At 72.5% G+C, this 115,343-nt stretch carries 81 protein-coding genes, 1 tRNA gene and 1 rRNA gene (1 of these 83 running past the window's edge); 28 read left to right on the top strand and 55 right to left on the bottom strand.

Translation table 11 applies throughout. The annotated features are described in order from the left end of the window. Positions 1-1,054 carry the 5' portion of a M16 family metallopeptidase gene (locus ACFYYR_RS22980; RefSeq protein WP_388856954.1) on the bottom strand. It extends 314 nt beyond the left edge of the window, so only the first 1,054 of its 1,368 coding nucleotides appear in the window; its start codon is at positions 1,052-1,054; its stop codon lies beyond the left edge, outside the window. An 11-nt stretch (positions 1,055-1,065) separates the two neighbouring features. After that, positions 1,066-2,424: a M16 family metallopeptidase gene (locus tag ACFYYR_RS22975; RefSeq protein ID WP_388856541.1), complete on the bottom strand. Its 1,359-nt coding sequence runs from the start codon at positions 2,422-2,424 to the stop codon at positions 1,066-1,068. Positions 2,425-2,762: 338 nt separating this feature from the next. Between ACFYYR_RS22975 and ACFYYR_RS22970 the strand changes: the two genes are divergently transcribed. Next, positions 2,763-5,213: a DNA topoisomerase (ATP-hydrolyzing) subunit A gene (locus tag ACFYYR_RS22970; RefSeq protein WP_388856538.1), complete on the top strand. Its 2,451-nt coding sequence runs from the start codon at positions 2,763-2,765 to the stop codon at positions 5,211-5,213. A gap of 139 nt (positions 5,214-5,352) precedes the next feature. On the opposite strand, the gene ACFYYR_RS22965 is transcribed toward ACFYYR_RS22970, so the two are convergent. Beyond that, positions 5,353-6,405 carry a CobW family GTP-binding protein gene (locus tag ACFYYR_RS22965; protein ID WP_388856534.1) on the bottom strand — a complete coding sequence of 351 codons (1,053 nt, stop codon included), beginning with the start codon at positions 6,403-6,405 and terminating at the stop codon, positions 5,353-5,355. Positions 6,406-6,663: 258 nt separating this feature from the next. On the opposite strand from ACFYYR_RS22965, the gene ACFYYR_RS22960 reads away from it, so the two are divergent. The 3 genes from ACFYYR_RS22960 (at position 6,664) to ACFYYR_RS22950 (ending at position 10,139) form a co-directional block, all read left to right on the top strand. Next, the gene (locus tag ACFYYR_RS22960; protein WP_388856531.1) at positions 6,664-7,611 is read left to right on the top strand and encodes a sucrase ferredoxin; all 948 of its coding nucleotides are present in this window, start codon (positions 6,664-6,666) and stop codon (positions 7,609-7,611) included. Positions 7,612-7,812: 201 nt separating this feature from the next. Continuing rightward, positions 7,813-9,459: an ATP-binding protein gene (locus ACFYYR_RS22955; RefSeq protein ID WP_388856528.1), complete on the top strand. Its 1,647-nt coding sequence runs from the start codon at positions 7,813-7,815 to the stop codon at positions 9,457-9,459. Further along, a complete protein-coding gene (locus ACFYYR_RS22950) occupies positions 9,456-10,139 on the top strand; it encodes a response regulator (protein WP_388856525.1) in 684 nt (227 codons plus the stop codon). The genes ACFYYR_RS22955 and ACFYYR_RS22950 overlap by 4 nt, the downstream gene beginning before the upstream one ends. Before the next feature lie 151 nt (positions 10,140-10,290). On the opposite strand, the gene ACFYYR_RS22945 is transcribed toward ACFYYR_RS22950, so the two are convergent. The 3 genes from ACFYYR_RS22945 to ACFYYR_RS22935 form a co-directional block, all read right to left on the bottom strand. Next, a complete protein-coding gene (locus tag ACFYYR_RS22945) occupies positions 10,291-11,883 on the bottom strand; it encodes a cation acetate symporter (RefSeq protein ID WP_388856951.1) in 1,593 nt (530 codons plus the stop codon). Positions 11,884-11,939: 56 nt separating this feature from the next. Beyond that, positions 11,940-12,485, bottom strand: a complete 546-nt coding sequence (locus ACFYYR_RS22940) for a DUF485 domain-containing protein (RefSeq protein ID WP_388856522.1) — start codon at positions 12,483-12,485, stop codon at positions 11,940-11,942. Positions 12,486-12,736: 251 nt separating this feature from the next. Further along, positions 12,737-14,869 carry a type IIA DNA topoisomerase subunit B gene (locus ACFYYR_RS22935; RefSeq protein ID WP_388856520.1) on the bottom strand — a complete coding sequence of 711 codons (2,133 nt, stop codon included), beginning with the start codon at positions 14,867-14,869 and terminating at the stop codon, positions 12,737-12,739. 433 nt (positions 14,870-15,302) lie between these two features. Between ACFYYR_RS22935 and ACFYYR_RS22930 the strand changes: the two genes are divergently transcribed. Next, on the top strand, positions 15,303-15,530 hold the full coding sequence (locus ACFYYR_RS22930) for a hypothetical protein (protein WP_046925631.1): 228 nt from the start codon (positions 15,303-15,305) through the stop codon (positions 15,528-15,530). A 124-nt stretch (positions 15,531-15,654) separates the two neighbouring features. Here ACFYYR_RS22930 and ACFYYR_RS22925 read toward each other — a convergent pair whose 3' ends face one another. The 6 genes from ACFYYR_RS22925 to ACFYYR_RS22900 all read right to left on the bottom strand — a co-directional run bounded on the left by ACFYYR_RS22925 (position 15,655) and on the right by ACFYYR_RS22900 (position 23,844). Then, complete coding sequence (locus ACFYYR_RS22925) at positions 15,655-16,482, bottom strand: S1 family peptidase (RefSeq protein ID WP_388856517.1); 828 nt, start codon at positions 16,480-16,482, stop codon at positions 15,655-15,657. A 143-nt stretch (positions 16,483-16,625) separates the two neighbouring features. After that, positions 16,626-18,188 carry an RNA polymerase sigma factor gene (locus ACFYYR_RS22920; protein WP_388856514.1) on the bottom strand — a complete coding sequence of 521 codons (1,563 nt, stop codon included), beginning with the start codon at positions 18,186-18,188 and terminating at the stop codon, positions 16,626-16,628. A 354-nt stretch (positions 18,189-18,542) separates the two neighbouring features. After that, positions 18,543-19,430 carry a FadR/GntR family transcriptional regulator gene (locus ACFYYR_RS22915; protein WP_388856511.1) on the bottom strand — a complete coding sequence of 296 codons (888 nt, stop codon included), beginning with the start codon at positions 19,428-19,430 and terminating at the stop codon, positions 18,543-18,545. Between the two features lie 156 nt (positions 19,431-19,586). Continuing rightward, a complete protein-coding gene (locus ACFYYR_RS22910; protein ID WP_388856508.1) occupies positions 19,587-21,335 on the bottom strand; it encodes an ATP-binding cassette domain-containing protein in 1,749 nt (582 codons plus the stop codon). 155 nt (positions 21,336-21,490) lie between these two features. Continuing rightward, the gene (locus ACFYYR_RS22905; RefSeq protein WP_388856505.1) at positions 21,491-22,255 is read right to left on the bottom strand and encodes an NUDIX domain-containing protein; all 765 of its coding nucleotides are present in this window, start codon (positions 22,253-22,255) and stop codon (positions 21,491-21,493) included. A gap of 287 nt (positions 22,256-22,542) precedes the next feature. Continuing rightward, positions 22,543-23,844, bottom strand: coding sequence for a DUF4192 domain-containing protein (locus tag ACFYYR_RS22900; RefSeq protein WP_388856502.1), 1,302 nt, complete (start codon positions 23,842-23,844; stop codon positions 22,543-22,545). 145 nt (positions 23,845-23,989) lie between these two features. Between ACFYYR_RS22900 and ACFYYR_RS22895 the strand changes: the two genes are divergently transcribed. Together ACFYYR_RS22895 and ACFYYR_RS22890 are read left to right on the top strand one after the other, a co-directional pair. Further along, a complete protein-coding gene (locus ACFYYR_RS22895) occupies positions 23,990-26,155 on the top strand; it encodes a RecQ family ATP-dependent DNA helicase (protein WP_388856499.1) in 2,166 nt (721 codons plus the stop codon). 216 nt (positions 26,156-26,371) lie between these two features. Next, positions 26,372-27,031 (top strand): hypothetical protein, encoded by a 660-nt coding sequence (locus ACFYYR_RS22890; RefSeq protein WP_388856496.1) that lies wholly within the window; start codon positions 26,372-26,374, stop codon positions 27,029-27,031. A gap of 254 nt (positions 27,032-27,285) precedes the next feature. On the opposite strand, the gene ACFYYR_RS22885 is transcribed toward ACFYYR_RS22890, so the two are convergent. The 5 genes from ACFYYR_RS22885 to ACFYYR_RS22865 form a co-directional block, all read right to left on the bottom strand. Then, on the bottom strand, positions 27,286-27,900 hold the full coding sequence (locus ACFYYR_RS22885; protein WP_388856493.1) for a hypothetical protein: 615 nt from the start codon (positions 27,898-27,900) through the stop codon (positions 27,286-27,288). A 63-nt stretch (positions 27,901-27,963) separates the two neighbouring features. Next, complete coding sequence (locus ACFYYR_RS22880; protein ID WP_351504998.1) at positions 27,964-28,665, bottom strand: ribonuclease HII; 702 nt, start codon at positions 28,663-28,665, stop codon at positions 27,964-27,966. Positions 28,666-29,502: 837 nt separating this feature from the next. After that, positions 29,503-30,411, bottom strand: coding sequence for an ADP-ribosylglycohydrolase family protein (locus ACFYYR_RS22875; RefSeq protein WP_388856489.1), 909 nt, complete (start codon positions 30,409-30,411; stop codon positions 29,503-29,505). A gap of 12 nt (positions 30,412-30,423) precedes the next feature. After that, entirely contained in the window at positions 30,424-31,083 is a 660-nt protein-coding gene (locus ACFYYR_RS22870) for a histidine phosphatase family protein (RefSeq protein ID WP_388856486.1), read from the bottom strand. 348 nt (positions 31,084-31,431) lie between these two features. Continuing rightward, complete coding sequence (locus tag ACFYYR_RS22865) at positions 31,432-32,037, bottom strand: YdbC family protein (RefSeq protein ID WP_388856483.1); 606 nt, start codon at positions 32,035-32,037, stop codon at positions 31,432-31,434. 327 nt (positions 32,038-32,364) lie between these two features. Between ACFYYR_RS22865 and ACFYYR_RS22860 the strand changes: the two genes are divergently transcribed. From ACFYYR_RS22860 to ACFYYR_RS22850, 3 genes are all read left to right on the top strand, one after another. After that, positions 32,365-32,895, top strand: a complete 531-nt coding sequence (locus ACFYYR_RS22860) for a TerD family protein (protein WP_388856480.1) — start codon at positions 32,365-32,367, stop codon at positions 32,893-32,895. Between the two features lie 275 nt (positions 32,896-33,170). Beyond that, positions 33,171-40,364, top strand: coding sequence for an amino acid adenylation domain-containing protein (locus ACFYYR_RS22855; protein WP_388856477.1), 7,194 nt, complete (start codon positions 33,171-33,173; stop codon positions 40,362-40,364). Positions 40,365-40,368: 4 nt separating this feature from the next. After that, entirely contained in the window at positions 40,369-41,529 is a 1,161-nt protein-coding gene (locus ACFYYR_RS22850; protein ID WP_388856475.1) for an FAD-dependent monooxygenase, read from the top strand. Positions 41,530-41,746: 217 nt separating this feature from the next. Here ACFYYR_RS22850 and ACFYYR_RS22845 read toward each other — a convergent pair whose 3' ends face one another. Together ACFYYR_RS22845 and nrdR are read right to left on the bottom strand one after the other, a co-directional pair. Beyond that, positions 41,747-44,617, bottom strand: coding sequence for a vitamin B12-dependent ribonucleotide reductase (locus ACFYYR_RS22845; protein WP_388856472.1), 2,871 nt, complete (start codon positions 44,615-44,617; stop codon positions 41,747-41,749). A 114-nt stretch (positions 44,618-44,731) separates the two neighbouring features. Further along, positions 44,732-45,244, bottom strand: a complete 513-nt coding sequence (gene nrdR / locus ACFYYR_RS22840) for a transcriptional regulator NrdR (RefSeq protein WP_388856469.1) — start codon at positions 45,242-45,244, stop codon at positions 44,732-44,734. 489 nt (positions 45,245-45,733) lie between these two features. On the opposite strand from nrdR, the gene lexA reads away from it, so the two are divergent. Further along, complete coding sequence (gene lexA / locus ACFYYR_RS22835; protein WP_351504980.1) at positions 45,734-46,516, top strand: transcriptional repressor LexA; 783 nt, start codon at positions 45,734-45,736, stop codon at positions 46,514-46,516. Between the two features lie 129 nt (positions 46,517-46,645). Here the strand turns inward: lexA and ACFYYR_RS22830 are convergent, their stop codons facing one another. The 5 genes from ACFYYR_RS22830 to ACFYYR_RS22810 all read right to left on the bottom strand — a co-directional run bounded on the left by ACFYYR_RS22830 (position 46,646) and on the right by ACFYYR_RS22810 (position 55,297). After that, on the bottom strand, positions 46,646-48,604 hold the full coding sequence (locus ACFYYR_RS22830; RefSeq protein WP_388856465.1) for an ATP-dependent DNA helicase: 1,959 nt from the start codon (positions 48,602-48,604) through the stop codon (positions 46,646-46,648). A gap of 41 nt (positions 48,605-48,645) precedes the next feature. Next, the gene (locus tag ACFYYR_RS22825) at positions 48,646-50,403 is read right to left on the bottom strand and encodes an IucA/IucC family protein (RefSeq protein ID WP_388856462.1); all 1,758 of its coding nucleotides are present in this window, start codon (positions 50,401-50,403) and stop codon (positions 48,646-48,648) included. A gap of 85 nt (positions 50,404-50,488) precedes the next feature. Continuing rightward, entirely contained in the window at positions 50,489-51,220 is a 732-nt protein-coding gene (locus ACFYYR_RS22820; RefSeq protein ID WP_388856458.1) for a GNAT family N-acetyltransferase, read from the bottom strand. A 69-nt stretch (positions 51,221-51,289) separates the two neighbouring features. Continuing rightward, on the bottom strand, positions 51,290-53,473 hold the full coding sequence (locus ACFYYR_RS22815) for an IucA/IucC family protein (protein ID WP_388856455.1): 2,184 nt from the start codon (positions 53,471-53,473) through the stop codon (positions 51,290-51,292). Between the two features lie 249 nt (positions 53,474-53,722). Then, positions 53,723-55,297 (bottom strand): diaminobutyrate--2-oxoglutarate transaminase family protein, encoded by a 1,575-nt coding sequence (locus ACFYYR_RS22810; protein ID WP_388856948.1) that lies wholly within the window; start codon positions 55,295-55,297, stop codon positions 53,723-53,725. A gap of 289 nt (positions 55,298-55,586) precedes the next feature. On the opposite strand from ACFYYR_RS22810, the gene ACFYYR_RS22805 reads away from it, so the two are divergent. After that, positions 55,587-56,765 carry a trypsin-like serine peptidase gene (locus tag ACFYYR_RS22805; RefSeq protein WP_388856452.1) on the top strand — a complete coding sequence of 393 codons (1,179 nt, stop codon included), beginning with the start codon at positions 55,587-55,589 and terminating at the stop codon, positions 56,763-56,765. A 225-nt stretch (positions 56,766-56,990) separates the two neighbouring features. Here the strand turns inward: ACFYYR_RS22805 and hflX are convergent, their stop codons facing one another. The 6 genes from hflX to miaA all read right to left on the bottom strand — a co-directional run bounded on the left by hflX (position 56,991) and on the right by miaA (position 64,976). Further along, on the bottom strand, positions 56,991-58,487 hold the full coding sequence (gene hflX, locus ACFYYR_RS22800) for a GTPase HflX (RefSeq protein ID WP_388856449.1): 1,497 nt from the start codon (positions 58,485-58,487) through the stop codon (positions 56,991-56,993). A 115-nt stretch (positions 58,488-58,602) separates the two neighbouring features. After that, the gene (locus ACFYYR_RS22795) at positions 58,603-60,087 is read right to left on the bottom strand and encodes a M1 family metallopeptidase (RefSeq protein ID WP_388856446.1); all 1,485 of its coding nucleotides are present in this window, start codon (positions 60,085-60,087) and stop codon (positions 58,603-58,605) included. 112 nt (positions 60,088-60,199) lie between these two features. Further along, on the bottom strand, positions 60,200-62,341 hold the full coding sequence (locus tag ACFYYR_RS22790) for a RelA/SpoT family protein (RefSeq protein WP_388856443.1): 2,142 nt from the start codon (positions 62,339-62,341) through the stop codon (positions 60,200-60,202). A gap of 142 nt (positions 62,342-62,483) precedes the next feature. Then, positions 62,484-63,374: a diaminopimelate epimerase gene (dapF, locus tag ACFYYR_RS22785; RefSeq protein WP_388856439.1), complete on the bottom strand. Its 891-nt coding sequence runs from the start codon at positions 63,372-63,374 to the stop codon at positions 62,484-62,486. A gap of 131 nt (positions 63,375-63,505) precedes the next feature. Then, positions 63,506-63,931: a hypothetical protein gene (locus ACFYYR_RS22780; RefSeq protein ID WP_388856945.1), complete on the bottom strand. Its 426-nt coding sequence runs from the start codon at positions 63,929-63,931 to the stop codon at positions 63,506-63,508. A gap of 106 nt (positions 63,932-64,037) precedes the next feature. Further along, positions 64,038-64,976 carry a tRNA (adenosine(37)-N6)-dimethylallyltransferase MiaA gene (miaA, locus tag ACFYYR_RS22775; protein ID WP_388856436.1) on the bottom strand — a complete coding sequence of 313 codons (939 nt, stop codon included), beginning with the start codon at positions 64,974-64,976 and terminating at the stop codon, positions 64,038-64,040. Between the two features lie 182 nt (positions 64,977-65,158). On the opposite strand from miaA, the gene ACFYYR_RS22770 reads away from it, so the two are divergent. Next, positions 65,159-65,374: a gliding motility protein gene (locus tag ACFYYR_RS22770; protein ID WP_388856433.1), complete on the top strand. Its 216-nt coding sequence runs from the start codon at positions 65,159-65,161 to the stop codon at positions 65,372-65,374. A 93-nt stretch (positions 65,375-65,467) separates the two neighbouring features. On the opposite strand, the gene ACFYYR_RS22765 is transcribed toward ACFYYR_RS22770, so the two are convergent. Next, entirely contained in the window at positions 65,468-66,175 is a 708-nt protein-coding gene (locus tag ACFYYR_RS22765; protein ID WP_388856430.1) for a class III extradiol dioxygenase subunit B-like domain-containing protein, read from the bottom strand. Between the two features lie 93 nt (positions 66,176-66,268). Continuing rightward, positions 66,269-67,750 (bottom strand): tRNA (N6-isopentenyl adenosine(37)-C2)-methylthiotransferase MiaB, encoded by a 1,482-nt coding sequence (miaB, locus tag ACFYYR_RS22760; protein WP_388856427.1) that lies wholly within the window; start codon positions 67,748-67,750, stop codon positions 66,269-66,271. Between the two features lie 125 nt (positions 67,751-67,875). Between miaB and ACFYYR_RS22755 the strand changes: the two genes are divergently transcribed. Beyond that, complete coding sequence (locus ACFYYR_RS22755; protein WP_388856424.1) at positions 67,876-68,901, top strand: TAXI family TRAP transporter solute-binding subunit; 1,026 nt, start codon at positions 67,876-67,878, stop codon at positions 68,899-68,901. 61 nt (positions 68,902-68,962) lie between these two features. Next, positions 68,963-72,016 (top strand): alpha-mannosidase, encoded by a 3,054-nt coding sequence (locus ACFYYR_RS22750; RefSeq protein ID WP_388856421.1) that lies wholly within the window; start codon positions 68,963-68,965, stop codon positions 72,014-72,016. 142 nt (positions 72,017-72,158) lie between these two features. Here ACFYYR_RS22750 and ACFYYR_RS22745 read toward each other — a convergent pair whose 3' ends face one another. Beyond that, complete coding sequence (locus ACFYYR_RS22745) at positions 72,159-73,568, bottom strand: sensor histidine kinase (protein WP_388856418.1); 1,410 nt, start codon at positions 73,566-73,568, stop codon at positions 72,159-72,161. Positions 73,569-73,583: 15 nt separating this feature from the next. Beyond that, complete coding sequence (locus ACFYYR_RS22740; protein WP_388856415.1) at positions 73,584-74,288, bottom strand: response regulator transcription factor; 705 nt, start codon at positions 74,286-74,288, stop codon at positions 73,584-73,586. 281 nt (positions 74,289-74,569) lie between these two features. Here ACFYYR_RS22740 and ACFYYR_RS22735 point away from each other — a divergent pair, with 281 nt between their 5' ends. The 5 genes from ACFYYR_RS22735 (at position 74,570) to ACFYYR_RS22715 (ending at position 79,791) form a co-directional block, all read left to right on the top strand. Next, positions 74,570-75,346 carry an amino acid ABC transporter ATP-binding protein gene (locus ACFYYR_RS22735; RefSeq protein ID WP_388856412.1) on the top strand — a complete coding sequence of 259 codons (777 nt, stop codon included), beginning with the start codon at positions 74,570-74,572 and terminating at the stop codon, positions 75,344-75,346. Between the two features lie 33 nt (positions 75,347-75,379). Then, positions 75,380-76,207 carry a glutamate ABC transporter substrate-binding protein gene (locus tag ACFYYR_RS22730; RefSeq protein ID WP_388856409.1) on the top strand — a complete coding sequence of 276 codons (828 nt, stop codon included), beginning with the start codon at positions 75,380-75,382 and terminating at the stop codon, positions 76,205-76,207. 74 nt (positions 76,208-76,281) lie between these two features. Further along, the gene (locus ACFYYR_RS22725; protein ID WP_388856406.1) at positions 76,282-76,956 is read left to right on the top strand and encodes an amino acid ABC transporter permease; all 675 of its coding nucleotides are present in this window, start codon (positions 76,282-76,284) and stop codon (positions 76,954-76,956) included. Then, entirely contained in the window at positions 76,953-77,882 is a 930-nt protein-coding gene (locus ACFYYR_RS22720) for an amino acid ABC transporter permease (protein WP_388856403.1), read from the top strand. Before ACFYYR_RS22725 ends, ACFYYR_RS22720 begins: the two co-directional genes overlap by 4 nt. Positions 77,883-78,048: 166 nt before the next feature. After that, entirely contained in the window at positions 78,049-79,791 is a 1,743-nt protein-coding gene (locus tag ACFYYR_RS22715; protein ID WP_388856400.1) for an FAD-dependent monooxygenase, read from the top strand. A gap of 92 nt (positions 79,792-79,883) precedes the next feature. On the opposite strand, the gene ACFYYR_RS22710 is transcribed toward ACFYYR_RS22715, so the two are convergent. Continuing rightward, positions 79,884-80,495: a GNAT family N-acetyltransferase gene (locus ACFYYR_RS22710; RefSeq protein WP_388856397.1), complete on the bottom strand. Its 612-nt coding sequence runs from the start codon at positions 80,493-80,495 to the stop codon at positions 79,884-79,886. 683 nt (positions 80,496-81,178) lie between these two features. Between ACFYYR_RS22710 and ACFYYR_RS22705 the strand changes: the two genes are divergently transcribed. From ACFYYR_RS22705 to ACFYYR_RS22695, 3 genes are read left to right on the top strand one after another with little or no spacing between them, the layout of a single operon-like run. Then, positions 81,179-81,265, top strand: coding sequence for a putative leader peptide (locus ACFYYR_RS22705; protein WP_388856942.1), 87 nt, complete (start codon positions 81,179-81,181; stop codon positions 81,263-81,265). 60 nt (positions 81,266-81,325) lie between these two features. After that, positions 81,326-82,036 carry a cysteine dioxygenase gene (locus ACFYYR_RS22700; RefSeq protein ID WP_388856394.1) on the top strand — a complete coding sequence of 237 codons (711 nt, stop codon included), beginning with the start codon at positions 81,326-81,328 and terminating at the stop codon, positions 82,034-82,036. Then, the gene (locus ACFYYR_RS22695) at positions 82,033-82,467 is read left to right on the top strand and encodes a rhodanese-like domain-containing protein (RefSeq protein ID WP_388856391.1); all 435 of its coding nucleotides are present in this window, start codon (positions 82,033-82,035) and stop codon (positions 82,465-82,467) included. Before ACFYYR_RS22700 ends, ACFYYR_RS22695 begins: the two co-directional genes overlap by 4 nt. A gap of 394 nt (positions 82,468-82,861) precedes the next feature. Here ACFYYR_RS22695 and recX read toward each other — a convergent pair whose 3' ends face one another. From recX to ACFYYR_RS22675, 4 genes are all read right to left on the bottom strand, one after another. Continuing rightward, a complete protein-coding gene (gene recX / locus ACFYYR_RS22690) occupies positions 82,862-83,467 on the bottom strand; it encodes a recombination regulator RecX (RefSeq protein WP_388856388.1) in 606 nt (201 codons plus the stop codon). A gap of 3 nt (positions 83,468-83,470) precedes the next feature. Then, positions 83,471-84,595 (bottom strand): recombinase RecA, encoded by a 1,125-nt coding sequence (gene recA, locus ACFYYR_RS22685; RefSeq protein ID WP_388856385.1) that lies wholly within the window; start codon positions 84,593-84,595, stop codon positions 83,471-83,473. Between the two features lie 251 nt (positions 84,596-84,846). After that, positions 84,847-85,965 (bottom strand): AI-2E family transporter, encoded by a 1,119-nt coding sequence (locus ACFYYR_RS22680; RefSeq protein WP_388856939.1) that lies wholly within the window; start codon positions 85,963-85,965, stop codon positions 84,847-84,849. Positions 85,966-86,249: 284 nt separating this feature from the next. Continuing rightward, entirely contained in the window at positions 86,250-86,444 is a 195-nt protein-coding gene (locus ACFYYR_RS22675) for a DUF3046 domain-containing protein (protein WP_388856382.1), read from the bottom strand. Between the two features lie 78 nt (positions 86,445-86,522). On the opposite strand from ACFYYR_RS22675, the gene ACFYYR_RS22670 reads away from it, so the two are divergent. After that, positions 86,523-87,464, top strand: a complete 942-nt coding sequence (locus ACFYYR_RS22670; protein ID WP_388856379.1) for a hypothetical protein — start codon at positions 86,523-86,525, stop codon at positions 87,462-87,464. A gap of 111 nt (positions 87,465-87,575) precedes the next feature. Here ACFYYR_RS22670 and ACFYYR_RS22665 read toward each other — a convergent pair whose 3' ends face one another. The 3 genes from ACFYYR_RS22665 to ACFYYR_RS22655 are packed head-to-tail and all read right to left on the bottom strand — an operon-like array spanning position 87,576 to position 89,603. Then, positions 87,576-87,887, bottom strand: coding sequence for an AzlD domain-containing protein (locus ACFYYR_RS22665; protein ID WP_388856376.1), 312 nt, complete (start codon positions 87,885-87,887; stop codon positions 87,576-87,578). Then, positions 87,884-88,687 carry an AzlC family ABC transporter permease gene (locus ACFYYR_RS22660; RefSeq protein ID WP_388856373.1) on the bottom strand — a complete coding sequence of 268 codons (804 nt, stop codon included), beginning with the start codon at positions 88,685-88,687 and terminating at the stop codon, positions 87,884-87,886. The genes ACFYYR_RS22665 and ACFYYR_RS22660 overlap by 4 nt, the downstream gene beginning before the upstream one ends. 1 nt (position 88,688) lies before the next feature. Then, positions 88,689-89,603, bottom strand: coding sequence for an AraC family transcriptional regulator (locus ACFYYR_RS22655; protein WP_388856370.1), 915 nt, complete (start codon positions 89,601-89,603; stop codon positions 88,689-88,691). A gap of 147 nt (positions 89,604-89,750) precedes the next feature. On the opposite strand from ACFYYR_RS22655, the gene ACFYYR_RS22650 reads away from it, so the two are divergent. The 3 genes from ACFYYR_RS22650 to ACFYYR_RS22640 all read left to right on the top strand — a co-directional run bounded on the left by ACFYYR_RS22650 (position 89,751) and on the right by ACFYYR_RS22640 (position 96,427). Continuing rightward, entirely contained in the window at positions 89,751-94,469 is a 4,719-nt protein-coding gene (locus tag ACFYYR_RS22650) for an ATP-dependent helicase (protein ID WP_388856367.1), read from the top strand. A gap of 222 nt (positions 94,470-94,691) precedes the next feature. Continuing rightward, on the top strand, positions 94,692-95,495 hold the full coding sequence (locus tag ACFYYR_RS22645) for a DNA-formamidopyrimidine glycosylase family protein (protein ID WP_388856363.1): 804 nt from the start codon (positions 94,692-94,694) through the stop codon (positions 95,493-95,495). Positions 95,496-95,650: 155 nt separating this feature from the next. Next, on the top strand, positions 95,651-96,427 hold the full coding sequence (locus tag ACFYYR_RS22640) for an SDR family NAD(P)-dependent oxidoreductase (RefSeq protein WP_388856360.1): 777 nt from the start codon (positions 95,651-95,653) through the stop codon (positions 96,425-96,427). Here the strand turns inward: ACFYYR_RS22640 and ACFYYR_RS22635 are convergent. The 10 genes from ACFYYR_RS22635 to ACFYYR_RS22590 all read right to left on the bottom strand — a co-directional run bounded on the left by ACFYYR_RS22635 (position 96,375) and on the right by ACFYYR_RS22590 (position 111,093). Beyond that, positions 96,375-96,746 (bottom strand): hypothetical protein, encoded by a 372-nt coding sequence (locus tag ACFYYR_RS22635; protein ID WP_388856357.1) that lies wholly within the window; start codon positions 96,744-96,746, stop codon positions 96,375-96,377. The genes ACFYYR_RS22640 and ACFYYR_RS22635 overlap by 53 nt on opposite strands. A gap of 96 nt (positions 96,747-96,842) precedes the next feature. Next, the gene (locus ACFYYR_RS22630; RefSeq protein ID WP_388856354.1) at positions 96,843-97,313 is read right to left on the bottom strand and encodes a Dps family protein; all 471 of its coding nucleotides are present in this window, start codon (positions 97,311-97,313) and stop codon (positions 96,843-96,845) included. A gap of 203 nt (positions 97,314-97,516) precedes the next feature. After that, on the bottom strand, positions 97,517-97,897 hold the full coding sequence (locus ACFYYR_RS22625; protein ID WP_351504898.1) for a helix-turn-helix transcriptional regulator: 381 nt from the start codon (positions 97,895-97,897) through the stop codon (positions 97,517-97,519). 109 nt (positions 97,898-98,006) lie between these two features. After that, positions 98,007-98,522, bottom strand: coding sequence for a CinA family protein (locus ACFYYR_RS22620; RefSeq protein WP_388856351.1), 516 nt, complete (start codon positions 98,520-98,522; stop codon positions 98,007-98,009). Then, positions 98,519-99,193, bottom strand: a complete 675-nt coding sequence (pgsA, locus tag ACFYYR_RS22615; protein ID WP_388856348.1) for a CDP-diacylglycerol--glycerol-3-phosphate 3-phosphatidyltransferase — start codon at positions 99,191-99,193, stop codon at positions 98,519-98,521. Before pgsA ends, ACFYYR_RS22620 begins: the two co-directional genes overlap by 4 nt. Continuing rightward, on the bottom strand, positions 99,190-100,665 hold the full coding sequence (gene rimO, locus ACFYYR_RS22610; protein ID WP_388856345.1) for a 30S ribosomal protein S12 methylthiotransferase RimO: 1,476 nt from the start codon (positions 100,663-100,665) through the stop codon (positions 99,190-99,192). The genes pgsA and rimO overlap by 4 nt, the downstream gene beginning before the upstream one ends. Before the next feature lie 72 nt (positions 100,666-100,737). Beyond that, positions 100,738-101,556: a helix-turn-helix domain-containing protein gene (locus ACFYYR_RS22605; protein WP_388856936.1), complete on the bottom strand. Its 819-nt coding sequence runs from the start codon at positions 101,554-101,556 to the stop codon at positions 100,738-100,740. 189 nt (positions 101,557-101,745) lie between these two features. Then, positions 101,746-104,526 (bottom strand): DNA translocase FtsK, encoded by a 2,781-nt coding sequence (locus tag ACFYYR_RS22600; protein ID WP_388856342.1) that lies wholly within the window; start codon positions 104,524-104,526, stop codon positions 101,746-101,748. 138 nt (positions 104,527-104,664) lie between these two features. Beyond that, positions 104,665-105,342 carry a response regulator gene (locus ACFYYR_RS22595; RefSeq protein WP_351504889.1) on the bottom strand — a complete coding sequence of 226 codons (678 nt, stop codon included), beginning with the start codon at positions 105,340-105,342 and terminating at the stop codon, positions 104,665-104,667. A 237-nt stretch (positions 105,343-105,579) separates the two neighbouring features. After that, a complete protein-coding gene (locus ACFYYR_RS22590) occupies positions 105,580-111,093 on the bottom strand; it encodes a HAMP domain-containing protein (RefSeq protein ID WP_388856339.1) in 5,514 nt (1,837 codons plus the stop codon). Between the two features lie 435 nt (positions 111,094-111,528). Between ACFYYR_RS22590 and ACFYYR_RS22585 the strand changes: the two genes are divergently transcribed. Beyond that, positions 111,529-114,156, top strand: coding sequence for a SpoIIE family protein phosphatase (locus tag ACFYYR_RS22585; RefSeq protein WP_388856933.1), 2,628 nt, complete (start codon positions 111,529-111,531; stop codon positions 114,154-114,156). 96 nt (positions 114,157-114,252) lie between these two features. Here the strand turns inward: ACFYYR_RS22585 and ACFYYR_RS22580 are convergent. From ACFYYR_RS22580 to rrf, 3 genes are all read right to left on the bottom strand, one after another. After that, positions 114,253-114,328 (bottom strand) — tRNA-Thr (locus tag ACFYYR_RS22580). A 126-nt stretch (positions 114,329-114,454) separates the two neighbouring features. Continuing rightward, positions 114,455-115,153, bottom strand: a complete 699-nt coding sequence (locus tag ACFYYR_RS22575; RefSeq protein WP_388856335.1) for a DegT/DnrJ/EryC1/StrS family aminotransferase — start codon at positions 115,151-115,153, stop codon at positions 114,455-114,457. 106 nt (positions 115,154-115,259) lie between these two features. Continuing rightward, positions 115,260-115,343: ribosomal RNA gene (gene rrf, locus ACFYYR_RS22570) — 5S ribosomal RNA — on the bottom strand; the annotation flags it as partial.

Genomic DNA, 115,343 nt, shown 5'->3' with positions numbered 1-115,343 from the left:
CGAGAGTGCGCAGCACCTTCCAGGCGTCGTCGAGCGCCGGGCCGGTGGAGGCGGTGTCCACCGAGCCGCTGATGGCCAGCAGCGAGGCGCCCGTGCCGTCGGGGCCGGAGCGCAGCACCTGGCCGAAGGCCCGCACGCCGTAGGTGTAGCCCTTCTCCTCGCGCAGCACCCGGTCGAGCCGGGAGGTGAGGGTGCCGCCGAGGCAGTAGATCCCGAGCACCTGGGCCGACCACACCCGGTCGTGCCGGTCCGGGCCGATGCGGCCGATCAGCAGCTGGGTCTGCACGGCGCCGGGCCGGTCCACGATCACCACGCGGCCGGTGTCGTCGGCGGTCACCGGCGGTACCGGGCGCAGCTCGGCGGGGCCGCCGGTCCAGGCGCCCAGGGTGTCGCCGAGCACCGCGGCGAGGTCGGTGCCGGCCAGGTCGCCGACGACCACCGCGGTGGCGGTGGCGGGCCGGACGTGGGCCTCGTAGAAGGCCCGGACGGCCGCGGCGTCGATGCGTGCGACGGTCTCCTCGGTGCCCTGCCGGGGGCGGGACATCCGGGACGAGGCCGGGAAGAGCTCCTTGGAGAGCTCCTTGGCGGCGCGGCGGGCCGGGTTGGCCTGCTCGTGCGGGATCTCGTCCAGCCGGTTGGCGACGAGCCGCTCGACCTCGCCGTCGGGGAACGCCGGGGCGCGCAGCGCGTCGGCGAGCAGCCCGAGCGCCTTGGCCAGCCGGGAGGCGGGGACCTCCAGGGAGACCCGGACGCCGGGGTGGTCGGCGTGCGCGTCGAGCGTGGCGCCGCAGCGCTCCAGCTCGGCGGCGAACTCCTCGGCCGTGTGCTTGTCGGTGCCCTCGGACAGGGCCCGGGCCATGATCGTGGCGACCCCGTCCAGCCCCTCGGGCTCGGCGTCCAGCGGGGCGTCGAGGTTGATGTCGACGGCCACCACCTGCTGGCCGGGCCGGTGGCAGTGCAGCACGGTGAGGCCGTTGGGCAGGGTGGCGCGCTCGGGGGCCGGGAAGGCCCACGGCTTGGCGATGCCGCCCTGCGGCTGGGGGTGGAAGGTCATGGTGGCGTCGGTCACCGGTCCGCCTCCTGGTCTGCGGTGTCGTCGGCGGCGGTGTCGTCGTCGGCGGGGGCGGTCGGCTCGTAGACGAGGACCGCGCGGTTGTCCGGGCGCAGCCGGGCGGCGGCCACGGCCTGCACCTCCTCGGCGGTGATGTCCAGGACCCGCTGGACGGCGGTCAGCGCCAGCTGCGGGTCTCCGAACAGCACGGCGTAGCGGCACAGCTGGTCGGCGCGGCCGCCGACGGTGGCGAGCTGGTCCAGCCACTCGCGCTCCAGCTGGGCCTGGGCGCGCTCCATCTCCTCGGGCGTCGGCCCCTCCGCGGCGAAGCGGGCGAGTTCCTCGTCGACGGCGGCCTCGATGACCGGCACCTCGACGCCGCCGGAGGTCTTCACGTCCAGCCAGCCGAGCGAGGGCGCACCGGCGAGCCGGAGCAGGCCGAAGCCCGCGGCGACGGCCGTGCGGTCGCGGCGGACCAGCCGGTTGTGCAGCCGCGAGGACTCGCCGCCGCCGAGCACGGTCAGCGCCAGGTCGGCGGCGTCGGCCTCCCGGGTCCCGTCGTGCGGCAGCCGGTAGGCGGCCATCAGGGCGCGGGCGGGCACCTCCTCCTGGACGACCTCGCGCAGCTGCCCGCCGAGCACGTCGGGCAGCGAACCGTCGCGCGGCGGCTGCTTGCCGTCGTGGCCGGGGATGGTGCCGAAGTACTTCTCGATCCAGGCGAGCGTCTGCTCGGGGTCGATGTCGCCGACGACGGAGAGCACCGCGTTGTTCGGCGCGTAGTACGTGCGGAAGAAGTTCCGCGCGTCCTCCAGCGAGGCGGCGTCCAGGTCGGCCATCGAGCCGATCGGGGTGTGGTGGTACGGGTGGCCCTCGGGGTAGACCATCGCGGTCAGCTTCTCGAAGGCGGTGCCGTACGGGACGTTGTCGTAGCGCTGGCGCCGCTCGTTCTTGACGACGTCGCGCTGGTTCTCCATGCTCTCCTCGTCCAGCGCGGTGAGCAGGCTGCCCATGCGGTCGGCCTCCAGCCAGAGCGCGAGCTCCAGCTGGTGGGCGGGCATGGTCTCGAAGTAGTTGGTCCGCTCGAAGCTGGTGGTGCCGTTCAGGGAGCCGCCGGCGCCCTGCACCAGCTCGAAGTGGCCGTTGCCCGGGACGCTCGACGAGCCCTGGAACATCAGGTGCTCGAAGAGGTGAGCCAGACCCGTACGGCCCTTGACCTCGTGGCGCGACCCGACGTCGTACCAGAGGCACACCGCGGCGACCGGGGTGAGGTGGTCCTCGGAGAGCACCACCCGCAGGCCGTTGGCCAGTCGGTGCTCGGTCGCTGTCAGGCCGCCGGAGCCGGCCTGTTGCGTGGCCGTGTGACCCATCGGCATGTACGTCCCTTCGATCGCTGGGGGGAGAAATGCTGCCACTGTATGCAAGCGGGGTGACGCCTGGCGAAGTTCCCGGACGGCCGGGCCGCTACGCTTCCGCGATCGGCGCGTGTCGGGTAACCGGACGCTGATGTTCCATTCCTGGTGTCCAACGTACGGTGCACCGGCCGGCGCCGTGACGCGCTCGGTTCTCCGGCCGGCCCGCCGGGGCGCACGCCCCCGCAGCGGGCCGGGAGCCGCCGCGCCCCGGCCGGGTCGCGGAACGCGCTGTCGGTCGCGGGGTCCACAATGGTCCGCGTCAGCACCCGCTCAGGCAGTTCTAAGGAGCAGCAGCCGAGATGGCCCGCCGCAGTACGAAGACCCCGCCGCCCGACGACTTCGAGGAGCGCATCCTCGACATCGACGTCGTGGACGAGATGCAGGGCTCCTTCCTGGAGTACGCCTACTCGGTCATCTACTCGCGCGCGCTCCCCGACGCCCGCGACGGGATGAAGCCCGTGCACCGGCGCATCGTCTACCAGATGAACGAGATGGGCCTGCGCCCGGAGCGCGGGTACGTGAAGTGCGCGCGGGTCGTCGGCGAGGTGATGGGTAAGCTCCACCCGCACGGCGACGCGTCGATCTACGACGCCCTGGTGCGCATGGCGCAGTCGTTCTCGATGCGGCTGCCGCTGGTCGACGGGCACGGCAACTTCGGTTCGCTGGGGAACGACGACCCACCGGCCGCGATGCGTTACACCGAGTGCCGGATGGCCTCGGCGACCTCCCTGATGACCGAGTCGATCGACGAGGACACCGTCGACTTCGCGCCGAACTACGACGGCCAGGAGCAGGAACCGGTCACACTGCCGGCCGCCTATCCGAACCTGCTGGTCAACGGCGCGTCCGGGATCGCGGTCGGCATGGCGACCAACATGCCGCCGCACAACCTGGGCGAAGTGATCGCTGCCGCCCGCCACCTGATCAAGCACCCGGGCGCCGACCTCGAGACGCTGATGAAGCACGTCCCGGGGCCGGACCTGCCGACCGGCGGCCGGATCGTGGGGCTGAACGGCATCCGCGACGCCTACGAGACGGGCCGCGGCAGCTTCAAGATCCGCGCGACGGTCTCGGTGGAGGACGTCACCGCCCGGCGCAAGGGCCTGGTCGTCACGGAACTCCCCTTCACGGTGGGTCCGGAGAAGGTGATCTCCAAGATCAAGGACCTGGTCGGCTCGAAGAAGCTCCAGGGCATCGCGGACGTCAAGGACCTCACCGACCGGGCGCACGGGCTGCGCCTGGTGATCGAGATCAAGAACGGCTTCAACCCCGAGGCCGTGCTGGAGCAGCTCTACAAGCTGACGCCGATGGAGGAGTCCTTCGGCATCAACAACGTGGCCCTGGTGGACGGCCAGCCGCTGACCCTGGGCCTCAAGGAGCTGCTGGAGGTCTATCTGGACCACCGCTTCGAGGTGGTCCGGCGGCGCAGCGAGTTCCGGCGCACCAAGCGACGCGACCGGCTGCACCTGGTCGAGGGCCTGCTGATCGCGCTGATCGACATCGACGAGGTCATCAGGATCATCCGGTCGAGTGAGAACTCCGCGGAGGCCAAGCAGGGCCTGATCGCCCGCTTCTCGCTCAGCGACATCCAGACCCAGTACATCCTGGACACCCCGCTGCGCCGGCTGACCAAGTTCGACCGCCTGGAGCTGGAGTCCGAGCGCGACAAGCTGGGTGAGGAGATCGAGAAGCTCACCCGGATCCTGGAGTCGGACGCGGAGCTGCGCAAGCTGGTCTCGGCCGAACTGGGCCAGGTGGCGAAGAAGTTCAACACCGACCGGCGGACGGTGCTGCTGGAGTCGGCGGGCGCCCCGGTCACGGCGGTGCCGCTGGAGGTCGCCGACGACCCGTGCCGGGTGCTGCTGTCCTCCACCGGGCTGCTGGCGCGCACGGCCGGTGCCGAGCCGCTCGGGGATCCGGGCGGCAAGCGCGTCAAGCACGATGTGATCGTGTCCGCGGTCCCGGCCACGGCCCGTGCGGACGTGGGCGCGGTGACCTCGGCGGGCCGGCTGCTGCGGCTCCCGGTGATCGACCTGCCGATGCTGCCGGAGACCACCGGCGCCCCGAACCTCGCGGGCGGCGCTCCGATCGCGGAGTTCCTGACGCTGGAGGCGGACGAGACGCTGGTCTGCCTGACCACGCTGGACGAGTCCTCGCCCGGCCTCGCGCTCGGCACCCAGCAGGGTGTGGTGAAGCGTGTGGTGCCGGACTACCCGGCCCACAAGGACGAGTTGGAGGTCGTCTCGCTCCGCGAGGGCGACCGGATCGTCGGCGCCGTCGAGCTGCGCACCGGCGAGGAGGATCTGGTCTTCGTCACCGACGAGGCCCAACTGCTGCGCTACCCGGCCGCCCAGGTGCGGCCGCAGGGCCGCGCGGCGGGCGGCATGGCGGGCATCAAGCTCGGGGCGGACGCGAAGGTGATCTCGTTCGCCGCGGTGGACCCGGCGGCGGACGCCGGGGTGTTCACCGTCGCGGGTGCCCGGGGCACCCTCGGCGGCCCCGCGCAGAGCTCGGCCAAGCTGACGCCGTTCGACCAGTACCCGCGCAAGGGCCGGGCCACCGGCGGGGTGCGCTGCCACCGCTTCCTGAAGGGCGAGGACGGCCTCGTTCTGGCCTGGGTGGGGACGACTCCGGCCCGCGCGGCCACCGCCACCGGCTCTCCGGCGGACCTGCCCGAGCCGGATCCGCGGCGCGACGGCTCGGGGCTGCCGCTGGCCAAGACGGTGGCCGTGGTGGCAGGACCGGTGTAGCCGCTCCCCCTCCCCCGGGCCGGATGCGGCGCGGTCCGGGGGTGGGCGTCCGCGATGGGGCAGGCCCCGTCCAGCCGGGGCGCCCGGTGACCGGCCTGCCCGGCCAGGGCACCTGGCGTACGGAAGCGAAGGTCCCGCGCTACTCCTGGACGTAGCGGAGCACGCCCCACATGCTGCGCGGCCCCGTCCCGTCCGGACCCGCCTCGTCGGGCCCGGTCCCGTCCGGCCCGGTCCGTACGCACGCCGCGAGGTCCCGGCGCAGCGCCTCGGCGTCGACACCGGAGCCGATCAGCACCAGATGCGTCGTCCGGCGCTCACCGCGCGCCCAGGGCGCCGGACGGAAGCGCAGGAAGTCGCCGACGGCGTGCAGGGCGAACTTCTGCCGGTGCCCGTCCACCCCGAAGTGGACGAACCCCTTGATGCGGTAGAGCCCCTCGGGCCGGCTGTCCAGGAACTCCATGAACCGCCGCGGGTCCAGGGGGTCGGGCGAGCTGAACGCGACGCTGTCGTACGCGGCGTGCAGATGCTCCCCGTGCTCGTCGTCCGCGCTGCACAGCTCGTCGAAGGAGAGCTGCCGCACCGCCTCCTCCCGCTCCGCCCGGCGCTCGAAGAGGAGTTCCGGATCCAGCCGGCCGTGGGAGGCCGCGACGACCGGCCGCCCGGGGCTGAGTTCCGCGAGTACGCCGAGGAGCCGCTGCTGCTCCTCCGCGTCGACCCGGTCGGTCTTGTTCAGCACCACGAGATCGGCGACGCCCAGATGCCGGTCGATCTCCGGGTGCCGGGCCCGGGTGTCCGCGAACTCGGCGGCGTCGACCACCTCGATCAGCCCGCCGTAGACGATGTGCCGGTTGGTGCTGGAGAGGATCATCCGGACCATGGTCTCCGGCTCGGCCAGACCGCTCGCCTCGATGACGATGGCGTCGAGCCGGGCCGCGGGGCGCGCGAGACGGTCCAGGATGCCGTCCAGATCGCTGGTGTCGACCGCACAGCAGAGGCAGCCGTTGCCCAGCGAGACCATCGCGTCGACCTGCCCGGCCACCGTCATGGCGTCGATCCCGACGCTGCCGAAGTCGTTGACGACGGCGCCGATCCGGTTCCCCCTGCTGTTGCGCAGCAGATGGTTGAGCATCGTCGTCTTGCCGGACCCCAGGAAACCGGCGAGCACGATGACCGGGATCTGCTTCTTGGCCACGGACTCGGCCTCCATGATGCGGGCGGGAGCAGGGCACGGGACGGCAGCCGATCGTATCGGGCGGTCCGGGACGGACATCCGCCCGGGGACCGCGCACGGCCCCTCCCCGCGCCTCCCTCAACGCTCCTGTACACCCGTCTGCCGCCCGGTGCGCCGCCGGGCCGCCCCGTTCCGCCGGAGCTCACCGTTCGGGCCCCTGGCGCCTCCCGGAAGCGCCGGAGAACGGCCTCGGCCCGGCCCGGATTAGGCTCACCTGCTGTGAATGCCTGTACGACCGCCTCGCGGGATCTGGCCGAGCCGACGGAGGCCACCGCGGCCACCGCCCCGACCTGGCTGCTCATCGAACAGCCGGGCCCCTGGGGCGCCAAGGCCGCCACCTCCAGCCACCTCGATCCGGAGCTCGGGCGTGCCCTGGAGCGGGCCGCCCAGGGCACCGGCGTACGGGTCGCGCTGATCCGGCGGCCCGGCCCGCACGCCGACCCGCACGGCCCCGCCCCGCGCCGGGTCTACGTCGCGCACACGCTGCCCGGCCGGTCCTGGATCCGGACCGCCGAGCTCGGCCCCGGTGCGGGCGCCGGCGGCGCCGGACAGCTCCTGGACCTCGACTTCGCCGCCCTGGGCGCCGGCCGGCACCAGGGCCTCTGGGAGGCGTACGAGGGCGGTCCGCTCGCCCTGGTCTGCACCAACGGCAAGCGCGACCGGTGCTGCGCGCTCCTCGGCCGCCCGCTCGCCGCCGAGCTGGCGGCGGACGGGGACGAGACGGTCTGGGAGGTCACCCACATCGGCGGGCACCGCTTCGCCCCCACCTTCGTGCTGCTCCCGTACGGCTACGCCTACGGGCGGGCCACCGCGCACACCGCCAAGGGCGCGCTGGAGGCCGCGCGGCTGGGCCGGATCGTCACCACGGGCTCGCGCGGCCGCTCGGCCTGGGACCGGCCGGGTCAGGCCGCGGACCTCGCCGTCCGGAAGCTCACCGGCGAGGACCGGGAGGGCGCGCTGGACGTCGTCCGGACGCAGGCCCGGCCCGAGGGGCCGCCGCCCCACTGGACCGTGACCGTGGCCCACACCGACGGCCGGAGCTGGGAGGTGGAGGTGGCCCGGTCGGCCGCGGAACCGCCGCGTCCGGAGAGCTGCGGGGCCGCGCCGGGCTCCCCCGCGCGCATGGACGTCCTGGCCGTCCGCGCCCTGCCCGGCGGAACCGGCTGACACTGCTGGCGCCCGGCCCTGTTCTGCGCCTTTTGCTCACGCTAGAACAGCTCAGGCACCGTCCCCTCCCCGCGGGAGCGGCGCGACGGGCCCCTGCTGCCGCGTCGGCCGCCTACCCTTCGTTCACACGAACGAAGCGGAAGAGAGCCTTCCGCAAACGGGCGGCGCATGGTGCGCGAGCGACGGAACGGAGGCGGACGGATGCGGATCGGATGGCCCCGTCGTGTCTTCTCCCAGGTGCTGCTCACCCAGCTCGTCATCGCCGCCGGCGTCACCGCCCTCGCCACCGGGCTCTTCCTCGCCCCGCTCAGCACCCAGCTCGACGACCAGGCGATGCGCCGCGCCCTGGCGATAGCCCAGACCACGGCGGCCCGCCCCGGGCTGGCGGACGCGGTCGGGACGACCCGGCCCACCCCGCACGGTCCGGTGCAGAGCGAGGCCGAGCGCATCCGCCGCTCCACCGGTGCGGAGTACGTCGTGATCATGGACGACCACGGTGTCCGCTGGTCGCACCCGTCGCCCGACCGGATCGGCCGGCACGTCTCCACCGACCCCAGCCGGGCACTCGCGGGCCACGAGGTCATGCAGATCGACAACGGCACCCTCGGCCGGTCGGCCCGCGGCAAGGTACCGCTGCGCAACGGCGAGGGCGGGATCGTCGGCGCCGTCTCGGTCGGCATCGCCTACGAGAGCGTGCGCGACCGGCTCCTGGCCGTCGTCCCCGGCCTGCTGGTGTACGCGGGCGGAGCCCTCGCCGTCGCCGCCCTCGCCTCCTACGTGGTGTCCCGCAGACTCCAGCGCCGCACCCACGACCTGGCCTTCTCCGACATCTCCGCGCTGCTCGCCGAGCGCGAGGCGATGCTCCACGGCATCCGCGAGGGCGTCGTCGCCCTCGATGCCCGGGGCAGGATCCGGCTGCTGAACGACGAGGCCCAGCGCCTGCTGGGCCTGGACGCGCGGGACACCGGGCGCCCGCTGGACGAGGCGCTCGGCCCGGGGCGGACGACCGATGTGCTGGCCGGACGGGTGACCGGCGAGGATCTGCTCACCGTCAGCGCCAACCGGGTCCTCGTCGCCAACCGGATGCCCACCGACGACGGCGGAGCCGTGGCCACCCTGCGGGACCGCACCGAACTGGAGCGGCTCGGACGGGAGCTGGACGGCACCCACGGACTGATCGACGCGCTGCGCGCTCAGGACCATGAGCACGCCAACCGTCTGCACACCCTGCTGGGGCTGCTGGAGCTCGGTCTGCACGACGAGGCCGTGGAATTCGTGACCGAGGCCGTCGGCGTGCACCGGGCCACCGCGGAACAGGTCGCCGAGCAGGTGCGCGACCCGCTGCTGGCCGCCCTGCTGGTCGGCAAGGCCACGGTGGCGGCCGAGCGCGGCGCCTCACTCCGGATCAGCCGCCGCACCAGCCTCCCGGACCGCGTGGTGGATCCGCGGGGCCTGGTGACCGTGCTGGGGAACCTCGTGGACAACGCGCTGGACGCCACGGCCGGGACGCCCCGGCCCGAGGTCGAGGTGGAACTGCGGGCGGAGGGCCGCACCGCGATCCTGCGCGTCGGCGACCGCGGCCCCGGCGTCCCGCCCGAGCACCGCGAACTGATCTTCACCGAGGGCTGGTCCACCAAGGAACCCCCGACGCACGGCGGGCGCGGCATCGGGCTCGCCCTGGTGCGCCGGCTGGCCGAGCGGCAGGGAGGCAGCGCCACGGTGGCCGACCGGGAGGGCGGCGGGGCAGAGTTCACCGTGGTCCTGCCGGAGGCCCTGGCGACGGCGCTGGACCGGCCCGGACCGGACGAGGCCGGGCTCACGGCGACGGGGACGGGGGAGACACGATGATCGACGTGCTGGTGGTGGACGACGACCTGCGGGTCGCGGAGATCAACGCGGCCTATGTGCGGAAGGTGGCCGGCTTCCGGGTCGCCGGTACGGCCCACACGGCCGCCGAGGCCCTCGCCTTCCTCCAGCAGCACGAAGTCGACCTGGTGCTGCTCGACCACTACCTCCCGGACGAGACCGGCCTGGCGCTGGTCCGCAGGCTGCGCGACCTCGGCCGCCACACCGACGTGATCATGGTGACGGCGGCCCGGGACATCGCCACGGTCCAGGACGCGATGCGCCTCGGCGCGCTGCAGTACCTGGTGAAGCCGTTCACCTTCGCCGGGCTGCGCACCAGACTCGAGGCCTACGCGGATCTGCGGCGCGCTCTCGCCGACGGCGGGGACGCCGAGCAGGAACAAGTGGACCGGATCTTCGGCGCGTTCGGCGCGGCCTCCGCCGCCCCCGCCGAACTGCCCAAGGGGCACTCCGCGCTGACCGCCGACCGCGTACGGGAGGTGCTGCGCGGCGCGTCGGGCCCGCTGTCGGCCCAGGAGGTCGCCGACCGGTGCGGCCTCAGCCGGCAGACCGCCCAGCGGTATCTGAAGCTGCTGGAACGCGCCGGCCGGGTGCGGATGAACCTCAAGTACGGCGAGACGGGCCGCCCGGAGCACCGCTACACCTGGCACCGGCCCGGCTGAGGCTCCCGCCCCACCGCGCGAGCGGCGGAGCGGGGCCCGCCGTGGTCCCGGGAGCGGGGCCCGCCCCGGGGCCGTGCCGCGCGAGCAGCACGGCACGGTCCGGCAGGACGGCCCCTGGCGCACACCGGGCGCCCGGCTCCGGGAAGGAGCGTTATGCGGCCCCCGCACCGGTGAGGGCCCGGACCTCGGTCTCCGCGTGCTTGGCCGGCTCGGCGGCTTCGGCCGAGGTGACCGTCCCGAGCCAGCCCGCGAGGAAGCCCAACGGCACCGAGACCAGCCCCGGGTTCTGCAGCGGGAAGAGGTGGAAGTCCATGCCCGGGAAGATCGACTCCGGGCTGCCGGAGACCACCGGCGAGAGCACCACCAGCACCACGGCCGGGGCCAGTCCGCCGTAGACGGACCACACCGCCCCACGGGTGGTGAAGCGGCTCCAGAACAGGGAGTAGAGCAGCGCCGGCAGGTTGGCCGAGGCCGCGACGGCGAAGGCCAGGCCGACCAGGAACGCCACATTGAGATCCTGCGCGAGCAGCCCCAGCGCGATCGCCACCGCACCGATGCCGACCGTGGCGACCCGGGCGACGGCGACCTCACTGCGCTGCTTCGTGACGTTGCGGCGCAGCGATGCGTACAGGTCGTGGGCCACCGACGCCGAGGAGGCGAGGGTGATGCCCGCGACCACCGCGAGGATGGTGGCGAAGGCGACTGCGGCGACGACGGCGAACAGGACCGTCCCCCCGGTGGACCCCTGACCGCCGCCCAGGTCGAGGGCGAGCAGCGGAAGGGCGGTGTTCCCGGCCGGGTTGGAGGCGTGGACGACGTCGGGCCCGACGACGGCCGCGGCGCCGAAGCCGAGCACGATCGTCATCAGGTAGAAGCCGCCGATCAGCACGATGGACCAGACCGCCGACCGGCGGGCGGCCCGCGCGGTCGGCACCGTGTAGAAGCGGGAGAGGATGTGCGGCAGTCCGGCGGTGCCCAGGACGAGTGCGAGGCCGAGGCTGATGAAGTCCAGCCGGGCGGTCCAGTCGCCACCGTACTTCAGTCCCGGGGCGAGGAAGTCGCTGCCGTGCCCGCTGCGCTCCGCGGCGGTGGTCAGCAAAGCGCCGAGATCGAAGTCGAAGCGCACCAGCACGAAGACGGTGAGCCCGATCGTCCCGCCCATCAGCAGCACGGCCTTGACGATCTGGATCCAGGTGGTGGCCCGCATGCCGCCGAAGGCCACGTAGACGACCATCAGCGCCCCGACGCCGACCACCGTCCAGGCGCGGGCGTGCGGCCCGGAGCCGCCCAGCAGCAGCGCCACCAGACTGCCCGCACCCACCATCTGCGCGACGAGATACAGCACCGAGACCGTGATCGAGGAGGTTCCCACGGCGATCCGGACGGGGCGCTCCCGCATCCGCGCCGCCACGACGTCGGCCAGGGTGAACCGGCCGCAGTTGCGGACGAGTTCGGCGATCAGGAGCAGGACCACCAGCCACGCCACGAAGAAGCCGACGGAGTAGAGCATGCCGTCGTAGCCGAAGAGGGCGATCAGCCCGGAGATCCCCAGGAACGAGGCGGCCGACATGTAGTCGCCGGCGATCGCGAACCCGTTCTCCATGGGCGTGAAGAGGCGCCCTCCGGTGTAGAACTCCTCCGCCGAGCCCTGGCGTTTGCGGCTCACCCAGGTGGTGATCGCCAGGGTCAGCGCGACGAACGCGCTGAACAGCACCAGAGCGAGCGTCTGCTGTTCCACCGTCAGGGTCTGGGTGGTCACATCGCTCGCGGTCATCACCGGGGTCGTCGTGCCCTGTCCGGTCAACGGTCCTGCTCCCGCGCCATGTCCTGCTGCCTGTTCTGCTCGAAGACGATCCACCGCAGGTCCAGCGCCGGCTTGTCCCGCCGCAGCCGCGCATGGCGGGCGTAGGCAAAGGTCAGCAGGAACGTGGTGGCGAACTGGGCGAGCCCGGCCACCATGGCGACGTTCAGCGCGCCCACCACCGGCCGCCCCATCAGCCCGGGGGCGGTGGTGGCGGCGATCACATAGGCGAAGTACCAGGCGAGGAAGGCCACACAGGCAGGCAGGACGAACCGGCGGTACCGGCTGCGCACCTCCTGGAAGGCCGCGCTGCGCTGTACTTCCAGATAGATGTCGGCGGTGGACTCCGGCCCGGCCGCCGCCTGCTGCGGGGCCGTCTCACCGGACGCGGCCGGTGGCGTCTCCGGCGGCGGGGCAGGTGCGGGAACCGGTGCTTCCGGCGGCGCGCTCTCGTCGGCGGACTCGCCCCAGCCCGAGGCGATCACGTCGTACCAGGGGTCGTCCAGCCGGATCGTCCCGGCTTCACGCCCGTCGTGCTTCTCCACCCGAACTCTCCTTGATCCGCGGCCTCGTTGGCCACGCCTCCCAAGGATGGACAGAGCGGGAACATCCGGGCCTGCACAATCCCGGACCTTCACCCCATCAGGTGACGGATGCCCTCGGCGGCCTCACCGGCCCACTACGCCCCAGGTCACACGGCCGGCAGAGGGGCGCCGGACGGCGGGGTCGCCGGCACGCGGACGGCCGCCGCCCGGGACTCCCACCGGGCGGCGGCCGTGAACTGCGGAGCGGGCGCTCAGGTGTCGATGCGCGAGCGGTCCAGCGTGGCCGCCGAGCTCGAGATGAACTCCTTGCGCGGCGCGACCTCGTTGCCCATGAGCAGGTCGAAGATCTGCTCGGCCGACTCCAGGTCGCCGATGTTGATCCGGCGCAGCGTCCGGTGGCGCGGGTCCATGGTGGTCTCCGCCAGCTGGTCCGCGTCCATCTCGCCGAGGCCCTTGTACCGCTGGATGGACTCCTTGAACTTGATCCCCTTGCGCTGGAACTCCAGCAGTGTGGAGCGCAGCTCGTTGTCCGAGTACGTGTAGACGTACTTGTCCTGCCCCTTCTTGGGGTGCGTCAGCTCGACCCGGTGCAGCGGCGGCACCGCGGCGAACACCCGCCCCGCCTCGACCATCGGCCGCATGTAGCGCTGGAACAGGGTCAGCAGCAGACAGCGGATGTGAGCCCCGTCCACATCGGCGTCGACCAGCAGCACGATCTTGCCGTAGCGGGCCTGGTCGATGTCGAAGGTCCGGCCGGACCCGGCTCCTATGACCTGGATGATCGCTCCGCACTCGGCGTTCTTCAGCATGTCCGAGACGGACGACTTCTGAACGTTGAGGATCTTTCCGCGGATCGGCAGCAGCGCCTGGAACTCGGAGTTCCGGGCCAGCTTGGCGGTTCCGAGGGCCGAGTCGCCCTCCACGATGAACAGCTCGCTGCGCTCGACGTCGTCGCTGCGGCAGTCGGCGAGCTTCGCCGGCAGCGAGGAGGATTCCAGCGCCGTCTTCCGGCGCTGCGCCTCCTTGTGCTGACGGGCCGCGATCCGCGTGCGGGCGGCGGCGACCACCTTTTCCAGCACCGACCGGGCCTGCGCCTTGTGGTCCCGCTTGGTCGAGGTCAGGAAGGCCTTGAGCTCCTTGGCCACGACCTGCGCGACGATCCGGGAGGCGGCCGAGGTGCCGAGCACCTCCTTGGTCTGCCCCTCGAACTGCGGCTCGGCCAGCCGGACGGTGACGACCGCGGTGAGCCCCTCCATGGCGTCGTCCTTGACGACGTCGTCCTCGGCGACGCGAAGGATCTTGTTGGAGCGCAGCGCCTCGTTGACCGTCCGGGTGATGGAGCGCTCGAAGCCCGAGACGTGGGTGCCGCCCTTGGGGGTCGCGATGATGTTCACGAACGACTTGATCGTCGTGTCGTAGCCGGTGCCCCAGCGCAGCGCGATGTCGACCCCCAGCTCCCGGGTGACCTCGGTGGGCGTCATGTGGCCCCGGTCGTCCAGAACCGGCACGGTCTCCTTGAAGGTGCCCTGGCCGCTCAGCCGGAGGACGTCGCAGACGGCCTTGTCCTGGGCGAGGTACTCGCAGAACTCGCTGATGCCGCCGTCGTACCGGAAGGTCTCCTCGGTCGGCGCCTCGGAGCCCTCCGGCCCGCCGGCCGTCCGCTCGTCGCGGACGAGGATGGTCAGGCCGGGCACCAGGAACGCCGTCTGCCGGGCCCGGGCGTAGAGGGTGTCCAGCGAGAGCTTGGCGTCCTTGAGGAAGATCTGGCGGTCCGCCCAGTAGCGGACGCGGGTCCCCCGCCGGTTCTTCGGCACCTTCTTGGCCTTCAGGAGGCCGCTGGAGGGGTCGAAGGGGGCGTCGGTGCCGGACTCGGTGAAGATCCCCGGGACGCCCCGCCGGAAGCTGATGGCGTGGGTGTGGCCCGCGCGGTCGACCTCGACGTCCAGGCGCGAGGAGAGCGCGTTGACGACCGAGGCGCCGACGCCGTGCAGGCCGCCGGAGGCCGCGTACGAGCCGCCGCCGAACTTGCCGCCCGCGTGCAGCTTGGTCATCACCACCTCGACGCCGGAGAGGCCGGTCTTGGGTTCGACGTCGACCGGGATGCCGCGGCCGTTGTCCCGGACCTCGACCGATCCGTCGTCGTGGAGGATCACTTCGATGCGGTCGCAGTGACCGCCGAGGGCTTCGTCGACGGAGTTGTCGATGATCTCCCAGAGGCAGTGCATGAGGCCCCGGCTGTCGGTCGAGCCGATGTACATGCCGGGCCGCTTGCGCACCGCCTCCAGGCCCTCCAGGACGAGCAGGTGCCGCGCTGTGTAGTTGGAACCGTCTCGGTCTGCTCCCGTCAGCAGCGCAGTGGACGGCACGGACGTCTCGGCGGTCACGCGGTTCGCTCCTCGCTGAATTTCTGGTGGGTCCACTGGGGGACTCGGTGGTGGCTTGGTCGCCCGTCAGAGGGTACCGAGGCCTGATAGAGCCTTTGCGCCGCCACCCATGAGAAAGTCCATGCTAGCCCCATTTCGTTCGTACGTTCGATACCTCATTCGGGTGACGCGTACATCACGTTCCCTTCCAGGCATGAACCATTTAGGCTCCGGGCACGTCCTCATGAACAAACGGCAATCCAGCCGGACGGACAAACCACGACAAGCGCGATGAATACGTAAGCCCCGAGCACTACGGCTCATTCGCCGCCAACCGGCAGCATCCGATCACCCCGGAAGGAACTTTCGAAGGAAAGGCACGAGCGGGAACGTTTTCGGCCTGGTTGGATGTTGACCCTGGTACGACAGCTCGTCGAGCTAGAGAAGAGGCGACGTGACTACTGTTCTGACCCCCGCGAGCCCGCTGACGGCCGCTGACCGCTGCGACCGCTGCGGCGCCCAGGCCTACCTGCGCGTCGTCCTGATGAGCGGCGGTGAACTGCTCTTCTGCGCCCACCACGGACGCAAGTTCGAGCCGGAACTCAAGAAGATCGCCGCGGAAATACAGGACGAGACGGAGCGTCTCACCGCTCCGGCTTCGGCCCCCGACGAGGAACGCTGACGCTTCGCACGACGACGAGCCAGTGCCGGCCCAGGGCCGGTCGGCGGGCGGTTACCCCTGACACAGGGGGTAACCGCCCGTTTCTCTGTCCGGCCGCACCCGGCACGGGCGGGCCGGTCCGCCGTCAGGACCGGGCCGCGACCAGACCGGCGACCGCCGAGACCCTCGTGTAGACGCCGGGCTGACCGGCCTCCCCGCACCCACTCCCCCACGAGACCAGGCCGATCAGCCGCCCATGGGCCATGAGCGGCCCTCCACTGTCCCCCTGACAGGCGTCGCGCCCGCCCCCGGGCTCTCCGGCGCACACCATGGAGTCGGCCTCGTAGCGGCCGTCCTGGGTGCCCGGATAGGCGTTCCGGCACACCGCGTCGTCCAGCACCGCCACACCGGCGGCATGCAGGGTCGAGGAGTAGGTGCCGCGCCCGGTGGTGTCGCCCCAGCCGTACACCGTGGCCTGGGTGCCGGGCCGGTAGGCACTGTCCCCGGCGGGCGCCATGGGCGCGACATAGCTCTGCGGCAGCGCCGACACCAGGGTGAGTACGGCGACGTCGCCGGCATTGGTCGTGGGGTTGTAGGCGGGGTTGACCCAGACGTCGCGCACCGCGATCTCCTGCCCCGCCCGGCCCCGCAGATCGTCCCGCCCGGCGATCACCTGGAGGTCGCGCACGGCGCTCCGGTCGGTCCCGAGCACCTCGCGGCTCATGCAGTGCGCCGCAGTGAGCACCGTCGACCGGCCGACGACGACGGCGCCGCAGAACTGCCCCGACCTGCCGCTGCCGAAACGGTCCCGGCTGGCGAGCGCCACCGCCCAGGGACTCTGGTTCACCGGAACCTGCCGACCTCCTATGATCACGCTGTCCGCGGTGGCGGGAGTGGGCGCCACCAGGGAGGGACCGACGGCGACGGACGTCAGTGCCAGCGCACCCATCAGCGCGCGGGGGATGGAAGGCATACTCACTCCTGACTCTGTGGCGCCATGTGCACACCCAGGGTGACCCAAACGGACACGGCCCGCACCCGGACGGACGCATTCAGGAAGCACGAAGGCCCGGAACCCCGCTAAGGGTTCCGGGCCTTCGTACTACGGCGTACCGATCAGTCGAGGTAGTCGCGCAGCACCTGCGAGCGGGACGGGTGGCGCAGCTTCGACATGGTCTTGGACTCGATCTGCCGGATGCGCTCACGCGTCACGCCGTAGACCTTGCCGATCTCGTCCAGCGTCTTCGGCTGCCCGTCGGTGAGCCCGAACCGCATGGACACCACGCCGGCCTCGCGCTCGCTGAGCGTGTCGAGGACCGAGTGCAGCTGCTCCTGGAGCAGGGTGAAGCTCACCGCGTCGGCCGGGACGACGGCCTCGGAGTCCTCGATGAGGTCACCGAACTCGCTGTCGCCGTCCTCGCCCAGCGGGGTGTGCAGGGAGATCGGCTCGCGGCCGTACTTCTGGACCTCGATGACCTTCTCCGGGGTCATGTCGAGCTCCTTGGCCAGCTCCTCCGGGGTCGGCTCGCGGCCGAGGTCCTGGAGCATCTGGCGCTGGACGCGCGCGAGCTTGTTGATGACCTCGACCATGTGCACCGGGATACGGATGGTGCGGGCCTGGTCGGCCATCGCCCGGGTGATCGCCTGACGGATCCACCAGGTGGCATACGTGGAGAACTTGTAGCCCTTGGTGTAGTCGAACTTCTCGACGGCACGGATCAGACCGAGGTTGCCCTCCTGGATGAGGTCCAGGAAGAGCATGCCGCGGCCCGTGTAGCGCTTGGCCAGGGACACCACGAGGCGGAGGTTCGCCTCGAGCAGGTGGTTCTTGGCGCGGCGGCCGTCCTCGGCGATGATCTCCAGCTCGCGCTTGAGCTTCGGGGCGAGCTTGTCGGAGTTCGACAGCTTGTCCTCGGCGAAGAGGCCGGCCTCGATGCGCTTGGCGAGCTCGACCTCCTGCTCCGCGTTGAGCAGCGGGACCTTGCCGATCTGCTTGAGGTAGTCCTTCACCGGGTCCGCGGTGGCACCGGCGGCGGCGACCTGCTGGGCGGGGGCGTCGTCCTCGTCCTCGTCGGACAGGACGAAGCCCGCGTTCTCCGGCTCACCCTCGGCGCCCTCGGCGGCGGGCTTGCCGGGCGCTGCCGGCTCCTCCACCACGTCGTCGACGTCGAGGAGATCGTCGGCTTCCTTCTTGGCGGCGGTCTTCTTGGCCACCGTCTTCTTGGCGGCGGTCTTCTTCGCGACCGTCTTCTTGGCGGCGGTCTTCTTCGCGACCGCCTTCTTTGCGGGCGCGGCCGTCGACTCGTCCTCGGCGGCGGCCGCGGAGCGCGAGACGGCGGGCTCGGTGGGGGCGGCGGCCTTCTTGGCCGCGGCCGTCTTGGAGGCGACGGTCTTGGTGGCGGTGCGCTTGGCCGGGCTCTTCGCTGCGACGCTCTTACGGGTGCGCTTGGGCGCCTCCGCGGCACTGACCATCAGCGTCACACCCTCCTCGTCGAGGATCTGGTTGAGGCTGCGCAGAACGTTCTTCCACTGGGTTGGCGGAATCTGGTCAGCCTCGAAGGCCCGACGCACGTCATCGCCGGCGATCTGCCCCTCAGCCTTTCCCCGCTCGATGAGCGCCATGACAGACTCGGACTCGGCGATCTCCGGCGGGAGCGTACGGGATGTGCTGGCCGACACGAACAACCTCTCGGAACGATGGAAACGGCTTCCGGCTCGGTCCACAACAGACCGGAGCCGACGACCGTCGGCGGGGATGGACCGACGGCGCGGGCGGAACCGCAGAGCAACACAGCGTCGCGAACGACATCCGTATTCCCTCAGCGACTGTCACCTCTTAGGTCATCGCTTTGCTCCGAAGAGTGTTACGCCCGATCCGCGTGGCCCGAGTCACATCGTGCACCGGTTTCGAACCGGTCATACCCGGCACATGCCCGCGACAGACACGGATGGGGCGGCGGACCTGCGGCCGCCCGGTCGAGACCGCCGGATCCCGGGCGGGATCCGGCGGCAGGCCGCCCGCCGCTCCCGCGGTCAGTGCTCACGCGGTGCGGGCACCACGCGCTCCACCTCGAGGTGCACGGTGAGCAGCTGGCGCATCGCCGCCTCCGCTCCGGCGGCGTCGCCGGCGCCGAGGGCCTCGACGATGCGCGCGTGGTTCCCGACCGAGGCCTCACTGGGCCGGTCGCAGCCGGTGGCGGGGCCGCCGGAGACCTGGAGGGCGGACCCGACGATGCCCGACAGGTGCTCGAGCATGCGGTTGCCCGCGAGCTGCAGCAGCAGCGCGTGGAACTCGGTGTCGGCGCGGGAGAAGGTGAGGGAGTCGCCCTGGGCCAGGGAGTGGCCCATGATCTCGACCATGTCGGCGAGCCGCTGCTGGACGTCCTCGCGGCCGTGGCCGGCGGCGAGCCGGGCGGCGAGCGGCTCGATCGTCCAGCGCAGCTCGCACAGCTCCCGGCGCTGGTCGTCGCGCTGCGGGCCGAACGCCCGCCACTCGATGATGTCCGGGTCGAGCAGGTTCCAGTCGCTCACCGGGCGGACGCGGGTCCCGACGTTCGGGCGGGCACTGACGAGGCCCTTGGCCTCGAGGACGCGGAGCGACTCGCGGACGACGGTCCGGGAGACCTCGAAGCGCTGGCCGATCTCCTCGGGGACGAGCGGGCGGTCGGCGCCCAGGTCGCCCGAAACGATCATTTGGCCGAGCTGCTGGACGAGTTGTCCGTGCAGCCCTCGGCCCCGGCTGCCGGCGGCGCGGCGGCCGACTCTCCCCATCTCCGGGTCGGCCCCCTCCCAGGACGGGACGGCGGGACGCTCGGTGCCGGGAGCGTCGCCGTAGGGGTAGCGGTCAAGCTCGCCCGGACCGGGGAGGCCGGAGTCGACGGGGCGAGCCGCGGTCATCATGGTGTGCGCAAGGGTACTCACGCATCCTTTGTCGGCGACGCTCCAGGCACCCTTGAGGTCTTTGGTGAAAAGCACACGAAAGGGTGATCGCCCATCACCTCATAATTGACGCCTAATCGGAAGCAAACGGGCTCGCTCCGCCGGGGTCCGAGCAGTTCGCGCCCGGCGCCCCCGAGATCACGGCCACCAGCGGGTTCTCCCCCGCAACACCACGATCAGGTAGGCACAGAGCAGGGCACCGAGGGACAACGCCAGCGCCTGTCCGACCGGTTGGGAACCGAGCCGCACGGCGCCGGAGACCCACGGGTCCACCCCGGAGGGCCACTGCACCAGAGAACCGGCGCGGAACAGCCCGGACAGCCCCTGGAAGGCGTGGGCCGCCGGACGTTCCAGCAGGTGCTGCACCGCGGGCACGACGAGCATGGGAACCGACAGGACGGCGACCAGCCCCATCAGGGTCGACCGGAACAGCCCGGCGGCCAGCAGCCCCGCCCAGGCACAGCCCATGACGAGCCCGGTCCAGCCCAGCGCCGCCACCGGCCAGTCGGGCGGAAGGCCGACGGCGCCGGGCCCGAAGACCAGCCGCAGCACCAGGCCGTTGACGGCCACCGACACCGCCCCGAGCACGGTGGCGACGACAGTGCAGACCAGGAGCTTGGCCGCCAGCAGACCGAGCCGCCTGGGCACCGGGCTGTGACCGTGGGCGAGCGCCGGATAGCGGAACTCCTGACCGAACGCGAGGGCTCCGAGCAGTCCGGCGCCGAACGCGGCGGGCGGCAGCGGCAGTTCCTCGGGCCAGCCGGTGAGCAGCCGCGCCGCCGAGGTGTCCCCGGCGCGGGCCAGGGGCAGGGCGACGAGCAGCGCCGCGACGAGCGCGGCTGCGGCGGCCAGCCAGCCGGTCCGCACACCGCCCGCGCGCCGCAGCTCGTAGCGCACCGGCCAGACCGGGCCGGGTGGCGACATCCGCGGGATCGGGATGGTGGCGTCGTCGAGCAGATGCCCGCCGGCGGCGGAGTCAGGGCCGCCGTCCGGCTGCTCAGGGACCGCGGTCGGGCCCATGTCCGCGACCTCGTCCGCCAGCTGATGCACGAGCACGCCGTGCCGGAAGGCGACCTCCCCCACGTCCGCACAGCTGCTGCCGTAGACGGAGATCCGGCTTCCGCCCTCGCGGACGACCTCGACCGCCGGATTGCCGGAGTGGATCTCGTCGGCCAGCAGGGCGGAGAGCCGGGCGGCGTGCGGGGAGCGGACCGCGACCCGCGGACGCAGACGGGTGCGGGCGAACTCGGCCACGGGCTGGTCGGCGACGACGCGACCGCCGTCCAGGGTGACCACGCGGTCGGCGAAGCGCGCGGCCTCCTTGGGGTCGTCCAGTGCCACCAGGACGGTGCCGCTCGCGGCCGCGTGGCCGCGGAGCAGTTTGTGCAGGCAGGCCGCCTCGCGGGACGACAGCCCCTTGGTGGGCTCGTCGAGGACGAGCGTGTGGGGGTCTCCGATCAGTGCGGCCGCCAGACCGAGCCGGCGGTCCATGCCGCGGGAGAGCGAGCCGAGGCGCTGCTCGGCGAGGCCGCCGAGACCGACGGCACCCAGCACCTCGTCGGCCCGCTCGGTGGGGACGCCGGCCGCGGCCGCCAGCATGCGCAGATGGTTTCCGACCGTCCGCGCGGGGTGACCGGGAACGTCCCCCAGCACGACCCCGACCTCGCGGGACGGGTGCGCCATGTGGTCCAGCGGGCGCCCCTCGAAGAGGGCGACCCCGCGGCCGGGGCGGAGTTGCAGCATGAGCCGCAGGGCTGTGGTCTTGCCCGCACCGTCGGCACCGAGCAGAACGGTGACGTGTCCGGGGCGGGCCTCAAAGGTCAGTTCCTCGACGGCGGGCGGTTCACTGCGTCGGGGTGCGCTGGTCAGTCCGATGGCCTGGATCATCGCTTCTCTCGCGGGACGGGAGACCGCTCCTCGGCAAGTGCGGCAGGTACCGGAGCAAGATAACGCGACATGTCCTATTTTCCATGCGGCACGCTGCCGATGACCGCCGACCGGGTACCTCCTCTCCCCGGGCGGCCCAACGAGCTGACGCGTACTCAGACCTCCGGTCGGAGCATCGGCGGGTTGAGGAGCGTCGCACCGCCCGCCCGGAACAGCTGTGCGGGACGTCCGCCCTGACGGGTCGTCGTGCCTCCCGTGGGCACGAGGAAACCGGGGGTGCCGGTCACCTTGCGGTGGAAGTTGCGCGGATCGAGGGCGACCCCCCACACGGCCTCGTAGACCCGGCGCAGCTCGCCGACGGTGAACTCCTGGGGGCAGAACGCGGTGGCCAGGGACGAGTACTCGATCTTCGACCGGGCTCGCTCCACACCGTCCGCCAGGATCCGGGCGTGATCGAAGGCGAGCGGGGCCACCTCCTCCCCGTCCCGGGTGAAGCCTCCCTCCGGCCCGAGGAGATCCTCCACGGGAGCCCACCGCACACTGCGCGCGTCACCGCCCGGACGCGGGGCGGGCAGGTCGGGGGCCAGCACCAGGTGCGCCACGCTGACCACCCGCATCCGGGGGTCCCGCTTGGGCTCGCCGTAGGTGGCGAGCTGCTCGAGGTGGGCTCCGTTCACCGCCGTGGGCCCGGAGGGATCGTGCGCCAACAGCCCGGTCTCCTCGGAGAGCTCGCGGGCCGCGGCCGCAGCGAGATCCTCGTCGGCCCTCACGAAGCCGCCCGGCAGCGCCCAACGCCCCTGGTACGGAGGCTCCCCGCGGCGGACGGCCAGCGCACAGAGCGCATGCCGTCGCACGGTGAGTACGACCAGGTCGACAGTGACTGCGAAGGGCGGAAAGGCCGACGGGTCGTAGGGCGACATGCGGCGATCATAGTCGTCTGCCTGACGATAAACAGGCCCTTCGACAGGCACTTCAGGCCACACGTCGGACCGGAGCCCGGTCGTTCGTCACTCCTTCCCCGCCCCTGGCGGTGTCGATGTCCGCCGGGAGGCGGCGGCAATGGTGGGTGGGGACCGGAGGGCCACGGATGCGCCCGGGCCTCGGCGGATTCGGGTCCCGGGGGCCTCGGCGTTGGAGGTGCCCGGACGGGCTGGGACAGGGGGCACGCACGGCGCCCGGGCCTCGGAGGGTGAGTGCGCCTCAGGCTTCACCCGCTGCTCCGGGCGCCGCGGCGGCCGGTCCGGCGGCGGATACGGCTGCGGTTCGCCTGCGCGGGCGGCCGGGTGCCGCCCCGCGATCCCCTGCCGTCCCGCCGGGCCGGTCCTCGGCCGGGCGCACGGTCCGGGGCGTCACCGGCCGAGGGGCCGGGCCGGCGGTCGGTACGAGCGGCCCGCTCCTTGCGGAGGCAGCGGCGGAGCAGCTCCGGGTCGAGCCCTTCGTTCGCTCCCTGGTGCAGCAGCTTGGCGAACACGTAGTCGGGGTCGGTCCGCAGGGCCATGCCCAGCGCCACCCGGGCGGTGGGCTCGTCCCCGGCGGACCAGGCCACCCACCCCGCGAGCGTCAGCGGGGCCGCCGCATGATCGCGATAGGCGCCGACGCACCGCCGGGCGACCGCCCGCCAGAGCCGCAGGGCGGAGTCCACGTCCGGGGCCTCCATCCACTCAGCGGCCCGGTCGCGGGTCGTCCGGTCCTGCAGCCCCACGATGATCGCTGCGGCCTCCTCATCAGTGACCAGGGCATCGTCACGAAGGTCGGCGTCATGGTGGGTGCCGGCCGGCGACGCACCGGCGAACCGGTCCAGGAGCCGGCGGATGAGCGTGAGCGTCTCCTCGCAGACCGTCTCGCGGGCGACACCCCCGAGGATCCTGGGGACCAGCTCCGTCGCGACCGCGTCCAGTGCCTCCTCCTGCGCCGTCGTGGCCGGCCCCGTACGAGGAGCCAGCCTGGCCTCCATCTCGCGCAGCGAGCCGCGCACCTGGATGCCGGCGAAGGTGGCCGCCGCCGCCATGACCGACGTGCCGGGCAAGGTCAGCGGGCTGCCCTCCGCCGGACAGCACCGGACATCGGGGCAGCAGTAGGACCAGAAGCGGCCACCGGAGATGCACAGCGCCTCCGGCACGGGCACATCCAGCTCGCCGCACGCCGTACGCAGGCTCTGGGCCAGCGGCCGCAGCCGCTCCATCACCTCCTGCGCCGCCTCCTCTCCCGAGGGGTCCTGGCAGAGGAAGACGAGAATCCCCTCGGGCCGGGAGCCGCGCTTGGCACTGCCGCGCACCAGACATTCCGCGAGCTGCCGCGCGACCTCCGGCCACGCGTCGGGACCGCCGGGGATGCCGAGCCGCAGACGGCCGCCGAACCGGCCATGGGGTCCGTGCAGGGCGACCATGACGATGCTGTCGTCGGGATGGAACCCCAGCAAGTAGGGCAGGGCGTCGGCGAGTTCGGCGGGGCTGCGGAGGGTGATCCGGTCTTCGGAGGACGGCTGGGGCGGTTCGGTGTGCTCAGTCATGCCACGACCGTGCCGCGGGGACGCCGCACCCACCACCCCTGTGGATAACTCCGGGCATCTTGTCGTACGCATGCTGTGGACAGGGTTGTCCACAGGCCGTCCGCCTCGTTCGCGCGATGTCCGCGGTATCGGGTTGCATGGGGGCATGACCAACGAAGACCTCCGGTCGGCCGCCGACGCCGTACTCACCCGCCTGGTCGCGGCACCCTCCGGCGCGGCCACCCTCCGCGAAGACCAGTGGAAGGCGATCGAAGCACTGGTCGCGGACCGCCGCCGCGCACTGGTCGTGCAGCGCACGGGGTGGGGCAAGTCGGCCGTGTACTTCGTGGCCACCGCTCTGCTGCGGGCGCGAGGAAGCGGTCCCACGGTGATCGTTTCACCCTTGCTCGCCCTCATGCGGAACCAGATCGAAGCTGCCGAGCGGGCCGGCATCCGGGCACGCACCATCAATTCGGCGAACACCGAGGAGTGGGACGCCGTCCAGGCGGAAGTGGCCGCCGGCGAGGTGGATGTTCTGCTGGTCAGCCCGGAGCGGTTGAACAATCCCGACTTCCGCGACCAGGTCCTCCCCAAGCTCGCGGCGGGCACCGGACTACTCGTGGTCGACGAGGCACACTGCATCTCCGACTGGGGACACGACTTCCGACCCGACTACCGCCGGCTGCGGACCATGCTGGCCGATCTGCCGCCCGGCGTCCCCGTGCTCGCCACGACCGCGACCGCCAACGCCCGCGTCACGGCGGACGTCGCCGAGCAGCTCGGCACCGGCGAGGGAGCCCCGGAGGCCCTCGTGCTGCGCGGGCCGCTGGAACGGGAGAGCCTCAGCCTCGGCGTTCTGCGGCTGCCGGACGCCGCTCACCGGCTGGCCTGGCTGGCCGACCACCTCGACGAGCTTCCCGGGTCCGGGATCATCTACACCCTGACTGTTGCGGCGGCCGAGGAAGTGACGGCGTTCCTGCGGCAGCGGGGCCACTCCGTCGCGTCGTACTCCGGGAAGACCGAGGACGCCGACCGGCGGGCGGCCGAGGCCGACCTGCTCGCCAACCGGGTCAAGGCCCTGGTCGCCACCTCCGCCCTCGGCATGGGCTTCGACAAGCCGGACCTGGGATTCGTCGTGCACCTGGGGTCCCCCTCCTCCCCCATCGCCTACTACCAGCAGGTGGGGCGCGCCGGCCGCGGGGTGGAGCACGCCGAGGTACTGCTCCTGCCCGGCCGTGAGGACGAGGCGATCTGGCGGTACTTCGCCTCGCTCGCCTTCCCGGGCGAGGAGCAGGTGCGCCGGACGCTCGACGTGCTGGCCCAGGCCGGGCGGCCGCTCTCGCTTCCCGCGCTCGAGCCACAGGTGGAACTGCGGCGGTCACGGCTGGAGACGATGCTCAAGGTGCTGGACGTGGACGGCGCTGTGCAGCGGGTGCGCGGTGGCTGGACGGCGACCGGCCGACCGTGGACCTACGACGCGGAACGTTACGCCTGGGTGGCCCGGCAGCGCGAGGCCGAACAGCAGGCGATGCGGGACTACGCCGGCACCGACGACTGCCGGATGGAATTCCTGCGGCGGCAGTTGGACGACGAATCGGCGGCCGCGTGCGGGCGTTGCGACAATTGCGCGGGAGCGCGCCTGGGCCCCGAGGTGTCAGCCGCGTCCCTGGAGGCGGCGCGGGGGGAGCTCGGCAGGCCGGGTGTCGAGGTGGAGCCGCGCCGGATGTGGCCCACCGGCCTTCCCGCCATCGGCGTGGAGCTCAAGGGCCGGATTCCCGCCGCGGAACAGGCCGCCCCCGGGCGGGCCCTCGGGCGGCTCTCCGATATCGGCTGGGGCAACCGGTTGCGGCCGTTGCTCTCTGCTCAGGGGCAGGACGGGCCGGTGCCCGACGATGTGGCCGACGCGGTGGTCACCGTGCTGGCCGACTGGGCGAAGGGGCCCGGCGGATGGGCCTCCAGGACGGCCGACGCCCCGGCCAGGCCGGTCGGGGTGGTCACGCTCGCCTCCCGGTCGCGTCCCCAGCTGATCCGGACGCTCGGGGAACGCATCGCCGCCGTCGGCCGGATGCCGCTGCTGGGATCCGTGGTGTATGCGGACGAGGAGGCGGACCCCCGGGTTCCGCGGTCCAACAGTGCTCAGCGGCTCCGGGCGCTGCACGGTGCGCTGACCGTACCCCCGGCGCTGTCCGAGGAGTTGGCGCGGGCCGCGGGGCCGGTGCTGCTGGTGGACGACCTCGCCGACACCGGGTGGACGCTCGCGGTCGCCGCGCGGCTGTTGCGCAGGGCCGGAGCAGCGGAGGTGTTTCCGCTGGTCCTCGCCGTGCAGGGGTGATCGCAGGGCTCGGTGGCCGAAATATACGCGGCAGAACGGCAGTTAACGGTCGGCCGGGCGGATTGCTCATTGCCGCAGGCCAGTCCGCCCGGAAGAATTGGCAGCGATCCGCGCACCGGCCGTACCCGGGGTCGTCGTGCCCCGGCCTGCCGTGCCGCGGTTCGCTCCGCGACAGACCCTGCCCGAGCTGCGGGCGGTGCAGACCGAGGGAGGACCGTGACCTCCGGCTTCGCTCCTCCTCCTGCCGCGCCCTTCGGCGGCGCGTCGGCCTCCCCGTCCAGGTCGGGGCGGATTCTCGAGCCCGCGGAGTGGGCCGCGGCGGGGATCCCGTTGCTGCGCAACCCCCGCGAGGTCGTCACCGGACTGCACTCCCGCCACGGCCCGAATCCCTCGACAGCCGTGGTGGCGGTGCTCGGCTCGGACGAACGGGTCAGTGCCAGCGCGTCGTTCACCCGTCGGTCGACCGCGGCCGACGGGTGGGTGCTCCGCAACGCCCTGCTGGCGCAACTGCGCCGGATCGTCCCGCACGACCTCAGGCGCCGGGTTCCCGTGCGCACGGCCGTGCTCCTCTACTGCCGGGACGGAGACCCCGGCTGGACGGAGGAGGACGGCGCGTGGATGTGGGGGCTGCGCGACGCGTGCACGCTGCACGGTCTCCGCTGCGGGTCGTACATCACCCTGACGAGCGGCGGCTGGCAGGTGTTCGGGGAGGGGCGCGGCGGCCGACGACCGCACGCGGCCTCCCCCTCGGGGGAGAACCGCGGTGGACCGGTCGACCGGAACGGCGCGTCCGCCCGCCCGCAGCACGTCGCGGACACGGCAGCGGAATGGGCCCATCCCGGTGCGGAATGGGCACGTCCCAGCGCTGTCCGCTGACGAACGGGGAAGGACATCTCCCACCCGCCGCCCGCTGCCGGACGCCGACGCGATCCGTCGTGCAGCCGCCGCTCCGGCCGGAGGCCCGCGAAGGAACCCGCCGAAGGAACGCGCCGGCAAGGCCGTTGGCGTCCGGGCGACCCGCTGCGCGGGGCCCGGCTCAGCAGCCGGGCACAGCGCATCCGGTCGTCCGGCGCACCGCGTCCGACCATCGGGCGCAGCGCGCTCCGACGGTCAGCAGTGCGTTCCGACGCTCAGGCGCCGGCGCCGACGAGTGCGTTGATCCGCTGGGGATCCCCGCAGACGATCAGCAGCACTCCGGCTCTGGTCATGGCGGCGGGCAGGGCACGGGCGGCGGCGTCGTCCGGGCCACCGTTGACCGCGACCACCACGACGGGGCGGCCGGCGGCGCGCTCGGTGGCGGCGGCGTCCAGGTAGAAGACGTCGTCGCCGGCGTCGTGCTGCGCCCAGTAGGACGCTTCACCGAAGGACAGTTCGTGCGCGGCCCACGGGTGCTGGTCACCGGTGGTCAGCACGAGGATGTCGTGCGGCGCACGTCCGGAGTCCAGCAGCAGGTCCACCGCTTCCTCGGCCGCGTCCAGCGCGCCCTCCGCGGAAGCGGGGATCAGCTGGATCTGGGGGGTCGAGGCGGAGGACGCCTTGGACTTGGCCGCGTCACGCGGACCGCGCTGCGACGGCGTGGCGGACGGGCCTCGCTGGGGACCGGGACGGCCGGGCCGCGACGTTGCGGGCCGGGGGCCGGGGCCAGGGACGGGACGGGGGGTCGACGCGGCACGGCCGGGGGCCGGAGTTGCGCGGGGACCCGGGACACTCTCGTGAATCTGAGGCTCCTCGGGGATGAGAGGCATGGGCTGATGTCTATCAAACGCCGGTGCGAAACGCATCAGCGGGGGTGGTCGCGGAATGGCCGCTCAGAAGTCGAAGCCGAGCTGCCCCCCGGATTCCAGGGCCGCCGCTTCCGTCCCGATCCGCTCCTGTTTGAGATGCCGCCAGCGCGGCAGCCCATCCAGGTAGGCCCAGGACATGCGGTGATGTTCCGTGGGGCCCAGCTCCTGCAGCGCGGCACGGTGCACGGGCGACGGGTAGCCCGCGTTGTCGACGAACTCGAAGTCGGGACAGCCCAGGCCCAGTTCGGCCATCATCGCATCCCGGCGCACCTTGGCGATCACCGAGGCCGCGGACACCGCGATGCAGGACTGGTCGCCCTTGATCACCGTACGGACCGTCCAGGGCGCGCCCAGGTAGTTGTGCTTGCCGTCGAGGATGACCGCGTCGGGACGGACCGGCAGCAGCTCCAGGGCCCGCACGGCGGCGAGCCGCAGTGCGGCGGTCATTCCCGTGCGGTCGATCTCCTGCGGCGTGGCGTGCCCCAGGGCGTAGGACGTGACCCACCCCTCCAGGACCCCGGCCAGCTCGGTGCGGCGCTTGGGGGTGAGCAGCTTGGAATCGGTCAGCCCCTCGGGCGGACGCCGGAGACCGGTGACCGCGGCGCACACCGTGACCGGACCGGCCCAGGCGCCGCGCCCGACCTCGTCGACGCCCGCGACGACTTTGGCACCGGTCGTCGCGCGGAGTGAGCGCTCGACGCTGTGGGTAGGCGGTTCGTACGGCATGGCGCAGTCAGATTACGCCGCCGGGCCGGGCTTGCGGCAGGCGGGGATCGGTCACCTCGGGACCGACGCCGCGACACCGGTCGCGGATCGGCTTCCCCGCACCGGGGTGTTCGCTTGCGCACACTGTTGCCACCCGGATGGCACGGCCGCCCGTCGACACCGGAGACCTCTCCGCGAAGAATTCCGGAACATCGCCCTCCACCCCACAATTCCGCACCCATGGGTCACCCCTGGGGATCATTTTCCTCGTCGGGCAGATACGCACGCCCCCTGCGGACGGCCTGGTTCGGCGCGCCGAGCGATGGGACAGCTGTCGCATTCGCGAATACGGAGCGAGGTTCGGACCGGAGCACCCGGCCATGGGGACCACGGTGCCGGCCGGCACGGGCCGAGGCGGGAGGTGCGGTGCGCGGCGTACGGTTTCGATGCTCAAGGACCGTGGACCGGCCCGGACATGACGTTCGCGCGCCATCGGTGAAGCGGCTCGTCCTCGGTGTCGTGGCGTGCTCCCCGCCGCCGTCGGACCGTTCGGACCGTGCCGTCACAGGTTCCCCGTACCGCCGACCGCCCCGGCGCCGTCGCTCGGCACCGGGCTCAGTCCCCGCGGCTGCATGGCCGGATCCGGGCGGACCACCGAGGTACGGCCGGGATCCGAGCCGCCGGCCGGGACACGTTGGCACGGCCGAGACGGGACACGTTGGCACGGCCGAGACGGGACACGTTGGCACGGCCGAGACACGGGCACCAGGGCCGAGATCAGGGTTGCGTGATCAGGATCGCAGTCCCCGGTCAACGGAGGGAATCCAGCGGGGGCGACCGCGAGGGGCCGCTCGGCCGTCAGCCGGTGGCGTCCGGAGCCCAGCCGGGCAACGGCTCGGTGCGCTCCCACCACTCGCTCGGCGGCGCGCCGTCCGCCGCGGCCGCGACCACGCCGCCGACGATCGCGCAGGTGGTGTCCACATCGCCGCCCACCTGCGCCGTCGTCCAGAACGCCGCCTCGAAGTCCCCCAGGTGACGGGCGGCCGCCCAGAGCGAGAAGGGAACGGTGTCGTGGGCGCTGGTGCGGCGGCCGGAACCGAGCACCGCGGCGACCGTTCCGGCGTCGCCGTAGTCCAGCATGTCCAGGGCACGGCGCAGTCCCGCCTGCACAGCGCTGCGCGGAACGAGTTCGATCACCCCGCTGAGCAGGGATTCGGGGCTGCCGCAGCCCTCGGGGGCGGCCACCAGGGCCGCGGCGGCCGCGACCGCCATCGCCCCGGCGACGGCCTCACGGTGCTGGTGGGTGGTGTACGCGGAGATCTCCGCCTGGTGGGTGGCCTGCTCCGCGTCGCCCGCGTACCAGGCGCCGAGCGGGGCGATCCGCATCGCGGCACCGTTGCCCCACGACCCCTGGCCGTTGAACAGGGCGGACGCGAGTTCGCGCCAGTCACCACCCTCCCGGATGAGCCGGAGCATCCGGTTCACCGCCGGCCCGTAGCCGCGGTCGAAGTCGTGGTGCTCGGCGAAGGAGCGGGCGAGCGCGTCCTGATCGATGCGGCCGTGTTCGGCGAGGACCGCCACCACCGAACAGGCCATCTCGGTGTCGTCCGTCCACTGCCAGACACCCGGCGGCAGCGCGCGCCGCTTCAGCGCGGGGTAGTTCGACGGCACGAAGAACTGGGAGCCCAGTGCATCACCGACAGCCAGCCCACGCAGGCCGGCCAGGGCACGCTCGCAGCGTCGCAGCGGAGAAGGATCAGCGCTCATCGCTCCGACACTCTAGCCGGTGGCGCCGTACGACTCGGGTGTGCACCAGCGCTCGAACGGCCGGTCCAGGTGGTAGCGGCCGTTCGCGCCGAGGAGCAGCGTCCGGCCCTCGGCGTTCCCCGGATTCGACAGTGACTCGAATTCGGCGACCGTCCAGTGGAACCAGCGCATGCAGAACAGCCGCATGGTCAGTCCATGGGTGACGAGCAGCACATTGGGCGGGTGGTCGGGGTCCTCGAAGCTGCGGTGCAGGCTCTCCAGGAAGGCCCCGACCCGGTCGTAGACGTCCGCCCCCGACTCGCCCTGGGCGAAGCGGTAGAAGAAGTGCCCGTAGGCGTCCCGGTAGATCTTCTGGAGCCGCACGTCCTCGGCGTCCTGCCAATTGCCCCAGTCCTGCTCCCGCAGCCGCGGCTCCTCCCGGATCCGTACCCTCCGGGGGTCGAGGCCGAGCGCGCGGAACGTCTGGTGCGTCCGCCGGTACGGCGACACATAGGCGCTGACCCGCTCCTCCCCGAAGACGTCCCGCAGCCGCCGGCCGGCCTCCGTGGCCTGCCGCCATCCGGTCTCCGTCAGGTGGAGTGCATGATCGGGCTCCCGCTCGTAGACCGTGTCGTCGGTATTGCCCTCCGACTCTCCGTGCCGGAGGAGGACGATGCGCCGGGGCCGTGCCATGCGGCCACCATAGATCCGTCCTCCGGGGGCCGCCCCTCACGCCCGGCGGGGCGGCGGGGAGCCGGCCGTTCCGCGCCGTCGGCCTGGGCTCCGGGCACCGCGGCGCTCCGCGCGGTCGGCCGCGGGGGCCGGGCGGGCACCGCCCCGACGCAGCCCCGCACCCGTCCGGCGCGCCCGAGCCGGTACGGGCGGCGACCCGGTACGGGCCGCGGAGGCCACGGGGCCTCACCCGGAAGTCTCAGGCATCATCCGGCCTCAGCCGGCCACCGGCCCGGGAGCCGCACCGGGGCCGCCGCCGGAGAGCGGTCGTCGGAGAGTGGTTCCGGCCCGGACCGCGGCCCCGGCCCGTCACACCGACCAGGAGGGCTCCAGCGCCACGACATCACCGGCGAGCGCGGAGACATCGGCCTCGATCTGCGTCCGCAGGGCCAGCCGCTCCACCCGCTCCGTGCGGTACTTCCCGTGCTCGGCGGCGGAGTCCCACAGGGACAGCACCAGGAACTCGCTCCCCGGAGCCTCGCCGAAGAGGCCGCGCAGCATCCCGGGGGAACCGGCCATCGCCGGGTTCCACACCTTCTCCTGCATGAGGGTGAAGTGCTCCACCCGTTCGGGACGGACGCGGCAGTGCGCCACCCGCGCCACATCCGCGTCGGAGAAGACCGGCTGAAAACCGACCTTCACATCGAACCGGTGCTCGAAGAGGCGTATATGGGCGTCCTTGAACGTCCCCGACTGGGCTGTCGCGAGACGGTCGTGCGACCGCGCCATGAAGGAGTCGTAGAACGCCCGGCTCTCCCAGAAGGCGAAGAGGTGTGCCACACCGGGGCGCGCCCGGCTCCACCCTCCGCCCTGCCCCCGGAAGCCCGGCTCGCCGAGCAGCCCCGCCCATTTCCGCTGCCCCCGCTCGAAACCGCGGCGGTCCACCACGGTGCAGCGAATCCACTTGACCAGCACCGCGCCATCGTACGGCCCGCAACGTGCCCTGCGTCACTCCCCAGCCGGGCCCGGTGGCCCCGCACCGCCCGGCGACCCGGGCGCCTTCCGCTCCGGGCGCCGGCGCGGAGCCGGTACCGCGCGACCGCCCCGGCAGGCGGCCCGTCGCGTGGCACCATGGGTAACCGGGTTGAAAATCCCGGTAGTTACGGAGGGGGTCCCGGGGGGGGGAGCCGTTCCCCAGCAAGCTCGAGCTCTGCGGGCCGTCGCGTACGGCAGCGGCCCGCGACGCTGCGGCACCCCGCGGACACATTCCACATCGGCGCGGTTCCGAGGAAGGGAAGTCTGGTGAACAGTCTCAACAAGGGGCTCAGCAAAGTCGAGGTCACACTCAAATGGGACCCCAGCCCCGCGGGCGAGCCGGACAATGACCTCGACATCGTCGCCGCGACCTACTCCACGGAGAATCCGCCAGGCGAGCCCGCGTACCTGGTGCATTTCGACAGCCGTTCACCCGACGGCACCATCACGCTCAACCGGGACAGCCGGACCGGCCAGGGGTTCGGGTTCGACGAGGTGATGACGCTCGAACTCGACCGGCTGGCCCCCGTGTACACCCGGGTCGTGGTGGGGGTGGCCATTCAGCAGGGCGAGGCCCGGAAGACCTTCGGGGACATCGAGAGCACCGGCGTGCGGATTGTCGAGGACCATCACGAGTTGCTGGCGGACGACTTCGCCGGGGTTTCCGGTGCCACGGCGGCAACCGTGGCCGAATTCAGCCGTGACGAATCGGGCGCATGGACACTCCGCCGGTCCGTGCGGGGCTTCGATGCCGACCCCGCCTCCTTCACCGCATTGATGGGCGGCCTTCCCACCTGACCGCACCGGACGCTCCGTCCGGGCCCGGGAGCGGCGGTGGGTTCGCCCGCCGCCCCGGGTGCGGCGGTGCTCGCACCAGACGCCGGCCCCGGCCCCGGCCCCGGCCCCGAGGCACCGGTATGACCCATTCCAGCCATGGAGACGCGATGTGACGGCGGCTCCACCACTCCACAACAGCATGATCTAGATCACCCTGTGATCTAGGCAATAAGCCGGTCTCGACGAGTCGCTGACGATGGTAGGGCCCCAATTCCTGACCGGAAGGCTCCCCCCTGATGTCGACGGCATCCCTGACGGCTTACCAGAGAGATGTGTGGACGGCCGGTTCCCAGCAGGAGGACTCGCCCCAGTTCAACTGCGTTCTCCATGAGCGCGTCGAAGGCGACCTCGATCGCGCGGCCCTGGTCGCGGCCGTGGAACAGGTACTGCAACGGCACGACACATTCCGTTTACGCTTTGACGAACACGACGGAACACCGCACCAATGGGCCGTTCCCGAAGGCCCGAAGGTCCGTATCCTCGACCTCTCGGGAGAATCCGACCCGGCCGCTTCCTGCGCCGCATGGATGGAGCGCACTCTCCAGCGGCCTCTTCCGCTCCGACGCAGCCCCATGGTGGAAGTGTCGCTGCTGCTGGAAAGCTCTTCGGTGACGCATCTGCACCTCAAGGCACATCATATCGTCGCCGATGGATGGACTTTCAACCAGCTGTCCCACCAGATCTTCGCGGACTACGCGCGGATACGGCGCGGCGAGGAATGCTCCGGGGTTTCCTCCTCTCTTCTCGACTTCGTACCGGAGGAACGCACCTACCGCGCTTCCGCGGAGTTCGCCCGCGACCGGGAATTCCATCGCAGCAGGCTGGCCGAGGTGGTTCCGGCCCTGTTCGCCCGCCGGACCGTCGGCGGTTCCGCGCAACGGGCACGCCACTCGTTCGTGCTGGAAGGCCCCCTGATCGCACGGATCCGGGAGGCCGGCCTCCCGCCGTTCCCCTATCTCGCGGCCATGCTCGGAACCTGTCTCTCCCGGATCCACCGCGCCGGGGAAGTGACGATCGGTGTTCCCTTCCTGAACCGTCCCGAAGAGCACCACAAGGACGTGCTGGGCCACTTCGCGAATACCCTCCCCCTGCGGATCCGGACGGACGGCGGACAGTCGGTGCGTGATCTCGTCGCCGACGTCCGGCAGGCGACATCGGCAGTGCGCCGGCACGAGCGCCCGGCTCTCGGGGACGTGCTGCGGGACATTCCCGGACTCCCCGCCGGAACACGGCAGTTATCCGATGTCACCTTCTCCTATCTGCGCTATCCGCGGGCCGCGCAGCTCCCCGGAATCACCCGGTCACTGACCATGCAGGCCCCGTCGCACGACCAGGACGTCCTGGCCATCTACGCCATCGCGTTCGACGACGTCGACCATGTCCAGGTCGACCTGGACTACGCCTGTGACGTCTTCGACGCCGACTTCCCCGTGGAGGCGGTGGCACGGCATCTGAAGGTCCTGCTCACCGAGGGGGTCCGCCGGCTGGACGAGCCGGTGTCGACGGTGCCGATGCTCACACCCGCGGAGCGCCGGGACCTGCTGGCGGAGCACAGCCAGGGGCCCGTCGTCCCGTTCGCCGACGAGGCCACCCTGTCCTCCCTGTTCGAGGCACGGGCGGCACGGCACCCGGACCGGGTCGCCGTCGTCGCCGCCGGCAATGGCGCGTCGCTGACCTACGGCGAACTCGACGCCCGGGCCAATCAGGTGGCGCGGGCCCTGCGTGCCGACGGGGTGCGGCCGGGCGACCGGGTCGCCCTGCTCATGGAGCGCGGACCGCAGCTGCTGGTGGCGCTGTTCGGCATCCTCAAATCCGGGGGCGCGTACGTCCCGGTGGACCCCGGATACCCGGCGGAGCGCATCCGCTTCCTGCTGGAGGACAGCGGGTCCCGGATCGTGCTGGCCGACGACGTGGACCGGGCACCGGACGTGGCGGGGACGACGGTCCGCCGGCCGGCCGACCTGCTGCACGGACCGGCCGGCCCGCTCGAACCGGCGGCCACCGCGCGCGACCTCGCCTATGTCATCTACACCTCCGGTTCGACCGGCAGGCCCAAGGGCGTCATGGTCGAGCACCGGTCGGTGGTCAACCGCCTCGCCTGGATGCAGCGGCAGCACCCGCTCGGCGAGGGGGACATGCTGCTGCAGAAGACCCCGGTCTCGTTCGACGTCTCGGTGTGGGAGCTGTTCTGGTGGTCCGTCGAGGGCGCCGGGCTGGTGCTGCTGCCGCCCGGTGGGGAGAAGGACCCCGAGCAGATGCTGCGGGCCGTCCGTGATCACCGGGTCAGTGCCCTGCACTTCGTCCCCTCCATGCTCGGCCCGTTCCTCGACCTGCTCCAGGAGTCGCCGGAGCTTGCCGAGGAGGCGGCCCGCTCGCTGCGGTTCGTCTTCTGCAGCGGCGAGGCCCTCGCGACAGCGCAGGTCGACCGCTTCAACCGGGTGTTCACCCGGGGCCGTTCGCCACGCCCGGCGCTGGTGAACCTCTACGGCCCGACCGAGGCCACCGTGGACGTGTCGTTCCACATCTGTCCCACCGACCCGGACCGGCCGGTCGGCCGCGTACCGATCGGCCGTCCCATCGACAACATCCAGCTGTACGTCCTGGGCCCGGACGACCACCTCCAGCCGGCCGGCGTGCCGGGCGAGTTGTGCATCGGCGGTGTCGGTGTGGCCGCCGGCTACCTGAACCGCCCGGACCTCACCCGCGAGAAGTTCGTCGACGACCCGTTCACCCCGGGCGGCCGGCTGTACCGCACCGGTGACCTGGTGCGTCTGCTGGCCGATGGCGAGCTGGAGTATCTGGGCCGACTGGACGGGCAGGTCAAGATCCGGGGCAACCGGGTGGAGCTCGGCGAGGTCACCAACGCTCTCCTGACCGCCCCGGGGGTGCACGAAGCCGTGGTGGTGGACCGCGCCACCGCGTCGTCCGGAACCCAGCTGGTGGGCTACTACACCGCCGGATCCGACCTGCCCGTGGCCGGGCTCCGCGCGCATCTCGCCCGGTCCCTGCCGCCGTTCATGATCCCGGCGCACTTCCTGCGGATCGACCGGATCCCGCTCACCCCCAACGGCAAGGCCGACCGCCGGGCGCTGCCCGACCCCGGCACCTCCGGCGGAGCGGCCGGGCAGCAGGAGCCGCGCACCCCGGTGGAGACGGTGCTGGCCGAGGTCTGGGCCGAGGTGCTGGGCGTGGAGCGCGTCGGGGTGCACGACGACTACTACGCGCTGGGCGGCGACTCGATCCTGATGCTCCGGATCCGCGCCCTGGCCGAGCGGCGGGGGGTGACGTTCGCCCTCGGCGACCTGGTGCGGAGCCCCACCGTCGCCGGTCTGGCCGCCTCGGCCGGCACCGCGGAACCGGAACGCGAACCCGGTCTCGCCCCGTTCGCGCTGGTCTCCGGTGTGGACCGGCCCCGGCTCGGCGACGCGGAGGACGCCTATCCCCTCACCCGGCTCCAGCTGGGCCTGATCTATCACAGCCGGCGCCAGGAGAGTTCGGCCGTCTACAAGGACGTCTTCCGCTACACCCTCCGCATGGCCTGGGACGAAGCCGCGTTCCGCCGGGCGTTCGACCGGCTGGTGGCCCGCCACCCGGTGCTGCGCGCCCACTTCGACCTGACCGGTGAACCGCTGCAGATCGTCCGGCCCACGGTGCGGGGCGGCCTGGAGGTCGCCGACCTGCGGGCGTGCGGCGCCGCGGAGGCGGAGTCCCGGATCGAGGACCACATCCGGCGCCGCCGCTTCCACGACTACGCCTTCGACCGGGCACCGCTGTACCTGCTCCGTGCCCATGTCCGGCCGTCCGCCGTCGACCTGGTCCTCAGCTTCCACCATGCGCTGCTGGACGGCGGCAGCGTGGCCAACCTGCTCGGGGAGCTGCTCCAGGACTACGCGCACGGGCTCGGGCTGCCCACCGGCCCCGTCCCGGACACCCCGCTCCCCTCGGCCGCGCACCACGTCCTCGCCGAGCGGAGGGCCCTGGAGCACGAGGAGAGCCGGCAGTACTGGCGGGCGAAGCTGGACGGACGCACCCCCGTCCAGATCGACGCCTTCCGGCCGCACCAGCCCGCGGACGGCGGCGAGGAAACGATCGTGCGCCTGGTCGAGCTGCCGGAGGAGACCGGCACCCGGCTGCGGGCGCTGGCGCAGGAGCGGGCGCTGTCCGTGAAGTCGGTGCTGTTCGCCGCGCACGGACTGACCCTGGGCACGCTCACCGGCACCGCGGAGGTGACCACCGGGCTGGTCTCCCACGGCCGCCCGGAGCGCGCCGGAGCGGAGCGCATCGCCGGACTGTTCCTGAACACCCTGCCCATCAGGCTCAGTACCGCCGGGGAGAGCCGGCTCGACATCGCGCGCGAGGCCCTGCGGCAGGAGCGGGAGAGCCACCCCTACCGGCACTACCCGCTGAGCGCCGTCCAGGAGGACCTCGGCGGCGGCACGGTGATCGAGACCGCCTTCAACTATGTGCACTTCCAGCAGCTCGCCCCGGTCCTGGGTCTGGACGGCATCGAGCTGACCGGCTTCCGCACCTGGGAGGAGACCAACTTCACGCTGCTGGTCAACGCCGTCACCGACCCGGTGGACCACCGGGTGCGGCTGCGCATCGACTGCGACGGACGGACCTTCACCCCCGAGCAGGCCGACCTCTACGCCGACCTCTACGTCCGGACCCTCCAGCGCCTGGTGGACCGGCCCGACGAGGCGCCCGACCAGGGCTTCCTCGCCGAGGAACCTCACCCCGCCGCGGCCCCGCTGGACGACCCCCGGGACACCGTGGTGACCCGGTTCGACCGGCAGGCCGCCCGTACCCCCGGGGCGACCGCCCTGGTCATGGACGAGGAACGGTGGACCTACGCACAGCTGTCCACCGCGGCGGCGGCCGTGGCCGGGAGACTGCGAGCGCTCGGCGCCCCGCACGGCGCCCGGACCGGCATCGCCATGGACCGCTCCCCCGGAACCATCGCGGCGATCCTCGGGGCGCTGCGCGCCGGGACGACGGTGGTGCCCCTGGACACCGGGTATCCCGAGAAGCGTCTGCGGAGCATGATCGAGCAGGCCGGGCCGTTCCGCGTCATCGCCCACGCCCGGTACGCCGGACTGATCGGCGACCCGGCGCTGCTGCTCCCCGCGGAGTCCGTGACCGAACCGTGCCCCGGCGCCGACGAGGCCGAACCTCCCGTGATCGATCCGGAGGACCCCGCGTACCTGCTGTTCACCTCCGGCTCCACCGGTGAGCCCAAGGGCGTGTCGATGCCCCACCGGGCGCTGGCGAACCTCGTGGCCTGGCAGACCCGGACCGCGAGCGGCGCCGTCGGCGGCGGCACCCTGCAGTACGCCCCGCTGAGCTTCGACGTGTCCTTCCAGGAGATCTTCTCCACGCTCTGCTCGGGCGGCACCCTGCACCTGGTTCCGGAGGACGTCCGCCGGGACATGCCCGCGCTGCTGCGCCTCCTCGACGAGCAGGGCGTGGAGCGGGTGTTCATGCCCTATGTCGCGCTCCAGCAGCTCGCCGAGGCGGCGGACGGCCTGGGCCTCGTCCCGTCCCGGCTGCGGGTGCTGATCTCCTCGGGCGAGCAGCTGCGCGTCACCGAGGAGATCCGCCGGCTGTGCGGCCGGCTGCCGGGGGTGGTGCTGGAGAACCAGTACGGTCCGACGGAGACCCATGTCGCCACCCGGTTCACCATGACCGGCGATCCGTCCGCGTTCCCGGCACTGCCCCCCATCGGCACCCCCATCGACGGTGTCGAGGCGTATGTGCTCGACGCCCGGCTGCGCCCGGTGCCGCCCGGGGTCCGCGGGGAGGTGTACCTCGGCGGCAGCTGTCTGGCCCAGGGCTACGCGGGCCGGCCGGACCTGACGAAGGAACGGTTCCTCGACCATCCCTTCGGCCGTCCCGCCGTCGTCTACCGGACGGGGGACCTCGGCATGGTGCTGCCCGGTGGCGACATCGTGTGCGTGGGCCGCGCCGACACCCAGGTGAAGGTCCGCGGCTTCCGGGTCGAACCGGCCGAGGTGGAACTGGCCGTCACCGCGTTCGCCGACGGCTGCCCGGGGCTGCGGGAGGCAGCGGTCGTCGCCCGGCGGCGCGGCGCGGACGACGCCTTCCTCAGCGCGTTCCTCGTCGGGGACCCGGCGTCCGTGGACCTCGACGGCCTCGCCCGGCACCTGCGGAACGTGCTGCCGGAGTACATGGTTCCGTCGCACTTCCAGTGGCTGGAACGGCTGCCGCTGACGCCCAGCGGCAAGCGCGACGACGCGGCCCTGGGGCGGATTCCGCTCACCGCGGCGGCCGGCTCCGGCACGCCGACCGCGCCGCGCGACGAGCACGAGCAGGTGCTCGTCGAGATGCTCGGCGACCTCCTGCAGGTGAGCGGACTCGGCGTGCACGACAACTTCTTCGACCTCGGCGGAACCTCGCTCACCGCGATGCGCCTGGTCGTCTCGGTGGAGCAGCGCTACGGCGTCGGCATCCCGCTGGGCCGGCTGATCGCCGCGCCCACCGTCGCCGAACTGGCCGCCGAGGTGCGCTCCGCGGTCTCCGGTGCCGCCCCCGCGCCGTTCGACCCGCTGGTGGCGATCCGCCCGCAGGGAGACCGGCCGCCGCTGTTCATGGTGCATCCGATGGGCGGCAACGTGCTCTGCTACCTGCCCTTCGCCCAGTACCTGCCGGACGACCAGCCGCTGTACGCGCTGCAGGCCGCGGGGGCGGACCCGGGCACCGAACCGCTGCGGAGCATGGAGGAGATCGCCGCCTCCTACGTGTCCGCACTGCGCCGGGTGCAGCCGCACGGGCCGTACACGATCAGTGGCTGGTCCTTCGGCGGCTTCGCCGCCTTCGAGATCGCCCGGCAGCTGCGGGAGGCCGGCGAGGAGGTCTCCCGGCTGATCCTGCTCGACACCACCGCGGTCGACACCGAGCAGCGGAACCGGTACACCGAGGACGCCCTGCTGGGCTGGTTCTTCTGGGAACTGCTCTGGCTGGAGCGCGGCGGCGCCTCGCCCGTCGAGGAGATCCCGGACGACATCACCTCCCTGGACGGCAAGTTCGCCTACATCGCCCGGCGCGCCACGGAGGCCGGAGTGCTGCCGGCGGGGAGCTCGGGAGCCGTGATCCGCCGGCTGTTCCGCGTGTACGAGGCGAACTGGAACGCCACGCTCGCCTACCGCCCGGAACCCACCGGCCACGAGCTCACGCTGATCCGCGCGACCGAGCCGCTGCCCGAGGTCCTCGCCGCGATGCACGGCGCCGCGGGCAGCCGGCACCGGGACCCGGCGAACGGCTGGGGAGCCCTGGCGGGCGGCGGCCTCGAGGTCATCGGCGTACCCGGCGATCACCTCACGATCATGGAAGAACCCCATATCGGGCACGTGTCCCGGACCGTCGCCCGCATCGTCCGCACGGCTCCGGCCGCTGCTTCGAAGGAGAACTGACACCATGCCGGAGAACCGACCCACCAAGGTACTGATCATCGGTGCCGGGATCGGCGGACTGACGCTCGCCGTCGCGCTCCGCAGACTCGGCATGGAGGCCGTGGTCCACGAGCGGGCGACGGAGCTGCGCGCCGCGGGCTCCGGGCTGTCGGTGACGAGCAACGCCATGGCCGCGCTGGACGTCCTCGGCATCGATCTCCACCTGGCCAAATGGGGCCAGGCGGTGACGTCGTTCGCCGTCCGCACCACCCGCGGCCGGCTGATCCGGCGGCTGCCGCTGCCCGAGATCGGTGCCGAACTGGGCGTGCCCACCGTGTGCATCAGCCGCACGGATCTGCAGCAGGCGCTGCTGGAGGCGGCGGGCGACACCCCGATCGTCCTCGGTTCGGCCGCCACCCGCGTCGAACCGGACGGCACCGTCCATTTCGAGGACGGCACCACGGCCCGGGGCGACGTCGTGGTCGGCGCCGACGGATTCCACTCCGTCGTGCGCCGTGGGATCGTCGGCCCCGAGGAAGCCCTGGACGGCGGCTACGTCTGCTGGCTCGGGATCGCGCCCTTCAGCCACCCGCGGCTGTCCGCCGGGGGCGTCGTCCACTACTGGGGCAGCGGACAGCGGTTCGGTCTGGTCGACATCGGGCACGGCCGCGTCTACTGGTGGGGCACGAAGAACATGCCCCCGTCCCGGTCGCTGAACTGGCAGGGGGACAAGGACGAGATCCTGAGCGCCTACTCCGGCTGGGCCGAGGAGACGCAGGCAGCGGTCCGGGCCACCCCGCGGGAGGACATCCTGGCCGTGGGGTCCCGCTACCGCACCTTCCAGGACCGCTGGGGGGAGGGCCCGGTCACGCTGCTCGGCGACGCGGCCCACCCGATGCCCACCAGCCTCGGGCAGGGCGCGGCGATGGCGATGGAGGACGCCGTGGTCCTGGCCAGGACCCTCGCCGGGGCGACCGGCCTCCCCGCCGCCCTGCGGACGTACGAGGACCGGCGCCGGGAGCGGACCCGCGCCGTCGTGACCGCCTCCATCGCGACGAGCACCATGGAGCAGCTGGAGAACCCGGTGCGCCGGCTGGCCCGCGACAGCTACCTGCGGCTGGTCCCCAACCGCACGCTGCTCCGCCAGCAGCGAGCGGCGCTCACCTTCCCGGGCATCCCGGACTGACCCGGCAGCCGGGAGCGGCCCGTCGTCCCGGTCGGGGGGACGGGCCGCTGCCGGCGGGGGGAGGTGCGACGTTCCGGATCGCGGGGACTCTCCGGACCGCCGACGCCCTGAAGAACGACAGAGAGGGCGCCGACCGATGGCCGGCGCCCTCTCATCCGCGAATCGGCCTCCTCAGCAGCCGCCGTTCAGGCCACTCAGGAACGCGATGCGCTCCGACTCAGCTGCAGCCGCTCGTCGACCCGCACCCCTCGCACAGGTAGCAGCTGCCCGCCCGGCGCATCTTGGTGCCGCACGAGAAGCACAGCGGAGCGTCGGCGTTCAGGCCCAGCTGCATCTCCACCAGCTCGGTGGAGTTGTGCGCCTGCTGCGGAGCCTGCGGGGCGCCCGCCGTGGACGTGGGTGCCGTCGTCTGCGGGGACTCGACGTGCCGCGGGGCGGACTGGGCGAGGCCCTCGACGTCGACCTCGTCGTCGTTCGGCTCGTACGAACCGGTCTCCAGGTGCCGCTGCCGCTCCTCGGCCGAGTGGATGCCGAGCGCCGAGCGGGTCTCGAACGGCAGGAAGTCCAGCGCCAGGCGGCGGAAGATGTAGTCGACGATCGACTGCGCCATCCGCACGTCCGGGTCGTCCGTCATGCCGGCCGGCTCGAAGCGCATGTTGGTGAACTTCGAGACGTAGGTCTCCAGCGGAACCCCGTACTGCAGGCCCACCGAGACGGCGATGGAGAAGGCGTCCATCATGCCCGCGAGGGTCGAGCCCTGCTTGGACATCTTGAGGAAGACCTCACCGAGACCGTCGTCCGGGTAGGAGTTGGCGGTCATGTAGCCCTCGGCGCCGCCCACCGTGAAGGAGGTGGTGATGCCGGGGCGGCCCTTCGGCAGCCGGTTGCGGACCGGCCGGTACTCGACGACCTTCTCCGGCACGGCCTCGGCGACCTCCGCCGCCTTCTCGTCCTTCTTCTTGACCGAGAGCGGCTGGCCGACCTTGCAGTTGTCGCGGTAGATCGCGAGCGCCTTCAGACCGAGCTTCCAGCCCTCGAAGTAGACCTCCTCGATCTCCTCGACGGTGGCCGACTCCGGGACGTTGACGGTCTTGGAGATCGCACCGGACAGGAACGGCTGGGCGGCCGCCATCATCCGGACGTGGCCCATCGGCGAGATGGAGCGCTCGCCCATGGCGCAGTCGAAGACCTCGTAGTGCTCCTGGCGGAGGCCGGGGGCGTCGATCACATTGCCGTGCTCGGCGATGTGGGCGACGATCGCCTCGACCTGCTCCTCCTGGTAGCCGAGCCGCTTCAGAGCCTTCGGGACGGTGTTGTTGACGATCTGCATCGAGCCGCCGCCGACGAGCTTCTTGAACTTGACCAGGGCCAGGTCCGGCTCGACGCCCGTGGTGTCGCAGTCCATCATCAGGCCGATGGTGCCGGTGGGGGCCAGCACCGAGGCCTGGGCGTTGCGGAATCCGTTCTTCTCGCCGAGCCGGATCACGTCCTGCCAGGCCTCCGTGGCGGCGGCCCAGACCGGGGTGTCCAGGTCGTCCATCCGCTTGGCGGCACCGTTGGCGTCGGAGTGCTGCCGCATGACGCGCTGGTGGGCGTCGGCGTTGCGGGCGTAGCCGTCGTACGGGCCGACGGCCGCGGCCAGCTCGGCGGAGCGCTTGTAGGAGGTGCCGGTCATCAGCGAGGTGATGGCACCGGCGAGCGCGCGTCCGCCGTCGGAGTCGTAGGCGTGGCCGGTGGCCATCAGCAGCGCGCCGAGGTTGGCGTAGCCGATGCCCAGCTGACGGAAGGCCCGGGTGGTCTCACCGATCTTCTCGGTCGGGAAGTCCGCGAAGCAGATGGAGATGTCCATCGCGGTGATGACCAGCTCGACGACCTTGGCGAAGCGCTCGGCGTCGAACGACTGGTTGCCCTTGTCGTCGTCGCTGAGGAACTTCATCAGGTTCAGCGAGGCCAGGTTGCACGAGGAGTTGTCCAGGTGCATGTACTCGCTGCACGGGTTCGAGGCGGTGATCCGGCCCGTCTCCGGCGAGGTGTGCCAGTGGTTGATGGTGTCGTCGTACTGGATGCCGGGGTCGGCGCAGGCCCAGGCGGCCTCGGCCATCTTCCGGAAGAGGCCCTTGGCGTCGACCTCCTCGATGACCTCGCCGTTCATCCGGCCGCGCAGCCCGAACTTCGAGCCGGTCTCGACGGCCTTCATGAACTCGTCGTTGACCCGGACCGAGTTGTTGGCGTTCTGGTACTGCACGGAGGTGATGTCGTCACCGCCGAGGTCCATGTCGAAGCCCGCGTCGCGCAGCGCGCGGATCTTCTCCTCCTCCTTCACCTTGGTCTCGATGAAGGCCTCGACGTCCGGGTGGTCCACGTCCAGGACGACCATCTTGGCGGCGCGGCGGGTGGCACCGCCCGACTTGATCGTTCCTGCGGACGCGTCCGCGCCGCGCATGAAGGAGACGGGGCCGGAGGCGTTGCCGCCGGAGGAGAGGAGCTCCTTGGAGGAGCGGATCCGGGAGAGGTTCAGGCCGGCGCCGGAGCCGCCCTTGAAGATCATCCCCTCTTCCTTGTACCAGTCGAGGATCGACTCCATGGAGTCGTCGACCGAGAGGATGAAGCAGGCCGAGACCTGCTGCGTCTGCTGGGTGCCGACGTTGAACCAGACGGGCGAGTTGAAGCTGAACACCTGGTGCAGCAGTGCGTGGGTCAGCTCGTGGTCGAAGATCTCGGCGTCCGCCGGGGAGGCGAAGTAGCCGTGGTCCTCGCCGGCCTTCCGGTAGGTCTTGACCACGCGGTCGATGAGCTGCTTCAGGCTGGACTCACGGCTGGGCGAGCCCACCGCGCCCCGGAAGTACTTGCTGGTGACGATGTTGACCGCGTTCACCGACCAGAAGTCGGGGAACTCGACGCCTCGCTGCTCGAAGTTGACCGAACCGTCGCGCCAGTTGGTCATGACGACGTCACGACGCTCCCAGACCACCTCGTCGTACGGGTGCACGCCGGGGGTCGTGTGGATGCGCTCGATACGCAGCCCCTTGCTCGCCTTGCTGCCCTTGGCGCGGGAGCCTCGTGCCGGGCCGCTCGCCGTCTCTGTCATGCCGCCTCCCTGTGCGGGCGAAAACGCCCTGATGTGCCTTTTTCTTCCCGTAGGCACGATTTCTGTCGTGCACCCGAGCGCACACGGCGCTCCGGGCAGGTCTGATGTGCGCCGCTAGTCGGCGGCGGTGACGGGCGCGGGGACCTCGGTGTCCCCCGCGGGCCCGCCGGTGTCGGCCGTGGGCCGCCGCTCGCGCAGCTCAGCGACCGCGGCCTCGAAGTCCTCGAGCGTGTCGAACGCCCGGTAGACCGACGCGAACCGCAGATAGGCGACGAGGTCGAGCTCCTGGAGCGGGCCGAGTATGGCCAGCCCGACGTCGTGGGTCGACAGCTCGGCGCTTCCGGTGGCGCGCACCGCCTCCTCGACCTGCTGGCCGAGCTTGGCGAGCGCGTCCTCGGTGACCGGCCGACCCTGGCACGCCTTGCGCACGCCGGAGATGACCTTGTCACGGCTGAACGGTTCGGTGACTCCGCTCCGCTTGATCACCATGAGTGACGCCGTCTCCACCGTGGTGAAGCGGCGGGAGCAGTCGGGACACTGGCGACGCCTGCGGATCGCGGTCCCGTCGTCGGTGGTGCGGCTGTCCACCACACGGCTGTCCGGGTGTCGGCAGAAGGGGCAGTGCATCTTCCCTACCCTCCTAGAACCCTGTGAACGTGGTACGAAACAGCAGCACGGCTGCACGCCGCACCGGCCCCGAAGGGGCCTCGCGGAGCACCCCAAGCATAGGCGATATCCGTGAGTGCGGAGTCCCCCGGGACCACAACTTGTGGGTGGCCGATGCCCATCTAACCACTAGATCTGGTGGTCGGACCTCACGCGCGCGGACCGCGTGTCGCACGGCGCAGCGCCCATGAGAGTACGGGACGAGGACCGGCCGCCGCCCGGCGGGGCACGAGTGACACACTGGGTGACGGCGCGGCGACGCACCCCGCGCAGGCCCGGCCGCTACATTCCGGACGGAAGGCCCCGCAGCGGAGCCGGTTCCGCTCATACACCCGACTGCTTGACCACGACGGGCGAACTGCGAAATTTCACTCGAACGTGTGTTTGGCGCAACCTTTCGAAACCAACTACCGTTGTCCCACTAGGGAGAACATCTCGAGAGGGGCCGACGTGACCACCACCGCAGACAGCGCCACCATCACCGCCCAGGACCGCTCCCAGCACCGGGCCGACCAGGGGCACGCGATGAATGAGGCCGCCATGACCCCGGAGGGACAGAAAGCCCGATCACTGCCGGGCCGACCTCCCGGAATCAGGGCGGACAGTTCCGGCCTCACCGACCGGCAGCGGCGCGTCATCGAGGTCATCCGGGACTCGGTGCAGCGGCGCGGCTACCCACCGTCCATGCGGGAGATCGGACAGGCGGTGGGGCTGTCGAGCACGTCGTCCGTGGCCCACCAGCTGATGGCCCTGGAGCGCAAGGGCTTCCTGCGCCGCGACCCGCACCGTCCGCGCGCGTACGAGGTCCGCGGCTCGGACGGGCCGACCAGCCAGCCGACGGACACGACCGGGAAGCCCGCGGCGTCCTACGTGCCGCTCGTCGGCCGCATCGCCGCCGGTGGCCCGATCCTCGCCGAGGAGTCGGTCGAGGACGTGTTCCCCCTCCCCCGCCAACTGGTCGGTGACGGCGAGCTGTTCGTCCTCAAGGTCGTCGGCGACTCCATGGTGGAAGCCGCCATCTGCGACGGCGACTGGGTGACCGTACGCCGTCAGCCCGTGGCGGAGAACGGCGACATCGTGGCCGCCATGCTCGACGGCGAGGCCACCGTGAAGCGCTTCAAGCGGGAGGACGGCCATGTGTGGCTGCTCCCGCACAACTCCGCGTACCAGCCGATCCCGGGCGACGAGGCGACCATCCTCGGCAAGGTGGTCGCGGTGCTGCGGCGGGTCTGACACACCCCTCACGACCGGGCCCCGGGACCACTGCGCCGGTTCCGGGGCCCTGCTGTGTCCGCTGTGCTGAGTCGGCAGTCCCCCGGGTGTCTTGATCACGAGCGGTGCCGACGCTCGTGATCAAGGAACTCAGCCCGCGGCCGCGTCGATCGCCGCCAGGGAACGGCGCACCTGGTTGCGGTCCACCGTGTACCAGAAGTCCGGCATCGAGGCCCGGAGGAAACTGCCGTAGCGCGCGGTGGCCAGCCGGGGATCGAGGACGGCGACCACGCCCCGGTCCCCGGACGCCCGCACCAGCCGGCCGGCGCCCTGCGCCATGAGCAGCGCGGCATGGGTGGCGGCGACGGCCATGAAACCGTTGCCGCCGCCTTCCTCCACGGCCTTCTGCCGTGCGCTCATCAGCGGATCGTCGGGCCGGGGGAACGGAATCCGGTCCATGACGACGAGCTGGCAGCTCGGTCCCGGGACGTCGACGCCCTGCCACAGCGACAGGGTGCCGAAGAGACAGGTCCGGGGGTCCTCGGCGAAGGCCCGGATCAGCTCGCCGAGCGTCTCCTCGCCCTGCAGCAGGATCGGATGGTCCAGGCGCTCCCGCAGCGCCTCCGCCGCGCCCTGGGCGGCCCGCATCGAGGAGAAGAGGCCGAGTGTGCGGCCGCCCGCCGCCTCCACGAGCTCCGCCAGCTCGTCCAGCATGTCGGTGCGGCTGCCCTCCCGGCCCGGCTGCGCCAGATGCTTGCCGACGTAGAGGATGCCCTGCTTCGGGTAGTCGAAGGGCGAGCCGACGTCCAGCCCCTTCCACTGCGGGACGTCCTCGCCCTCCACGCCCTCCGGGGAGAGCCCGAGCGAGGCCGCCACCCCGTTGAAGTCGCCGCCGAGCTTCAGGGTCGCGGAGGTCAGCACCACGGACCGCTCGGTGAACAGCTTCTCGCGGAGCAGTCCGGACACCGACAGCGGTGCGACGCGCAGCGAGGCCCCGAACCGGTCATGGCGCTCGTACCAGACGACGTCGTACTCCGAGCCGTTCGCGATGCGCTCGGCGACGGCATGCACGTTCTCCACGGCCGCCAGGGCCTGTTTGCGCACCGCGTCCTCGTCCTGCACGGACTTGTCCCGGGTGTTCCCCAGCGCCGTGATGACGGTGCGGGCCGCGTCCCGCAGCGCCATCAGGGCGTAGCCGAGGTCCTCCGGGATCTCCTCCAGGCGCCCCGGGAGGGCCAGCTCCATCAGCCGCTCGAAGGACTCGGCCGCGGTCTGGAGGGCGTCCGCCACCTTCTCGTCGACCAGCTTGGCGGCCCGGCGCACGGCACGGTTCACCGACCCCGGGGTGAGCTCCCCGGTGGCGGCGCCGGTGACGCGGGAGACCAGTTCGTGGGCCTCGTCGATGACGAGGACCTCGTGGCTGGGGAGCACCGGGGCGCCCTCGATCGCGTCGATGGCGAGCAGCGCGTGGTTGGTGACCACGACGTCGGCCAGCTTGGCCCGCTCCCGCGCGGCCTCCGCGAAGCACTCCGCCCCGTAGGCGCACTTCGACGCGCCCAGGCACTCCCGGGAGGACACCGACACCTGGGACCAGGCGCGGTCCGAGACGCCGGGGGTGAGATCGTCCCGGTCCCCGGTCTCCGTCTCGTCCGCCCAGTCCCGCATCCGCAGCAGGTCCTTGCCGAGCCTGCTGGTGGGCGTCGCGGCCTCGAAGGGGTCGAACAGCCCCTCTTCCTCCTCCTGCGGCACCCCCTCGTGGAGCCGGTGCAGGCACAGGTAGTTGGAGCGCCCCTTGAGCATGGCGAACTCCGGCCTGCGCCGCAGGAGCGGGTGCAGCGCCTCGACCGTGCGCGGCAGGTCCCGCTGCACGAGCTGCCGCTGCAGCGCGAGGGTCGCGGTGGCCACGACCACCCGCTCGCCGTGCGCCAGGGCCGGCACCAGGTAGCCGAGCGACTTACCGGTGCCCGTTCCCGCTTGGACCAACAGGTGGGAACCGTCGTCGACGACCTCGGCAACGGTCTCGGCCATGGTGACCTGACCAGGGCGTTCCGTACCGCCGACGGCGGTGACGGCGGCGTGCAGCAGGTCGGGGAGGGAGGGCTTCGTCATAGCGTGACCACCCTACGGGGCGCCACTGACATCGGTGGCCCTCACAGCTGATGGAGGGGGTTCGGGACGGTGCCGTGCACGGCGGCGTGCGGCCGGTCCGGGCGGTCGCGGTAGCCGTCCAGGTGCAGTCGGTTGCGGTTGAGACAGAGCCGCTCGATCCGGGGGGTGAGCAGGTCGAAGGTCTCGAACCGGTCCTTGAGCTCCGGGAAGCGCGCCTGGTACCGGAGGATCTCGGCCCGGACGAGCGACCAGAACTGGCTCTCCGCCACCCCGAGCTGCTCCTCGCAGACCGGCGCGAGATAGCGGAACACCCCGACGAAGAGCCCGGAGTGGATGAACTGGGTGAGGAACGACGGCGGCTCGGTGAGCAGCACCTCGCGCACCTCGGCGGGCATCGTGTCGTGCTCCGGCAGGGGCTCGGCGCTGACGTTGACGTCGTCGACGAAGTCCTTGATCGCCAGACGGACCGGGACGTCCTGCTCGTCGAAGACCACGATGGCGTTCTCGCCATGTGGGGAGAAGACCGTGCCGTACCGGTAGAGGAAGTGCAGCAGCGGCGGGAGCAGCGCGGCGAAGAGACGGCTGAGCCAGACGGCCGGATCGAGGCCCGAGCGGTGCACGAGCTCGGCGGTGAACGAACGGCCCTGCGGGTCGGTGAGGAGCAGCGCGGCGAGGGTGCGGGCCCGCTCACCGGGGTCCAGCTGCGGGGCGATGGGCTCGCGCCAGATGCAGCCGAGGAGTTCCCGGTACTGGTAGGGGACGCCGGGCAGCCGGTCGTAGAGCGGGTGCTCCACCGCGACGGAGGCGGTCTCGCCGAGCAGCACGACGCGGGTCTCGTCGCGCAGGAAGGGGTCCGCGTCGCGCAGCGCGTGGACCCAGCCGGTGACCGCGGGCGCGGCCAGGGTGCGCTCGGTGGGCAGGCCCCGCCACACCAGGGTGTTGAGGATGGACAGCGGCAGCTTGACCGTCCGGGCCTCCGGGCGGCTGGTGTTGAGGAACGTGCGGATCGACTGCTGCGGCAGCCGCAGGTCCTCGTCGGCGGGGAGCGGGATTATCGTTCCGTCGGCGACCTGCGGCGCGAAGAGCTGCGCGACGCTCTCGTCCCACTGCCAGGGGTGCACCGGAAGCCAGAGGTAGTCGGCGGGGTCGCGGCCCTGGTCGGTGACCGCGGCGGAGAACGCCTCCCGGGTGCGGGGCGCGAGCTCGTCGGCGTACAGCCGGTCGGGGGTGGCGAGCGCGGGAACGCCCCGGTAACGGGCCAGGTCGCGGTGGACCGCGAGCCAGGGAAGGCGGTGCGGCGTGCGGGCCTCCGGGGCCCACCGTTCGGTGTCGGTGGCGGAGAACCCGAGCCGGCCCTTGTTGACCACGATCCAGGGGTGCCCCGTCTGGTGTCCCTCGAGCTCGGCGTAGTCGAGGCCGGCGAGCTCCGCGGCGCTGCAGGACGTGGCCGCCAGGCGGGTGTCGGCGGCCAGGGTGGCGGTGATCTCGCGGACGAGGTGCCCGGTGGTGTCCCCGCTCAGGCCGAGCACGCCGGCGTGGGTGCGGGCGATGAACTGCAGCGGGTCCGCGGACGGAGTGATCGACTCCGGGTCGACCCGCCAGTGGCCGTAGGCGCCGCGCCGGGCGTGGAAGCGATAGACCGTGCCGTCGTCCACGGGGAGCCGGTGGGCCGTCGGATCATCCTCCTCGGGCTCGGGCGAGATCAGCTCCTCGTAGGCGAATTCGGCGAGCATCTTGGCGAGCAGGTGGCGGCTGGCTCGGTGCCAAGCGGCTTGACGCTGCTGGGGTGACGGGCGCAAAAGACGTGCTCCTCGGATGGGAACGGGGACGAGCCGAGCGGTTTAAGGAAAGCAGTGCACGGATCAGCGATGCCAGACGGCCTGATCACAGGAGGTGGCGATGAGGACGGTCGCGGATCATCAGGGCTGCTCGCTTGTCGGGGAGGTCGAGTTCGGCGGCGAAGCGGAAGCCCGCGCCGAGGAAGGCGGCGACGGACGGGGTGTTGCGCAGATCCGGCTCGGCCACGACCCGTCCGCAGGAGGGCCGGTGGTCGAGGACGAGATCGGCGACGGCGCGCAGCAGCGACGTGCCGATCCCCCGGCCGCGGTCTCCGACGGCGCCGATGAGCAGATGGACACCGGTGTCGTGGGGGCGGGCGGGGTAATGCCGGGCCAGGGGGTCGAGATCGGCACGGTACACCTCCCAGTAACTCATCGGTACGCCGTTCAGTACCCCGAGACAGGGCACGCTGCGCCCGTCTCCGTCGAGTTGGGCCCGCACATGGGCGGCCACCCTCTCATCGGGCCCGGCCAGGTCCCAGAAGGCGGCCACCGCGGGGTCGTTCATCCAGCGGGTGACGACCGGCAGATCGCGGCCGGCGCGCACGGGGACGAGCCGGAAGGTGCCCGGGGAGGTGCTCACCGGCCCCCAGGAACCGACGCCGCCCAGCAGGTCGTAGCGGTCGGGGTCGGGTGGGGGCTCGGCGGAGCCGTCCGCCGGCCCGGGTCCGTCGCCCCCCGCCCCGGTCGTCAGCGGTGCGAGGACCTCCACCAGGCGGAGGTCCAGCGTGTCCTCGGTGCTGGAGTCGGTGCCGGTTCCCGGCGGGTCGGACGGCACGGTGCCGCTCTCTCCTCTCGGATGTCTCGGGATGCCGGAGCCGTGGGACACCCCGGGGCCTGCCGTGGGTCATGTCCGCTGTTCGGAAAGGGGGTTGGGGACGGTGACGTAGACGGACTGGGTGTCGACGGGGCCGACCAGCTCGTCGAGGCCGTGCAGCCGGGTGAACAGGTTCGCCTTGCAGCGCAGCGTGGCGGATTCGAGCAGCCGGGCGGGCAGGGTGGAACCGAGCGCGGCCGGGCCCGCCGCGGCTTCGCCGAGGAAGCGGCGGAAAGCGGCCAGAAGGACGCGTTCGTCGGCGAGCCGCTGTGAGCCGAACGCCCCGATGAGTCCGAGGACGTTGTTGATGCCCAGGTAGTAGGCGAGGCGTTCGTCGGTGACGTCGTCGGAGACGAACGTGTCGCTCTCGGTTCCGATGCCGGGGAGCCTGCGCTCCAGACGGGCGCGGTGGGATTCGCGGAAGTAGTAGCCCTGGTTGTCCCGGTAGCGGCCACCGGCCGGCCAGCCGTGGGTGTCGAGGAGCACGAGCGTGTTCTGCTGGTGCGCTTCGAGCGCGACGCCCGCCTCGCCGTCGAGCCACAGCACGGGCCGGACCACGGCCTGGAGGTAGCGCAGGAACCACTCGGCGGACACGGCTCCGACGGGGTGGCCGGTGCGCCGGGCGAGCCGGGACACCAGGTCGGCGAGGCGGGACCGCATGAGCGGACTGCCCGCCGGGGCATCTGCGGGGAACGGGCGGGGCGAGGTGAGACCGGCGATGCAGACGGCGTCGTCACCGGGGCCGAACGGGTTGTGCCGGATGACGACGTCGAGGCCGGGGAGGGGGCTGCCGTCGGTGTCCGACACGGCGATCCAGGCCGGGTCGCGCACGATGTCGAAGCGGGGGTGGATCCGCTGCCACTGCTCGGCGAGACCGCTGCGCATCAGCCGGTGCACCTCGACGCCGCGCTGGAGTTCCTTGCGGAGGTTCTCGCGACGGGAGTTGGTGATGCGCAGGCCGAGGGAGAGCTTGAGCATGGCGGGCGCACCGGGGCGGTGCACGGTCCGGACGGAGGAGGTGGGGTGCCAGGGAGCGCCGAACGGCCCCAGGTCGTGCAGCAGTCCGGCATCGAGGAGTGCGGTGACGGCCGGACGGTGCCGGATCTCCCGGGCCTGCCAGGGGTGGAGCGGCAACGGCACGGTGCCGGGGGGCAGTTCGAGTCCGTCCCCGGCCAGCTCGGTGGTGAGCTGCTCGGCGGGGACGGGGCGGCCCCGTTCGGTCCATGCGGAGTCGGTGGCCAGGACCGCCCGGTCGACGGCCAGCCAGTGCAGCGGGAAGGAGCCGCGCAGCTCGGGTGAGTAAGCGCGGGATTCGGCGTCGGAGAGCCCCTCGCGGCTCTTGGGGGTGGGGTGCAGCGGATGACCGAGGACGAGCGACTGCTCGGCGTCGAGGAACAGGTCCCCGGCGAGGGGCACGCCGGGGTGGGCCCGCCGGTCGGCGATGAAATCCGCGGTGCGCCGGACGGAGTCGGCGACCCGGCCCACGAGTTCGGTGCCGCCTTCACCGGTACCGGCACCGCCGGTGGCGCTGTCGCCGGGGCCGGGAGCGGGCTTGCGGGGCGTGGAGTTGTGGAGCGTGGAGTCGCCGGGCGCCTCGGCGCCTGGCGCGGCGGTGCCCGGGGCCGCGGTGCCGGAGGGTGCGGTGCCGGGGGACGCGGTCTCGGAGGATGCGGTCTCGGAGGATGCGGTCTCGGAAGATGCGGTGCTGCCCTCGTCAGTTCCGGGGGCGGCCCTCCCGGGGGCACCGCTGCCGGACACTCCGGACCCCGGCACTGCTGCCCCGGGCATGCCGACCCCGGGCCCACCGGTGCCGGGAACCGCGGTGCCGGGGACTGCGTGGGCCGCCTCCCGGCCGAGCAGAGCGGCGAGGGTGACGGCGTCGACGGCGGGTGCGCCGTCGGGGGCGGTCTCCAGGACGGGTGCGCCGAACCGGTGCCAGCCGGTGGCCGACCAGTAGCGGACGGGGACCAGGAGCGCGGTGCCGCTGGCGGGCAGCGGGATCCGGAGGATGTCACCGCCCGGCGGGCGGGTGTCCGTCTCCCGCGTCCAGCAGCGCAGCAGGTTCTCCAGGGCCGCTGCCTCGGCCGCGACGCGCGGGTCGGGGTGGTCCAGCGGGTCCTGTCCTGCCGGGCGGGCGCCGTTGGGGCCGGCCTGCCGGGGTACGGCGTGCCGGTCGGTGGTCGCTGTGGCCTCGCGGCCGGAGCATACGTCCATGGTCTGGTCGGCGCGGTGTCCCCGGCGGTGGATCCGGGAACGGGGCGCCACCCTCCTTCGTCGGTTGGCTGGGCTGGAGATGCCTGCCGGAGCCGGGGCGCTCCCTGCTCCCGGGCGCCCGGCGCGGCAGGGCGCCGGGGCCCCGGGGGTTCGAGCGGGGAGCGCCGGTGGATATCCGGCCCACCCTGTCGGGCGGAGGTGCCGGGGCGGAAGGCGGCAACGGCGGCGCCGTGCCCCGCCGGGCCGTCCTCACCGGGAGGTACCCGGCGGCGCGGGTCGGGGCGGCCGGGGTACGGGCGGGTACACGTCGCGGACGGCCCCACCGTTCCGGACGGCGCTGGAGATCGCGTCGGTCAGCCGGTCGAGGACCGCTTCGGCCTGCTCGTCGGTGACGGTCAGCGGCGGCAGGAGGCGGACCACGCTGGAGTACCGGCCGCCGAGTTCGACGATCAGTCCACGCCGCAGGCACTCCCGCTGGACCTCGGCTGCCAGCAGTGGGGCGGCCGGCGGCCCGCCACCGAACGACGTGCCCCCCGTCGCCGGCGCATCGAACACCCCGCGTCCGGGCGCCGTGCCGGCGTCGGCCACCGTGGCACCGCTGTGGCCGCCGTCGAGGTATGCGTCGGTGCTGCCATGGCTGCGCTTCCGGCCGCTGCCGTCCGGGCCGGCCGCACGGCGGAACGGTGCCTCGCCCGCCTCGGCGGCCACCAGCTCCAGGCCGATCATGAGGCCCCTGCCGCGGACGTCACCGACACACGGCTGCTCCGCGGCGAAGCGGCGCAGCCGCTCCAGCATCCGGCCGCCGAGCACGGCCGCCCGCTCGGCGAGTCCGTGCTCCCGCACATACGCCAGCGTCGCCGCTCCCGCGGCCATCGCGAGCTGGTTGCCGCGGAAGGTTCCGGCGTGCGCACCCGGCTGCCAGAGGTCGAGGTCGTCGCGGTAGACCACGACGGCGAGCGGCAGGCTGCCGCCGATGGCCTTCGACAGCACCATGACGTCCGGCACCACCCCGCTGTGCTCGACGGCCCAGAAGGCTCCGGTGCGGCCGACGCCGGTCTGCACCTCGTCCGCGATGAGCGGAACGCCGCGTGCGGCGGTCAGTTCCCGCATCCGGCGCAGCCAGGGGTCGGGGGCCGGGATCACTCCGCCCTCCCCCTGCACCGGTTCGACGAGCATGCCGGCCGGGAGCGGCACTCCGCTCCTGGGGTCGTCCAGCAGCTGCTCGGTCCACCGTGCGGAGAGTTCCGCACCCCATGCGCCGCCGACCCCGAACGGGCAGCGGTAGTCGTACGGATAGGGCAGTCGCGCCACCCTGACGTCCTGTGCGCCCCCCGATGCTTCGAGTGCCCCCGCGGTCATCCCGTGGTACGCCCCGGAGAAGGCGAGGAGTCCGGACCGTCCGGTCGCGGTGCGGACGAGTTTGATCGCCGCCTCGACCGCGTCGCTTCCCGCGGGGCCGCAGAACTGCACGCGTGCCCGGTCGGCCAGGTCGCCCGGCAGGGTCCGGAACAGCTCGGTGGTGAAGGCGTCCTTGACCGGGGTCGCGAGGTCGAGCGCGTGCAGCGGTGCCCCGGAGTCGAGGACGGACCGGATGGCTTCCAGCACCACCGGGTGGTTGTGGCCGAGCGCCAGCGCCCCGGCGCCGGACAGGCAGTCGAGGTACCGCCGGCCGTCGGCCCCCTCGATCGTCATCCCCCGGGCCCGCACCGGGACGATGGGGAGCGCGCGCGCATACGTCCGCGCGGCCGACTCGCGGAGCGACTGCCGCCGGAGGATTCCCTCCTGGGCCGCGTCCGCGGCCCCCGCCGTGTCCTGCACGGCCACGGTGAGGGGAGCGGGCGGCGCCGTCGGCGGGGACTCGGTCACGGCCACGGTTCTCCTGTCCTCTGGATGAACGCTGGTTGGCTGTCCGCCGTACGTACCAACGACGCCGCGAGCGGCGGATCACGGGCAACCGGAAGATCCTTGGCGCCCCGGCGCCGTCGGCCCGGGAACCACGGCCCCGGCCGCGACCGTCCCCAACGGCACCGGCATAGTGGGGCTCTGCGCCTCGGTCGGGGTGCATGACAAGTTCATCTGCAGGGTTCGTACACATCCAGGGGGAGTTCCACCCATGCCTTCCATACGACGGCCCGCCCTCGCCGCAGCCGCGCTCGCCGCTGTGCTCGCGGTGACCGCGACCGCGTGCGGCCCGACGGACGACGACGCGAGCGACCAGCCGGGGGCCTCCGCGGGGCAGCAGGGGCAGGGCGCCGTCACCCCTCCGAAGGACATCAACCAGCGTCTGAAGGAGCTGGGGATAGACGTGGACAAGTGGAAGAACGGGGAGTGGAAGAAGAACTGGAACAAGGACGACTGGCTCCGCGAGGCCGGTGACTTCGTCAACCCGATCATCGAGGACCTCTGGAAGCCGGAGCGGATGAAGGGCGCGGAGGACCCGCAGAAGACGGTCCCCTCCGACCTCTCGGACGACCAGGGCGTCACCGACCCCGAGCCGGCGCCCGTCGAGGCGAGTCAGGTCCGGACGCCGTACCACGACAACGCGGCCCCGGTCGGCAAGGTCTTCTTCGACGGTCCCGACGGCTCGATGGTCTGCTCCGCCACGGTCGTGAAGGACCCGGCGCACCCGGGCAAGTCCAACATGGTCTGGACGGCGGGCCACTGTGTGCACGCGGGCAAGAAGGGCGGCTGGTACCGCAACATCGCCTTCGTCCCCTCCTTCAACGACAAGGGCGCTCCCGCGGCCCGGCTGAACAGCTCGCCCCGCGAGCAGGTCGCCCCGTACGGCACCTGGTGGGCGGACTGGGCGTCCACGTCCCAGCAGTGGATCAAGGAGGGTGAGGAAACGGGCGGCAGCGGCGCGCCGTACGACTTCGCCGTGCTGCATGTGAAGCCGGAGGCGGGCAGCGAGGGCAAGTCCCTGGAGGAGACCGTCGGTGCGGCCCTCCCGGTCGAGTTCAACGCCCCCGTGGTGAAGGACATCTCCAACATGGGCGCCTGGGGTTACCCGGCCGCGCCGCCGTTCGACGGCAGCAAGATGTTCTCCTGTGTCGACAAGCCGGGCCGGCTCTCCACGTCCTCGTCCCAGCCGACGATGTACCGGATCGGCTGCACCATGACGGGCGGCTCGTCCGGCGGCGGATGGTTCGCCAACGGAGCCGACGGCAAGCCGGCCCTGGTGTCCAACACCTCCATCGGCCCCGCCCCCGCCACCTGGCTGGCGGGACCGCACCTGGGCCCCGAGGCGAAGAGCATGTACGAGGCGGTCAGCCGGAAGTTCGCGAACCGCTGACCCGGTCACGGCCACCGGGCCACCCATGATGAAGGGGCCCGTTCCCACCGGTTGGTGGGAACGGGCCCCTTCATCATGAGCGGTGAGCCTGTGCGCGGTGCACGCTCCCCGGCAGACGCGCCAAGCGGACGGCCCCGTCACGCGGACGAACCCATCAGGCGGACGCATCCATCAGACGGGCGCATCCGTCAGGCGGGCGGCCGATCCACCGCGCAGGCCACGCCGTCAGGCGCGCCCGGCGGCCGGGACGTACGGCTGGAGCTCGGCCGCCAGTTCCTCGTGGACCCTGGCCGTGAGCAGCGTGCCCTCCGGGGTGTGCTCCTCGGAGATCACCTCACCGTCGGCGTGCGCCCGCGAGACCAACTGGCCGTGCGTGTACGGAACCAGCGCCTCGATCTCGACCCGGGGCCGCGGCAGCTCGTCGTCGATCAGCGCCAGCAGCTCGTCGATGCCCTGCCCCGAGCGGGCCGACACCGCGAGGGCCCGCGGCTCGATCCGGAGCAGGCGCTGGAGGACCAGCGGATCGGCCGCGTCCGCCTTGTTGACCACCACGATCTCGGGTACCTCGACGGCGCCCACGTCGCGGATGACCTCGCGGACCGCCGCCAGCTGCTCCTCCGGGAACGGGTGCGAACCGTCCACCACGTGCAGGATCAGATCGGAGTCACCGACCTCCTCCATCGTGGAGCGGAACGCCTCCACCAGGTGGTGCGGCAGATGCCGGACGAACCCGACGGTGTCGGCCAGGGTGTAGAGCCGGCCGCTGGGCGTCTCGGCCCGGCGGACGGTCGGGTCCAGGGTGGCGAACAGCGCGTTCTCCACCAGCACACCCGCGCCGGTCAGCCGGTTGAGCAGCGAGGACTTGCCGGCATTGGTGTAGCCGGCGATGGCGACCGAGGGCACCTTGTTGCGCCGGCGCTCCTGCCGCTTGATGTCGCGGCCGGTCTTCATCTCCGCGATCTCCCGGCGCATCTTCGCCATCTTCTCGCGGATCCGGCGCCGGTCCGTCTCGATCTTGGTCTCACCGGGACCACGGGTGGCCATACCGCCGCCCGAGGAACCGGAGCCACCGCCACCCATCTGCCGGGACAGCGACTGACCCCAGCCGCGCAGCCGCGGCAGCATGTACTGCATCTGCGCGAGCGAGACCTGCGCCTTGCCCTCTCGGGACTTGGCGTGCTGCGCGAAGATGTCGAGGATGAGGGCGGTCCGGTCGACCACCTTCACCTTGACGACGTCCTCGAGGTGGATGAGCTGACCCGGGGTGAGCTCACCGTCACAGACGACGGTGTCGGCTCCGCTCTCGAGCACGATGTCCCGCAGCTCCATGGCCTTGCCGGAGCCGATGTAGGTGGCCGGGTCGGGCTTGTCCCGGCGCTGGATCACGCCGTCCAGCACGACCGCGCCCGCCGTCTCGGCGAGCGCGGCCAGCTCCGCGAGGGAGTTGTCCGCGTCCTGCACCGTGCCGGACGTCCAGACGCCGACCAGCACCACGCGCTCCAGGCGCAGCTGCCGGTACTCGACCTCGGTGACGTCCTCGAGCTCGGTGGAAAGGCCCGCGACCCGGCGCAGGGCCGCGCGGTCGGAGCGGTCGTACTGTCCGCCGTCACGCTCCTCGTCGGCTTCGTAGCTCCAGGCGACGTCCTCTTCCATCAGGGCGTCGGCCCGAAGGCTTGTCGAGAAGCTCTGGGCGTCCTGGGAAGGGGAAGAAGAGGAGGTCATTGGATCCTTACGTCGATGGAAACTCTCGTCGGGAACAACGTCCGGGCCGCCTGGAGGATTCCCCGGCCGGACCGGGTTGCCGACGGGACGATGGTCCCACGGGCCCGCCCGGCCGTCACACCGGTTTTCCGGCCCGGTGCCGGGCCCCCGGCCGTGCGGCGGGGGCGGCCGGGCCGGTCCGCCAGTCCGGGTGCCCGGGCATGGCCGGGGTCCCGGCCCCGTACAGCCAGGGCCGCAGGAAGCCGGACTGGTCCCGGCCGGACACCTCGGAGGCGAGGGCGACGAAGTCGGCCGTGGCGGCGTGGCCGTCGCGGTACCGGCCGGCCCAGGCCCGTTCCAGCCGGTCGAACGCGGCCGGACCGATGCGCTGCCGCAGGGCGTACAGCACCAGGGCGCTCCCGTCGTAGACCACGGGGCGGAAAATGCCGATCTTCTGCCCCGGTTCGGGCGGTTTCGGGGCGGCGGGCGGCCCGCCGGACTCCCGCCAGGCGTCGGACTGCGCGTACGCCCGGCGCATCCGCTCGGCGAGCGGGACGCCGGCCCGCTCCTCGGCCCAGCGGGCCTCGTACCAGGTGGCGTGGCTCTCGCTGAGCCAGACGTCGGACCAGCGGGCCGGGCTGACGCTGTCGCCGAACCACTGGTGGGCCAGCTCGTGCACCATGACCGACTCGACGTACGCCTCGCTGAAGCGCGGGTCGGTGAAGAGCCGGCGCTCGAAGAGCGAGAGGGTCTGGGTCTCCAGCTCGAAGCCGGTCCGGGTGCCGGCGATCAGCAGCCCGTAGGTCTCGAACGGGTACCGTCCGACCTGCCGCTCCATCCAGGCGATCTGCCCGGGCGTCCGGGCCGCCCACCGCTCCATCCGCCAGCGGTCCGCCGCGGGCACCACGTCCCGTACCGGCAGCCCGTGCGGCCCCCGGCGCCGGAGCACCGCGGAGCGCCCGATGGAGACCTGGGCCAGTTCGGTGGCCATCGGATGCGCGCTGCGGTACTCCCAGGTCGTGGTGGTCCGGCCGGGCCGGCGGGCCGTCCGGAGCCCGCCGGCGACGACGGTGAGGTCCCGCGGTGCGGTGACCCGGAAGGTGAACACGGCCTTGTCGGAGGGGTGGTCGTTGCAGGGGAAGACGCGGTGGGCGGCATCGGCCTGATTGGCCATCGCCAGACCGTCGTCGGTCCGTACCCAGCCGCCGTCGGCGCCCGTGCCCGGGTCGCTGGTGTGCGCGATGCCGATGCGGAGCGGAGCGCCCTCGGGCACGGGTTCGGCCGGGGTGACGGCGAGGTCCTCGCCCACGTTCGAGAAGGCCGCGGGTGCGCCGTTGACCCGGACGGCGGTGACGGTCCCCCGGGCGAAGTCCAGATTGAAGCGGTCCAGCGGCGCCGCGGCACGGGCCCGGACGGTGGTGACCGCCCGGAGGGGCTCGGTGTTGTCGCCCGAGTAGTGGAGGGCGATGTCGTACGCCCGGACGTCGTAGCCCGGGTTTCCCAGGTGGGGGTAGAGCCGGTCGCCGATGCCCTGGGCGGCAGGTTCCGGCGCGGCGGCCGCGACGAGCGCAGCCAGGGCGGCGGTGACCAGGGCTGTCCGGCGGGGCGCGGGTCGGGTCATGCCCTACGGCTACCAGCGCGGCAGCGGAGCCCGGCGGAGCCGCGCGCCCTGCCCACTCGAACGGCTGGTGCCCGGCCGGTTGAGTGCACGGGCGGTTGAGTGCACAGGCGGTTCAGTGCACGGGCCGGTGCCCGGCGGCCGGGGCGTGCGCCCGGCTCACGTCGTACACGCCGGGAACGCGGAGCATGGCGCGCATCAGTCCGGACAGGCCCGCGGCGTCGGGGAGCTGGAGGGTGTAGGTGTGACGGACCCGCTGCTCGTGGGGCGGTTCCACCGCGGCGGCGACAATGGCCGCCCCCTCCTGGGCGATGGCCTCGGTGAGGTCGGCGAGCAGGTGCGGCCGGCCGAAGGCCTCCGCGAGCAGGGTGACGCGGCAGTCACCGCGGCCGGCCCCGTCGCCGCCGCACCAGCGCACCCCGACCGGTGGCCGTCCGGACACCGTCATCCGGGCGACGGCGGGACACTGGGCGCGGTGCACGGTCACCGTCCCGCCCCGTACTTCGAACCCGGTGACGGGGTCGGGCGGCACCGGGGTGCAGCAGCCCGCGAGCCGCACCGCGGCGCCCGGCAGGTCCGGTACGGCGGCGACGGCTCCCTCGGGGTCCAAGGCGGCCGCCCGCGGCTCCGCTTCCGCCGGGGCGCTCCCCGGCTGCGCGGCGGGCGCGGTGTCGGGAGGCACCTGCGCCGCGTCCGGGTGGGCGGTGAGCCAGTGACCGATCGCGATCCGCGCGGCGGGGGTACGGGCGTGCTCCAGCCAGTCGGGGGACGGCCCCGCGGAGGGGTCCTGGGTCATGAGGAGTTGCAGGGTGTCGCCGTCGCCGAGCACGGTGGCGAGCGTGGCCAGCCGGCCGTTGACCCGGGCTCCGATACAGGTGTGCGCGGCCTCCCCGTGCCACGCGTACGCCGCGTCCACACAACTGGCGCCTGCCGGGAGGCCGAGCGCGCCGCCGTCGGCACGGAAGACGGTGATCTCCGCGTCCTGCGCGAGGTCGTCGCGGAGCGAGGCCCAGAAGGTGTCGGGGTCGGGTGCGGACTGCTGCCAGGCGAGCAGCCGGGACAGCCAGCCGGGCCGGGTGGGGTCGGCACGCTCCCCGTCCGCCTCGGCCGCCTCGGGGGCTTCGGTCGTCGGGGCGTACGGATTGCCCAGCGCGATCACGCCGGCCTCGGCCACCCGGTGCATCTGGTGGGTACGGATGAGGACTTCGGCGACGTCGCCGCCCGGCCGGCCGGCCACGGCCGTGTGCAGCGACTGGTACAGGTTGAACTTCGGGGCCGCGATGAAGTCCTTGAACTCGGAGACGACCGGGGTGAAACAGGTGTGGAGCTCGCCGAGGACGGCGTAGCAGTCGGCGTCCTCCGCGACGAGGACCAGGATGCGGCCGAAGTCGGCGCCGCCGAGCCGGCCGCGTTTGAGCCGGACCCGGTGCACGGAGACGAAGTGCCGCGGCCGGACCAGCACATCGGCCGCGATGCCCGCCTCCCGCAGCACGGCTGCGAGCGCCTCGGCGATCCGGGTGAGCGGATCGGGGCGGTTCGCGTGCTCGAGCAGCAGGTCGCGGGTGCGGGCGTACTCCTCGGGGTGCAGGACGGCGAAGACCAGGTCCTCCAGCTCGGTCTTGAGCGCCTGTACGCCGAGCCGCTCGGCCAGCGGGATCAGCACGTCGCGGGTGACCCGGGCGATCCTGGCCTGCTTCTCGGGGCGCATCACACCGAGGGTGCGCATGTTGTGGAGGCGGTCGGCGAGCTTGATGGACATGACGCGGACGTCGTTGCCGGTGGCGACGAGCATCTTGCGGAAGGTCTCCGGCTCCGCCGCAGCCCCGTAGTCCACCTTCTCGAGTTTGGTGACCCCGTCGACGAGGTAGCGGACCTCCTCGCCGAACCCCTCCCCGACCTGGTCGAGGGTCAGCTCGGTGTCCTCGACGGTGTCGTGGAGGAGGGAGGCGGTCAACGTGGTCGTCTCGGCGCCGAGTTCGGCGAGGATGAGCGTCACCGCGAGGGGGTGGGTGATGTACGGTTCGCCGCTCTTGCGGGTCTGCCCCCGGTGCGAGGACTCGGCGAGCAGATAGGCCCGGCGGAGCTGGTCGAGGTCGGCGCCCGGATGCCGCGCCCGGTGCACCTTGGCCACATGGTCGATGGCGTCCGGGAGGCGGTCCCGCGGGCCGGGGCCCAGCAGCGCCGCGCGACCGAGTCTGCGCAGATCGATGCGGGCGCGCCTGCGGGCCGGCGGACCAGGGTTGACGGCCTCGCTCATGGGCACCTCCGGCGGCGTCGGCACCGGCGGGAGCGGGGCCGGTGCCCGGCGCCCGGGCCGGTGCTTGATGCTATCGAGCCCGTCACCCACGGATGACCGGCTCTCGCTCAGCGTGAACCGGTTCACCCATTCGAGGGAGGCGTCAGACGAACGCGGTTGCGAGCCACTCCGGGTCGATCACGCCCTCGGCCACGATCACGGCCGGGCCGGTCATCTCGATGCGGCCGTCCGGGTGCTCGGAGATCAGCAGCCGGCCGCCGGGGAGGTCCACGGTGTAGGTGGCGGGGCTGCCGGTCACGGCCGGGTCGACGCCGTCGCGGCGGGCCGCGGCGACCATGACGGCGCAGGCCCCGGTGCCGCAGGAGCGGGTCTCCCCCGAACCGCGCTCGTGCACCCGCATGGCGACGTGGCCCGGGGCACGGTCCACGACGAACTCGACGTTGGTGCCGTCGGGGTACGCGGACGCGGGGTGCACCGGCGGGGCGGTGAACAGGTTCCCGGCGTGGGCGAGGTCCTCGACGAAGGCGACGGCGTGCGGGTTGCCCATGTTGACGTGGCGCGCGGGCCAGCTGCGCTCCCCCACGGTCACCGTGACCTCGCCGTCGGGGAGCAGCGCGGCCCCCATGCCGACGGTGATGTCGCCGTCCCCGCCGGCCGCCGGTGCCTTGGCGATGTGCACCTGCCGCACGCCGGCCCGGGTGGCGACGGCGAGATCGCCGGCCTCGACCAGGCCCGCACGCTGGAGGTACCGGGCGAAGACCCGTACGCCGTTGCCGCACATCTCGGCGACGCTGCCGTCGCCGTTCCGGTAGTCCATGAACCACTCGGCCTCGGCGGCCATCGTGGCGGCCTCGGGGTGTGCCGCGGACCGCACCACGTGGAGCAGCCCGTCCCCGCCGATGCCGGCCCGCCGGTCGCAGAGCCGCGCCACGACCGCGGGGGGCAGGTCGAGGGCGTTGCCGGGGTCGGGAACGATCACGAAGTCGTTCTCGGTGCCATGGCCCTTGAGGAAGGTGATCTGCTCGGTGCTCACCCCTCGATCCTACGGGCCGGTCCGGCAGCGGGGAGTCCGACCTGCGGGCCCGGTGGCGGGCGGCCCCGTCCGGGCCCCGCCCATGGGCGGGGCCGTGCCCGGCCGTGATGCGCCGGGGTGGTTGCCGTGGCTCAGCGGAGGCGGGCGACCCGCCAGATGGCGAGTGCCGCGACCGTGGTGACCAGCAGGGCGTAGAGCGCGATGACGCGCCAGTCGGGGCGTTTGCCCGAGCCGCGCGGCGCGAGCCCGGGCCAGGTGAGGCCGACCCGGCGGGCCGCCATCATGCCCCAGCCCGCCGCGCAGCAGCTGATCAGCAGGCCGAGCAGGGCCACCATCGCTCCGCTGTCGCCGAATTCGAAGGCGAGCGGGAAGGCGAACATCAGGGAGCCGGCGGCCGCGAGACCCACGATGGGCGCGATCTGCCAGATCCGGAGCCGTCGCGGCGGGCGCAGCTCGCGGAAGGACTCGCCGCCGGTCGCCGGCTCGGGGCCGTCCGGGGTGAGCTCCTCGGTCCGTCGGTCCTGCGGCTGCGGTCTGTCGCGAGGGCCGGCCTCCATTGCCACGCGCCCTCCCAACTCGGACTTCACGGCTGATCGAAGTCCGATGATGACACGCACTCGGATGCCCGGAAGGCGTACGGAGCCTCCCGATGCCATCACGTGATCAGGCTGTGACCGCTCGTTCGACCAACGTCAACGCGCGGCTCCGGAGTTCCGGCAGCCGGTCGGCCGCTCCGCTGAGCCAGTGCACCCGGGGATCGCGCCGGAACCAGGAGTCCTGACGGCGTGCGAACCGCTTGGTGGCGCGCACGGTCTCGGCACGCGCCGCGTCCTCCGTGCACTCTCCCGACAGGAAGGTGAGGACCTGCTGATAGCCGAGGGCCCGGGAGGCCGTGCGCCCCTCGCGGAGGCCGGCGGCCTCCAGGGTGCGCACCTCGTCGACGAGTCCCTGGTCCCACATCCGGTCGACCCGTGAGGTGATGCGTGCGTCCAGCTCCGGACGGCCGACGTCCACCCCGATCTGGACGGTGTCGTAGACGGACTCGTGGCCCGGGAGGTTGGCGGTGAAGGGCCGGCCGGTGATCTCGATGACCTCCAGGGCGCGGACGATCCGCCGGCCGTTGCCGGGCAGGATCGCCCGGGCCGCCGCCGGGTCGGCCGCGGCCAGCCGGGCGTGCAGCGGACCGGGGCCCTCGGCGGCCAACTCGGCCTCCAGGCGGGCGCGTACGTCCGGATCGGTGCCCGGGAACTCCATGACGTCGATCGCCCCGCGGACGTACAGCCCGGAGCCGCCGACCAGTACCGGAGTGCGGCCGGCGGCCAGCAGCCGGTCGATCTCCGCCCGGGCCAGCCGCTGGTACTCGGCGACGCTGGCGGCCTCCGTGACGTCCCAGATGTCCAGCAGCCGGTGCGGCACGCCGCGGCGTTCCTCGGGCGTCAGCTTGGCGGTGCCGATGTCCATGCCGCGGTACAGCTGCATGGAGTCGGCGTTGATCACCTCGCCGTCGAAGTGCTCGGCCAGGGCCACGCCGAGATCGGACTTTCCGGCCGCGGTGGGACCCACCACGGCGATGACCCGGGGCACGGGCGCTGAACTTGTCACTGGCACAGTCTCGCAAACCCCGGCCGCCCTCCTCGAACGAGCGACGTGACGGCCCGCCCCCGGGGTCGTTGCGTGGGGCGAGGTTCCGCCGCCGGTGTACGCACCGGTGCCGGGGGGCGACGCAAGGGGACGCTCCGGGCTGCGCGGGATGTCACTCACCCCAGCGAGGTTATGGAGTAGATATGGGCGTGTTTTCACGGTTCAGGCGTCGTTCGTCCGCAGCGTCAACCGACGAGGCGGCAGCCGCCCCTCAGACGGCGGAATCCACAGAGCCCGCGGTTGACGCCGAGGCCGCGTCCGAGGCGTCGCCGGAGACGAAGGACGGGGTGGAGATCCCGAAGCAGCAGTCCGCGGAGGAGGCCGCCGACAGCGAGGCCGGTGAGGGCGCCCGCAAGTAGGCCCCGCCGCACCCTGTCGACGGACGGCCGCGAAGCCCCGTTGCCTCGCGGCCGTCCGCGTGTCCGGACCCGGCGTCTCTTCCGGCCGCCCGGCTACGACCAGACGGCGACGGAGTACCCCACCCCGTAGGGAGCGTCGTCGTACAGCAGCGCGCCGGCCAGCCCGGCGCCCTCTCCCGCCCCCGCCAGCACCTGCCAGGGCGCCCGCCCCGCGGCCTTCAGCTCCCGCGCCGTCCGCTCGTCGACGGCCAGCAGCGCCTCGGTGTCGGCGGCGCCCAGTGCCCGGGCGGCCCCGGCGTCGAAATCCGCGGCCCGGTCGTCGAGGTAGCCGGGGGCCTTCAGGGTCCGGCAGGCGCTGCCGTCGCCCATGACCAGCAGGGCGAGCCGCTCGGCACCGGCGGCGCTCTCCCGGCCGAGTGCGGCGCAGCGTCCGGAGGGGAGAGCGGTGTCGATCCCCAGGCCCTCGACGGGTGCGGCCGTGAAATCCGTGTGCTCCAGCAGCCAGGCCGCGACGGCGAGGGACGGCGGCAGCTCCCGTGCGGAACCGTCGCCCGCACCCAGGCGGACGGCCCGGTCCACGCCGAAGCCCCGGAACGATCCGGCCGCACCCGACGGGTACGGGCCCTGCTCCTCCGGCCCGGCCGGGCCGATCACCAGCAGGCGGTCGGGGCGGGCGGCGGCGAGCACGGCGACGGCGTCCGAACAGGCCGTCCGGAGGCCGTCGAGTTCGGCCGCCGCCCCGGCGGCCACGTCGGGCACGAGGAGCGGCGGGCAGGGGCACACGGCGGCTGCGGCAAGCATGCCCGAACCCTACGCGCGCCGCTCGGGCGCCGGTGCGGGGGCCGAGTGCCGCCCGGCGGCCGGGCGGCACTGTGCCTCAGGTGGCTCCAGCCGTCAGCCGCAGCCGCCGGTCACGGACGGCAGCGGCGCGGGGACGCCCACCGTGGGCAGGCCCAGCATCACGCCGGGGGACTCCTGCGGGGCCGCGGTGCGGCGCTCCCAGGCGTCACCGGCGCGGGTGCGGCGGACGCCCTTCGCCGGCCCCTCGGCGAGCAGGTGGTGCGGGGCGGCGTAGGTGATCTCCACCTCGACGACGTCGCCCGGCCGGACCGGTTCCTCGGGGCGGGTGAAGTGCACCAGGCGGTTGTCGGGGGCACGGCCGGAGAGCCGCCGGGTGGCGTCGTCCTTGCGGCCCTCGCCCTCGGCGACCAGGACCTCGAGGGTCCGGCCGACCTGCTGCTTGTTCTCCGACCAGCTGATCTCCTCCTGGAGGGCCACCAGACGCTCGTAGCGCGCCTGCACGACCTCCTTGGGGATCTGCCCGTCCATCTCCGCCGCGGGCGTCCCGGGGCGCTTGGAGTACTGGAAGGTGAACGCCTGGGCGAAGCGCGCCTCCCGGACCACGTGCATGGTCTGCTCGAAGTCCTCCTCGGTCTCGCCGGGGAAGCCCACGATGATGTCGGTCGAGATGGCGGCGTCCGGCATGGCGGCGCGCACCTTCTCGATGATGCCGAGGAAGCGGTCCTGGCGGTAGGAGCGGCGCATCGCCTTGAGGACGGTGTCCGAGCCGGACTGCAGCGGCATGTGGAGCTGCGGCATCACGTTCGGCGTCTCGGCCATGGCGGCGATCACGTCGTCGGTGAAGTCGCGGGGGTGCGGGGAGGTGAAGCGGACCCGCTCCAGCCCTTCCACCTGGCCGCAGGCGCGCAGCAGCTTGCTGAACGCCTCGCGGTCCCCGATGTCGGAGCCGTAGGCGTTGACGTTCTGCCCGAGCAGCGTGATCTCGGTGACGCCCTCGGCGACCAGCGCCTCCACCTCGGCGAGGATGTCGCCCGGCCGGCGGTCCTTCTCCTTGCCGCGGAGCGCGGGGACGATGCAGAAGGTGCAGGTGTTGTTGCAGCCGACGGAGATGGAGACCCAGGCCGCGTACGCCGACTCGCGGCGGGTGGGCAGCGTGGAGGGGAAGGCCTCCAGCGACTCGGCGATCTCGACCTGCGCCTCTTCCTGGACGCGCGCCCGCTCCAGCAGCACCGGGAGGCTGCCGATGTTGTGCGTGCCGAACACCACGTCGACCCAGGGGGCCTTCTTGACGATGGTGTCGCGGTCCTTCTGCGCGAGGCAGCCGCCGACGGCGATCTGCATCCCGGGCCGCTTCGCCTTCATCGGGGCGAGCCGGCCGAGATTGCCGTAGAGCCGGTTGTCGGCGTTCTCCCGCACCGCGCAGGTGTTGAAGACGACGATGTCCGCCTCACCCTCGGCGTGGCCTTCGGGCGCCCGGACGTACCCGGCGTCCTCCAGCAGGCCGGAGAGCCGCTCGGAGTCGTGGACATTCATCTGGCACCCGTAGGTGCGCACCTCGTAAGTCTTCGCGCTCATCTCGCCCACCAGGGTACGTGGTCACCACCCGGCTCCGCCCCCGCCTTCCGTGCGCTCCCCGGGCGCCGCGTGATCCCGCCCGGCGCCCCTGGCCCCGGGCTGCCCGGGCTGGCAGGATCGCGCGCATGGCTCCCGCGTTCCCAGGCATCCGCGACCGGCGCTCCGCCCTGCGCTTCGGCCGGCGGCGTGCCCTGCAGGTCACGGCGGCGGCCGGCGTGGTGCTGGCGCTGCTGCTGTGGTGGCTGCTGCCGCTGGGCCAGGCCTCGTCCCCGCGGGGCAGGGTGGATTTCACCACCGGGGTGCCCACCGGGGTGTACGCCCGCTACGGCGCGCTGCTCAAGCAGCACGTGGCCCGGGATCTGCCCGATGTCGACCTGCGGCTGCGGTCCAGCGAGGGGTCCGTCCAGAACATCGAGCGGCTGGTCTCCGGCAAGGCGAGCTTCACCATCGCCACGGCCGACGCGGTCGCCGCCTACCGGGAGCGCGGCGGCCGGGACGCGGACCGGCTGCGCGCCTGCGCGCGCCTGTACGACGACTACATGCAGCTCGTGGTGCCGGCCGGATCCGACGTGCGGAGCGCGGCGGACCTGCGGGGCAAGCGGGTGGCCATAGGCCAGAAGGGCTCCGGGGTGAGCCTGATAGCCGGCCGGCTCCTCGGAGCCGCCGGGCTCGACGCCCGGAAGGACATCGAGCCGGTCCGGGTGGGCATCGACCGGATGCCCGGCCTGCTGCGCGAGGGGAAGATCGACGCGTTCTTCTGGTCGGGCGGGCTGCCGACGGCGGCGGTCTCCGACCTCGCCGACGACGTCGGTATCCGTCTCGTGCAGCTCGGGGACCTCAGCGACGAGCTGACCCGGCAGGGCGCGGCGACCCGTCACTACCGGGCGGCGGTCATGCCGGCCGACGCCTATCCGCAGGTGCAGCACGGCAAGGCGGTGAGGACGGTGGCGGTGGCGAACCTGCTGGTGACCACGGACCGTACGGATCCGGGGCTGACCGAGGGCATCACCCGCACGGTGATCGACAGCCGCGACCGGATCGGCAGCGAGGTGCACGCGGCACAGCTGGTGGACCTGCGGACGGCGATCTTCACGGATCCGCTGGAGCTGCACGAGGGCGCCCGCCGCTACTACCGCTCGGTCAAGTCCTGATCCTCCGCTCGGCCGGACCCGGCCGGGCCCGACGTCCGTCCCGAGCCATCGGAGCCGCGTCATGCATGACGACCGCAGCATCGTCGAGTCCCGTCTGCACCGTGTCCTGACCGAACGCATCCGGCCCGCGGTCCACGGCCGCTGCGTGCCGCTCACCGTCGAGCGGTGGGACGCGCCCGGTGAGCCGGTTCCGGTCGCCGAGGGGCTGGCCGCCGCGTACGGGCCGGCGCGGGCGGGCGACCGGTGGGGGCCGGCCTGGGGGACCAGCTGGTTCCGGGTGCGCGGCCGGGTGCCCGAGGCGTGGGCGGGCCGCACCGTGGAGGCCGTCCTCGACCTGGGCTTCGACCGGGGGATGCCCGGGTTCCAGTGCGAGGGGCTGGTGTACCGGCCCGACGGGGAGGCGGTGAAGGGCCTCCATCCGTACAACGACTGGGTGCGCGTCGGCGACCCGGCCCGGGGCGGTGAGGAGGTGCTGCTGTACGTCGAGGCGGCCGCCAACCCGGTCCTCGCCGGCCAGACGCCGACCCGTCAGGGGGACCGGCTCACCGCGGGCGAGGAGCCGCTGTACCGGATCGCCCGGATGGATCTCGCCGTGTTCGAGACGGACGTCTGGGAGCTGGTGCAGGACCTGGAGGTCCTCGGCGGGCTGATGCTCCAGCTGCCGGAGGGGGACGCACGCCGCTGGGAGCTGCTGCGCGCCGCCGAACGCGCCCTGGACGCCGTGGACCTGGCCGATGTCGCGGGCTCGGCGGCCGGTGCGCGGGAGCCGCTGGCGGAGGTGCTCGCCTCCCCCGCGCACGCGTCCGCGCACCGGATCAGCGCGGTCGGCCATGCGCACATCGACTCCGCGTGGCTGTGGCCGTTGCGGGAGACGGTGCGGAAGGTGGCGCGGACCTGCTCCAACGTGGTGCATCTGATGGACCGCCACCCGGAGTTCGTGTTCGCGATGTCGCAGGCCCAGCAGCTCGCCTGGATCAAGGAGCACCGGCCCGAGGTGTACGCCCGGGTCCGGGAGAAGGTCGCGGCCGGGCAGTTCGTGCCGGTGGGCGGGATGTGGGTGGAGTCCGACACCAACATGGTCGGCGGGGAGGCGATGGCCCGGCAGTTCCTGTACGGGAAGAAGTTCTTCCTGGACGAGTTCGGGATCGACACCCGGGAGGTGTGGCTGCCGGACTCGTTCGGCTACACCGCCGCGATGCCGCAGCTGGTGAAGCTGTCGGGGTCGGACTGGTTCCTGACCCAGAAGATCTCCTGGAGCCGGACCAACGCCTTCCCCCATCACACCTTCTGGTGGGAGGGCATCGACGGCACCCGGGTCTTCACCCACTTCCCGCCGGTGGACACCTACAACTCCGACCTCGGCGGGGAGCAGCTGGCCCACGCCGCCCGCAACTACCGGGAGAAGGGGCGGGCGTCGCGTTCCCTGGTGCCCTTCGGGTGGGGCGACGGCGGCGGCGGGCCGACCCGGGAGATGCTGGCCCGTGCCCGGCGGCTGGGCCGTCTGGAGGGTTCGCCGCGGGTCGCCGTCGAGCGGCCGTCGGCGTTCTTCGAGGCGGCGCACGCGGAGTACCCGGACGCCCCGGTCTGGGTGGGTGAGCTGTATCTGGAGCTGCACCGCGGCACGTACACCTCCCAGGCCGGGACCAAGCAGGGGAACCGGCGCAGCGAGTCGCTGCTGCGGGAGGCGGAGCTGTGGGCGGCGACGGCGGCGGTCCGGGCGCCCGGATACCGCTACCCGTACGAGGATCTGGAGCGGATCTGGAAGACGGTGCTGCTGCACCAGTTCCACGACATCCTGCCCGGGTCGTCGATCGCCTGGGTGCACCGCGAGGCGCGGGCGACGTACGCGGCGGTGCGGCGGGAGCTGGAGGCGCTCGTCGCGGCGGCGCAGCGGGCGCTGACCGGCGGCGGGGAGGGCACGGTCGTCTTCAACGCCGCCCCGCACGCGCGGCGGGGCATTCCGGCCGGCGGCGCGGCCCCGGAACCGGGCCGTTCCGGGGATCCGGTGACCCTGACGCCGCGGGAGGAGGCGGCGGGCGGCGGCTTCGTCCTCGCCAACGGGCTGCTGCGGGTGGAGGTGGACGGCCGCGGCCTGGTCGTCTCGGCGTACGACCTGGCGGCCGGGCGGGAAGCGGTGGCTCCGGGGCTGGCGGCGAACCTGCTCCAGATCCACCCGGACTTCCCCGCCATGTGGGACGCCTGGGACGTCGACGCCTACTACCGGAACACCGTGACCGACCTGGTGGAGCCGGACGGGCTGACGGTCGCCGAGGAGGGCGCGGACCGGGCCGTGCTGCGCGTCACCCGGACCTTCGGCGCCTCCTCGGTGGTGCAATTGCTCGCCGTGCGCTCCGGCTCGAAGGTGCTGGAGATCGACACCGAGGTCGACTGGCACGAGTCGGAGACGCTGCTGAAGGTGGCGTTCCCGCTGGATGTGAAGGCGGACCGGTCGGCCGCGGAGACCCAGTTCGGGCACGTCCACCGGGCCACGCACACCAACACCTCCTGGGACGCGGCGAAGTTCGAGATCTGCGCGCACCGGTGGATCCAGGTGGCGGAGCCGGGCTGGGGCGCGGCGGTGGTGAACGACTCGACGTACGGCCACGACGTCACCCGCGACGTGCGCGCGGACGGCGGGCAGACCACGACCGTCCGGCTGTCGCTGCTGCGGGCGCCGCGCTACCCGGACCCGGAGACCGACCAGGGGCGGCACCGGCTGCGCTTCGGGCTGGCGCCCGGGGCCTCGGTGGGCGACGCGGTCCGCGAGGGGCACTGGTTCAACCTGCCGGAGCGCACCGCGCCGGGCTCGGCTCCGGTGGAGCCGCTGGTGACGGTGGACAGCGACCAGGTGGTGGTCGAGGCGGTCAAGCTCGCCGAGGACCGCAGCGGCGCCGTGGTGGTGCGGCTCTACGAGGCACACGGCGGACGGGCCGCGGCCACGCTCCGGGCCGGGTTCCCGGTGGCCTCGGCGACCGGGACGGACCTGCTGGAACGGCCCCTGGCCGGGGCGCCGGAGTACCTGGTGTCCGCGGACGGCGAGGTGGCCCTGGGCTTGCGCCCGTTCCAGATCGTGACGCTGCGGCTGGAGCGGGCGGGGGTGCCGGGGCCGGGGTGACGGGCTTCGGTGGTGCCCGGCCGGTCACCCGCCCTGCGGGGCGGCCGGCCGGGAGGGGCGGTCGGCCGGGAGGAACAGTTGTCCGGGAGGGGCGGCTGTCCGGGCAGGGTGGTCGTCCGGGCGGGGGCAGCCGGGAGAGAGGTCAGCCGGGCGGGGCCGTCCGCGGGACCGTGATCGTCACCCGCAGCCCGTTCGGTTCGTTGGGGGCGAAGGCCATCGAGGCCCGGCCGGCCGCCAGCAGCGCCCGGCAGATGGACAGCCCCAGTCCCGAGCCGGAGACGTTCTGGTGGCGGCCGCTGCGCCAGAACCGGTCGCCGATCCGGTCCAGCTCCTCCTCGGTCAGGCCGGGGCCGCCGTCCGCCACCGTGATCCGGACGGTGTCGCCGTCCGGTTCCGCGCCGACCGTGACTGCGGCTCCCTCGGGGGTGAACTTCAGCGCGTTGTCCACCACGGCGTCGAGCGCGCTGGACAGGGCCACCGGGTCGGCCCACCCGGTGGCGCCGGACGGCCCCTCGTAGACCAGGGCGACCCCCTCGCGGTCGGCGACCGGACGCCAGGCTCCGACCCGTTCCTCGGCCAGCTCGGCGACGTCCGTGAGCTGGAGGTCGGCCGCGGCGTGCTCGGCCAGCGCCAGGTCGAGCAGATCGTCGAGCACCCGCGCGAGCCGCTTGCCCTCCGTGCGGACGGAGGCGATCTCCTCGTTGCCCTCGGGCAGTTCCAGCGCGAGCAGTTCGATCCGCAGCAGCAGAGCGGAGAGCGGGTTGCGCAGCTGGTGCGAGGCGTCTGCGACGAACGCCCGCTGCTGCTCCAGGACCTCTTCGACGTTGTCGGCCATCTCGTTGAACGAACGGGCCAGCCGGCGCAGCTCCGGCGGGCCCCCGGCGGCCGCCACCCGGGACTTCATCCGGCCGGTGGCGATGTCGTGGGTGGCCGCGTCGAGGACGCGGACGGGGCGCAGCACCCAGCCGGTGAGCCGGGCGGCGGCGCCGAGCGCGAGCAGCATGGCGGCGCACTCCCCGGCGCCGAGCAGCAGCCAGCCGTGGAGGATGCGGGAGCGCAGCTGGCCCGTCGGGGAATCGGTGACGACGACCGCCACCACGTCGCCGTCCCGGATGACCGGTGAGGCGACGGCCAGCCGTTCCCGCTGCCAGGGCCAGACCTGGGGCGGGTTGTGACTGCGGCGGCCGGCCAGCGCTTCCTCGAAGGCCCGCTCGGGTTCACCCCCGGCCGGTACGGACCAGTGGCCGGGGGCGACAGCCATCGCCGTCCGGTCGCGGTAGAAGACCCCGGCACGGATGCCGTAGAGATCCTCATAACGCGCGAGTTCGGCGCGCAGGGTGACCAGCCGGCCCCCCTCGTCACCGGGTCTGCTCGCGGCGGGACGGGCGGTCACGAACTGGGCGAGGGCCGCGAAGCGCGCCGAGTCGTCGATCCGGTCCACGACCACCCGCTGCTGCTGGGCGGCGGCCAGGCTCCCGGCGAGCGGGAAGCCCAGGGCGAGCAGCACGCCCGCCATGAGGACGATGAGCAGCGGCAGGAGTCGGGTGCGCACCGGTCCCGCGGATCCTCAGGCCGCCGGGGCGACGAGGCGGTAGCCGACGCCGCGCACGGTCTCGATCAGGGCGGGCATCCGCAGCTTGGAGCGGAGCGAGGCGATGTGCACCTCCAGGGTGCGGCCGGTCCCCTCCCAGCTGGTGCGCCAGACCTCGCTGATGATCTGCTCCCGGCGGAAGACCACGCCGGGGCGCTGGGCGAGCAGCGCCAGCAGGTCGAACTCCTTGCGGGTGAGCGGCACCGGGACGCCGTTCACCGTCACCTGGCGGGTGGGGAGTTCGACGAGCACCGGCCCCAGCCGCAGCGGTTCGTCGGCGCCCGTCTCCTGGTCCTCGGGACCGGCCTCGCCCGGCACCGTGCGCCGGCTGACCGCGTGGATACGGGCCAGCAACTCGCCGGTGTCGTACGGCTTGACCACGTAGTCGTCGGCCCCCAGGTTCAGCCCGTGGATCCGGGAGCGCACGTCCGAGCGCGCCGTCACCATGATCACGGGGGTGGCGGTGCGCTTCCGGATCCGGCCGCAGACCTCGAATCCGTCCTGGTCGGGCAGGCCGAGATCGAGCAGGACGACACCGAAGGGCGCTCCGGTGTCGGGCAGCAGGGCCTGGAGGGCCTCCTCGCCGTTACGGGCGTGGGTGACGTCGAAACCGTGCCGCGCGAGCACCGCGGAGAGCGCCGCGGCGACGTGGTTGTCGTCCTCGACGAGGAGCAGTCTCATCGGCCCCTTCCTGCCCTGGTGCGATGGGGTGTGCGGCGATACGTCGGTGTGGTCACAGGGCATACAGCCCGATACGACGCCGCACGTCAAGAGGCGTCCGGCCCTGGGCCACCATCCGTTATGGAGCCGGTAAGGAACCCGTCACCGGGGGGCCGGAACCGGTCACCCAGCGTCGCAGCCCGTAGCCGTATCGTTATGCTCAATTCTCGCTCAGATGTGATGACGGTCATCCTGGCCGCTCCGTATGGTCCTCCCAACCGAGGAGGACGGAGCAAGAGCCGATGACCGAAGTATCGGTGACCAAGGACGCCGCACCGACGGCGGATCCCCTGGTCGTCCTGGACAACGTCAACAAGCACTTCGGCGCGCTGCATGTGCTCCAGGACATCGACCTGACCATCGCACGCGGCGAGGTCGTCGTCGTCATCGGACCGTCCGGATCCGGCAAGTCGACGCTGTGCCGCACGATCAACCGGCTGGAGACGGTCGACTCGGGCGCCATCACGATCGACGGCAAGCCGCTTCCGCAGGAGGGCCGTGAGCTCGCCCGGCTGCGCGCCGATGTCGGCATGGTCTTCCAGTCGTTCAATCTCTTCGCACACAAGACGGTGCTGGAGAACGTGATGCTGGGCCAGGTCAAGGTGCGGCGGGCCGACAAGAAGGCCGCCGAGGAGAAGGCCCGCGCCCTGCTCGACCGCGTGGGCGTCGGCACCCAGGCGGACAAGTACCCCGCCCAGCTCTCGGGCGGCCAGCAGCAGCGCGTCGCGATCGCCCGCGCGCTGGCGATGGACCCGAAGGTGATGCTCTTCGACGAGCCCACCTCGGCCCTCGACCCGGAAATGATCAACGAGGTGCTGGAGGTCATGCAGCAGCTCGCCCGGGACGGCATGACCATGGTCGTCGTCACCCACGAGATGGGCTTCGCGCGCTCGGCCGCGAACCGGGTGGTCTTCATGGCGGACGGCCGCATCGTCGAAGAGGCGCAGCCGGACCAGTTCTTCAACAACCCCCGCAGCGACCGGGCCAAGGACTTCCTGTCGAAGATCCTGCACCACTGACGCTCAACGACTCACGACGTAAAGGATGTTGACATGATGTTCCGCAAGGCCGGCGCCGCGGCCGCCGCCGCCATCGTTCTGTCCCTCACCGCCACCGCCTGCGGCGGCTCCGGCGACGACAAGGGCGGCAGCGACAAGATCACCATTGGCATCAAGTTCGACCAGCCGGGTGTGGGTCTGAAGACTCCGGACGGCAAGTACACGGGCTTCGATGTCGATGTGGCCACGTATGTCGCCAAGGAGCTGGGCCACGATGCCAAGGACATCGAGTGGAAGCAGGCTGCCAGCGCCGACCGCGAGAACCTGATCTCCGCGGGTGACGTGGACTTCGTGGTCGCCAGCTACTCGATCAACGACGAGCGCAAGCAGAAGGTCAGCTTCGCGGGCCCCTACTTCCTCGCCCACCAGGACCTGCTGGTCCGCGCCGACGACAAGTCGATCAAGTCGGCGAAGGACCTCAACTCCAAGAAGCTCTGCTCGGTCACGGGCTCCACCTCCGCGCAGAACGTGCAGAAGGAGCTCGCTCCCAAGGCCGACCTCCAGCAGCTCGGGGGCTACTCCGAGTGCCTGACCGGCCTGGAGAACAAGACTGTTGACGCCCTGACCACCGATGACTCCATTCTCGCGGGCTTCGCCGCGCAGAAGGAGCACCAGGGCAAGTTCAAGCTCGCGGGCCTCAAGCTCAGCGACGAGAACTACGGCATCGGCCTGAAGAAGGGCGACACCAAGCTCCAGGGCAAGATCAACAAGGCCCTCGAGAAGATGGTGAAGGACGGTTCCTGGGAGAAGGCCGTGAAGAAGAACTTCGGCGAGGCCGGCTACAAGAACGAGCCCGCGCCGAAGATCACCGAGACCAGCTGATCCAGGGCACGGTGGCGCGCCGCTGACCGCGGCGGCGCGCCCCGCCACTCAACCAGGGGAGAGCGCGGGTCAACGTGTTCGACTTTCTAGATTCCGGGCAGTACGACTTGCTCGGCGCCTTCTGGGTGACGGTGCAGCTCACCGTCTACTCGGCAATCGGTTCCCTGATCTGGGGCACCCTGCTGGCCGGCATGCGGGTCAGTCCGGTTCCGCTGATGCGATCCTTCGGGACTGCGTACGTCAATCTGGTCCGGAACACCCCGCTGACGGTGATCATCCTCGCCTGTTCGCTGGGGCTGAACCAGACGCTGGGCATCAGCCTCGGGGCCGAGAACTTCAACGACATCGGCTTCCGGCTGGCTGTCCTCGGGCTCGCCGCCTACACCGGCACCTTCGTCTGTGAGGCCCTGCGGTCGGGCATCAACACCGTGCCCGTGGGCCAGGCTGAGGCGGCTCGCGCCCTCGGCCTGAGCTTCGGGCAAGTGCTGACGCTGGTCGTCCTCCCCCAGGCGTTCCGCTCCGTCGTGGCACCGCTGGGCAATGTGCTCATCGCGCTGACCAAGAACACCACGGTGGCATCCGCCATCGGCGCGAGCGAAGCCGCCTTGCTGATGAAGGGGATGATCGAGAACGAAGCCGATGCCCTATTGGCGGTCTTCGCTCTCTTCGCTTTGGGCTTCATGATCCTTACTCTCCCGACCGGTCTGCTGTTCGGCTGGCTCAGCAAGCGCGTGGCGGTGAAGCGATGAGTGCCACCAACGTTCTCTACGATCCCCCCGGCCCCCGGGCCAAGCGGCGGAACGTCCTCTACACCGTCCTCTTCATCGGTGCCCTGGGGCTCGTGGCCTGGTGGGTGCTGGGCGCCCTGAACGACAAGGGTCAGCTGGCGGCCGATAAGTGGACCCCGTTCGTCACCGACTCCAAGGTGTGGACGACCTATCTGCTGCCCGGACTCGTCGAAACGCTCAAGGCGGCGGCGCTCTCCATCGTGATTGCCCTGCCACTCGGTGCGGTGCTCGGCATCGGCAGGCTGTCCGACCACCGGTGGGTCCGCGTTCCGGCGGGTGCGGTGGTCGAGTTCTTCCGGGCCATCCCGGTCCTGCTGCTGATGTTGTTCGCCAACGCGGCCTACATCCTGGCCGAGGTCGATTCCGAGATCCGCCCGCTGTACGCCGTGGTGACCGGCCTGGTGCTGTACAACGCCTCGGTCATCGCCGAGATCGTCCGGGCAGGCGTCCTCACCCTGCCCTATGGCCAGACGGACGCCGCCAAGGCGATCGGCATGCGCAAGGGCCAGATCATGGTGAACGTGCTGCTGCCGCAGGCCGTCACCGCCATGCTTCCGGCACTGGTCAGCCAGCTGGTCGTGATCGTCAAGGACACCGCCCTCGGCGGCGCCATGCTCAACTTCCCCGAACTGCTCTCGCAGAACCGCCAGATCACCGCGAACTACGGTGCGAACACGATCGCCGCCTTCACCGTGATCGCGCTGATTTTCATCGCCCTCAACTTCCTGCTCACCACATTGGCCGGGTGGCTCGAAGGCCGGGTCCGCCGGGCCAAGAAGGGCACAGGGGCCGTGGTCGGCGGCGCGGCCGGTGACGATCTCGGAGGGGGCGGCATCGTCATCCCCGCCCAGGCCTCGGCATCCGACACCGCCGATTCGGCCGGCTGAACTCCGCCGGACACATCAGGCACGGGACGTGGGCAGCGGCAGAACGCCGCTGCCCACGTCCCGTTGATGCAAGCAGACGCGGCGGGCTGCATACTTTTGCTGTGATCTCGCACCGGGCCCCCCTGACGACCCTTCATCCGTGCGGCACGGTCGAGGAGGTCACGTCGTGGACCCGGTGATCATCGTTGGCGCGGGGCCCGTCGGGCTCTCCCTCGCACTCGCTCTCGTCCGCCGTCAGGTGCCGGTCGTGGTCCTCGACGAGGGCACCGGGCAGGACGAGGTACGTCCCGCCCGGACCGTGGTCCTGCGCCCGGACACCGCGGGTTTCCTGGAGCGGATGGGCTGCGCCCCCGCCCCCGGCGAGGGCACCCTCTGGACCGGATGGCGGACGCTGCGCCGCCGGAAGCTGCTGCACCGCACGGAGTTCGCCTGCACGCACGAGTCCCCCTCCGGCCGGCATGAACTCGGCGCGGGCGTCGGGGCCGGCGACGAGCCGGGGGCCGACGCGGCCGGTGAGTCGCCGCTGCACTGCCCGCAACATGTGCTGACCCGGCGACTGCGGGCGGCGCTCGCCAAGGAGAGCCTCGCCGAGGTCGTGACCGGCAGCCGGCTCGGCATCCTGGAACAGGACGAGAACGGCGTCACCGCGCACACCCGCAGTATCGGCGACGCCACGGCGGAGCGGTCGGCGGGGATCTGGTGGCGGGGCAGCTACCTGGTCGGCTGCGACGGCCCCCGGTCCACCGTGCGCAAGCTGCTGGACGTCCGCTTCCCCGGGCGTACGGCCGTCGAGCGGCATGCCGTCGCGGCGCTGCGGGCCGAACTGCCCTGGCCGGACGAGGCCGTGCTGCACCGGTCCCCGCCGCGTGGCGGGGAAGTGCTGGCCAGGCCGTTGCCGGGCGGACGCTGGCGCATGGACTGGCTGGTGCCGCCGCGCGGCGAGCTGGTCACCCCGGAGGCGCTCGTCACCCGGGTCCGCGACACCCTGGCGGGGTGGTGCGGCCACACCCCGCCGTACGAACTCCTCGACACCGGCGTGCACACCGTGCACCACCGTCTCGCCCGCCGGTGGCGCGTGGGCCGGGCCTTCCTGGCCGGGGACGCCGCCCATCTGCTCGGCGCCTTCGGCACCCAGGAGCTGGACGAGGGACTGCGGGACGCGGACAACCTCGCCTGGAAGCTCTCCCTGGCCTGGCATCACCAGGCCTCCGAAACACTGCTCGACAGCTACCAGGCCGAACGACGGACGGCGGTCGGCGCACGGCTGCGCGCGGCCGACCAGGCACTGCCGTTGCTGCGCTCGAACAGCTCGTGGCCGGCCGTACGCCGCTCCCTGCTGCCGGGTACGAGTGGTGGGGCCGACGCGCTGCTCACGGACGGCCATGTGGGAACCGGGCCGCTGGGGGCGCTCCCGACGTACGCGCGCTCCCCCCTCACACCGTCCGCCACGTCGTCGTCCGGCGGTGTGCCCCAGGTGGCCACGGCGCCCGGTGCCCCCGTGGACGATGTGCCGGTCACGGCACCGGACGGGTCCACCGCGCGGCTGCGGGACCGACTGGGCGGCGATCTGCTCGTCGTCCTGGTGGCTCCCGGCACGGGGGTGTGGGAGCGCCGTCACTGGCTGGGCGCGGGGCTGATGCCACGGCTGGCAGCGGCGGTGTCCGCACTGCCGGTACGTGCGGAGCTGCTGGTCACCGAGGGGTACCCGGGCGCGGCGGCGCACACCGTACTGGTCGTCCGGCCCGACGGGCATCTGGTCGCGGCGATGTCCGGGGTACGGACCGCCGATCTGCACGCCTGCGTCGACGCCGCCCGAGGCGGCAGCCCGGTGCCACCGCAGGGCGCGGGCAGCGGCGCGCGGGCGGACGATACGGCGCAGAGCGCCGGGAGTGCTTCCGCCCGCCGCTGACCGGCAGAACGGGCACCGGCCGCTCGGAGTACGGGCGGCCCCAGAGGACGGCCGGCTCGTCGCCGTCGGCCGCCGCCCCGGGTGTTCCCGGATCAGACCCCGGGCTGTCCGGGTGCGCGTGTCATGGCCCAGGTGCGCGGACCGCCGCCCGGCAGTGCGTACGCGGCGGTGACCTCGAAGCCGAGGCGCCCGTAGAAGCGCACATTGCGTTCGTCGGAGGTCTCCAGGAACGCGGGCACGCCCGCCTCGTCCGCCGCCCGGAGCCCCGGACGGATCACTGCCGCCCCCAGGCCCTTCCCCTGCTGCTCGGGGTCGACGCCCACGGAACCGAGGAACCACACCGGTTCGGTCGGCCGGTGTGACCCCATGACGGCCTCCGCCTCAGCTGATGCCTGGGCCCGGTCCCCCGAGAGCTCGGCCAGCTGCGGACCGATCTCGGTGAACGCATCCCCGGTACCGGCGGTCTCCGGAGTGGTCCAGACGGCCACCGCCGCGCCGTCGTCGGCCACCCAGACCTGTCCGTGGTCCAGACCGATCCGGGAGATGAACAGTTCGTTGAACCGCGCCAGGCGGGTGAGGAAGTCGTCTGCCGCGATGGTGTGGCGGGCGAAGGGGTAGTGGGCGAAGGCGCGGCCCAGCGTACGGACGGCCCGCGGCAGGTCCTCGCGGGTGGCGAGGCGGACGGCGGGCTGGTTCGTGGTCATGGTCGGTCCCCCGTTCGTGCGGCCCTGTGGTGTCGACTGTCTGCCGTGGAGAGTCGGCACCCTGGCTCATCGCCCAGGACTGGCTCATCGCCCAGGAAAGGAGAGGCCGACCGCTTCGTGAATGGCGATCCCGGCAGAGATGGATATGCCGGGACGCCACGAGCAACAGGCCTGCTCGGGCATGATCCAGGCAAGAGCAAGCGCATGCGCCTTGGCAACCCCATAACCCAGGGAAGGCCTGGCAAGCGCCTCTTTCAAGCCGCCCGTCCTGCGGCCTGTTCCTCCACTGACACCGCCACGAGCAGGCAGCTCTTCCGCCGATCCACCTCCTCAACCGAAACAGTCACGGCGGAAACCCGCTCAGGCGCATTTCCGAAACCTCACCTTGGACTGCCATAGCTACATATGAGCCGTCATAGCCACATAACAGAGGGGAACTACACCTCCGCTTTTCTCCCTCGGCACCGGGAAAGGAGGGTGACCGAATCGATCAGCCGACTCTCGCGCCCTGACCGTGCCCTCCGCCACACCGCCGACCACAGCAGTCGCACCCTGCGGGAGACGGTGGCGGCGGAGCGCCGCACGCGCCCAGGGGTGCCGCGCCCTCCGCGCGCCTCCCGCGCCCCGGCAGACCGCGGGACCGCGATTGACCGGAGAAACGGGCCCATGCTTCACTCCTTGATGTGACTGACACCCGGCTGTGCTTCTGGCGGAGGGTCCATGTGGACCTGCTCCGCTATGCAGGCTGCGTGTGTCGTCCGTCCGTTTGATCCGCATTCCTTCCTCCGCGCGGCCCTCCGCGCCCCTTCGCGATCATTCAGGACGGACCTGTGTCTTCCAGCGCCCTCGGCGACCTCACTGCCCGCGCAACCGCCTCTGTCGTCACCGCACCCGCCGCCCACGACGCTCCGGCAGCCACCCCCTCGACAGGCCGCCGCGCCGCCCCCGGGGAATCGACAGGCCGCCGAACCACCGTCGGCGCCCCGGCCACGTCCGGAACCACCACGGATTCCACCGCCGCCCCCACCGCCGGACCCACCGCACCGGCCGGGCCCACGGCTGCCGAGCTGCTGGACTTCGTGCGCCGCACCGCCGCCGACGCCGAACTCGTCGCCTCGCTCCCCCTCGATCCGGAAGGCCGGACCTGGATGCGGCTCGACGGGCCGGGTGGGAGCGAGGCGTGGCTGATCGGCTGGCCTCCGGGTACCGGCACCGGCTGGCACGATCACGGCGGCTCGCGCGGGGCGTTCGCCACCGCGGGTGGCCGGCTGACCGAGCAGTCCCTTGCGGTGCACCTGCCCACCGAGGGCTGGCGGACGCTCGAACTGGCCGACGGCGTCGACCGGGAGCGCCGTCTGCCCGCCGGACAGGGGCGCGCTTTCGGCGCACACCATGTCCACCAGGTGCTGAATCTGGAGCGGGAGGAGCACGCCGTGTCGGTCCACGCGTACTATCCGCCACTGCCGCTGATGCGCCGCTACAGCCGTACGGGACCGCTGTTGCGCCTGGAGCAGGTCGAGCAGCCCGAGGAGTGGACATGAGTGGGGCACCGCACCGCGGGATCGACGCGGTGCTGGCCGCGGCCCGTGAGCAGCTGGACCGGCTGGAACCGGAGCAGGCGGCGGAAGCCGCGGCCGCAGGGGCCGTTCTGGTCGACATCCGCTATGCCGCGCTGCGTGATCGGGACGGCGTCATCCCGGGCGCACTGATCGTCGAACGCAACGAGCTGGAGTGGCGACTCGACCCACTCGGCAGTCACCGTGTGGCCGAGGCGACCGGTCACGACCTCCCCGTGGTCGTGATCTGCAACGAGGGCTACGCCTCCAGCCTCGCCGCTGTCTCCCTGCGGCAGTTGGGCCTTCACCGCGCCACCGACCTGACCGGCGGTTTCCAGGCCTGGCGTGCTGCCGGCCTGCCGGTGGAGCAGCCATCGGTTCCTCCGCAGCCCACCCCGCCCGCCGTCGGACACTGACCCGGATCGGACACTGGCCTGGATCCGGCTCTGACCCGGGTCCGACTCTGACCCGGGTCCGCCGCGCCGGGGGCACGACCGAACACAGCGGCCGCGACGGATCGCACAGCAGCCAGGCCGGTGACCAGCAGCGCAGCCCGGTGACCCAGCACAGGGCGGGCGAGCGGAACGTGGAGCGGCCGAGCGGCGACGGTCACGCAAGGCGCCGTCCGGGCCGGCCGCCTCCCGCCCGTACGTGACCCCGGCCCCCGCCACTGTCCCGGGGCGCTTTCCCGCCGCCCGGCCTGGCGAAGGCCACGCCCCGCCCGGGGCGCGCACGGGTCGGGCACGGGTCGGGCACGGGTCGGGCACGGGTCGGGCACGGGTCACGCACGGCTGAGAGATCCGACTCCGGTCACCCCTCCGGGAGTTGGTACTCCAGGAGCTCCGGATCCTCGCCCTCCTGCTCCAGGGCCTGCCGGACGACACGGAGTGCCAGGCCCTCGGAGTAGCCCTTGCGGGCCAGCATTCCGGCGAGGCGGCGGATCCGCTTCTCCCGGTCGAGGCCCCGGGTCGCCCGCAGCTTGCGCTGCACCAGGTCGCGGGCGGTCTCCTCCTCCTGCTCCGGATGGAGCTGCCCGACCGCCCCGTCGATCAGTGCCGGGTCGACGCCCTTGGTACGGAGTTCGCGGGCGAGGGCGCGGCGGGCGAGGCCCCGTCCGTGGTGGCGGGACTCGACCCAGGCGTCCGCGAACGCGGCGTCGTTGATGAGCCCGACGTCCTCGAAGCGGGACAGCACCTCGTCCGCGACCTCGTCCGGGATGCCGCGCTTGGCCAGTGCGTCCGCGAGCTGTTTGCGGGTGCGCGGAGTCCCGGTGAGCAGTCGCAGGCAGATGGCCCGCGCCTGCTCACCGGGGTCGCGCGGCGCCCCCCGCTCGGCCCTCGACGAGCCGGGCGCGCCGTCGTCGGGGCGGACCTCGCCGCCGTCGCCGGCGTCCCCCCAGTCGGTTCGTCGCGTCATGAACTAGCTCTTGGCCGCGGTGGCCTTGGTCGTCTTGGCGGCCTTGGCCGCGGCGGGTGCCTTCGACGCGGCGGCCGGCTCCGCTGCCGCCACCGCGGCGTCCGCACCCGGCGCGGTGTCCTGCGACTGCGGCTTCACACCGATGCCCAGCTTCTCCTTGATCTTCTTCTCGATCTCGTTGCCCAGGTCGGGGTTGTCCTTGAGGAACTTGCGGGCGTTCTCCTTGCCCTGCCCCAGCTGATCGCCCTCATAGGTGTACCAGGCACCGGACTTGCGGATGAAGCCGTGCTCGACGCCCATGTCGATCAGACCGCCCTCGCGGCTGATCCCCTCGCCGTAGAGGATGTCGAACTCCGCCTGCTTGAAGGGCGGTGCGACCTTGTTCTTGACGACCTTGCAGCGGGTGCGGTTGCCGACCGCGTCGGTGCCGTCCTTCAGGGTCTCGATCCGGCGGATGTCGATGCGCACCGAGGCGTAGAACTTCAGCGCCCGGCCACCGGTCGTCGTCTCCGGGGAGCCGAACATCACGCCGATCTTCTCGCGGAGCTGGTTGATGAAGATCGCGGTGGTCCGGGACTGGTTCAGCGCGCTGGTGATCTTGCGCAGCGCCTGGCTCATCAGCCGGGCCTGGAGGCCGACGTGGGAGTCGCCCATCTCGCCCTCGATCTCCGCACGGGGCACCAGGGCCGCCACGGAGTCGATGACGATGAGGTCGAGGGCGCCGGACCGGACCAGCATGTCCACGATCTCCAGCGCCTGCTCCCCGGTGTCCGGCTGGGAGAGGATGAGATTGTCCGTGTCGACACCGAGCGCCCGGGCGTACTCGGGGTCGAGGGCGTGCTCCGCGTCGACGAAGGCGACGGTGCCGCCCGCCTTCTGCGCATTGGCCACCGCGTGCAGCGTGAGAGTCGTCTTGCCGGAGGACTCCGGCCCGTAGACCTCGACCACGCGGCCACGCGGCAGTCCGCCGACGCCGAGGGCGACGTCGAGAGCGGTCGACCCGGTGGGAATGACCTCGATGGGGTCGTTCGGCCGGTCACCGAGGCGCATGACGGCGCCCTTGCCGAATTGCCGTTCAATCTGTGCGAGCGCGGCGTCGAGCGCCTTCTCGCGGTCGGTTCCTGCCATGGGTTCCACCCGGTTTGCTTGAGTCGATCGCTTCACGTCCACGACGCTAACGCCTGCCACTGACAATGCGCCCGGGCGTCGTCCGGCCTGTGGACAACCAGAGCCGGCACCCCCATATGAATGGATGTTCGATTTTACTGTCAAGCACCCACGCCCGTGCGTCATGAAGGGCCCGATGCGGCCTGGCCGGCGGGGTGGACGGGTGCCCGCGCGCCCGGAGCCGGCTCCCGTGCGCCCCCGCCCGGGAGGGCTCAGCGCCGCCGGCGCAGCCACCGCCAGAACCGGACCGCGAGCGGCGTGCCCGGGCCCCGGCGCGGCCGCCGGCCGTCCACCCTGCGGTCGTCGGTGACGTCGTACCGCCGCACATAGGCACCGAGAAATGCCTGCAGGGTCGCCGTCGCCGGAATCGCGATCAGCGCGCCGACCGCGCCCAGCAGCGCGGTGCCCGCCACCACCGAGCCGAAGGCGACGGCCGGGTGCATGTCCACGGTCCTGGCGGTGATGCGCGGCTGCAGCAGATAGTTCTCGAACTGCTGGTAGACCACCACGAACCCGAGGACCCACACGGCGTACCAGGGGTTGACGGTGAAGGCGAGGAGTACCGGCAGCGCCCCGGCCAGGTAGGTGCCGATGGTGGGGATGAACTGGGAGATCACGCCGACCCACAGCCCCAGCGCCGGGGCGTACGGCACCCCGAGCACCTCCAGCAGGGCGTAGTGGGCGAACCCGGAGATCAGCGCCATCAGCCCACGGGAGTAGAGGTATCCACCGGTCTTGACGACCGCGATCTCCCAGGCCCGCAGCACCTCCGCCTGCCGCGCCGGGGGCAGCACCGAGCACACGGCCCGCCGCAGCCGCGGCCCGTCGGCGGCGAGGTAGAAGGAGAACAGCAGCACGGTGAGGGCCTGGAACAGCCCGCCGAGGACGGTCGCGGAGACGTCCAGCACCCCGGAGGCGCTGTTCTGGACGTAGCGCTTCAGCCAGTCGGACCTGAGCAGACTGGTCTGGATGTCCACGCGGGAGAGGCTCGTGTGGAAGGTGTCGTTGATCCAGCGGATCACCGAGTCCACATAGCTCGGGAAGTTCTCCACCAGGTCGACGATCTGGCCGGCGAGCATCGAGCCGAGCAGCACGAAGAACCCGGCGAAGAAGGTCACCACCCCGAGGAAGACCAGCGCGGTGGCGAGGCCGCGGCGCATCCCGCGTCCGGCCATCCGGTCCACCGCGGGCTCGACGGCGAGCGCCACGAAGAAGGCGATCAGGATGTTGACCAGGAGCCCGATCAGCTGGTGGAAGGCCCAGCTCGCCAGCTGGAACGCGGCGAAGAGCGCCAGTGCCAGCACCATGGCCCGGGGCAGCCAGCGGGGCATGCGCTCGCCGCGCGCCGGCTGCGGTCGGGATCGGCCGTCGTCCTCAGCGGGTTCATCTGCTGCCACCCGGTCAGTCTGTCCTACCGCGCCGCGCGGGGCTGTGCCACCCTGCATTTCCGCACCCCGCACCGCCCGGGCCCCGTGCCCGGCCGGGAACCGTCCGGCCGGCGCCGGACCACTGTGAAGGCGGAGCTCCGGTACCGACGGGTTCCCGCACAGATCTCAGACTCCGGTGCCGACCCGTACCTCGGTACCGACCGGCGCTTCGGCCCGGGCCGGGCCCCTCAGCGCCTCTCCGGGGGCACCTCCATGGCGGCGCACACCCCGCGCCAGACGTCCTTCGCGCTCCACCCCGCGGCCAGTGCCTCGTGCACGGTCCGGCCGCCCAGCTCGGACATCACATGATCGCGTGCGAACGAGTCCGCGTACGCCTCACCGAAGTGCTCCGCCATCCGCTGCCAGAAGACCGTCAACCGCATGACCCCAGTATCCCGCCCTGGGGGTGCAGCACCGCACTTGCCGCCGACCGGGTGCGCATTCCGCCCTACCGTCGGTGCATGGCCCGCACCGGAGCAACTCCTCTCGCCCGCGCCGAGCAGTTCGTCTGGCTCACCGCCCGCGTCCTCGAGCAGCGCAGATTCGCGTACCACTTCCCGTCCGGAAGCCTCGGGGAGGAGGACCGGTCCCGCGCCGCGGACGCCGTGGAGGCGGCGCTGGCCGCCTACGGCACGGCCGACGGGGGCTACGGCTACGCCCTCGAACCCGATCTGCGCGGGCCGGTCGGCCAGCCGCTGCACGCCGCGCTCGCCCTGCGGATCCTCGACGGAGTCGGCCGCTGCCACAGCCGCCGGACGGAGCGGCTGTGCCAGTACCTGACGGAGATCTCCAACGACGACGGGGCGCTCCCCGCGGTCCACCCGTCGCTGCGCGGCCATCCGGCGGCGCCCTGGATCCCGGTCGTGGACGACCCGCCGAGCGATCTGCTCACGACCGGGCCGGTGGTGGGGCTGCTGCACCGCAACGAGGTGTGGCACGCGTGGCTGTTCCGGGCCACCGACTTCTGCTGGTCGGCGGTGGAGACCCTGGAGCGCACCCATCCCTACGAGGTCATGGCGGCGGTGGCCTTCCTCGACGGCGCCCCGGACCGGTCCCGCGCGGCCGCGGCGGCGGAACGGCTGGGGCGGCTGGTGCGGGAGCAGGGGCTCGCGGTCCTGGAGCCGGACCGGGCCGGCGCCTACCCGCTGCCGGAGGGCTACGGGCCGGAGGAGTACCACTACGCCCACGACTACGCGCGGGACCCGGGCTCCCTGGCCCGGCGCTGGTTCACCGACGCCGAGATGGAGCGGTCGCTGGACCACCTCGCGGATACGCAGCAGGAGGACGGCGGCTGGCCGGTCCGCTGGCGCGCGTGGGCACCGGGGACCGCGCTGGAGGGGCGGCCGATGGTGACCCTGGACGCGCTGCTGACGCTCCGCGCTTTCGGCCGCCCCCTCGCGTGAGCCGGGGCGCGCAAGCCCGGGAGCGCGCCGGCCCCGGTGCGAAGCGCACCGTGGTGCACCGGCGCGGGTGCCCCTCCGCTGGGCCGGTCCCGTCCGCGGAACCGGGAGCCGCTATCCGGCGATCGCCCGCACCCCTGCCGTGACCAGCACCGCGACGGCGACGACCACCAGGAAGGGGGCGCGCAGCACCAGCGCCAGCGCCGCCGCCACGAGCCCCGCCGCGCGAGCGTCCAGGACGAGTGTGCGGCCGTCGCCCCCGAACGTCTGGATCGCGATCAGCGCGGAGAGGAGCGCGACCGGCAGCAGGGCCGCGAGCTGTTTGACCCGGGGACGTTCCAGCACGCCCGCGGGGACCGACAGGCCCAGCAGTTTCACCAGGTAGCAGCCGACGGCGGTGAGGCCGATGGCGATCCAGACACTCATCGGGCGTCCTCGCTCTCCCGGCGGGACTCGGTCTCCGCCGCGCCGTCCTCGGCCGTCCCCTCCGCCGTTTCACCGTCCGCACCGCCCGGCGCCCTGCGTCCCCGCACGGCCAGCACGACGGGTGCGGCGAGCGCCGCCATCAGCACCGGGACCCCCGCCGGGAGCAGCGGGTGGCAGACGAGCGCGATCACCACGGCCGCACCGGCCACCGCGCGCTCCGCGGTGCCGCGCAGCATGGGAGCCAGCAGCGCGAGGAAGACCGCGGGACCCGCCACGTCCAGTCCCCAGGCGGCGGGATCGCCGAGGGCCGCGGCGCCGAGCGCTCCGAGCAGCGTGGTCAGGTTCCACAGCACGTACAGCGTCAGGCCGGTGACGGTGAACCCGATGCGGGCGCTGCGGCGGTCCGGCTGGGCCAGCGCCACCACGGAGGTCTCGTCGATCACCCAGTGCGCGGCCGCCGGCCGCACCGCCCGGGGCAGCCGGAGCAGCTGGGAGAGCCGCAGCCCGTAGAAGGCGTTGCGGACGCCGAGGAAGAAGGCCCCGGCCGCGGCGGTGACCGGGTTGCCGCCCGCTGCCAGCGCGCCCACCAGCGCGAACTGCGACGCGCCGGTGAAGACGAGGAGGCTCAGCGCGCAGGTCTGCAGGAGGGTCAGCCCGGCTCCCGCGGACGTGACGCCGAACGCGAAGCCGGAGAGCCCCACGGCGACACCGACGCCGAGCGCGTCCCGGACCACCGCGGCGTCGGGCCGGGTCTCCGGCTGTGGATCGGGGGTCGGTATGTGTTCTGCCACGCCCGTCACGCTAGGGGGCGGCGCCGGGCCCGGTCTTGTACGTTCTTGCGCCCCGTACGGCGCGTCCGCGCAGGTCCGCGCCGGGCGGAGCGCCGTGTGCCGCGGCGCCGCGCTCCCGCTGGTACGCCCCCGGCGGGACGCCGACGATCCGGCTGAAGTGCCGGTTCAGATGGGGCTGGTCGGTGAACCCCACCACGGCGGCGGCCTCGGCGGGTGCCGTGCCGGCGTCCAGCAGCGTGCGCGCCCGGCGCACCCGGGCGTCCGTGAGCCAGGCGTGCGGCGGCATCCCGTACGCCCTGCGGAAGGCCCGGAGCAGGGCGAACGGTCCCACGCCCACCTCCGACGCCAGCCCCTCCAGCGTCGGCGGCTCGGCCATCCGGTCGAGGAGCAGTTCCCGGGCGTGTGCGGCGGCGGCCGCCGCCGGGCCGTCCCGCTCCGGCCCGGCCCCGGCGGCGGTCCCGCAGCGCTGGAGGAGCCGGGCGACGGCCTGCCGCAGCAGGGTGTCCGCGGCCAGCGCGTTGTTCTGCTCGGCGGCGCGGTGGACCTCGGCGATGAGGTGTCCGGCCACCGGGTCGTCGAGCACCGTCTCGCTGAACGACGGGGTGCCCCGCAGCGGGGCGACGTCGGCCGCCACCCCCGCGACCACGTCGACGGACGGGTACAGGACCCGGTAGGTCCAGCCCCCGCTCTCCCCCGGGTACGCGGTGTGCGGAACGTCCGGGTTGATCAGGATCACCCCTCCGGCGCCGACCCGCTCGGCGCCCCGGGGCAGCCCCACGCCCTCCACCCCGCCGGTGACAGTGGCGACCACGAAGCCGTCGTGGGCGTGCCGGGCGAAGGTGTGACGGACGTAGCGGGCGCTGAGCAGGTCGACGCCGGGCAGCCCGGGGTGCTGCCAGTAGCGTGCGTTCTCCTGGCTCCCCATGGGGCCATTGTGCCTGCTCGGAGACTGTGCCGACGGGCGTGGAACGGCGGTCGGCGACACGGCGCCGCCGCGCCCGGGGCACCGTCCCGCGCCGCTCCGGTGCGCGCACCCGGCCCGTTGTCAGTCCCCGGGTGCACGATGGGGAACATGCCGCACGACCCGGCCTCGGCCCTCGACACCTTCTCCCCCGCGACCCGTGCCTGGTTCGCCGGGGCGTTCAGCGCGCCCACCCCCGCGCAGGCGGGCGCCTGGCAGGCCATCGACGAGGGTTCGGACGTGCTGGTGGTGGCCCCGACCGGCTCGGGCAAGACGCTCGCCGCCTTCCTCTCCGCCCTCGACCGGCTGGCGGCCGCCCCACCGCCCGCCGACCCGAGGAAGCGCTGCCGGGTGCTCTACGTCTCGCCGCTCAAGGCCCTCGCGGTGGACGTCGAGCGGAACCTCCGCAGCCCGCTGACCGGCATCCGGCACGAGGCGCTGCGGCTCGGGCTGCCGGAGCCCGAGGTACGGGTCGCGATCCGTTCGGGCGACACCCCGGCGGCCGAGCGCCGCGCGATCGCCACCCGCCCGCCGGACATCCTGATCACCACGCCCGAGTCGCTGTTCCTGATGCTGACCTCGTCGGCGCGGGAGGCGCTGGCCGGGGTGGAGACGGTCATCGTGGACGAGGTGCACGCCGTGGCGGGCACCAAGCGGGGCGCCCATCTGGCCCTCTCCCTGGAGCGGCTGGACGAGCTGCTGGAGCGGCCCGCCCGGCGGATCGGCCTGTCCGCCACCGTGCGGCCGGTGGACGAGGTCGCCCGCTTCCTGTCGCCGCAGCGCCGGGCGAAGATCGTGCAGCCGCCGTCCGGCAAGGAGTTCGACCTGTCCGTGGTCGTGCCCGTGGAGGATCTCGGGGAGCTGGGCGGCTCCCCGGCCACCGGCGCGGAGGGCGGCGGGCAGGGCGAGAAGCCGTCCGTCTGGCCGCAGGTGGAGGAGCGGATCGCGGACCTGGTGGAGGCCCACCGGTCCACCATCGTCTTCGCGAACTCCCGGCGCCTCGCCGAGCGGCTGTGCAACCGGCTGAACGAGATCGCCTACGAGCGCGCCACGGGCGAGCCGCTGCCCGAGGCCCACTCCCCCGCCGAGCTGATGGGCGGCTCCGGCGCGGCGAACGGCGCACCCCCGGTGCTGGCCCGGGCGCACCACGGATCGGTCTCCAAGGAGCAGCGCTCCCTGGTCGAGGAGGATCTGAAGGCGGGCCGGCTGCCGGCCGTGGTCGCGACGTCCAGCCTCGAGCTGGGCATCGACATGGGGGCCGTGGACCTGGTCGTACAGGTCGAGTCCCCGCCCTCGGTCGCCTCCGGCCTCCAGCGGGTGGGCCGGGCCGGGCACCAGGTGGGGGCGGTGTCCACGGGGGTGGTCTTCCCCAAGTACCGCGGTGACCTGGTGCAGGCGGCCGTAGTCACCGAGCGGATGCGCAGCGGCGCCATCGAGGCGCTGCGCGTCCCGGCCAATCCGCTGGACGTCCTGGCTCAGCAGATCGTCGCCATGACGTCCCTGGACAGCTGGGACGTGGACGAGCTGCTGGCGGTGGTCCGCCGGGCCGCGCCGTTCGCGTCACTGCCCGAGTCCGCCTACACCGCGGTGCTCGACATGCTCGCGGGCCGCTATCCGTCGGACGCCTTCGCCGAGCTGCGCCCGCGCCTGGTGTGGGACCGGGTGGCGGGCACGGTCACCGGCCGTCCGGGCGCGCAGCGGCTGGCGGTGACCTCCGGCGGCACCATCCCGGACCGCGGTCTGTTCGGCGTCTTCCTGGCCGGCGCCGACCCGAAGAAGGGCGGCGGCCGGGTCGGCGAGCTCGACGAGGAAATGGTCTACGAGTCGCGCGTCGGCGACGTCTTCACCCTGGGCACCACCACCTGGCGGATCGAGGACATCACCCGCGACCGGGTGCTGGTCTCGCCCGCGCCGGGAGTGCCGGGGCGGCTGCCGTTCTGGAAGGGCGACCAGCTGGGCCGCCCGCTGGAACTGGGCCGTGCGCTGGGCGCGTTCCTCCGCGAGGTGGGCGCCCTCACCGAGGAGGACGCACGGCTGCGGCTGCTCGCGGCGGGCCTGGACGCCTGGGCGGCCGACAACGTCCTGGCCTACCTCGCGGAGCAGCGCCAGGCGTGCGGACACGTCCCGGACGACCGGACCATCGTGGTGGAGCGCTTCCGCGACGAGCTGGGCGACTGGCGGGTCGTCGTCCACTCCCCCTTCGGTGCGCAGGTCCACGCCCCGTGGGCGCTGGCGCTGGCCGCCCGGCTCTCCGAGCGCCACGGCATGGACGCCCAGGTGATGCACGCCGACGACGGCATCGTGCTGCGGCTGCCCGACGCGGATCTCATGGGCCTGGACCTGCTCGACATGGAGCCGGAGCCGTCGCGATCCGGGCGGGAGTACGACGACGGGCAGTCCCCGGTCGGCGCCGCGGACGTCGCCTTCGACCAGGGCGAGGTGGAGCAGCTGGTGACCGACCAGGTCGGCAGCTCGGCCCTGTTCGCCTCCCGCTTCCGGGAGTGCGCGGCCCGGGCCCTGCTGCTGCCGCGCCGCAATCCCGGCAAGCGGACCCCGCTGTGGCAGCAGCGCCAGCGCGCCGCGCAGCTGCTCCAGGTGGCGTCCGAGTTCGGCTCGTTCCCGATCGTCCTGGAGGCGGTCCGCGAGTGCCTCCAGGACGTCTTCGACGTTCCGGGTCTGACCGAGCTGATGGGGGACATCGAGGCCCGGCGCGTGCGGCTCGTCGAGGTCACCACCCCGGAGCCGTCCCCCTTCGCCCGGTCGCTGCTCTTCGGCTATGTCGCGCAGTACCTCTACGAGGGCGACTCCCCGCTGGCGGAGCGGCGGGCGGCCGCCCTCTCCCTGGACTCCAGGCTGCTCGCCGAGCTGCTGGGCCAGGCGGAGCTGCGCGAACTGCTCGACGCCGAGGTGCTGGCCGAGCTGGAGCGGGAGCTGCAGTGGCGCACCGAGGACCGGCGGGTCAAGGACGTCGAGGGCGTCGCCGACGTGCTGCGGCTGCTCGGCCCGCTGACCGACGCCGAGCTCGCCGAGCGCGGTGCCGAACGGCCCTGGGCGCAGGAGCTGGCGGACGCCCGCCGGGCGATCCGGGTGCGGATCGCGGGCGCCGGCCACTGGGCCGCCGTCGAGGACGCCGGCCGGCTGCGGGACGCGCTGGGCACCGCCCTGCCGGTGGGTGTCCCGGAGGCGTTCACCGAACCGGTCAAGGATCCGCTGGGCGACCTCCTCGCCCGGTACGCCCGCACCCACGGTCCGTTCACCTCGGCGGCGGCCGCGGAGCGGTTCGGTCTCGGACCGGCCGTCACCGAGGGCGCGCTGCACCGGCTGTCCGCGGCGGGCCGGGTGGTCCAGGGCGAGTTCCACCCCGCCGGGATCGGCCAGGAGTGGTGCGACAGCGCGGTGCTGCGGCGGCTGCGGCGGCGGTCCCTGGCCGCGCTCCGGGAGGAGCTGGAGCCGGTGGCCCCACCGGTGCTCGCCTCCTTCCTGCCGCAGTGGCAGCACGTCGGCACCCACAGCCTGCGGGGGATCGACGGACTGGTGCGGGCGGTCGAGCAGTTGCAGGGCGCCCCCGTGCCGGCGTCCGCGCTGGAGAAGCTGGTGCTCCCCACCCGGGTGACGGGCTACGGCCCGACGATGCTCGACGAGCTGACCGCCGCGGGCGAGGTCGTCTGGGCCGGCGCCGGGGCCCTGCCCGGCAAGGACGGCTGGGTGTCGCTGTACCTGGCCGACGCGGCACCCCTGCTGCTGCCGCCGCCGCATCCGCTGGAAACCGGTCCCGTCCACCGGGCGGTGCTCGACGCACTGGCCGGTGGCTACGGGCTGTTCTTCCGCCAGATCGCCGACCAGGTCCGGGCGGCCCATCCGGACTGCACCGATCCGCAGCTGGCGGACGCCGTGTGGGAGCTCGCCTGGGCGGGCCTGCTCACCAACGACACCCTCGCGCCGCTGCGCTCCCTGCTGGGCTCGGGCCGGACCGCGGGCGCCACCGCGCACCGCGCGAAGCGCGCCGTCCCCCGCGGCCGGTACGGCTCGCTCACCGGCCGGACCCCCCGGCCCACCGCGTCCCGGGCCGGTCCGCCGACGGTGGCGGGCCGCTGGTCGCTGCTGCCTCCGCGGGAGAGCGAGAGCACCCACCGGGCCCATGCCCGGGCCCGAACGCTCCTGGACCGGCACGGCGTCGTGACCCGCGGCGCGGTCGCGGCCGAGGGAGTGGAGGGCGGATTCGCCGCCGCGTACCGCGTGCTGTCCGCCTTCGAGGAGACCGGCCAGGCGCGCCGCGGCTATGTGGTGGAGGGCCTCGGCGCCGCGCAGTTCGCCATGGACGGAGCGGTGGACCGGCTCCGCGCCGTCGGCACGGCCCGGGACCGCGAGGGGGCGGAGGACCCCGGCGCGTACCCCCGCCCGGCCGGCCACGGTGGTTCCGGCCGCCCGGGGGGCCGGGGCCGTGCAGTGGTCCTCGCCGCGGCCGACCCCGCGAACGCCTACGGAGCCGCCCTGCCCTGGCCCGAACCGCCCACGGGCGCCGGCCACAAACCGGGACGCAAGGCGGGCGCCCTGGTGGTGCTGGTCGACGGCGATCCGGTGCTCTACGTCGAGCGCGGCGGCAGGACACTGCTCGCCTGGCCGGGGCCCGACGCGGAGAGCCCCCTCGGCGACGCCCGGCTGCAGGCGGCCGCCGAGGCACTGGCGCAGGCGGCCCGGGACGGCGCGCTGGGCACCGTCACGGTGGAGCGGGCCAACGGAGCCCCGGCACTCTCCTCCCCCGTCGGGCGCGCCCTGGAGGCAGCGGGCTTCCACCCCACCCCACGGGGCCTGCGCCTGCGGGGTGCCTGAGGCGGACGTCCACCGGCCCGCCGACGTCCCCGCCGACCGGCACCCAACGCCCCGCACCAGTACCCGGCACCCGGCACCCGGCACCCGGCACCCGGCACCCGGCACCCGGCACCCGAGGATCGTCGGCCGATGGCCGCCGACCGGCCACCGTCGCGCGCATCCAGCGCCCGGTGGCCCACCGAGGCTCCACCGGCCGGCCCGCGAGCGCGGCATCATGGCTGCATGCCCGAAGGAGACAGCGTCTGGCGGACGGCCCGGCGGCTGGACGAGGCCCTGGCCGGCGCACGTCTCGTCCGCTCCGACCTCCGGGTGCCCCGGCTGGCCACCGCCGATCTGTCGGGACGTGAGGTGCACGAGGTGGTGGCGCGCGGCAAACACCTGCTCACCCGCGTCGAGGGCGGGCTGACCCTCCACTCCCATCTGCGCATGGAGGGCGCCTGGCACGTCTACACCCCCGGCGAACGCTGGCGGGGCGGCCCCGACCACCAGATCCGCGCCGTGCTGACCACCGCGGACCACGCCGCCGTCGGCTATCGGCTCCCCGTGCTCGACCTGCTGCGGACGGCCGACGAGGACAGCGTGGTGGGGCACCTCGGCCCGGACCCGCTCGGCCCCGACTGGGACGCCACCCTGGCGCTGCGGCGGCTGCTCGCCGACCCGTCCCGCCCGCTCGGCGAGGCCCTGCTCGACCAGCGCAATCTGGCCGGCATCGGCAATGTCTACAAGTCCGAACTGTGCTTCATGGCGGGCGCCACCCCGTGGCTCCCGGTCGGCGAGACCCGCGCCCCGGACCGGCTGGTCGCCCTGGCCCGGCGCCTGCTGGAGGCCAACCGGAACCGCACCGCCCGGGTCACCACCGCCGACCCCCGGCGCGACCACCGGCTGTGGGTCTACGGCCGGGCGGGCCGGCCCTGCCGGCGCTGCGGCACCACCGTGCTCACCGCCGGCCAGGGCCCGGCGGGCCAGGAACGCACCACCTACTGGTGCCCTTCCTGCCAGTCCGGGCCTTCCCCGCGGAGCGGCTGACGCACCCGGACGGCCCGGGCCACCGACAGGCCGACGGACGGGACGCCAGGACCGGTGCAGGGAGCCGGCCGCGAATCGCGCCGGGAACCACCGGTGCCGGAACCACGCCCCCCCACCAATTGACGCACCGTCAGATCTGCTCGTACCGTCACACCATGGGCATCGGGGTGTACGAGCTCACCGGCCGCACCGCTCTCGTCACGGGCGCGGCGAGCGGCATCGGCCGCGCCACCGCGGCCCTCCTCGCCCGGGCCGGCGCCTCCGTCCACTGCGCCGACCTCGACGGACCGGGCGCCCGCACCACCACCGAACGGATCACCGCAGACGGCGGCGCGGCCCACGCCCACACCCTCGACGTGACCGACCGCGAGCAGGTGCGGGAGACCGTCGCGGCAGCCGTCCGGGCGGACGGGCGGCTCGACGTCCTGGCAGCCGTCGCCGGAATCATGCACAGCAGCCCGGTCCTGGAGACCGACGACGCCGACCTGGAGCGGGTACTGGCCGTCAACTTCAAAGGGGTGCTGTACAGCTGCCAGGAGGCGGCCCAGGCCATGATCACGGGAGGGGCCGGCGGCAGCATCGTCACGATGGCCTCCGGCGCCGTCGACACCGGCGCTCCCGGCCTGCTCTGCTACGGCGCCGCCAAGGCCGCCGTCGTCCAGCTCACCCGGACCCTCGCCACCGAGGTCGGCCGCCACGGCATCCGGGTCAACGCCGTCGCCCCCGGCTGGATCCGCACCCCCATGACCGCCCGCCGCACCCCCGGCGCCCAGCACGGCACCGAGCAGGCCATGGGCCGAGCGGCACCCCTGGGCCGGGTCGGCGAGCCCGAGGACGTCGCCCACAGCGTGCTGTACCTCGCCTCGGACGCCTCGTCGTTCACGACAGGTCAGATTCTGCGCCCCAACGGCGGTGTCGCCATGCCCTGGTGACCTTCCGCACCGCCCCCGCCACCGGCCCTCCGGCCCCGGCGGCCGCCTTGGGCACGCAGTGGACGGGCAGCAGGCTCAATCCCCAGCCCCCCGCGGTGACCGCCATCTCGACCGGCCCCGCCTCGGCCGGCCGGGTCACCAGGCGCAGCGTCGCCCAGCACCACACCGCGCCCAGCAGGACCGCGGCGGCCGCCCCCATCGCCCGGGCCACGGATATTCGCCACGGGCCGCGGCGCTCCGCCCCGCCGGGCCGCGCCGCCGTCACCCCCCGGTTGCCTATTCGGGCCGGACGGCCGCCCTCCACATCCCGCACCAGCATCGCTGCCTCCTCCGGCCGACGCACCGTCGGCGGAATCGCTCCCTCATGACGGGGCACGGGGCGGAGAAGGCTCCGCTCCCGTGCTCCCGTTCCGGGTCAGGCGTTCTCCGCCTGGAACATCCAGTAGTGCTTCTCCAGGTCGGCCGTCAGCCCGATGAAGATGTCCTGGCTCACCGGGTCGGGCCTCTCGGTGGACACGATGCGTTCCCGCATCCGGGTGATCACCGCCCCCAGGGCCGCGACCAGCGTCCGCACCGCTTCCACGTCCTTGATCCAGCCGTCGGCGATCGTGGAGATACCGCTGCTCTTGGCCACCGTGTCGGATCGCCCGTCCGGGGAGACGCCCAGCGCCGCGGCGCGCTCGGCCACGGTGTCGGCATGCTGCCGGGCGGTGACGACGACCTCGTCGAGCTGCAGGTGTACGGAGCGGAAGCGCGGGCCGACCACGTTCCAGTGCACCTGCTTGGCGACCAGCGAGAGGTCCACCAGGTCCACCAGCCCGCCCTGAAGAGCGTCGCCGACGATCTTGAGGTCCTGTTCGGAGAGCGGGCTCTTGACGACAGTCATTCCGTTCCTCCCACTGTGTTCTGTGACGTTCCTCTCAACCATCGCATACCCGGTCGAGACAGAGCATTCTGGGACTTTCACCACAGGAGCCGCACGGTTGCGGCACCCGCACATCAGGGCGCCTACCCGGAAACAACGCACTGAGCCCCGGCCGGGAGGACCGGCCGGGGCTCAGAGAGACAGGGAAAGGGGTGTGCGGCTCGTCAGGCGGCCACGACGTCGACGGCCTCCGCGGGGGCCTTGATCGTCACGCGCTCCTCGGGAACGCCCGTCACGGAGGTCACCGAGACCGAGTTGAGCATCGGGCGCATCGCCGGCACCGTCTCGCCGACCGTGGCGGACTGCGCCAGTTCGGCCAGCGACAGTTCGTCGCTCACCTCGCGCATGACCTCGGACATCCGCACGTCCAGCGCGTCACAGATCGCGGAGAGCAGTTCGGAGGAAGCCTCTTTCTGCCCCCGCTCCACCTCCGAGAGGTAGCCGAGGGAGACCCGTGCCGACGAGGAGACTTCGCGCAGGGTCCGCCCCTGGCGCTGGCGCTGCCGACGCAGCACGTCACCCAGCAGGCGACGGAGCAGAATCATCGCTGGCTCCCTCCTCGGGCCTCGGATGCGGATCCTTCTCGCACCACCGTACCGCCTCGGGCGGCGGCCGTGCGGGGAGCGATGACGTGTTCACTCAGGGCTGCAAACATCAACTCCCCCCGTTCTGTTCCGTATCCTGTGTCCGCTCATTTTCGATCAGTTCGCCCAGCAGCCGTTCCAGCGCCGCCTGGACGCTCTCCGAGCGGATACCCGCCCGGTCGCCGTCGAGTCCCAGCCGCAGACCGCTCGTGGTGCCTCCGGGGCCCGCCACGGCCACATGCACCGTGCCCACCGGCTGGCCGTCCTGCGGATCCGGACCGGCGACCCCGGTGGTCGACACTCCCCAGTCTGCGCCCAGCAGCCGCCGCACGCCTGCCGCCATCTGCCGGGCGACCTCGGCGTCGACGGCACCGCGTTCGGCCAGCAGGGCGCCGTCCACCCCCAGCACCGACCGCTTGACCTCGCTCGCATAGGCGGTCACCGAGCCCCGGAAGACCCGCGAGGCCCCGGGGACGGAGGTCAGCTCCGCCGCGATCATGCCTCCGGTCAGGGATTCCGCCACAGCCAGGGACTCGCCGCGCGCCGCCAGCAGCCCGAGCACCGTGGCGGCCGCGCCACCGGTCATCGCGCCGTGCCCGCGGCCGTGCGCTCGCGTTCCGCGGCCAGGCCCGCCCGGCGCAGCACCACGGCCTGCCGTATGTAGTCCAGGCCGGTCGCCACGGTCAGCACCACCGCCACGGCCATCACCCAGAAGCGGAGGGTGGCGAGCGGTCCGGTCAGCGCCAGGACGTACATCCCCACCGCGGTGCCCTGGGCGAGCGTCTTCAGCTTCCCGCCGCGGCTGGCCGGGATGACGCCGTGCCGGATCACCCAGAACCGCATCAGCGTGATGCCGATCTCCCGGAACAGGATGACGCCCGTGACCCACCAGGGGAGGTCGTCCAGGGCGGAGAGACAGATCAGCGCCGCGCCCATGATCGCCTTGTCGGCGATCGGGTCGGCGATCTTCCCGAAGTCCGTGACCAGGTTGTACTGCCGGGCCAGATGGCCGTCGAACAGATCGGTGATCATGGCGATGGCGAAGGCCGCCCAGGCGAAGGAGCGCCAGGCCGGGTCGTATCCGCCGTTGTGCAGCATCAACAGCACGAACCCCGGTACCAGGAGCAGCCGGGCCATGGTGAGGATGTTCGCGATGTTCCACAGCCCGGCCTGCGGGGCCGCCGGCGCGCCCACCGAGCCGCCCCGCATCGGCGCGCGGCCGGAACCGCTCGCTGCGGACGCGGGGACTCCGCTCATGCGGCGGCCTCCTCGTCAGGACACCCGGTCAGCGGCTCGGCGACCAGGTCCACGCCTTCGGTCGCCACCACCTTTGCTTCGACGATACGGCCCGGCGCAAGACCCCGGGAGTCGGTGAGGACGACCTGGCCGTCCGTCTCCGGCGCCTGGTGCGCCGCCCGCCCGATCGCGCCGTCGGCGTCGTCGACCGTCTCCACCAGCACCTCGACCGTCTCCCCGAGGCGCTCCTCGGCGCGCTGCGCGGTGAGCTCCTCGGCGAGCCGGGAGATGTGGGCCAGCCGCTCGGCGATGACGTCCTCGTCGAGCTTGTTGTCGTAGGTCAGCGCCTCGGTGCCCTCCTCGTCGGAGTAGCCGAAGACGCCGATGGCGTCCAGCCGGGCCCCGGTCAGGAAGCGCTCCAGTTCGGCCAGGTCGACCTCGGTCTCGCCGGGGAAGCCGACGATGAAGTTCGAGCGGGCACCGGCCTGCGGCGCCTTGGACCGGATCTCCTCCAGCAGCCCCAGGAAGCGGTCGGTGTCGCCGAAGCGGCGCATCGCCCGCAGCACGCCCGGCGCGGAGTGCTGGAAGGACAGGTCGAAGTACGGCGCGACCTTCGGCGTCGACGTCAGGACGTCGATCAGACCGGGCCGCATCTCGGCCGGCTGGAGGTAGCTGACCCGGATCCGCTCGATCCCGTCGACCTCCGCCAGCTCGGGCAGCAGGGACTCCAGCAGGCGGATGTCGCCCAGGTCCTTGCCGTACGAGGTGTTGTTCTCGGAGACCAGCATGACCTCCTTGACGCCCTCCGCCGCCAGCCACCGGGTCTCGTTCAGCACATCGGACGGGCGGCGGGAGATGAAGGAGCCGCGGAACGCCGGGATGGCGCAGAACGAGCAGCGGCGGTCGCAGCCGGACGCCAGCTTCACCGAGGCGACGGGGCTGGTGTCGAGCCGGCGGCGCAGCGGCGCCCGCGGCCCGGAGGCGGGTGCGAGCCCTTCCGGAAGGTCCTCCGGGGCGGGGGCGATGTCGCCGTGGCCGGGCAGCGCCACGGTGGCGTCCTGGCGCTCGGCGGGGCTGATGGGCAGCAGCTTGCGCCGGTCGCGCGGCGTGTGGGAGGCGTGCACGCCCCCGGAGAGGATCGTCTGCAGACGGTCCGAGATGTCGGTGTAGTCGTCGAAGCCGAGCACGCCGTCGGCCTCGGGCAGCGCCTCCGCCAGATCCTTGCCGTAGCGCTCGGCCATGCAGCCGACGGCGACCACGGCCTGGGTGCGGCCATGGTCCTTGAGGTCATTGGCTTCGAGCAGGGCGTCGACGGAGTCCTTCTTGGCGGCCTCGACGAAGCCACAGGTGTTGACGACGGCGACGTCCGCCTCGGCGGCTTCCTGGACGAGTTCCCACCCGTCCGCCGCCAGACGGCCTGCGAGCTCCTCGGAATCCACCTCGTTACGGGCGCAGCCAAGGGTGACGAGAGCGACGGTACGGCGTTCGGGCATGAGCTCAGCCTACTTTGTCCCGGGAGCGCCCTCCGCTGCCAGGGTTGCCACGCCGGACCGGGCGGGCCGGACTCAGCCCGCCTGCGGGTCCCCCTTGGTGTAGCTCAGCCGCTGGACCTGGCCTTCCTCGCCCCGGTCATCGATCTGCTTGCCGTTGACGAAGAGCTTGACGGCACCGGCATTGCCCAGCACCAGATCGATGCGCTGCTTGTCCGTGAAGGTCTTGGAGGCACCTTCCTTGAGCACGCCCTCGTGCAGCAGCCGCCCGCTGTGGTCCTTGGCCGAGATCCAGCTGGAGCCGTTCTCCGCGGTGAGCTTGACCGTCACCTTGTCGGCCGGGACGGCCGCGATGGCGCTGTCGGACGGCTCCGGCTCGGGCGCGGACGACTTCTTGCGGCTGGGCTCGCTGCTGGGCTTCGCCGAGGAGGTCTTGCCCGCCACCGACTTGCCGCCGGCCTTGTCGCCGCCGCTGAACATGGTGAAGCCGACGAACGCGACGACCACGACGATCGCGGCGACCATCGCGGCGGTCCAGTTGGGGCGGCGGGGTTCCGGACGGATCCGTTCGGCCTCGAACAGCGGGGCCGCCGGGGTCGGCTCGGGACGTCCGCCGTGCTCGTCGTCGTACCGCGCCACGAGGGCGTCGGGGTCGAGGCGGACCGCGCGGGCGAGGGCCCGGATGTGCCCGCGGGCGTAGACGTCGCCACCGCAGCGGGTGAAGTCGTCCTGTTCGATCGCGTGCACGATCGGGATGCGCACCCGTGTGGTGGAACTGACGTCCTCGACGGACAGTCCGGCGTCGGTACGGGCCTGCTGGAGCGCACGCCCGAGCGAGGGCCGGTCGTCCTCGACGGAAGGCCGGTCTTCTTCGGGGGAGTTGCCGATGGACACGAGGGCGCCTTTCGAGCGTGTAGCCACCTGCTGGATGTTCAGTCTAGGGGTGGTACGAAAGGGTGGGGCAACCGGGAGGACGGAGTTTGTACGCCATCGGAATGGCCACCCCGTCCGGGTGCCTCCACCCGCTCGGCCTCCCCCTCCGACATGACGTCTTGGGCAGCGGGACAGTTGCTTCGTTCCCGCTTACGGAGGAGTCTCACCGCGGATCACGGCGAGCACTCCGTCCAGTTCATCCGGTTTGATCAGTACGTCGCGGGCCTTGGAGCCCTCGCTCGGTCCGACGACCCCGCGCGACTCCATCAGATCCATCAGCCTGCCCGCTTTCGCGAAGCCCACACGCAGCTTTCGCTGGAGCATCGAGGTCGAGCCGAACTGGGTCGAGACGACGAGCTCCGCCGCCTGGCAGAGCAGGTCCAGATCGTCGCCGATCTCCTCGTCGATCTCCTTCTTCTTCCCGGTGCCCACCGTGACGTCGTCCCGGAAGACCGGGGCCATCTGGGCCTTGCAGTGCTCGACGACGGCGGTGACCTCGTCCTCGGTCACGAAGGCGCCCTGCATCCGCACCGGCTTGCTCGCGCCCATCGGCAGGAACAGCCCGTCACCCTTGCCGATCAGCTTCTCCGCGCCCGGCTGGTCGAGGATGACCCGGCTGTCGGCGAGCGAGGAGGTGGCGAACGCCAGCCGCGAGGGGACGTTCGCCTTGATCAGGCCGGTGACCACGTCGACGCTGGGCCGCTGGGTCGCGAGCACCAGGTGGATGCCGGCGGCCCGCGCCAGCTGGGTGATCCGCACGATCGCGTCCTCGACGTCGCGCGGCGCCACCATCATCAGGTCGGCCAGCTCGTCCACGATCACCAGCAGATACGGGTACGGCGCGAGCTCGCGCTCGCTGCCCTCCGGCGCCTTCGCCTTGCCGCTGCGCACCGCCGCGTTGAAGTCGTCGATGTGCCGGAAGCCGTAGGCGGCGAGGTCGTCGTAGCGCAGGTCCATCTCGCGCACCACCCACTGGAGGGCCTCGGCGGCCCGCTTGGGGTTGGTGATGATGGGGGTGATCAGGTGCGGGATACCCTCGTAGGCGGTCAGCTCGACGCGCTTGGGGTCGACCAGGACCATCCGGACGTCGTCCGGGGTCGCCCGGACCATGACCGAGGTGATCAGGCAGTTGATGCAGGACGACTTGCCGGAGCCGGTGGCACCCGCGACCAGGACGTGCGGCATGGTCGCCAGGTTGGCCATCACATAGCCGCCCTCGACGTCCTTGCCGAGCGCGACGAGCATCGGGTGCTCATCCCCCGCGGCGTCCGCCAGCCGCAGGACGTCGCCGAGGTTCACCATCTCGCGGTCGGTGTTCGGGATCTCGATACCCACCGCGGACTTGCCCGGGATGGGGCTGATGATCCGGACGTCCGGGCTGGCGACGGCGTAGGCGATGTTCTTGGTCAGCGCGGTGATCCGCTCGACCTTGACGGCCGGGCCGAGTTCGATCTCGTACCGGGTGACGGTGGGGCCGCGGGTGAAGCCGGTGACCGCGGCGTCCACCTTGAACTCCGAGAAGACGTTCGACAGCGAGGCCACCACCGCGTCGTTCGCCGCGCTGCGGGTCTTGCCGGGCCCGCCGCGCTCGAGGAGGTCGAGCGACGGGAGGGCGTAGGTGACGTCCCCGGCGAGCTGGAGCTGTTCGGCGCGGGCCGGCAGCGAACGGGTGCCCTCGGGGGCGGCCTTGGTCAGGTCCGGCACGCCGCCGGACGCCTCGGCCGTCTGCTTCTTCTTCGGCGCGGCGGCGCGCGGCTCCTCGGCGGCACCCGCCCCCGTGCCGCGGGCCGCCGCCGGCACCTCGGTGGACTGGTCCGTGGAGACCGAATGGCTGAGGTCGGCGACGACCGGGGAGGGCTGCACGCCGTGCATCACGGCCCCGTCCAGCGCGGCGGCCGCGGCCGCCGCGACGTCCACGGCGTCCATCGGCCCGTCCCCGGTGGGCCGCACCGACGGCCTGCGGGCCCGGCGCCGACGGGTGAGCTCCTCGCCCTCCGCCCCGTCCGGGCCGCCGTCGGCGTCGTCGGGACGGGCCGCCGCGCGCCGCGGACGCCGGGCGGGAGCCTCCCGCCACTCGTCGGCGTACTCCTCGTCCGCATATCCGCCGGCCGTGTCCTCGTCCACGAGGCCGAGCCGCGCGCCGAGCTGCCGCATCCGGCGGGGAATGGCGTTGACCGGGGTGGCCGTCACCACCAGCAGGCCGAAGACGGTGACGAGGACCAGCAGCGGTACGGCGAGCACCTCGCCGACCGTGAAGATCAGCGGCTTGGACGCGCCCCAGCCGATGAGGCCGCCCGCGTCCTGGATGGCCTCGGCGCCCTCGCCCCGCCCGGGCGATCCGCACGCCATGTGCACCTGTCCGAGCACGCCGACGACCAGCGCGGACAGCCCGATGACGATCCGTCCGTTCGCCTCCGGCTTCTCGGGGTGCCGGATGAGCCGTACGGCGATGACGCCCAGCAGTATCGGCACCAGCAGATCGAGCCGGCCGAACGCCCCGGTGACCAGCATCTCCACCAGGTCGCCGACCGGGCCGCGGAGCCGGGACCAGGTGCCCGCCGCGACGACCAGCGCCAGCCCCAGCAGCAGGAGCGCCAAGCCGTCCTTGCGGTGGGCGGGATCGAGGCCCCGGGCCCCGCGCCCCACTCCGCGGAACAGCGCTCCGACCGTGTGCGCGAGTCCGAGCCACACCGCGCGGGCGAGCCGGTAGACGCCGTTGGTCGGGGACGTCGCCCGGGGTGCGGGCCTGCGGGCCGCGGCCTTCTTGGCGGGAACCTTCTTCACCGGTGGCCGCTTCGCGGGTGCCGCGGCCTTCTTGACGGGGGCCTTCTTGGCAGCCGTCTTCCGGGGGGCACTCGCGGTACGCCCGGCGCGCGGCTTCGAAGTGCCCGCCGCGCCCTGGGAACCCTTGCCGGACGTACGTGAGGCCATGGTGACGAGGTTACCGGGGACCAACCCGTGGGACACGTGTGCCCACGGGTTAACCCGTTCGTGTCGCTCCCGGCCATCCGCGTGTTGACGATGGGTCAACACGCGGATGACGTGCGGTTCGGTTCCCCGCGGGCAGCGTCAGTTCTGCGACGGCAGCGCCGACGCGCCTTCTCCCGTGCCGGGCTCCAGCGCGTCCAGCGCCCGGCGCAGCCCGGTGAGTTTGCGCTCCAGATGTGCCGCGGTCGCGACTGCGGCCGCGTCCGCGGACTCGTCCAGCTGCTTGGACAGCGCCTCGGCCTGCTCCTCGACCGCGGCGAGCCGCGCCGAGAGCTCGGCCAGCAGCCCGGCGGGCTCCTTGCTGTCCCCGGGCGCCGGCTGGCTGCCCTCCAACTGCAGCCGCAGCAGCGAAGCCTGCTCACGGAGCTGACAGTTCTTCATGTACAGCTCGACGAAGACCGAGACCTTCGCCCGCAGCACCCACGGGTCGAACGGCTTGGAGATGTAGTCCACCGCGCCCGCCGCGTAACCGCGGAAGGTGTGGTGGGGACCGTGGTTGATGGCCGTGAGAAAGATGATCGGGATGTCCCGTGTCCGCTCACGGCGTTTGATGTGCGCCGCGGTCTCGAAGCCGTCCATGCCCGGCATCTGGACATCCAGCAGGATGACCGCGAAATCGTCCGTCAGCAGCGCCTTGAGCGCTTCCTCCCCTGACGATGCCCGCACCAGCGTCTGATCGAGCGCGGAGAGGATCGCCTCCAGCGCCAGCAGATTCTCCGGCCGGTCATCGACCAGGAGGATCTTGGCCTTCTGCACCATGGCCCGTCCTCCTCGCCCCGGCATGGGGCCTCCCCTGTCCGCAGGACTCGGGGAAGCACCGGGCGCCGCCCCAGCGGACGACTCCCTTGCGTCGCCCGTCCTTGTGCCGGTCATGGTAGCCGCACCCCGCCTGTCGCCACACCCTGTCACCGCGATGTCACTGTGCACGTAGCAGAAACGCGGTGGGAGACCAGAAGGTTCCCCGAATACCGCGTTCCCACACGTGTTCGGCAACACTCAGTCAGCGGCGGGCCGCATCCACTGGTACATGACCGTGAGCAGGTGGTCCGTGTCGACCGGCTTGGTGACATAGTCGGACGCGCCCGACTCGATACTCTTCTCCCGGTCCCCCTTCATCGCCTTCGCGGTGAGGGCGACGATCGGCAGCCCGGCGAACTGCGGCATCCGGCGGATCGCCGCCGTCGTCGCATAGCCGTCCATCTCCGGCATCATGATGTCCATCAGAACGACCGCCACATCGTCGTGCTGCTCCAGGACTTCGATGCCCTCGCGCCCGTTCTCCGCGTACAGCACCGACAGTCCGTGCTGTTCCAGCACGCTGGTCAGCGCGAACACATTGCGGATGTCGTCGTCCACGATGAGCACCTTCTCGCCGTGGAAGCCGCCCTCGAAGGCCACCGCCACGGCGTCCTCGCCCTGGCCGTTCCAGGTCTCCTCCGGTGCCGCCGCGGGCTCCGGAAGCTCCCGGGCAGCAGGCCGCTGCGGCTCCGGGGCCGCGGCCCGCCGGCGCAGCCGGGCGAGCCCGCCGGCGCCGCGCCGCGGGACCGGCTGCGCCTCCGCCGGCGGATGGATCTCCCGCGGCGGCTCCAGCTCGGCGGCCGCGGCCCCGAGCAGCGGGTCCCCGGCGGGTGCCGCGAGCGCCCCGGCGCCGGTGGGCCCGGCGGGGGCGAGCTGCGGGTAGCCCTGCGGGGGCAGTTCGCTGGGGTTGAGCGGCAGGTAGAGCGTGAAGGTGGAGCCCCGGCCGGGCTCACTGGCCGCGTGGATCTCACCGCCCAGCAGCCGGGCGATCTCCCGGCTGATGGACAGCCCGAGGCCGGTGCCGCCGTACTTCCGGCTGGTGGTGCCGTCGGCCTGCTTGAACGCCTCGAAGATGACCCGCATCTTGCTGGCCGCGATGCCGATGCCGGTGTCGGTCACCGAGAAGGCGATCATGTCGGCGTCCGGGTCGCGCAGCGAGCCGTGCTCCAGCAGCTGCTCGCGGATGGCGTTGGGCACATCCGCCCCGGCGGGCCGGATGACCAGTTCCACGGCCCCGCCGTCGGTGAACTTCACCGCGTTCGACAGCAGGTTGCGCAGCACCTGGAGCAGCCGCTGCTCGTCGGTGTGCAGGGTGGCCGGAAGCTCCGGGGAGACCCGTACGGCGAAGTCCAGGCCCTTCTCGGCGGTGAGCGGGCGGAACGTGGCCTCCACGTAGTCCACCAGCTGCACCAGCGCGATCCGGGTCGGGCTGACGTCCATCTTGCCCGCCTCGACCTTCGACAGGTCGAGGATGTCGTTGATCAGCTGGAGCAGGTCCGAACCCGCCCCGTGGATCGTCTCGGCGAACTCCACCTGCTTCGGCGAGAGGTTGGAGTCGGCGTTGTCCGCGAGCAGCTTGGCCAGGATGAGCAGCGAGTTGAGCGGAGTGCGCAGCTCGTGCGACATGTTGGCCAGGAACTCGGACTTGTAGCGCATGGAGACCGCCAGTTGCTCGGCGCGCTCCTCCAGCACCTGCCGGGCCTCCTCGATCTCGGTGTTCTTCACCTCGATGTCGCGGTTCTGCTGGGCCAGCAGCTCGGCCTTCTCCTCCAGTTCGGCGTTGGACGACTGGAGGGCCTTCTGCCGGTTCTCCAGCTCCGCCGACCGCTCCCGCAGCTGCTCGGTCAGCTCCTGCGACTGCTTCAGCAGCACCTCGGTCTTGGTGTTGACACTGATGGTGTTGACGCTGGTCGCGATCATTTCCGCGATCTGGCTGAGGAAGTCCTTCTGGATCTGCGCGAAGGGCTGGAACGACGCCAGCTCGATCACGCCCAGGACCTGGCCCTCGAAGAGCACCGGCAGCACGATCACATGGGCCGGCGGTGCCTCGCCCAGCCCGGAGGCGATCTTCAGATAGCCCGGCGGCACGTTCTCCACCAGGATGGTCCGCTTCTCCTCGGCGGCCGTGCCGATGAGCGTCTCCCCGGGCCGGAAGGACGTCGGCATGGTGCCCATGGAGTAGCCGTAGCTGCCGATCATGCGCAGCTCGTACGAACCGTCCTCGGCCGGCGCTCCGACCTCGGTGCCGTCCCCGGTCGGGGTGGCCAGGAAGAACGCGCCGTGCTGGGCGGAGACCACCGGCGTCAGCTCGCTCATGATCAGCCCGGCCACGTCCTTGAGGTCGCGGCGGCCCTGCATCAGACCGGAGATCCGGGCCAGGTTGCCCTTGAGCCAGTCCTGCTCCTTGTTGGCGAGCGTGGTCTCGCGGAGGGTGGCGATCATCGTGTTGATGTTGTCCTGGAGCTCCAGGATCTCGCCGGCCGCGTCCACGTCGATCTTCAGGTTGAGGTCGCCCCGGGTCACCGCGGCGGCGACGGCGGCGATCGCCCGCACCTGGCGGGTCAGGTTGCCCGCCATCTCGTTCACCGATTCGGTGAGGTCCTGCCAGGTGCCGTCGACATCGCGCACCCGGGCCTGACCGCCCAGCTGGCCCTCCGTACCCACCTCACGGGCCACCCGGGTGACCTGCTCGGCGAACGAGGACAGCTGGTCCACCATGGTGTTGATCGTCGTCTTGAGCTCGAGGATCTCCCCCCGGGCGTCGATGTCGATCTTCTTGGTGAGATCGCCCTTCGCGATGGCGGTGGTGACCATCGCGATGTTGCGGACCTGTCCGGTCAGATTGGACGCCATCGAGTTCACGGACTCGGTGAGGTCCTTCCACGTGCCGGAGACGCCGGGCACCCGGGCCTGGCCGCCGAGGATGCCCTCGGTGCCCACCTCACGCGCCACCCGCGTCACCTCGTCGGCGAAGGACGACAGCGTGGTCACCATGGTGTTGACGGTGTCGGCGAGCTGCGCGACCTCGCCGCGCGCCTCGACCGTCACCTTCTTGGTCAGATCGCCGTTGGCCACCGCCGTCGCCACCTGGGAGATGTTCCGCACCTGAATGGTGAGGTTGTTCGCCATCAGGTTGACGTTGCCGCTGAGGTCCTTCCAGATGCCGGTGACACCGGGCACCCGGGCCTGACCGCCCAGCTGGCCCTCGGTGCCCACCTCACGGGCCACCCGGGTCACCTGCTCGGCGAACGACGACAGCTGGTCCACCATCGTGTTCACCGTGGTGACCAGTTCGAGGATCTCGCCCTTGGCGTCGACCGTGATCTTCTTCGACAGGTCGCCCTTGGCGACCGCCGTGGTGACCTCCGCGATGTTGCGCACCTGCGAGGTCAGGTTGTTCGCCATGAAGTTGACGGACTGGGTGAGGTCCTTCCAGGTGCCGGAGACCCCCTGCACCTCGGCCTGGCCGCCGAGGATGCCCTCGGTGCCCACTTCGCGCGCCACCCGCGTCACCTGGTCCGCGAACGAGGAGAGCTGGTCCACCATCGTGTTGAGGGTGTTCTTCAGCTCCAGGATCTCGCCCCGGGCGTCCACGTCGATCTTCTGGGACAGGTCACCGCGGGCCACCGCCGTGGCGACCTGGGCGATGTTGCGGACCTGAGCGGTGAGGTTGCCGGCCATGCCGTTCACGGAGTCCGTGAGGTCCCGCCACACACCGGCCACGCCGGGCACCTGCGCCTGGCCGCCGAGCCGCCCGTCCGTGCCCACCTCGCGGGCCACCCGGGTCACCTGCTCCGCGAAGGCGGAGAGCTGGTCCACCATCGTGTTGATGGTGTTCTTCAACTCCAGGATCTCGCCCCGGGCGTCGACCTCGATCTTCTGGGAGAGGTCGCCCCGCGCCACCGCCGTCGTCACCTGGGCGATCTGCCGCACCTGAGAGGTGAGGTTGCCCGCCATGAAGTTGACGGAGTCGGTGAGGTCCTTCCACGTCCCGGAGACCCCGTCGACCTGGGCCTGACCGCCCAGCCGGCCCTCGGTGCCCACGTCACGCGCCATCCGGGTCACCTGGTCGGCGAACAGGGACAGCTGGTCCACCATCGTGTTCACGGTGGCCTTCAGCTGGAGCATCTCACCGGACACGTCCACGGTGACCTTCTGCGACAGGTCGCCGTTGGCCACCGCCGTCGTCACCTGGGCGATGTTCCGCACCTGCCCGGTGAGGTTCCGGAAGGCGGTGTTCACCGAGTCGGTGAGGTCCTTCCAGGTACCCGCGGCACCCGGCACCTGCGCCTGGCCGCCGAGCTCACCCTCCACACCGACCTCACGCGCAACGCGCGTCACTTCGGCGCCGAAGGACGACAGCTGGTCGACCATCGTGTTGACGGTGTTCTTCAGCTCGAGCATCTCGCCGGCCACGTCGACGGTGACCTTCTGGGAGAGATCGCCGTTCGCCACCGACGTCGTGACCTGCGCGATGTCCCGCACCTGCGTGGTCACGTTCCGGAAGGCCGTGTTCACCGAATCGGTGAGGTCCTTCCACGTGCCCGCGGCACCCGGCACCTGCGCCTGACCGCCGAGCTGGCCCTCGGCCCCCACCTCGCTGGCGACCCGCGTGACCTCGTCGGCGAAGGTCCGCAGCGTCTCCGTCATGGTGTTGATCGTCTCGGCGAGCTGGGCGACCTCGCCCCGTGCGCTCACGGTGACCTTCTGCGACAGATCGCCGTTGGCCACCGCCGTCGTCACCTGGGCGATCCCCCGCACCTGCGCGGTCAGATTGCCCGCCATCAGGTTGACGGAGTCGGTGAGGTCCTTCCACACACCGGCCACGCCCGGCACCTGCGCCTGGCCACCGAGCTCGCCCTCGGTGCCCACCTCGCGGGCGACGCGCGTCACCTCCGAGGAGAACGAGGAGAGTTGATCCACCATCGTGTTGACGGTGTTCTTCAACTCCAGCATCTCTCCGGCCACATGGACCGTGACCTTCCGCGACAGGTCGCCCTTGGCGACCGCCGTGGTCACCAGCGCGATGTCCCGCACCTGCGCGGTCAGCCGGTACGCCATCGTGTTGACGGAGTCGGTGAGGTCCTTCCAGGAGCCCGACATGCCGCGCACCTTGGCCTGGCCGCCGAGCTTGCCCTCGGTGCCCACCTCGCTGGCCACGCGCGTCACTTCGTCGGTGAACGCGGACAGCTGGTCCACCAGCCCGTTGACGGTCCGGCCGACCTTCAGGAACTCGCCGCGCAGCGGGTGCGCCGTCCCGTCCGAACCCAGCGCCCGCAGATCCATCCGCTGTTCGAGATCTCCCTCGGAGACCGCGGACAGCACCCGGCCGACCTCGGACACCGGCCGGGCGAGGTCGTCCACCAGCGCGTTGGACGCGTCGATCGCCGCCGCCCACGAGCCCTCGCAGGCGCCGGTCTCGAGCCGCTCGGTGAGCTTGCCCTCACGGCCGACCACCCTCCGCACCCGGGCGAGCTCACCCGTGAGGTGGAGATTGCGGTCCGCAACTTCGTTGAACACCGCGGCGACCTCGGACATCAGGCCCTCGCCCGACACCGTCAACCGCTTGCGGAAATTTCCGTCCCGCATGGCGACCAGTGCGGTGAGCAATCTGTTCAGCGCGGCCGTATCCACTTCGGTCGTCCCGCTACTACGGGACCGTCCGCCTTTCGCGCGCGTGCTTGCGCCCCGCGCCGCTGCGCCAGACTCCACCGTGTCCCTCCCGCAGGGTCGACCGTCCTAGCCAGGTTCTGTTCAAGCGTGCCCAGTGTTTCACCCTGGCCCTACCAGGCCATAACAGTTCGGCAGCATCGCACAACGCCTACCGCACTCGCCGGACGGAAACACTCGCGACCGGCATCCGCACGGACCGCGAAGGTAAGTAACCTGGCATCCGGCTGTCCATCCACCCGACGCCGGGTGGAGTGTGCAGCGAAACGACTTGGCATCGGCGGGGTGCCGCGACGGGGTCCGTCCGGCCCACAGGGAGCGGGGATGAAGGAGCGGGGCGAGGGCTTGGTCCGGCAGAGCATCGCAGACAGTGAGATGGACCACTCGCCGGACGGAGAGGGCGCAGTCGTGCTCCCCGGCTCCTTCGACGGCGCGGCCGCCCCCGAGGAGGACACCGGGGCACCCCCGAGGAGGCCAGTGATCACCGCCCGGGCCGCGGCCACCTTCGAGCCGGTCGGCCGCTCGGTCGCCGTCGCCCGGGCCTTCGTCCGGGACACGGTCCAGGGCTGGGGCCTCTCGGACATCGTGGACGACGCCGTCGTCCTCACCAGCGAGCTGGTGACGAACGCGGTGGTGCACGCCGGCACCGCGGCCGACGTTCTCTGCCTCCGCACCGACCAGGGCGTACGGATCGAGGTCGCCGACCGGTACCCCGAGCGGGAACTCCCGCTCCAGAACAGCCGCAGTCACATCGCCCATCCGGACCGGGAGGGCGGCCGCGGCCTGCTGCTCTGCGGCGCGCTGGCCACCTGCTGGGGTGTGGAGTACACCCCCACCCACAAGCAGGTCTGGTTCCAGCTCGACCTCTCCGAGCGGCTCGCCGGGACCCGCTCCGCCGGCCCGGCCCTGCCCACCGACGCCCTGCCCGTCGCCGACTCCCGGGTCCGGGTCGCGGTGATCCAGATCGACCGGGCCGGGGCCGTGAGCTCCTGGAGCGACGACGCCCAGGACCTCTTCGGCTTCGTCCCCGAACAGGTCGTCGGCAAGCCCCTCACCGACTTCGCCGCCTGGCCGCACACCCCCGGCACCGGCACCGGCATCGCCGAGGCGCTGCAGCTCTCCCGCTGGGAGGGCTCCTACGGCATCCGGGACGTGGACGGCCGTGTCGTCCCCGTCTACGCCTCCCACCTGCGGGTGCGGGACGCCGCGGGCGAGCCGTCCACGGTGTGCCTGCTGGTCCGCGACCACGAGCGCGCCGTCCTGCAGGCCACCCTGCGGGCACCGGCCTCCCGGGACAGCTCCGCCTCCTCCGCCGACGGCCGCGGTCCGGCCACGGACCCCTTCGAGGTCTTCATCGGCTCCCCCGCCCCGGACGACCTCGACGGCCTGCTCCAGCGCACGGTCGAGCGGGCGCGCGACATGCTCGACGGCGACTCCGCGTATCTGCTGCTGGCCACCGACGACGAGACCGAGCTGGAGGTCCGCGCCTCCACCGGACTGCCGTCGGCCCGTCAGCGCTTCGCCCGGGTCCCCGTCGAGGCGGGCACCGGCCGCTACGGCTCCGCGCGCATGCCCGCGGTCCACGAGGACCTCACCGTGGTGCCCGGCGCCGTGCCGCTCCTCGGCGGCACCGGCATGCGGTCCGTGGTGACGGTTCCCCTCAAGGTCGAGGGCAGGCTGACGGGTTCGCTGGGCGTGGCCGCCGAGGCGCCCGGCCGCTACACCAACGAGGAAGCCCTGCGCCTGCAGTTCGCCGCCGACCGCATCGCGCTGGCCGTCGAACGGGCCCGGCTCACCGAGCTCGAACGGCTGCGCCGCGGTTCGCTCTCCTTCCTCGTCGAGGCCTCCGACCTGCTCGCGGGCACGCTCGACCGCGACCAGACGCTCGCCCTGATGGCACAGATGACGGTGCCGACACTGGCCACCTGGTGCGCGGTCTACACCGTCGCCGACCAGTCCACCGAGCCCGAACTCTCCTACGTGCTGCACGAGGACGAGGACCGGATCGACGGCCTCAAGACGCTGCTGGGCAAGGTCCCGCCGCCGGACCCGGTGCCGACGCCCGGCGCCCGCGTCTGGACCGCGCCCAGCGACGCCGCCCACTCGGCGGCGCTGCGTTCCTCACTGCGGAACCTCGGGCTCGGCGACCACTCGGCGGCGGGCCCCGGGCCCTCGCTCGCCACGGCCTCGGCCGTCGGCGGCGAGACCGTCGTCCTGCCGCTGGTCGCCCGCAACCGCGTCATCGGCATGCTCACCCTCGGAAAGCCCTCCGAGGAGCACTTCCGCCAGGAGATCCTGGAGCTCGCCGAGGACCTCTCCCGCCGGGCGGCACTCGCCCTGGACAACGCCCGGCTGTACTCGGAACGCACCGCCATCAGCCAGTCGTTGCAGCGCAGCCTGCTGCCGCCGGAGCAGCCCGAGGTCCCGGGCGTCGAGGTGGAGGTCATCTACCGCGCGGCGGGCGAGGGCAACGAGGTCGGCGGAGACTTCTACGACCTCTTCCCGATCCGTGACGGCGCGTACGGCTTCGCCATCGGCGACGTCTGCGGCACCGGCCCGGAGGCCGCCGCGGTGACCGGCCTGGCCCGGCACGCCCTGCGGCTGCTCGCCCGTGAGGGGTTCGGCGGCCCGGCCGTGCTGGAGCGGCTGAACGCGGCCATCCTCGACGAGGGCGCCCGCAGCCGCTTCCTGACCCTGCTCTACGGGGAGTTGTGGCCGCAGCACGACGGCAGCGCGGTGCTCAAGGTCGTGTGCGCCGGACATCCGCTGCCGCTGCGGCTCCGGCAGGACGGCAGCGTCGAACCGGCCGCGGAGCCCCAGCCGTTGCTCGGTGTGATGGACGATCTGGAGCTGTACGAGCAGACCGTCACCCTCGACCCCGGCGACGTCCTGCTCTGCGTCACGGACGGGGTGACCGAGCGCCGCGAGGGCACCCGCATGCTCGGTGACGACGGCCTGGTCGAGGTCCTGACGACGTGCACCGGGCTGACGGCCGGGGCCGTGGCCGCACGCATCCTGCGGGCCGTCGAGCGCTTCGCCGCGGAGCCCGCCTCGGACGACATGGCCATCCTGGCCATGCGCGTGCCCGAGTTGCAGACCGACTGAGCGGACGGGCTCCCGGCAGCACGACGCCGAGGAGCCCGGCCCTCGGCACATCAGTGAACGAGAAAGGCCCCCGCCAACCGGCGGGGGCCTTCTTCATGGAGCCCCAATACGGAATCGAACCGTAGACCTTCTCCTTACCATGGAGACGCTCTGCCGACTGAGCTATTGGGGCGCAGCGACGAGCTCAATACTACCCGAACACAGCTGCGCTCCTGACCACACCCGGAGCCGCTCGACACGGTTCGCCCGACAGCGCGGATTCGCGTCCGCCGACAGCCTGATCGGCCTGTGCGCAGGCTCAGGCGGGCTGCAGCAGTCCGCCGAGCGCGTTGCAGGCGGAAGCCACCCGGTGCAGCTCACGGCGCGTCATGCCCGCGTCCACCGGCAGGGCCAGGCACTCGTCGGCGGCCCGCTCGGTCTCCGGCAGCCACACATCACGGCGGAAGAGCGGCAGCCGGTGCACGGGGGTCTGCACCGGGACCCGGCAGCGCACGCCCCGGGCCTTCAGCGTCCGGGCGAAGGCGTCCCGGTCGGGCCGCCCGTTGCCGGGCACCCGCACCACGTACTGGACGAAGGTGTGGCCGGCGTCCGGGGCGATGCTCGGGGTGACGACGTCCGTGAGCCGGCGGGTGAGGTACGCGGCGTTGGCCTGCCGTACCGAGATCTCGGCCGAGGAGCTCTCCTGGTCCAGGTGTTCGGCGACGACCAGGCCCCGGTCTTCGGCAATGCGGCCGATGCGTGCCATGTCGGCCCGGTGGCCGAACTGGTGGACCGGCACGACGGCCGCCGTCCTGGAGGTCACCGCGGCCTCGACCGCCGCCGGGTCGACGCAGAAGGTGTCCGCGTCTATGTCGACGAACACCGGCACACCGCCGGCCTGGCATACGGCGTCCGCCACCTCGACGGGTCCGTACGACGGCACGATCACCTCCATGCCGCGCACGCCCGCACTCGTCAATGCTCGCTGTACCGCGTCTGCAGGGTGTCCCAGTTCCATGCCTCGGATCGTGCCCGGGCAATGTGAACACCAAGTGGCGGGCACCACAACGCGAGAAAGCCCTGTCAGGAACCGAAGTTCCCGACAGGGCTTTCTCTCAATGATTGTTCGGCGGCGTCCTACTCTCCCACAGGGTCCCCCCTGCAGTACCATCGGCGCTGAAAGGCTTAGCTTCCGGGTTCGGAATGTA

It is taken from the genome of Streptomyces sp. NPDC001922 (assembly GCF_042891165.1).
Taxonomy (GTDB): Bacteria; Actinomycetota; Actinomycetes; order Streptomycetales; family Streptomycetaceae; genus Streptomyces.
This window is presented reverse-complemented; position numbering and strand designations above follow the sequence as displayed.

Bases quoted from the DNA above. Each gene is read 5' to 3' on its own strand.
- ACFYYR_RS22975 (WP_388856541.1), bottom strand. From the start codon at position 2,424: ATGCCGATGGGTCACACGGCCACGCAACAGGCCGGCTCCGGCGGCCTG.
- ACFYYR_RS22970 (WP_388856538.1), top strand. From the start codon at position 2,763: ATGGCCCGCCGCAGTACGAAGACCCCGCCGCCCGACGACTTCGAGGAG.
- ACFYYR_RS22955 (WP_388856528.1), top strand. From the start codon at position 7,813: ATGCGGATCGGATGGCCCCGTCGTGTCTTCTCCCAGGTGCTGCTCACC.
- ACFYYR_RS22950 (WP_388856525.1), top strand. From the start codon at position 9,456: ATGATCGACGTGCTGGTGGTGGACGACGACCTGCGGGTCGCGGAGATC.
- ACFYYR_RS22925 (WP_388856517.1), bottom strand. From the start codon at position 16,482: ATGCCTTCCATCCCCCGCGCGCTGATGGGTGCGCTGGCACTGACGTCC.
- ACFYYR_RS22910 (WP_388856508.1), bottom strand. From the start codon at position 21,335: ATGATCCAGGCCATCGGACTGACCAGCGCACCCCGACGCAGTGAACCG.
- ACFYYR_RS22905 (WP_388856505.1), bottom strand. From the start codon at position 22,255: ATGTCGCCCTACGACCCGTCGGCCTTTCCGCCCTTCGCAGTCACTGTC.
- ACFYYR_RS22900 (WP_388856502.1), bottom strand. From the start codon at position 23,844: ATGACTGAGCACACCGAACCGCCCCAGCCGTCCTCCGAAGACCGGATC.
- ACFYYR_RS22895 (WP_388856499.1), top strand. From the start codon at position 23,990: ATGACCAACGAAGACCTCCGGTCGGCCGCCGACGCCGTACTCACCCGC.
- ACFYYR_RS22885 (WP_388856493.1), bottom strand. From the start codon at position 27,900: ATGCCTCTCATCCCCGAGGAGCCTCAGATTCACGAGAGTGTCCCGGGT.
- ACFYYR_RS22880 (WP_351504998.1), bottom strand. From the start codon at position 28,665: ATGCCGTACGAACCGCCTACCCACAGCGTCGAGCGCTCACTCCGCGCG.
- ACFYYR_RS22875 (WP_388856489.1), bottom strand. From the start codon at position 30,411: ATGAGCGCTGATCCTTCTCCGCTGCGACGCTGCGAGCGTGCCCTGGCC.
- ACFYYR_RS22870 (WP_388856486.1), bottom strand. From the start codon at position 31,083: ATGGCACGGCCCCGGCGCATCGTCCTCCTCCGGCACGGAGAGTCGGAG.
- ACFYYR_RS22855 (WP_388856477.1), top strand. From the start codon at position 33,171: ATGTCGACGGCATCCCTGACGGCTTACCAGAGAGATGTGTGGACGGCC.
- ACFYYR_RS22850 (WP_388856475.1), top strand. From the start codon at position 40,369: ATGCCGGAGAACCGACCCACCAAGGTACTGATCATCGGTGCCGGGATC.
- ACFYYR_RS22845 (WP_388856472.1), bottom strand. From the start codon at position 44,617: ATGACAGAGACGGCGAGCGGCCCGGCACGAGGCTCCCGCGCCAAGGGC.
- nrdR (WP_388856469.1), bottom strand. From the start codon at position 45,244: ATGCACTGCCCCTTCTGCCGACACCCGGACAGCCGTGTGGTGGACAGC.
- ACFYYR_RS22830 (WP_388856465.1), bottom strand. From the start codon at position 48,604: ATGACGAAGCCCTCCCTCCCCGACCTGCTGCACGCCGCCGTCACCGCC.
- ACFYYR_RS22815 (WP_388856455.1), bottom strand. From the start codon at position 53,473: ATGGACGTATGCTCCGGCCGCGAGGCCACAGCGACCACCGACCGGCAC.
- ACFYYR_RS22805 (WP_388856452.1), top strand. From the start codon at position 55,587: ATGCCTTCCATACGACGGCCCGCCCTCGCCGCAGCCGCGCTCGCCGCT.
- hflX (WP_388856449.1), bottom strand. From the start codon at position 58,487: ATGACCTCCTCTTCTTCCCCTTCCCAGGACGCCCAGAGCTTCTCGACA.
- ACFYYR_RS22795 (WP_388856446.1), bottom strand. From the start codon at position 60,087: ATGACCCGACCCGCGCCCCGCCGGACAGCCCTGGTCACCGCCGCCCTG.
- ACFYYR_RS22790 (WP_388856443.1), bottom strand. From the start codon at position 62,341: ATGAGCGAGGCCGTCAACCCTGGTCCGCCGGCCCGCAGGCGCGCCCGC.
- ACFYYR_RS22780 (WP_388856945.1), bottom strand. From the start codon at position 63,931: ATGGAGGCCGGCCCTCGCGACAGACCGCAGCCGCAGGACCGACGGACC.
- ACFYYR_RS22770 (WP_388856433.1), top strand. From the start codon at position 65,159: ATGGGCGTGTTTTCACGGTTCAGGCGTCGTTCGTCCGCAGCGTCAACC.
- ACFYYR_RS22765 (WP_388856430.1), bottom strand. From the start codon at position 66,175: ATGCTTGCCGCAGCCGCCGTGTGCCCCTGCCCGCCGCTCCTCGTGCCC.
- miaB (WP_388856427.1), bottom strand. From the start codon at position 67,750: ATGAGCGCGAAGACTTACGAGGTGCGCACCTACGGGTGCCAGATGAAT.
- ACFYYR_RS22755 (WP_388856424.1), top strand. From the start codon at position 67,876: ATGGCTCCCGCGTTCCCAGGCATCCGCGACCGGCGCTCCGCCCTGCGC.
- ACFYYR_RS22750 (WP_388856421.1), top strand. From the start codon at position 68,963: ATGCATGACGACCGCAGCATCGTCGAGTCCCGTCTGCACCGTGTCCTG.
- ACFYYR_RS22740 (WP_388856415.1), bottom strand. From the start codon at position 74,288: ATGAGACTGCTCCTCGTCGAGGACGACAACCACGTCGCCGCGGCGCTC.
- ACFYYR_RS22735 (WP_388856412.1), top strand. From the start codon at position 74,570: ATGACCGAAGTATCGGTGACCAAGGACGCCGCACCGACGGCGGATCCC.
- ACFYYR_RS22730 (WP_388856409.1), top strand. From the start codon at position 75,380: ATGATGTTCCGCAAGGCCGGCGCCGCGGCCGCCGCCGCCATCGTTCTG.
- ACFYYR_RS22720 (WP_388856403.1), top strand. From the start codon at position 76,953: ATGAGTGCCACCAACGTTCTCTACGATCCCCCCGGCCCCCGGGCCAAG.
- ACFYYR_RS22710 (WP_388856397.1), bottom strand. From the start codon at position 80,495: ATGACCACGAACCAGCCCGCCGTCCGCCTCGCCACCCGCGAGGACCTG.
- ACFYYR_RS22695 (WP_388856391.1), top strand. From the start codon at position 82,033: ATGAGTGGGGCACCGCACCGCGGGATCGACGCGGTGCTGGCCGCGGCC.
- recX (WP_388856388.1), bottom strand. From the start codon at position 83,467: ATGACGCGACGAACCGACTGGGGGGACGCCGGCGACGGCGGCGAGGTC.
- recA (WP_388856385.1), bottom strand. From the start codon at position 84,595: ATGGCAGGAACCGACCGCGAGAAGGCGCTCGACGCCGCGCTCGCACAG.
- ACFYYR_RS22680 (WP_388856939.1), bottom strand. From the start codon at position 85,965: ATGCCCCGCTGGCTGCCCCGGGCCATGGTGCTGGCACTGGCGCTCTTC.
- ACFYYR_RS22675 (WP_388856382.1), bottom strand. From the start codon at position 86,444: ATGCGGTTGACGGTCTTCTGGCAGCGGATGGCGGAGCACTTCGGTGAG.
- ACFYYR_RS22670 (WP_388856379.1), top strand. From the start codon at position 86,523: ATGGCCCGCACCGGAGCAACTCCTCTCGCCCGCGCCGAGCAGTTCGTC.
- ACFYYR_RS22665 (WP_388856376.1), bottom strand. From the start codon at position 87,887: ATGAGTGTCTGGATCGCCATCGGCCTCACCGCCGTCGGCTGCTACCTG.
- ACFYYR_RS22655 (WP_388856370.1), bottom strand. From the start codon at position 89,603: ATGGGGAGCCAGGAGAACGCACGCTACTGGCAGCACCCCGGGCTGCCC.
- ACFYYR_RS22650 (WP_388856367.1), top strand. From the start codon at position 89,751: ATGCCGCACGACCCGGCCTCGGCCCTCGACACCTTCTCCCCCGCGACC.
- ACFYYR_RS22645 (WP_388856363.1), top strand. From the start codon at position 94,692: ATGCCCGAAGGAGACAGCGTCTGGCGGACGGCCCGGCGGCTGGACGAG.
- ACFYYR_RS22640 (WP_388856360.1), top strand. From the start codon at position 95,651: ATGGGCATCGGGGTGTACGAGCTCACCGGCCGCACCGCTCTCGTCACG.
- ACFYYR_RS22635 (WP_388856357.1), bottom strand. From the start codon at position 96,746: ATGCTGGTGCGGGATGTGGAGGGCGGCCGTCCGGCCCGAATAGGCAAC.
- ACFYYR_RS22630 (WP_388856354.1), bottom strand. From the start codon at position 97,313: ATGACTGTCGTCAAGAGCCCGCTCTCCGAACAGGACCTCAAGATCGTC.
- ACFYYR_RS22625 (WP_351504898.1), bottom strand. From the start codon at position 97,897: ATGATTCTGCTCCGTCGCCTGCTGGGTGACGTGCTGCGTCGGCAGCGC.
- ACFYYR_RS22620 (WP_388856351.1), bottom strand. From the start codon at position 98,522: ATGACCGGTGGCGCGGCCGCCACGGTGCTCGGGCTGCTGGCGGCGCGC.
- pgsA (WP_388856348.1), bottom strand. From the start codon at position 99,193: ATGAGCGGAGTCCCCGCGTCCGCAGCGAGCGGTTCCGGCCGCGCGCCG.
- rimO (WP_388856345.1), bottom strand. From the start codon at position 100,665: ATGCCCGAACGCCGTACCGTCGCTCTCGTCACCCTTGGCTGCGCCCGT.
- ACFYYR_RS22600 (WP_388856342.1), bottom strand. From the start codon at position 104,526: ATGGCCTCACGTACGTCCGGCAAGGGTTCCCAGGGCGCGGCGGGCACT.
- ACFYYR_RS22595 (WP_351504889.1), bottom strand. From the start codon at position 105,342: ATGGTGCAGAAGGCCAAGATCCTCCTGGTCGATGACCGGCCGGAGAAT.
- ACFYYR_RS22575 (WP_388856335.1), bottom strand. From the start codon at position 115,153: ATGGAACTGGGACACCCTGCAGACGCGGTACAGCGAGCATTGACGAGT.